The organism is Streptomyces sp. WAC 06738, assembly GCF_003945505.1.
Classification (GTDB): domain Bacteria; phylum Actinomycetota; class Actinomycetes; order Streptomycetales; family Streptomycetaceae; genus Streptomyces.
The window spans coordinates 3,872,046-3,987,388 of the sequence record NZ_CP029618.1 but is presented as its reverse complement, the minus strand read 5'-3'; the positions used below and the strand labels follow the sequence as shown (position 1 = coordinate 3,987,388).

Genomic DNA, 115,343 nt, shown 5'->3' with positions numbered 1-115,343 from the left:
GGCGACCAGCGCCTCACCTGGGGCACCGCCCCCGCCTCCCGCCGCCGCGGCACGGGCGACGACGGCCGCGAGGGACGGGGCGACCGCGAGGACCGCACCGTTCAGACGATGTCCCTGAACGTCGCCCGCGCGCTGGGCACCCGGATGTCCGCCCGCAAGGCCGCCCGCGCCGCCAAGCAGCAGCGCACCGTGCTGATCAGCCGCATCACCGGCGAGGCGTTCATCACCCTGGGCGTGCTGATGCTCCTCTTCGTCGTGTACCAGCTCTGGTGGACCAACGTCCTCGCCGACCGCGAGTCCCGGCAGGAGGCCCAGCAACTGGAGGAGCAGTGGGAGCGCGGCGACGGCGCGGGCAAGGAGGACGCCCGCGACCCGGGGGCGTTCGAGGCCGGCGAGGGCTTCGCGATCATGCACATCCCGTCGCTGGACGTGAACCGCCCGGTGGCGCAGGGCATCGACAAGCAGAAGGTCCTGGACCGCGGCCTCCTCGGCCACTACTCGGAGGGCGACCTCAAGACCGCGATGCCGTGGGACGAGAAGGGGAACTTCGCGGTCGCCGGGCACCGCAACACCCACGGCGAGCCCTTCCGGTACATCAACCGGCTGGAGAAGGGCGAGGAGATCATCGTCGAGACCAAGGACACGTACTACATCTACGAGGTGGCCAGCACGCTCCCGTCGACTTCGCCGTCGAACACCGACGTCATCGACCCGGTGCCCGAGGGGTCCGGATTCACCGAGCCGGGGCGCTACGTCACACTAACGACCTGCACGCCTGAGTACACGTCCAAATATCGGCTTATTGTCTGGGGCAAGATGATCGAGGAGCGTCCGCGCAGCGAGGGCAAGCCCGACGCGCTCATGGACTGAGCGGTACGGGCGGCCGGAGGCCGGCGGGACGGAACGGACGGGGAAGCGGTGGCAGCGACGGACGATGAGCGGGAGAGCAGACCCGCAGAGGCCGCGGGAGAGGCTGCGCCGAAGGCCCGGGACCCGGAGGACGCCGGGGAAGAAGCGGCCGGGCCCGTACGGGACGACGGGGAAGCGGCCGCGGAGGAAGAAGCCGGAGAAGCGGCCCCGCCCCGGCCCCGCCGCCGCGGTCTCCTCGCCGGGGCCGTCAGCGTCTTCGGCGAGGTGCTGATCACCGTCGGCGTCCTCATGGCCCTCTTCGTCGTCTACTCCCTGTACTGGACCAACGTCCAGGCCAACCGCGAAGCCGGCCGCATGACCGACGACCTCCGCGACTCCTGGGAGAACACCCCGGACGACGGCAAGCCCCGCCCCGTGGACATCGGCGACCTCAAGGGCGGCATCGGCTTCCTGCACGTGCCCGCGATGGAGGAGAACATCCTCGTCCGCAAGGGCACGGCGACCGACGACCTGAACAAGGGCGTCGCCGGCTACTACACCGAGCCGAAGAAGTCGGCCATGCCCTGGGACCGCCGCGGCAACTTCACGCTCGCCGCCCACCGCGACGGGCACGGCGCGAAGTTCCACGACATCCACCGCATAGAGGAGGGCGACCCGATCGTCTTCGAGACGAAGGACCGCTGGTACGTCTACAAGACCTACGCCGTCCTCTCCGAGACGTCGAAGTACAACACCGCCGTGCTGGACAAGATCCCGGAGGAGTCCGGGAAGACGAAGCCGGGACGGTACATCACGCTCACCACGTGCACCCCGATGTACACCTCCCGGCACCGCTACGTCGTCTGGGGCGAGCTGGAGCGCGTGGACCGCGTCGACGAGGAGCGCACCCCGCCGCCCGAGCTGTCCTGAGCCCCCGGCGGGTGCCCGGAGTGGCACGCGTAGACCGTCGCGGACGTGGAAGAACGCGTCCCGGTTATCTCACCTCCCCGAGGTCTGTCTGGGGGCGGTCCCGCTCCGTAGGATGCAGTTCGCAAGCGCGAATCTGGACTCGGGGACATCTGGGGAGGCCGCACGGCATGGGAGCTCCACGGCAGGACACCAGCGAACGCGCACGAGAACTACAGCGAAGCTGGTATGGCGAACCGCTGGGCGTGCTGTTCCGGCGGCTGATCGACGATCTCGGCCTGAACCAGGCACGGCTGGCCGCCGTGCTCGGCATCTCGGCGCCGATGCTGTCGCAGCTCATGAGCGGGCAGCGGGCGAAGATCGGCAATCCGTCGGTGGTACAGCGCGTACAGGCGTTGCAGGAGTTGGCCGCCGAGGTGACGAGCGGCAGCGTCTCCGCGGCGGAGGCGGCGGAACGGATGGAGGGGATCCGCAAGAGCGCGGGAGGCGCGGTGCTCGGAACGGCGCAGACGCAGTCGTCGACCGGATCGACGACGGTGCGCCGGGTCGTGCGGGAGATCCAGTCCCTGCTGCGCTCGGTGGCCGCCGCCGGCGACATCATCGACGCGGCGGACAGGCTCGCGCCGACGCAGCCGGAGCTGGCAGAGTTCCTCCGGGTGTACGGCGCCGGGCGCACCGCCGATGCCGTAGCACATTACGAAGCGCATCAGTCATAACCGGATGAATTACTAACGAAGCCGTACAAGGGGCGGGCGCAGCAGCATGGGTGAGGTCTTCGCTGGGCGGTACGAGCTGATCGATCCGATCGGCCGGGGCGGGGTGGGCGCGGTCTGGCGCGCCTGGGATCACCGGCGACGGCGCTATGTGGCGGCCAAGGTGCTGCAGCAGAGCGACGCGCACACGCTGCTGCGCTTCGTCCGCGAGCAGGCGGTGCGCATCGACCACCCGCACGTGCTGGCACCCGCCAGTTGGGCGGCCGACGACGACAAGGTGCTCTTCACGATGGATCTGGTGGGCGGCGGCTCACTGGCCCATCTGATCGGCGACTACGGACCGCTCCCGCCGCGGTTCGTCTGCCTGCTGCTCGACCAGCTCCTCGCCGGCCTGGCCGCGGTGCACGGCGAGAACGTCGTGCACCGCGACATCAAGCCGGCGAACGTGCTGCTGGAGGCGACCGGCACCGGCCGGCCGCACCTCCGGCTCTCCGACTTCGGCATCTCCATGCGCAAGGGCGAGCCGCGGCTGACCGACACCAACTTCGTCGTCGGGACGCCCGGTTACTTCGCGCCCGAGCAGATGCTGGGCGCCGAGCCCGACTTCCCCGCGGACCTCTTCGCGGTGGGTCTGCTGGCGCTGTACCTGCTGACCGGGGAGCGTCCGGACAGCCAGGCGCTGGTGGAGATGTATCTGAAGAACGGCGTGCCGCCGGCCCCGAAGGACGTGCCGGAGCCGCTGTGGCAGGTGCTCGCGAGCCTGCTGCAGCCGGATCCGGAGATGCGGTTCCGTACCGCGACGGGTACGCGGAAGGCGCTGGCGGAGGCGGCGGAGCTGCTGCCCGAGCTGGATCCGGCGGAGGAGCCGGTGGAGGTCTTCGACCAGCTCGGGCCGCTGCCGGTGGGGTTCGGGCCGCGAGGTCCCGAGCGAGCGGAGGAAAGGGCGGCGAAGGGCGCGCCGGGGCCGGGTCCGGGACTTGGTGCCGGTGCGGGTCCCGGTCCCGGTCCCGGTGCCGGTTTCGGAGCCGGTGCCGGTCCTGGTGCCGGTTTCGGTACGGGTACGGGGCTGGCCGGTGACGCCGGCGCCGCGGGCCCGGCGGGGCCCGCGTACGCGCCGCCGGGCTCCACCGGATACGTACCCCCGCCCGCGGCCGCCGCGCCCGAGCCGGGCCCGGCGGGGCCCGGCACCGCGCACCCGCCGGCAGCGGGCCCGCCCGGCGCCGGCGACCCGGCCGAGGCGACCAGCTACGGCATCGCGCCACCCGCCGCGTCGCAGCCGCCGACGCCCACCGCCCCGTACACGACGGCCCAGCCGCAGCCGCGGTCCCAGCCGCCGCAGCCCCGGCCCGGCGCCGCGGTGCCGCAACGGCGACCGGGACCGCCGGCGAAGGTGGCGATCCCGGTCGTGGTGCTCGCGGTGCTGCTGATGGCGGCCGGCGTCTGGGCGCTGGTGTCGGGCTGACGCCCGTACGCCCGCGCCCCCGCTGCTGCCCCCTACTGCCGCCAGTTCTGCTGCGGCGGCAGCGGCGGGTGCGCGTCCCCGTACGGCCGCTCGCCGTACGCCGGACCGCCGGCCCCGCTCCCGTACGCCCCGGGCGCCGTCTGCGTGTCCTCGCCCGCCACCTGCGGGCCGCCCGCCGCGCCCGGCACCGCCCGGCTCCGCGCCAGCAGCGTCCACAGGCCCAGACCCGCCAGCAGCACCACGCCCGCGCCGATCCCGGCGATCGCCAGGATCTTCTTCCCGGCACCGTCCCCGTCGCTCTCCGCGCCGGCCGCCGTGCCCTTCGCCGCCGTGTCGCGGTCGTCGTCCGTCACCGCGAACCCGGCCGCCGCCGCGTCTCCGTCGTACGCCGGGCCCTCCTCGGGCTCGCCCTTGATGGTCGTCCGCAGCTCCACCGGCACCGGCCCGTCCGCGAACTCCCCGACCTCCTCGGAGACGCTGACGGCGATGTAGTACCAGCCCGCGAAGCCGACGTTGCCGAGTTCACGGCTGTAGGACGCGTAGCGGTTCTCGTACGCCACCGGCGGGGCCACGGCGGGGATCGCCGCGGGGTCGTCGCCGAAGTACGTCTCGTTCTCGTTGGCGACGAACCCGCGGGCGGGGTTGTAGAAGTCGACGCGCACCCCGTTGGAGGCGAACGCCGTCTCGTCGCTCACCCGCGTCGTGCCGAACTCGGTCTGCAGGAAGAGCTGCTGGCCCCAGTCGAGCGGCACCCGGTAGAAGTGCGTGGCGCCCGGCCGGATCTCGTCCGTCCACACGCCGTGGTCGATGGCGACCGCGTCGTTGAACCCGGTGCCGCCCTTGCGCCGCTCGGCCTTGCCGGTCGGTGGCGGCGGGGCCTCGGTGGGGATGGACTGCGGATCCGGCGGGGTCGTCGGCCCGGCCTTCGCCAGCGGCGGCTCCGCCATGAAGCGCAGCTCCAGCGGCCACTCCGCCGGGCTGGAGGTCGCGTCGCTGACGCGGGTGACGATGAGGTTGTAGACGCCGGCCTCCTGGCAGGTGCCCCCGGGCTGGACGACGCGCCCCACGTAGTCGGCGATCGGCCGGGCCGCGCCGTCTGCGGCGAAGTCGACGTCGGAGCTGCCGCACCGGTCGCCGCCCTTGCTCTCCAGCTCCAGCTCGATGCCGTCGCCGTACGCGACCTTGGTGCCCGGCTGCGGCGCGGCCACGGCGGATATCCAGGCGTGGGACTTCGCGTCGAGCGTGACGCTGTAGTACAGCTCGTCGCCGGGGGCGAGGGAGTCGGTGTAGGTCTTGCCGGCCTCCACCTTCTCGCCGCCGGTGCTGCTCGCGGCGCCCTCGATGGGCTCGGCGTCCTCCGCCGTCCGGTACTCGCCGGCGTCGGCGGGGGAGTTCACCGGCGCCGCGCCCTGGCGGGCGGCCGTCGCCGCCGGAGCCGCAGAAGCCGCCGGAGCCGCCGCCGGGAGTGCGGCCTGCGCCGCCAGCGCGGCCACCGCTAGCGCCGCGGCCGGCCCCGCCATCGTTCGTGTCCTCACCATCCACCCCTTACGCCGTTGCCTGCCGCCGCTTCCGCGGGCGCTTCACCCGCGGGCCGCCGCTTCCGGTTCCGTACGATCACGAACGCACCCCCCGCGCCGGCGAGCAGCACCCCGCCCGCGATCCCGCCGGCGAGCGGCAGGACGGAGTCCGATGATTCCCCCTCCGCACCGGCCCGCGCATCCTTCCCGCCGTCCTCGCCGTTCGCGCCGCCGCTCCCGTCACCGGCGGCGGCCGGCGCCCCGTGCCGCGGCCCCGACTTCTCCTCGCCCAGGACGCCGACGCGGAGCACGACGCCGATGGCCGTGTTCCGCGCGAAGCGCGCGGCATCGGGACCCAGCGAGACCGACAGGTAGTACGCGCCGCCGCGGCGCACGGGCACGACCTCCGCGGCGGTCTCGTAGCGGTTCGTCCAACTGACCGGCACCGTACCGAGGTCGGCGGCGACGGGCTCACCGTAGTAGCTCCGGCTGGAGCTGAACGGGCCTTCGCCGACGGCGGCGCGGCCGGGCGCGTAGAGGTCGGTGGCGGCGAAGCTGGAGGTCCCGGCGGCGCCGTCGAGCGTGGGCTCGTTGGCGAACTCGACGCGGTAGCGGAGCTGCTGGCCCCAGCCGACGCCGACCTTGTAGAAGCGCGTCTGCGCGGGCAGCAGTTCGTCGCGCCAGACGCCGGGGCCGATCGCCTTCGCGTCGTTGAAGCCCGTACCGCCGGTGATGTCCTCGGGCTCCGCGGTGGGCAGTTCGGCGCCCTCGGCGCCGGCCGGGCCGTAGTCCGTCTCGGACTGCGCGGGCGTGACCCCGGCGCGCAGCGGCTCCTCCCGGCCCACGGCCAGCTCCAGCGGCCAGCGGGCCCGGTCGGAGCCGGCGGCGCTGGTGCGGTGGACGCTGAGGAGATAGCGGCCGGCGGCGTCGCAGGGCTCGCCGCCCTCGGCGCTGGGGATGCGGCTGACCGCGGCGGTCAGCGGCTGCGCGCCCTCGTCCTGCTCGAAGTGCCCGTCCCTGGCGTCGCACCGGGTGCCGTTGCCCTCGGCGGCGTGCAGCTCCAGCTCGATGCCGTCGCCGTACGCGACGGGCACACCCGGCTGCGGCACGGCGGTGACGCCGAAGTCGGCGGCGGAGGCGGCGTCCAGCTCGGCGGCGTACCACTTGGTCTCGCCCGCGCCGATGCTGTCGAGGTACTGGCCGGGCCGGACGTCCGCGGCGCCGCCGCGGCCGGCGCCGCCCTCGACCGGGTCGCCGCGGAAGCGGTAGCCGTCGGCCGAGAGGCGGGCGGCGCGCTGGAGCTGGCGGGCGAGCGCATCGGCGTCGGGGGCGTCGTAGTACGCGCCGTGCCCCTTCTCCGCGATGCACTTCAGCTCGTCGCGGGCCTTGCCACCGACCTGGAAGCCGACCGTGTCGATGCGCAGGGCGCCGAAGGCGCCGCCGGTCTCGCCGAGTCGCGCCGCGACCTCGCAGGGGTCGGGGGTGCCGCAGGTGTCCTCGCCGTCCGAGACGAGGAGGAGGGAGCGAGGGCCGAGGGCGCCGGGCGGGCGCTCGGGGAGGTCCCGGGCGGCCTGCCGGAGCGCGTGGCCGATGGGGGTGTCGCCCTTCGGCTTCACTTCTGCTACGGCGCCCTTGATGCGGTCCCGGTCCAGCGCCTCGACGGGCACGGCGAGGCGGGTGTCGGTGCAGCCGCCGGCGCGGTCGGCGCCGTAGACGCGCAGGCCGGTCGGGTGGCCGTCGGGCAGGGCGTCGACGACGGTGCCGACGGCCGCGCGGGCGGACTCGATCCGGGTGGCGCCGGAGCCGTCGTCGTCGGCCATGGAGCCGGAGGAGTCCAGCACCATCACCAGGCCGCCGCCGGTCGGCGCGGGCTCAGCGGGCGCGGCGGGTGCGCCGGGCGTTCCCGGCGCGGCGGGTGCGGCGGTCGCCCCGGAGAGCGGTCCCGCGGTCAGCGCGGCGGCGAGCGCCGCGGCCACGCCGGCGTACGCGGGCCGTCCCGGGCGGCCGCGCGGTGGTCGTTCCATGACATGTCCCCCCTCGTTCTCTGCCATGTGCTCATGCACCGTAAAACGTGTGCAGTAGCAAATAACAGGGGACGTGCGTCACGGTCGTGCAACAGCGCTCCGGTCATGCCGAGGCCCCGGCCGCACTGCCGCGCGAGCGGCGGGGCCGGGGCCCGGGGCCTGCCCGGAACGGGCGGCTCTGCTCGGAACTCTCGCGTCTCAGACGCCCGAAGAGGAGGGCACCGAGTCGGTGGCCTCCGTCCACAGGTCTTGCTCGGCGCGATCCGCCTGGATCTGGCGGTACACGAGAAGCCCGCCCAGAGCGGCCAATGCGATCAGGAACAGCTTCTTCACCGCGCTACCTCGTCCTTCCAGAGACATTCGACTACGAAGCCCGATGATACACAGCGCGAACGACACCGGAGCCGGGCTCGGGACCGTGGCACTAGGACGGCACTAGGACCAAGGTCCCCGCCCCGGTTCCATCCGGCGCCCGATCCGTACGCACCCGTCCACCGCGCACGATGACCTTCATGACCACGCCCGACGCCACCGACACGACCGACGCCGCGGATCCGGCGGCCCTGACGAAGACGACCGATCCGGCCGCGGGCCACCGGTCCCGGGCCCCCGCCGCCGCACCGGCGGGCACCGCGTCCCCGTCCCGGCTCTGGCCCGTGCTGCTCGCCTCGTACATCGGCCAGTTCCTCGTCGTCCTCGACGTCTCCGTCGTCAACGTCGCCCTGCCCAGCATGCGCGACGACCTCGCCCTCAGCGGCAGCGCCCTGCAGTGGGTCGTCAACGGCTACGCCCTCGCCTTCGCCGGCTTCCTGCTGCTCGGCGGCCGGCTCTCCGACCTCTTCGGCCCCAAGCGCGTCTACCTCGCGGGACTCGCCCTCTTCGCCGTCGCCAGCCTCGCCGGCGGCCTCGCGCAGAGCGACGCCGTGCTCATCACCGCCCGCGCCGCCCAGGGCGTAGGCGCCGCGTTCCTCGCGCCCGTCACCCTCTCCCTGCTCACCCGGGCGCTGCCCGAGGGCGCGGCCCGTACCCGGGCCATCGCCGCCTGGACGGCGGTCGGTGCCGCCGGCGGCGCCACCGGCGGGCTCATCGGCGGCGCGCTCACCGACCTGGCGTCCTGGCGCTGGGTGCTGCTGATCAACGTGCCGATCGGCGTCGCCGTGGGCGCCGTCGTCCTTCTCTGGCTGCGCGAGCAGCACCGCGACGCCGACCGCCCCGCCCTGGACCTCCCCGGCGCCGTGCTCGTCACCGGCGGCGTCGGCGCCGTGGCGTACGGCATCACCGAGACCGAGTCGGCGGGCTGGACCGCGGGCTCCGCGCTGCTGCCGCTGCTGGCCGGGCTCGTGGCGCTGGCGGGCTTCGTCGCCGTGGAGGCGCGCTCCGCGCAGCCGCTGATGCCGCTGCGGCTCTTCCGCATCCGCGCGGTGGCCGTCGGCAACGTCGTCACGCTCGTCAGCATGGTGGGCGCCTTCGCCCTCTGGTACTTCCTCACCCTCTACATGCAGACCGTCCTCGGCTACAGCGCCATCCGCACCGGCCTGGCCTTCCTCCCGCACACCGCCGCGCTCATCATCGCCTCCCAGCTCGCGCCCCGGCTCTCGGCCCGCTTCGGCAGCCGCACGATGACGGTCGCCGGCGGGCTGCTCACGGGCGCCGGCTTCCTCTGGCAGGCGGCGGCGATGGACGCGGACGGCACCTTCGTCTCCGCGATCCTCGGCCCGGCCCTCCCGATGGCCGCGGGCCAGGCCGTCCTGCTGGCGCTCCTCACGGACGTCTCCACGTCGGGCGTCGGCGAGCGGGACGCCGGCGGCGTCTCGGGCCTCGTCAACACCTCGCGCCAGATCGGCGCGGTGCTGGGCCTGGCGATCCTCGGCGCGGTCGCCTCCGCGGGCCACGGCGCCCCCGAGGACGGCTACGCCCGCGCCTTCCTCGCCGCCGGCCTCATCACCGCCGCCTCAATGCTCCTGGTCCCCTTCCTCCCCCGCCCGGCCAAGCAGACGCGACCGGTCTCCGGGTCGGTGGCCGCATGAGCCCGGCGGCATGACAAAGCCGAAGGGCGCCTCCTCGTCACGAGGAGGCGCCCTTCGCCATTTCCGGTGCGGCTACCAGGACTTGAACCTGGGGCCTCATCCTTATCAGGGATGCGCTCTAACCGACTGAGCTATAGCCGCGCGCTGCACAGAGATTACCCCACCGCCGAGCCGCGGCCCAAATCGATAGCGGGCGTCACCCGGCGGGCGCTACTCGTCCTCCGCCAGCGTGACCTCGATGCCGCCGACGAAGCCCGCGGAGAGGTTGTAGATGAACGCGCCCAGCGTCGCCAGCGCCGTGGCGAGGACCACGTCGATGAGCGCCACCACCGCCGTGAAGCCGGCCACCCGGGGCAGCGACAGGAACGACTCCAGGTCGAAGCCGGCCGAGTCGTCCGAACCGGTGGCCTCGCTGATCGTGCCGCCGACCGTGCTGAAGACGCCCATCGCGTCCAGCACCATCCACAGCACCGTCACCGCCACGATCGTGCAGATGCCGAGCGCGATGGAGAGCAGGAAGCTGACCTTCATCACCGACCACGGGTCGGCCTTGGCGATCCGCAGCCGCGCCTTGCGGGTGCGCGGGACGGTCCTGGCGCCGGTACGCGACCTGCGTACCCCGGCGGCCGTCTGCTGCGCCTGCTCGTACGCCTGGCCGCCGCGCCCCGCCGTGTGCCCCCCGGCGTGGCCGCCGGCCACGCCGGCCGGCGGGGTGTACGCCTGCGGCGGCTGGTGCGGCGCCGGCGGGGCGGCGGGGGCCGTCGACGGCGGGGGCATCGGGCCCTCCGGGGCGGCGTCGTACGGATACGCGTGCCCCTGCGGGTCCTCCGCGCCCCCGGCGCCGGAGGCACCGCGTCTGCGCCCGCGCCGGCCGCCGTGCCCGCCGCCGGCGTCGTCCGGACCCGGCGGGGGGTTCGGCTGGGCGTACCCCTCCGCCCTCGCCGGCCCGGCGCCGGCACCCGTGGCTCCACTCACGACCTACTCCTCGCCTTCACCGTCCGCGGCGGGGCCCTGGGCCCCGGCGTCCGTGCTCCCGGCCTCGTCGGCGGCGACGGCGGCGTCGGCGGCCTCCTCGACCTCCTCCGCCTCCCGACCGGCTTCGGCGTTCCGCGCGATGCCGACCACGGCGTCCCGCTTCCCCAGGTTGATCAGTTGGACACCCATGGTGTCACGGCCCGTCTCCCTGACCTCGTCGACCCGCGTACGGATCACGCCGCCGCCGAGCGTGATGGCGAGGATCTCATCCGACTCCTCCACCACCAGCGCGCCCACCAGCGAACCCCGGTCCTCCACCAGCTTCGCCGCCTTGATGCCGAGGCCACCTCGTCCCTGAACGCGATAGTCGTCCACGTTCGTACGCTTCGCGTAACCGCCGTCGGTGGCGGTGAACACGAACGTACCGGGCCGCACGACATTCATCGAGAGGAGTTCGTCACCCTCGCGGAAGCTCATGCCCTTCACACCGGAGGTCGCGCGGCCCATCGGGCGCAGCGCCTCGTCCGTTGCGGTGAACCGGATCGATTGGGCCTTCCTGCTGACGAGCAGCAGGTCGTCCTCGGGCGAGACCAGCTCGGCGCCGATCACCTCGTCCGGCGAGCCGTCGGGCATCTCCCGCAGATTGACCGCGATCACGCCTCCCTGCCGGGGCGAGTCGTAGTCCTTGAGCACCGTCTTCTTCACCAGCCCGGCCTTGGTGGCGAGCACCAGGTACGGGGCGGCCTCGTAGTCCCGGATCGCCAGGATCTCCGCGATGTGCTCGTCCGGCTGGAACGCCAGCAGGTTCGCGACGTGCTGGCCCTTGGCATCGCGCCCGGCGTCCGGCAGCTCGTACGCCTTGGCGCGGTAGACCCGGCCCTTGTTCGTGAAGAACAGCAGCCAGTGGTGGGTGGTGGAGACGAAGAAGTGGTCGACGATGTCGTCCTCGCGCAGCCGCGCCCCGCGTACGCCCTTGCCGCCGCGCTTCTGCGCGCGGTAGTCGTTCGTCTTCGTCCGCTTCAGATAGCCGCCGCGGGTGATCGTGACGACGATGTCCTCCTCGGCGATCAGGTCCTCGATGGACACGTCACCGTCGAAGGGCACGAGCTGCGTACGCCGGTCGTCGCCGAACTTCGCGACGATCGCCGCCAGCTCCTCGCTGATGATCTGCCGCTGCCGCTCGGGGGAGGCGAGGATCGCGTTGTAGTCGTCGATCTTGGCCTGCAGCTCGTCGTGCTCCGCGGTGATCTTCTGCCGCTCCAGGGCGGCCAGCCGGCGGAGCTGCATCTCCAGGATCGCGTTCGCCTGGATCTCGTCGATCTCCAGCAGGTCCATCAGGCCCCGGCGCGCCACGTCCACCGTCTGGGAGGCCCGGATCAGCGCGATGACCTCGTCGATGGCGTCGAGCGCCTTCAGCAGGCCGCGCAGGATGTGCGCCCGCTCCTCGGCCTTGCGCAGCCGGAAGGTGGTGCGGCGGACGATGACGTCGATCTGGTGCTCCACCCAGTGGCGGATGAAGGCGTCCAGCGACAGCGTGCGCGGCACGCCGTCGACCAGCGCGAGCATGTTGGCGCCGAAGTTCGTCTGCAGGTCGGTGTGCTTGTAGAGGTTGTTCAGCACGACCTTCGCGACGGCGTCCCGGCGCAGCACGATGACCAGGCGCTGGCCCGTACGCGACGAGGTCTCGTCCCGGACGTCGGCGATGCCCGTCAGCCGGCCGTCCTTCACCCCGTCGGCGATCTTCTGCGCGAGGTTGTCGGGGTTGACCTGGTAGGGCAGCTCGGTGACGACCAGGCACTGCCGGTCCTGGATCTCCTCGACCTCGACCACCGCGCGCATCGGGATCGAGCCGCGGCCGGTGCGGTACGCCTCCTCGATGCCCTTGCGGCCGACGACCAGCGCGCCGCTGGGGAAGTCGGGGCCCTTGATGCGCTCCAGGAGGGCTTCGAGCAGCTCGTCGTTGGACGCCTGGGGGTGCTCCAGGTACCACTGCACCCCGTCGGCCACCTCGCGCAGGTTGTGCGGCGGGATGTTCGTCGCCATGCCGACCGCGATCCCCGCCGAGCCGTTGATCAGCAGGTTCGGGAAGCGGGCGGGCAGGACGGTGGGCTCCTGGGAGCGGCCGTCGTAGTTGTCCCCGAAGTCGACGGTCTCCTCGTCGATGTCGCGGAGCATCTCCATGGCGAGCTGCGCCATGCGGCACTCGGTGTAGCGCATGGCGGCGGCGGGGTCGTTGCCCGGGGAGCCGAAGTTCCCGTTGCCGTCGACGAGCGGCATCCGCATCGACCAGGGCTGGGCCAGCCGCACCAGGGCGTCGTAGATCGCCGAGTCGCCGTGCGGGTGGTAGTTGCCCATGACGTCGCCGACGACGCGCGCGCACTTGAAGTACCCGCGCTCCGGGCGGTAGCCGCCCTCGTACATCGAGTACAGGACGCGGCGGTGCACGGGCTTCAGGCCGTCGCGGATGTCCGGCAGCGCACGCGAGACGATGACGCTCATCGCGTAGTCGAGATAACTGCGCTGCATCTCCGTCTCGAGCGAGACGGCGTCCACGCGCAGCACGATGCCGCCGTCTTCGCCCTCGCCGTCCGGCTGCGGGTCGGGGTTCTGGGGAGTGAGCTCGTCGGCCATTGCGGGTCTTTTCTACCTTTTCGAAGAGGTCTCGAAGGCGGTCGGTCGCACCCGGGCGGGGAGCCCCCGGGAAACCCGGGCGGGGGGCCGCCCGGGCGGGGCCGACTCAGATGTCGAGGAAGCGGACGTCCTTGGCGTTGCGCTGGATGAACGAGCGGCGCGCCTCGACGTCCTCGCCCATGAGCACGGAGAAGAGGTCGTCGGCCGCGGCGGCGTCGTCGAGCGTCACCTGGCGCAGCACGCGGTGCGCCTGGTCCATGGTGGTGACCCGCAGCTCCTCCGCGTTCATCTCGCCCAGGCCCTTGAAGCGCTGGATCGAGTCGTCCCTGATCCGCTTGCCCTGCGAGCGGCCCAGCTCGATGAGCTGGTCCCGCTCGCGGTCGGAGTACGCGTACTCGAACTCGTCCCTGGTCCACTTGATCTTGTACAGCGGCGGCTGGGCCAGGAAGACGTGCCCGCCCTCGATCAGCGGGCGCATGAAGCGGAACAGCAGCGTCAGCAGCAGCGTCTGGATGTGCTGGCCGTCGACGTCCGCGTCGGCCATCAGCACGATCTTGTGATAGCGCAGCTTGCCGAGGTCGAAGTCCTCGTGGATGCCGGTGCCGAACGCCGAGATCAGCGCCTGCACCTCGGTGTTCTGCAGCACCCGGTCGATCCGGGCCTTCTCCACGTTGAGGATCTTGCCGCGGATCGGGAGGATCGCCTGGTACCGCGGGTTGCGGCCGGACTTCGCCGAGCCGCCCGCGGAGTCGCCCTCCACGATGAAGATCTCGCACTTGGACGGGTCGTTCGACTGGCAGTCGCTCAGCTTGCCCGGCAGCGACGCGGTCTCCAGCAGCCCCTTGCGCCGCGTCAGGTCGCGCGCCTTGCGGGCGGCCACGCGGGCCGTCGCCGCCTGGATGGACTTGCGGACGATGTCCGCCGCCTCGTTCGGGTTCCGGTCGAGCCAGTCCGTCAGGTGCTCGTGCGTGACCTTCTGCACGAAGGTCTTCGCCTCCGTGTTGCCCAGCTTGGTCTTCGTCTGGCCCTCGAACTGGGGCTCGCCCAGCCGGACCGAGATGATCGCCGTCAGGCCCTCGCGGATGTCCTCGCCGGTGAGGTTGTCATCCTTCTCGCGGAGCAGCTTCTTGTCCCGCGCGTACCGGTTGATCAGCCCCGTCAGCGCCGCCCGGAAGCCCTCCTCGTGCGTACCGCCCTCGTGGGTGTGGATGACGTTGGCGAAACTGTAGACGCCCTCGCTGTACTGCGTGTTCCACTGCATCGCGATCTCGACCGACATCAGCCGCTCGGTGTCCGCGGCCTCGAAGTCGATCACCGAGGGGTGCACCGGCTCGCCCTTGCGCGAGTTCAGGTGGCGTACGAAGTCGGAGATGCCGCCCTCGTAGTGGTACGTGACGCTGCGCGCCTTGTCCTCGTCCTCGTCGCCCGCGGTGTCCGCGCCCGAGGTCTGCTTGGCCGCCGCCCGCTCGTCGGTGAGCGAGATGGTGAGGCCCTTGTTGAGGAACGCCATCTCCTGGAACCGGCGCGACAGCGTCTCGAACGAGTAGTCCGTCGTCTCGAAGACGTCGCCGTCCGCCCAGAACGTGACCGTGGTGCCGGTCTCGTCCGTCTCCTCGTTCCGCGCCAGCGGCTCGGTCGGGATGCCCAGCTTGTAGTCCTGCGTCCAGCGGTAGCCGTCGGTCTTGACCTCCACCGACAGGCGGGTCGAGAGCGCGTTCACGACCGAGACGCCGACGCCGTGCAGACCGCCGGAGACCGCGTAGCCGCCGCCGCCGAACTTGCCGCCGGCGTGCAGGACGGTGAGCACGACCTCCACCGCGGGCTTGTTCTCCGACGGCACGATGCCCACGGGGATGCCGCGGCCGTTGTCGACGACGCGCACGCCGCCGTCGGCGAGCAGCGTCACCTCGATCGTGTCCGCGTGGCCGGCCATCGCCTCGTCCACCGAGTTGTCCACGACCTCCTGCACCAGGTGGTGCAGACCGCGCTCACCGGTCGAGCCGATGTACATGCCCGGGCGCTTGCGGACGGCGTCGAGGCCCTCCAGGACCGTGATCGCGTTCGCGTCGTACGCCGCGTCCTCGACGGCCTCCGCCTCCGCGCGGGCGTGCGCCCGTGCGGCCTCAGCGGCCGCCTCCGCGGCGCCGTCGGCGCCTGGAGGCACGTTCTCGCTGGCAGGGATGTTCTCGTTGGAGTTGCCGGAATCGGCCACGAAGCGCCCTTTCTGGCACAGCACGGGCCACTCTCCTGGCTGAGCGGGGAGCGGCCGCGTCGTTGTTGGTCAGCGTGTTCCGCAAGTGGGCGGGTTGCTCCCAGTCTACCGGTAGCCCACGACAGAATGGCGGTTTGCCGGTGCCTGAACCCGCATGTGGCGCCCTGAACATCTGCCCGCCGAGGGGGACTGCACACACCGGGGCCTGCAGAGCCTCTGAGCGCCACTCAGCGCTTCGGGGCGTCAACCTTCAGCTACTGTGACCGACCTCACTCCATCACAGGTTTACCGGCGGGGTTCAGCAGAAGGTACGGGGCTACCCGTACGTGTCCCCGGGCCCCTGGCTCCCCGGCGCCCGCAGCGGCCCGAAGCGCCGCCCGCCGCCCCCGGGACCCACCACTTTGATGAGCTTCACGGTGCCGTGGCCCAGCTCCTCGTTGAGCCGCGCCACCAATTGCGGCGCCAGCAGCCGCAGCTGCGTCGCCCACGCCGTGGAGTCGCACGCCACCACGAGCACCCGCTCCTGCTCGTCGTACCGCTCGGGCGCGCAGTGCTGCGCCACCTCGGGGCCGACGAGCTGCGGCCAGCGGCCCATCACGCCGCCCACCGCCGCCGGCGCCTCCCAGCCGCGCTCGGTGATCAGCCTGCTCACCGCGGCACCCAGCGGCAGCGGATCGCGGCCGTCGGCGCGGGCGCCCGAGCGCAGCCCGCCGCCGCGGCGGGCCTGCCGGCGCTGCTGCGCCGCCGCCCCCCGCGCCCGGGCCTCCGCCCGCGCCGCCCGCAGGGCCACGCGCGCCAGGTCGATCCCGGAGGGCTCGGGAGCGGCGGGGGACTCCGCGGCACCGGAGTCCGCGGCCGGGTCCTCGCGGGCGCCCCCGGGACGTACGGGCTCCTCGCTCATCCGCGCTCCACCCGCCCGTCGGCCACCGTGAACCGCGCCCCCGCCAGCACCTCCGGCACGTCCTCCGCCACCGCCGCCGTCACGAGCACCTGCTCGCCGGGCGCCACCAGCTCCGCCAGCCGCTCCCGCCGCCGCGCGTCCAGCTCCGCGAACACGTCGTCCAGCACCAGCACCGGCTCCCCGCCGCCCTCGCCGCGCAGCAGCTCGTACGACGCGAGCCGCAGCGCCAGCGCGTACGACCACGACTCCCCGTGCGACGCATAGCCCTTCGCCGGCAACTCGCCCAGCTTCAGCACCAGATCGTCGCGGTGCGGACCGACCAGCGTCACGCCCCGCTCGATCTCCTGCTTCCGCGCCTCCGCCATCGCCTCCAGCAGCAGGCCCGCGAACTCCTCGCGCGTACGCGCCTGCGCGAACCGCCCGCCCGCCGGCGACCTGTACTCGAACGCCGTCGGCCCGCCGCCCGGCGCCACCTGCTCGTACGCCTTGTCCACCAGCGGCTGCAGCACCGCGATCAGCTCCAGCCGCTGTGCCAGCAGCTCCGCCCCGGCCCGCGCCAGATGCTGGTCCCAGACGTCCAGCGTCGACAGGTCGAGCTGCCGCCCGCCGTGCCGCCGCGCCATCGCGGCCGTCTTCAGCAGGGTGTTGCGCTGCTTGAGCACCCGGTCGTAGTCGCTGCGCACCCCCGCCAGCCGCGGCGCCCGCGCCGTGATCAGCTCGTCGAGGAAGCGGCGCCGCTGATCCGGGTCGCCCTTGACCAGCGCCAGGTCCTCCGGCGCGAAGAGCACGGAACGCAGCACGCCCAGCAGATCGCGCGGCCGCACCTGCGAGGAGCGGTTCAGCCGCGCCCGGTTCGCCTTGCCCGGGTTCAGCTCCAGCTCCACGAGCTGCTGCCGGCCGTCCTGCGTCACCGCGGCCCGGACCACCGCACGCGCCGCGCCCATGCGCACCAGCGGCGCGTCCGCGGACACCCGGTGGCTGCCCAGGGTCGCGAGATAGCCGACCGCCTCGACCAGGTTCGTCTTGCCCTGGCCGTTCGGCCCGACGAAGGCCGTCACCCCCGGGTCGAGGGGCACCTCCGCCCGCTCGTACGAACGGAAGTCGGCCAGCGAGAGATGAGACACGTGCATGGCCCGACGCCGACCTCCCCAGGCACTCGGCCGATTCAGCTTCGATTCAGCTTGGGCGAAGAGCGGGCCGGCGCTCCCGCCGGCCGCCCGGCAGAGCTACTGCTCCTCCTTGACCGCGTGGCCGCCGAACTGGTTCCGCAGCGCGGCGATCATCTTCATCTGCGGCGAGTCGTCCTGGCGCGAGGCGAACCGGGCGAAGAGCGACGCCGTTATCGCCGGCAGCGGCACCGCGTGGTCGATCGCCGCCTCCACCGTCCACCGGCCCTCGCCGGAGTCCTCCGCGTACCCGCGGAGCTTGCCCAGGTGCTCGTCGTCGTCCAGCGCCCGGACCGCCAGGTCCAGCAGCCAGGAGCGGATGACCGTGCCCTCCTGCCAGGAGCGGAAGACCTCGCGCACGTCGGTGACCGAGTCGGCGGCCTCCAGCAGCTCCCAGCCCTCGGCGAAGGCCTGCATCATCGCGTACTCGATGCCGTTGTGGACCATCTTCGCGAAGTGCCCCGCGCCGACCTTGCCGGCGTGGACGGCGCCGTACTCGCCCTCCGGCTTCAGCGCGTCGAAGACGGGCTGCACCCGCGCCACGTGCTCGGCGTCGCCGCCGTACATCAGCGCATAGCCGTTCTCCAGGCCCCACACGCCCCCGGAGACACCGCAGTCCACGAAGCCGATGCCCTTCGCACCCAGCTCCCCGGCGTGCTTCTCGTCGTCCGTCCAGCGCGAGTTGCCACCGTCCACGAGCACGTCGCCGGGCTCCAGCAGCCCGGCCAGCTCGTCGACGGTCGACTGCGTGGCCGCGCCCGCGGGCACCATCACCCACACCACGCGGGGGCGGGCAGTGCGTCCACAAGCTCCCGCAGGCTGTGGACATCGGCCCGGTCCGGGTTCTGGTCGTACCCCACGACGGTGTGGCCCGCGCGCCGGATGCGCTCACGCATGTTCCCGCCCATCCGGCCGAGACCCACAAGACCGAGCTCCATCACTGCCCCTTCGTCCGTCTGTGCGTCCTGTCGGGTCCGAGCCTACGCCGGGCCGTCAGCCGCTCAGTCGCACGGGCATGATCAGGTACTTGTACGCCTCGTCCGCCTCGGCGTCGAGCGCGGGCTTGCCGCTGAGCAGCGCCGGCTTCGTCGACGTCGTGAACGAGAGCTGCGCGGCGGGAGAGTCGATCGCGCTCAGCCCGTCGAGGAGGAAGAGCGGGTTGAAGGCGATCGAGATGTCGTCGCCCTCCAACTGCGCGTCCACCCTTTCCACAGCCTGTGCATCGTCGCTCGACCCCGCCTCCAGGGTCAGCACGCCCTGCTCGAAGCTCAGCCGCACCGGCGTGTTCCGCTCGGCCACGAGCGCCACGCGCTTGACGGCCTCGACGAACGGCGGGGTCTCGATGACCGCCACCGAGTTGAACTCCGTGGGGAACAGCGTGCGGTACTTCGGCAGGTCGCCCTCGATCAGCCGCGTCGTCGTCCGCCGGCCGGCGCCCTCGAAGCCGATCAGGCCCTCGCCCGCGCCGGCGCCCGACAGCGCGAGCGTCACGATGTCGCCGCTGGTCAGCGACTTGGCCGTGTCCAGCAGCGTCTTGGCGGGGACGAGCGCCACCGAGGAGGCGTCGGCGGTCTCCGGCTTCCACAGGAACTCGCGGACCGCGAAGCGGTACCGGTCCGTGGAGGCCAGCGTGACCGTGTCGCCCTCGATCTCGATGCGCACGCCCGTGAGCACCGGCAGGGTGTCGTCCCGGCCGGCGGCGATGGCGACCTGCGAGACGGCGGCGGCGAAGACCTCGCCGGAGACCGTGCCGGTCGCGGTCGGCATCTCGGGCAGCGCCGGATACTCCTCCACAGGCAGGGTGTGGAGTGTGAACCGCGAGGAGCCGCAGACCACGGTGACCCGGACGCCGTCGGTGGAGATCTCCACAGGCCTGTTGGGAAGTGCGCGCGAGATGTCGGCGAGCAGCCGCCCGGAGACGAGGACCTTGCCGTCCTCCTCCACGTCCGCCTCCACGGAGACGCGGGCGGAGACCTCGTAGTCGAAGCCGGAGAGGCTGAGCGTCCCGCCGTCCGCGCCGTCGGCCTTCAGCAGCAGTCCGGCGAGCACCGGCGCGGGCGGCCGGGCCGGGAGGCTGCGCGCTGCCCACGCCACTGCCTCCGCGAGTACGTCGCGCTCCACCCGGATCTTCACGGAGACCGCCTCCTGGTGCTCTCGGCCCTTGCCGGCTCGGTTGGTGTGGGGGACCAGTCTGACGCACGGCACCGACACAGGGGGCAGGTCGGGGTCAACTCGTCGCTGCCGCTCTTGGAGGCCGTCGACCGCACTTGTGCACAGGCCCCGCTTCGAAGCGGATTCCGAGCTAGCTACGTGTAGAGGTAGTAGTAGGGCTTGTGGAAACCGTGGAAAACCCTGTCTGCGCAGGTCAGCCCGCGAATTTTGCCCACAGGCGGGTTGGGGACGAAGAGTGGATAACCCGCTGTTCCTGTGGACGATGCCCGGCTGTACACAGGCCGTTCACAGGCGGGGGCCACTTAGCCACAGCTCCGTCCCCAGAGTTACCCGGGTTTCTGCACAGCCAATCCTGCCTCTCGGTGTGACGGCTTTCACTCGACCTGGTGAAGGGGCGCGTTGCGTTGCCGAACAGTGGACAAACTTGTGGACAGGCTGTGTACAGAGCGGGGTTTTCTGTGGGTGAGTGGTCTTCCGCGGTGGACAGCGCTCGGCGCCGGTCGAGCCGGCGGACGGTGTCCACAGGGTGTGGGCAACGCTCGCCCACAAATCCACACCCCCATGAGCTGCGCGGACGCGAGTTGTCCAGACCGCGTCCACACCCGCCCGTGGGTAACTCGCCGATCCCCAGGGTGTGGACGGCGGAAAAGCCGCCGAGGTGTGGAGAAGTGCCTGGTCAGGGCCTGGAATCGAACAGGGCGCGGGGGCTCGGCTGTTCGGGTACGTGCCGGGGGCGCGCGGACGCGGCCGGACGCGTGCGGAAGACCTGTGCAGAACCGGCGGCCGGGGGACGCGTGGGAGCCCGGGAGGCGCCGTGGAGCGGCGCGGGGCGGGGCAGGGCGGGGGCGTAGGGAACGGCGGCGGGGCCGCTAGCTGTTCTTGATGCGGTTGGTCAGCTCGGTGACCTGGTTGTAGATCGAGCGCCGCTCGGCCATCAGCGCCCGGATCTTGCGGTCCGCGTGCATCACGGTGGTGTGGTCCCGGTTGCCGAACTGGGCGCCGATCTTCGGCAGGGAGAGGTCCGTCAGCTCCCGGCACAGGTACATGGCGATCTGGCGCGCGGTGACCAGCACGCGGCTACGGGAGGAACCGCAGAGGTCCTCCACCGTCAGCCCGAAGTAGTCGGCGGTGGCGGCCATGATCGCGGCGGCGGTGATCTCCGGGGCCGCGTCCTCGCCGCCGGGGATGAGGTCCTTCAGCACGATCTCGGTGAGCCCGAGGTCCACCGGCTGCCGGTTGAGCGAGGCGAAGGCCGTGACCCGGATCAGGGCGCCCTCCAGCTCACGGATGTTGCGGGAGATCCGGGAGGCGATGAACTCCAGCACCTCCGGCGGCGCGTTCAACTGCTCCTGGACCGCCTTCTTCCGCAGGATCGCGATCCGGGTCTCCAGCTCCGGCGGCTGCACGTCGGTGATCAGGCCCCACTCGAAGCGGTTGCGGAGCCGGTCCTCCAGGGTGATCAGTTGCTTGGGCGGCCGGTCGCTGGAGAGCACGATCTGCTTGTTGGCGTTGTGCAGGGTGTTGAAGGTGTGGAAGAACTCCTCCTGCGTCGACTCCTTGCTCGCCAGGAACTGGACGTCGTCGACCAGGAGGATGTCCATGTCGCGGTAGCGCTTGCGGAACGTGTCCGCCTTGCCGTCGCGGATGGAGTTGATGAACTCGTTGGTGAACTCCTCGGAGCTCACGTACCGCACCCGGGTGCCGGGGTAGAGGCTCCGGGCGTAGTGGCCGATGGCGTGCAGCAGGTGCGTCTTGCCCAGGCCGGACTCGCCGTAGATGAACAGCGGGTTGTACGCCTTGGCCGGGGCCTCGGCGACGGCGACCGCCGCGGCGTGCGCGAAGCGGTTGGAGGCGCCGATGACGAAGGTGTCGAAGAGGTACTTCGGATTCAGCCGAGCGGTCGGCTCGCCCGGTCCCGTCGCCGGGGCGGGCTGGGCGGCGAGCGGGCCGGGCGCGCCGCTGGGCGCGGGCAGCTCGACGTTCCCCATGGCCTGCACCAGGGGAGGGATCGGGGCGCCGGAGGGGCTGTGGCCGCCGGGGTGGCCGCCCGTGTGCCCGCCCGTGTGACTGCCGGGGTGCGCGTACCGGTCGTGGGCGGGGCGCTGCGCGAGGTGGTCGTGGGCCGAGTAGAAGTCCGTGCCGTCGGTCCCCGCCGAGGTGTCCGGCTGGGCGCCGGGCGGGCCCGGGTGGTGGTCGGCGCGGGGCCAGGCGGCCGGCGCCGGGCGCGGCTGCGCGTACTCGGGGTACGTCGGGGCGGCGGTGGGGAGGCGGTCGTCCCCGGGCGCCGGGCGGCTGTACGCGTCGTACGGCGGCTCGGGCAGCGGCCCGCCGTGGCTCTGGTGCGGCGGCTGGTGGCTCTGGTGCGTGGGCTGCGCGGAGGTGTGCGGCAGCGGCAGGTGCGGGGCGCCGGGGTGCGCGGCCTGCTCGTGCGCCGGCGGCTGCGGAGCCTGCGGGGAATGGGGTACGTGCGGGCCGTGCCCGCCCGACTCGGGGCCCGGCTGCGCCGGCGGGGCCTGCTGCGGCTTCGACTCCGGCTCACCCGGGCTGACGGTGACGGCCAGGCCGATGGGCTGGCGGCAGGCGTGGCTCAGCGCATCGGTGATCTTGGAGGCGAGACGGCCCTCGAAGACGCCCTTCGCGTACTCGTTGGGCACGGCCAGCACCGCGGTCCCGGCCACGAGGACGAGCGGCTGGCAGTCGCGCAGCCAGCGGTGGTCCTTGGCCTCGACGCCCTGTTCGTCCGCGAGTAGTCGCTCGAGCACGCGTGGCCACACTGCAGCGAGATCGGCAGGCAGGTCGGCCACGGGGCACGCTCTTTCAGGTCACGGCAGGTCACGAAGGTGTGATCTCGGGACGGGTGGGATGGATCCGCGCAAGGGTCGGAAGTCCAGCCACGGTAGTCACGCCGAGCTGCCCCATTCAAGTCGCTGTCCACAGGCTGTGCACAGTGTCCTGTGGCGTGTCGGCCGCACGGGGCGGGTTTGACCGGACGGCGGCCGCCCGCGTACCGTGTCGAGGTCGAGATGTCGACGGCTGCTGCCGCCTGCCTCCGATCAGTCTCAGGCCGCGACAGTGATCATGTCACGTGTCGGGCGATGACGAGCCGGCTCGAGGGCGCACGGTGGCAGCCGTTCGGCGCCTAACCACCCGTGACGAATCTCCTGGAGCCCCCGAGTGAGCAAGCGCACTTTCCAGCCGAACAACCGCAAGCGTGCCAAGACGCACGGCTTCCGGCTGCGTATGCGTACCCGCGCCGGCCGTGCCATCATCACGGCCCGTCGCAACAAGGGCCGCGCACGCCTGTCCGCCTGACCTCTTGGTGTGCTCGTGTTGCCCGCTGAGCACCGGCTGCGGCGGCGCGAGGACTTCGCCCGAGCGGTACGCCGCGGACGACGGGCTGGCCGCCCGCTGCTCGTCGTCCATCTGAACAGCGGCGGAGACCCGCATGCCGCCGGGGAGGACGCCTCCCCGACGCGTGCGGGTTTCGTCGTCAGCAGGGCCGTCGGACCGGCGGTCGCGCGCAACCTCGTCAAGCGTCGCCTGCGTCATCTCCTACGGGATCGGTTGGATCTGTTGCCCGCAGGTAGCCTGGTGGTCGTACGGGCGCTGCCCGGCGCCGCGGAGGCCGGCTACGACCGGCTGCGCGATGACCTGGACGCAGCGCTGGGGCGGTTGCTGGGAAGGGCGCCGCGATGAAGTATCCGCTGCTTTGGTTGATCAAGCTGTACCAGTGGACCATCAGCCCGCTGCTGGGGCCGGTCTGCAAGTACTACCCGTCGTGCTCGCACTACGGCTATGAGGCGATCAGGCTGCACGGTGCGGTCAAAGGCACGGGCCTGACCGCCTGGCGCATCCTGCGCTGCAACCCGTGGTCACTCGGCGGGGTCGATCACGTTCCGCCCCGTAAGCATCCGGTCTGGCACCAGCGGCTGCGCAGCCGGCTGGGCAAGACGCAGCCCAAGGCCCAAGGAGCCTGATTCGTGGACACGGTCCTCAAACCTCTCTATATCGCCGTTTCCTGGATCATCGTCCAGTTCCACTCGCTGTTCAGCCTGGTCTTCGACCCGGCCAGCGGCTGGGCATGGGGGCTGTCCATCGTGGCGCTGGTGGTCGTCATCCGGATCGCGCTGATCCCGCTCTTCGTGAAGCAGATCAAGGCGACGCGGAACATGCAGGTGCTCCAGCCGAAGATGAAGGCGATCCAGGAGCGCTACAAGAGCGACAAGCAGCGCCAGTCCGAGGAGATGATGAAGCTGTACCGGGAGACGGGTACCAACCCGCTCTCGAGCTGTCTTCCGATCCTCGCCCAGTCGCCCTTCTTCCTGGCGCTCTTCCAGGTGCTGAACAAGATCGCCGGTAACAACGAGGTCGGTGTCCTCAACGCCACGCAGGTCGCGGAGGCCCGGCAGGCCCACGTCTTCGGTGCCCCGATCGCGGCGAAGTTCATGGACAGCGCCGGCAAGGTGGAGAGCCTCGGCGCCACGCTCGCCGACGTGCGGGTCGTCACCGTCATCATGATCGTGCTGATGTCGGGGTCGCAGTTCTACACGCAGCGCCAGCTCATGACGAAGAACGTCGACCTCACGGTGAAGACGCCGTTCATGCAGCAGCAGAAGATGCTGATGTACATCTTCCCGGTCATGTTCGCCGTCTTCGGCATCAACTTCCCGGTCGGCGTCCTCATCTACTGGCTGACCACCAACGTCTGGTCCATGGGCCAGCAGATGTACGTGATCAAGCGGAACCCCACCCCGGGCAGCAAGTCCTACGCGCACCTGCTGGAGCGCATGCAGAAGCACGTCATCGACCGCGGCGGCGTGCGCGGCCGCCGCGACCGCTACGTCGTCAAGCAGATGGTCGCCAAGGGCAAGGACCGCAACGAGGACGAGCGGAAGTTCGTCTCCGCGCTCGCCAAGCACGACCTGCTCCCCCAGGCGGACGGCACCATCGTCAAGAGCGAGACGCCGCTGGCGGACGCCAAGCCCGGCGGCGGCGACCCCGGCCGGCGGCAGCAGCCGAAGCGGCAGTCGAAGTCCCAGCGCCGCAGCCACGCCCAGTCCGGCGGCTCCGGCCAGCGGCAGGAGGACGCGGACGGCGCCGCGGAGCCCGAGGACAAGAAGCCCGCGTCGAGCGCCGCGAAGAAGAAGGCGGGCGGCTCATCCGGCCGCGGCGGTGCGGGTGGCAACGCCCGTAACGCGAAGTCCGGTCAGCGCAAGGGGCCGCAGCGGCCCAAGCACCCGTCGAAGAAGTAAGAAGGAGTCCCCACGTGACGGACACCGCGTCCACGACCGGCGAAACCGGTTCGGACATCGAGGCCCAGCCCGAGCAGCCCGAGGCCTCGGCCGAGGACGTCCTGACGCGCCTGGAGCAGGAAGGCGAGATCGCCGCCGACTATCTGGAGGAGCTGCTCGACATCGCGGACCTCGACGGCGACATCGACATGGACGTCGAGGGCGGCCGGGCCTCGGTGTCGATCATCGGCGAAGGATCGTCGGACCGCCATCTGCAGAAGCTGGTGGGGCGCGAGGGCGAGGTGCTGGAGGCGCTGCAGGAGCTGACCCGGCTGGCCGTGCACCGGGAGACGGGCGACCGCAGCCGGCTGATGCTGGACATCGCGGGGTTCCGGGCACGCAAGCGCGCGGAGCTGACCGAGCTGGGCACCGAGGCCGTCGAGCGGGTCAAGGAGAGCGGCGAGCCGGAGAAGCTGCGGCCGATGTCCCCGTTCGAGCGCAAGGTGGTGCACGACGCGGTGAAGGCCGCCGGGCTGCGCAGCGAGTCGGAGGGCGAGGAGCCCGAGCGGCGCGTGGTCGTGCTCCCGGCCTGACCGGAACGTCGTTGCTCCACCCCTGGGCCGGTTGTTCCGACCGGCCCAGACTGCTCCCCTGCCACCCGCCATCGCCCGCCCGTGCTCCAGCGAGAGGACGTTCCCGTGTCCGAAGTAGCGGATCTTCCGCCGGCGCCGGAAGCCGCCGACAAGGTCTTCGGCGGTGCCCTTCCGGACGCGGTGCGCTACGCCGAACTGCTGGCCGACACGGCGGTGACCCGCGGGCTGATCGGCCCGCGGGAAGTCCCCAGGCTGTGGGAGCGGCACCTGCTGAACTGCGCGGTGCTCGCCGAAGTGGTGCCCGACGGCGTCGCGGTCTGCGACGTCGGCTCGGGCGCCGGGCTGCCGGGTATCCCGCTGGCCCTCGTCCGTCCCGACCTGCGGATCACGCTGCTGGAGCCGCTGCTGCGGCGCACCCGGTTTCTGCAGGAGGTCACCGAGCTGCTGGGGCTGGAGCAGCAGGTGACCGTCGTCCGCGGCCGGGCCGAGGAGGTCCTCGGCACGCTGGAGCCGGTCCATGTGGTCACCGCGCGGGCGGTCGCCCCGCTGGACCGGCTGGCCGGCTGGGGCGTTCCCCTGCTGCGCCCGTACGGCGAGATGCTGGCGCTGAAGGGGGAGAGCGCCGAGGAAGAACTGCGCGCCTCGAAGGCCGCGCTGCACAAGCTCGGCGTCACGGAGACCGAGATCGTGCAGGTCGGAGCCGATGTGGTGGACCCGCCGGCGACCGTCGTACGGGCCGTGGTGGGCGAGAGCCCCGGTGGCGTACGCTTCGCCGCCAAGCGGGCCCGCGCCGCTCGCAAGGGCGGTCGCGGTGGGCACGGCCGACGCCGTTAGTCTGCTCGTATCCGAAAGAGGGCCGTTCGGTCCATTAAAGCCGCCTACCGTACATACACCGGAGTGTCGCTGCGGTGGTACCGGCGGGGCTGTGCATCGTGTTTCACGTGAAACATCGTTCGTTGCTCCCCGGGATCCTCAGCCGAGGACGCGGTGCCGTAGAGGCCCGCGAGTCGGCTGTGGATAAGGAATCATCCACAGGAGAACGGGCCTCGCTGGTTCGCGACCCCGAAAGCATGGCAGGCTCTGTGCAGTGCGAGTCTGAAGTCGAGGAGAGTGAATCCTTGCGGTCCGACGCCAATGTCGCGGGGCCGATGGCCGATCCGGTCCCCGGTCCCCGCTCCGAATCGGCGGATGTTTCACGTGAAACACCGCCTCCGATGGACGACACTCCGATCGGCCGTGCCGCTCAACTCGCCGTAGAGGCGCTCGGGCGGGCCGGTCAGGGTCTGCCACGCCCTGAGCAGACCCGTGTGATGGTCGTCGCCAACCAGAAGGGCGGGGTCGGCAAGACCACCACCACGGTCAACCTGGCGGCATCACTGGCCCTGCACGGGGCCCGGGTGCTGGTCATCGACCTCGACCCGCAGGGCAATGCCTCGACCGCACTGGGCGTCGACCACCACGCGGAGGTGCCGTCGGTCTACGACGTGCTGGTGGAGGCCAAGCCGCTGGCCGAGGTGGTGCAGCCGGTCCCCGATGTCGAGGGGCTGTTCTGTGCGCCGGCGACGATCGATCTCGCGGGCGCGGAGATCGAGTTGGTCTCGCTGGTGGCGCGGGAGAGCCGGCTGAAGCGGGCGATCGACGCCTACGAGCAGCCGTTGGACTACATCTTCATCGACTGCCCGCCCTCGCTCGGCCTGTTGACCGTCAACGCCATGGTGGCGGGCAACGAGGTGCTCATCCCCATCCAGTGCGAGTACTACGCGCTGGAGGGGCTGGGGCAACTGCTCCACAACGTCGACCTGGTGCGCGGGCATCTCAACCCCCGGCTCCATGTGTCGACGATCCTCCTCACGATGTACGACGGGAGGACGCGCCTGGCCTCCCAGGTGGCGGACGAGGTCCGCGGCCACTTCGGCAACGAGGTGCTGAGGACCAGCATCCCGCGCTCGGTGCGCATCTCGGAGGCGCCGAGCTACGGGCAGACGGTCCTCACCTACGATCCGGGGTCGAGCGGCTCGCTCTCCTATCTGGAGGCTGCCCGCGAGATGGCCCTGCGCGGTATGCCCAGACAGGGCGAAGCTCATCACGAGCGGCACGACGGAGGGGCTCAGTGACGGAACGACGCAGAGGGCTGGGTCGCGGGCTGGGGGCGCTGATCCCCGCCGCTCCCACTCCCGCCGATGACTCGGGACCGCTGGTCGGTGGCGCCACCATGTCGCCGGGAGCGGTGCCGGTCATAGTGTCGGAGCGGGCGCCGCAGCCCGAGCCACAGGAGTACGAGGAGCAGACGCCGCCGGAGCACGCCTACGAGGCGCCGCCGGCCGTCGAGGGTGCCGCGGACAGCGGCGAAGTGGCCGGTGCGCACTTCGCCGAGGTTCCGCTGGACGCCATCACGCCGAACCCGCGGCAGCCCCGCGAGGTGTTCGACGAGGACTCCCTCGCCGAACTGGTCACCTCCATCCAGGAGGTCGGGCTCCTCCAGCCGGTCGTCGTCCGCCGGCTGGGCTCGGACCGCTATGAGCTGGTCATGGGTGAGCGCCGCTGGCGTGCCTGCCGTGAGGCGGGCATGGAGCGGATTCCCGCGATCGTCCGCGCCACGGACGACGAGAAGCTCCTCCTGGACGCGCTGCTCGAAAACCTGCATCGAGCACAGCTCAACCCGCTGGAAGAGGCCGCCGCCTACGACCAGTTGCTGCGGGACTTCGAGTGCACGCACGACCAGCTCGCCGACCGGATCGGCCGCTCCCGTCCCCAGGTCTCCAACACGCTGCGGCTGCTGCGGCTCTCGCCGCCCGTGCAGCGGCGGGTGGCGGCCGGGGTGATCTCGGCGGGCCATGCGCGGGCGCTGCTCTCCGTGGAGGATGCCAGCGAGCAGGACCGGCTGGCGCACCGCATCGTGGCCGAGGGGCTGTCGGTGCGGGCCGTCGAGGAGATCGTGACCCTGATGGCGTCGGAGCCCAAGACCGGGCGCCGGCCGAAGGCGCCGCGTGCGGGCAACCGGATGTCTCCGGCGCTCACCGATCTGGCGTCCCGGCTCTCCGACCGCTTCGAGACCCGGGTGAAGGTCGACCTGGGGCAGAAGAAGGGAAAGATCGTCGTCGAGTTCGCCTCGATAGAGGATCTGGAGCGCATCCTCGGATCGATGGCGCCCGGCGAGGGCAGGGTGCTGGAGAAGAAGCTGAGCGACGAGGACGCCGACGAGGACGAGTGACGCCTCCCCTCGAACTTCACGAGACAGGCCGCGGAGGGAATCCGCGGCCTGTTTTGTCGTCTCCGGATACGATGCATACGGGTATCGAGGGGGATGCCGGTGAAGGAGAGGATCGGGCTGCATGGGGCGAAGGCTCGTACCGCTCACCCTGGACAATCTCCCGGACTTTCCCCGGCGGTGCCGCTCCTGTGTCTTCTGGGAGCTGGATCCTGTCAGCGGTGAAGCCGCCGTCAAGTCCGGGCACCCGGAGCGGGAGAAGGAGGCATGGATCTCCTCCGTCCTGCTGGAGTGGGGCTCCTGCGGCCGGGTCCTCTACGTCGACGATGTGCCGGCCGGGTTCGTGATGTACGCCCCGCCCGCCTACGTGCCCCGCTCCCTCGCCTTCCCGACGAGCCCGGTGTCGGCGGACGCCGTCCAGCTCATGACCGCGTGGCTGAACCCGGGATATCAGGGGCAGGGCCTGGGCCGGACCCTCGTCCAGACGGTCGCGAAGGATCTGCTGCGCCGGGGCGTCAAAGCCGTCGAGGCGTTCGGGGACGCGGCCTGGAAGGAGCCCGCGTGCGTGCTGCCGGCGGACCATCTGGTGGCGGTCGGCTTCAAGACCGTACGCCCCCACTACCGCCATCCCCGGATGCGGCTGGAGCTGCGCTCCGCGATCTCCTGGAAGGAGGACGTGGAGCTGGCGCTCGACAAGCTGCTCGGCGGCGCACGCAAGGATCCGGTGCTGCGGCCGCTCTGACCCCGCGTCCCGGCACGACGAAGGGCCCGTCCCTCACAGGGACGGGCCCTTCGTCTGCCGGCGGCTGCGTTTCACGCGCCGCGCGCACGTTTCACGTGAAACGAGGTTCGCTTCGTCAGCCGATGAACTCGCTGAGATCGCGCTCCAGGGCCGTCTTCGGCTTGGCGCCGACGATGGTCTTCACGACCTCGCCGCCCTGGTAGACGTTCATCGTCGGGATCGACATGATCCCGTACTTCGCGGCCGTCGCCGGGTTCTCGTCGATGTTGAGCTTGACGATGGTGATCTTCTCGGGGTTCTCCGCGGCGATGGCCTCCAGCGACGGAGCGATCTGGCGGCACGGGCCGCACCAGGCAGCCCAGAAGTCGACCAGTACGGGCTTGTCGCTCTTGAGGACCTTCTCCTCGAAGTCCGCATCGGTTGCGGTCACCGTGGCACCGGCCATGGCGTACTCCTTACGTCGTTGTGCGTTGATGGCTGCTCGGTCTCAGACGGCGTCTGCGACCTTCTCCGGCTCCGCCGACTTCTCCTTGTCGGCGATCGCGGCGAGGTAGCGCTCGGCGTCCAGCGCCGAAGAGCAACCCGTCCCGGCGGCGGTGATCGCCTGGCGGTAGGTGTGGTCGACAACGTCGCCCGATGCGAAGACCCCGGGGAGGTTGGTGCGGGTGGAGGGGGCGTCGACCGTGAGGTAGCCCTCCCCGTCGAGCTCCAACTGCCCCTTGAACAGCTCCGTGCGCGGGTCGTGCCCGATGGCGATGAAGAGACCCGTGACCGCGATCTCGGACTCCTCGCCGGTCTTGGTGTTCCTGAGGGTGAGACCGGAGAGTTTGTCGCCGCCCTGGATGGCGGCGACCTCGCTGTCCCAGATGAACGAGATCTTCGGGTCCGCGAAGGCCCGCTCCTGCATCGCCTTGCTGGCGCGCAGGCTGTCCCGGCGGTGGACGACCGTGACGCTCTTGGCGAAGCGGGAGAGGAACGTGGCCTCCTCCATCGCGGTGTCACCACCGCCGACGACCACGATGTCCTGCTCGCGGAAGAAGAAGCCGTCACAGGTGGCACACCACGAGATGCCCCGGCCGGACAGCTCGTCCTCCCGGGGCAGCCCCAGCTTGCGGTGCTGCGATCCGGTGGAGACGATCACGGTCCGCGCGCGGTGCACCGTGCCCGCGGTGTCGGTGACGGTCTTGATGTCGCCGGTGAGGTCCACGGACACCACGTCGTCGGGGACGAGCTCGGCGCCGAAGCGCTCCGCCTGTGCCCGCATGTTGTCCATCAGATCCGGGCCCATGATCCCGTCGCGGAAGCCCGGGAAGTTCTCCACGTCCGTGGTGTTCATAAGCGCGCCACCCGCGGTGACGGCGCCTTCGAAGACCAGCGGCTGCAGCGCGGCGCGGGCGGTGTACAGCGCGGCGGTATAGCCCGCCGGCCCCGAGCCGATGATGATCACGTTGCGAACGTCGCTCACGGACTCTTCCTTGTCTACGACCGGCTGCCTGAAGGGGTGGGGAAACGCTTGCGTCCTGTCCCTCTCACCCACCCAACGGATCCTACGGGCCGGACATTCCCGCGGGCGGGTGGGCGCGGCTCAGGGTCGCTGGAAGGTGTCGCTGTGCAGAATCTCGCCCGGCTGGTCCGGGGAGGCTGCGCAGGAAGAATCCACCACGTAGGCGTCCACTCGCTGAGCGTCGCCGGGGTGCGCCAGCACGACGACGTAGGCGGGGGTTCCCTCGTACGTGTCGGTCTCGGCGGCGAGCGGCGCCTCGGAGCGGTTGACGGCGGCCCGTACGCACTCGGGCACCTGCGAGTCGTCCCCCTCGGCGACGAACGGGTCGTCGCCGGTGTCGGCCGTGCCCTCGCCGGCGCCGCCGCCCTCGCGTCGCTCGGGCTGCTGGAGCATGCCGAGGACGCGGGTCTCCAGTGAGTCGGCGTCGAGCGGTCCCTGGCTGCCGGCGCTCGGCGCGACCTTCGGGGCGTTCTGGGACTGCTCTTGGTTGGCCGTCATGTCTGCGGCGCTGTCGTCGTTGCCGCCGCTCTCCGGGAGCTGGAAGAGGACGACGGTGAGCGCGACGAGCGCGGCCGCCCCGGCGGCGCCGAGGAGGACGCGCGGCCAGCGCCGGGCGGGCCGGCCGGGGCCGGTGGCGTCCGCACGGTGTGCGGCGGGCCGGCGGTGCGAGCGGCGGGGTCGTGTTTCACGTGAAACAGACTCGCGCGGCGCGGGCACCTGGGTCTCCGGCGGCGCGGTTTCACGTGAAACATCGACGGCGGAGACATCGGCGTCGTAGCGCGCCTCGGCCGCCAGCGCGGCGTCGATACGCCCCGCGATCTCGGCAGGCATCGGGGCGGGCTCCGGGAGGCTGCCGAGGAGCCCGCGTACGCCGTCGAGGGCCTCCCGGATCTCACGGCAGGTGGCGCACTCGTCGAGATGGCGGTGGAGCTGCTGGGTGCGGGCGGGGGAGGTCAGACCCTCGGCGAGGTCGGCCAGTTCTTCGACCTCCGGGTGCCCGTCGTCGGCGCCGGAGGACCGCGGGGGCTGCGTCATGGCTTCTCACCTCCACCCTTCGCGGCGCGTACGTCGTGCTGCTCTGCCGTCGGTGGGACGGATGTCCCCTGCGCCGGGTTCCGTCCGCCCGCCCCGGAGTCGGCGGCGGAGAGCCGCAGATGACGTACGAGAGGGAGGAGACGGGCCCGGCCGCGGGCGCAGCGGCTCTTCACGGTACCCGCGGGAACGCCGAGGATGTCGGCGGCCTCCGCGACGGGATAGCCCGCCATGTCGACGAGCACCAGGGCGGCCCGCTGCTCCACGGGCAGGGTCGCCAGTGCCTCGCGCAGCTCCCGGCCGGTGTCCTCCCGCTCCGCGGGCGCCTCGGCGGACTCCTCCGGCTCCAGCAACTGCTCGAAGTGCTCGGTGTCCGCGACCGGTGCCGCGCGGCGGCTGGCGGCCTTGCGGGCCCGGTCCAGACAGGCGTTCACGGTGATGCGGTGCAGCCAGGTGGTGACGGCGGACTGGCCGCGGAAGGTGTGCGCCGCGCGGAAGGCGGAGAGCAGCGCGTCCTGCACCGCATCCGCGGCCTCCTCGCGGTCGCCGAGGGTGCGGAGCGCCACGGCCCACAGCCGGTCCCGGTGGCGCCGGACGATCTCGGCGAAGGCGTACGGGTCCTCACCGGAGACATGGCGGGCGAGGAGTGTGCGGTCGTCGACGTCACCGCCGCTGGCGTTCTCCAACGCCGACCCCTCCCCCTGATCGAGTACTGCGCGCTCAGCTCCGAATCCGGATGTCGGAGATCTTGCCACGGAAGTTGCCCTCGTTCGACGGCGGAATCTCCGTGAGCCACAGCAGAACGTACTGGGTGACGACCGGCTTGGTGGGCTTGAGCGTCAGATTGGTGCCGTCCGCCGCGTCGAACTCCTCGAAGCCGGAGAGGTCCGTCGGCATCGACCCGGTGTCCTGCGGGGTGGCCATGGCCGTCAGCTTGCTGTCGCCGATGAGGGACACCTTCACGCTGCCGACGCGCTGGGGCTCACCGAGATCCAGGACCAGCCCGACGCCCTCCTTGAGGTTTCCGAAGACCGCGCTGGTGTACCACTTGGTCTCCCAGTAGCTCGATGGGTCGGCGTCGTAGGCCGCGGGCACGCTGCTCGGGGACTCGCTGCCGGTGCCGTACGGGTCGAAGTCCCGGGCGCTCTCGATCTCCACCGGCTTGCCGCCCTCGCGGCCGCCGCCGGAGCCCCCGCCCCCGCCGCCGGGCTCGGCCGCCGAATTGCCGGTGTCGCCGCCGCGGCCGTCGTGGTTGATGAGGGCGTCGGCGAGCTGCCAACTGCCGAGGGCGAGCGCGACGATCAGCAGCACGGACACGCACCACTTCACGGCCTTCCCGGTCCGCCCCGGCAGCGTGGGCGGGGCGGGCGGCGGCACGGCGGCGGCGGGGCGCGCGGCGGGCCCGGGGCGGCCGCCGCTCTGCGCGTAGCCCTGCTGGTACGTCGTCTGCTGGTACGGCGCGGACCGCGGGTACTGGGGCTCCGGCGGGCGGATGCGCGGCAGCTCGGCGCAGGCGGCGCTCAGCTCCGCGGGCGTCGTGCACGGCCGCGGGTGCTCCGCGGCGGCGGGGGAGCCGGCCGCGAGCGCGCGCATCGCCAGCTCCGAGAGCCCGCGGTGCACCCCCGCGCGCACCTTCTCCGGCGCGATGAGGCCCACGTGCTTGGGCAGCCCGGCCAGCCCGTAGGCGTCCCCCTCGTACGGCCAGCGGCCCGTCAGCGCCGCGTACAGCAGCGCGCCGACGGCCTCGGTGTCGGTGCGCTGCGGGTCGTCCGCCTCGGTGCCGTGCAGCGCCGCGTGGATGGAGAGCCCGCGGATGCGCCACTGCCCGCTGCCCGTCCGCAGCACGGCCGACGGGGTGAGCCTCAGGTGCGCGAGGTCCTTGCGGTGGGCGGCGGCCAGCGCCTGGGAGACCTGCGTGACGAGTTCGTACGCCTCGTGCGGCTCCATCGGCGCGCCGCCGGCGAGCAGCGTGGACAACTCGGTGGCGTCGGGGAGCCATTCGTGGACCACGTAGACGACGTCGTCCTCCTCGACGGCGTCGAGGACCTGGACGAAGCGCGGGTCGCCGATGAGGGCCGCGGCGCGGGCGGCGTCGAGGACGGCCTCGGCGTGGTCGTGCCCGGCGGCCAGGACGTGGATGCCGACGGCGCGGCGGAGTTTCTCGTCGACCGCGCGCCAACTGCTGAAGCCGTCGAGGCGGGTGACGCACTCCTCCAGCCGGTAGCGGTCGGCGAGCTTGTGGCCGCTGTGCATGTCGGCGACCGGAACGCCGGCCCGCCGCGGCCCCTCGGGCGCGGGCGGCTCCCCTGCCGACGAGTCCGGGGCGGGCGGCTCCGCGGCGGCCGGCCGCGTATCACCGGCTTCTGTCTCGGCGGCTGCCGCGGCGCCGGAGTCGGGGGCTGCCGCGGCACGGGCCCCGGCAGCGGGCGCCTCCGCGGCGCCCGTTGGGTCTTCCGTGTCCGCCGCCTCAGTCGTGTCGGCCGCATCGCTGCGGTCGGCCGCCGAGCCGTCGACGGCTGCCGTGCTCCGTTCCGCCACCGCCGTTCCTGCCTCCCCAACTCTCGTGTCGTACAGCCGCGCCATGACAATTGTGCCCACAGCCTCACGTCATCCACGACACACGGCGATGACGGAAGGTTGTGCCCCCGGTTACCGGCCGAGGCGGCCGCGGACCATCCCCATCATCGCGTTCAGCTCCTGGATCCGCATCCGCCGGGCGGCCACGTAGAAGATCGCGCCGAGGACGAGCGAGCCGACGAGGAGCGCCGCGAGGGACCCCGTGACGCCGTCGCCGAGCTTGTCCGTCACGGCCCACGCGGCCGCGCCGCCGGCGAGCGCCGCCGGGATGCTGGCGCCGATGAGGCGGGCGTACGTGCGGACGACGTGGGCGCCGTCCAGGTCGTTGGTCCCCATCCGCTGCTTCAGCCGCCGCCAGGCGACGCCGACGCCGACCATGTAGGCGACGCCGTAGCAGGCGGCCATGCCGATGACCGCGTGCCGGTCGGGGAGGAGGAGGAAGGAGATCGCCGAGCCGGTCGCGAAGACCGCGGCGACGATCAGGGTGTTGTAGAAGGGCGTGCGGGTGTCCTCGTAGGCGTAGAAGCCGCGCAGGACGACGTACTGCACGGAGAAGGGGATCAGCCCGAGGCCGAAGGCCATCAGGACGTACCCGATCGAGGTGGCGGCGTCGCTGCCGACCGCGGCGAAGAGCAGGGTGCACATCGGGATGCCGAGCGCGACGAGCGCGAAGGCGATCGGCACGATGGCGACGGCCGAGGTGCGCAGGCCGTGCGAGATGTCGTCGCGCACCGCGTGGGGGTCGCCGTCGGAGGCGGCCCGGGAGATGCGCGGCAGCATCGCGGCCATCACCGACACCGTGATGATCGCCTGCGGCATCTGCCAGATCAGCAGCGCGTTCTGGAAGGCCATGATGCCGGTGCCCTTGTGGCCCACCTCGGCGGCGGACTCGCCGGCCCAGGTGGCGAGCTGCGTGACGACGAGCATGCCGGCCTGGTTGGCGAGGACGAAGAGGAACGTCCACTTGGCGAGCTTGGCCGCCTTGCCGAGGCCGTGGCCCTTCCAGTCGAAGCGCGGCCGGATCCTGAAGCCCGTCTGCCGCAGGTACGGGATCATTGCCAGCGACTGCACCACGAGGCCCAGGAGCGTGCCGACGCCGAGGAGCCGCACGCCCTCCGCCGGGATGGTGGTCTCGTCCATCGCCGAGGAGTCGGAGGTGCCGTAGACCCAGAGGAAGAGGCCGAAGGTGGCGATGATGACGATGTTGTTGAGGACCGGCGTCCACATCATCGGGCCGAAGCTGCCGCGTGCGTTGAGGATCTGCCCCATCACCACGTGGATGCCCATGAAGAAGATGGTGGGCAGGCAGTACTGCGCGAAGGTGATCGCGACCTCGTTGGAGTGCGGGTTGTCGGCGATCTTCACCGACATCGCGCGGATGAGCAGCGGGGCGGCGAAGACCGCGATGAGGACCATCCCGCCGAGGATCACCGAGACGAGGGTCAGCAGCCGGTTCGCGTAGGCGATGCCGCCGTCGGGGTCGTTCTTCATCGCGCGCACGAGCTGCGGGACGAAGACGGAGTTGAGGCCGCCGCCGATGGTGAGGATGTAGATCATCGTCGGCAGCGTGTACGCGACGGTGTAGGTGTCGCCGAGGACCGCGACGCCCAGGGCCGCGGAGATCACCAGCGTGCGCAGGAAGCCCGTGATGCGCGAGACGAGGGTGCCGGCGGCCATGACGGCGCTGGAGCGCGCCAGGCTCGCGACGCGGCCGCCGCGGCGCTGCGGCGGTACGGGCGCGGGCGCCGCCGCGGGCTGCGGCTGGAGGCCCGGCGGCGGCTGCGGGGCGCGCTGGTCGCGGAAGAGGTGGGCGAAGGCGTCCGGCTCCGGCTGTGCCGGCCGGCCCGCCCCGGTGACGAGGTCGTCCATGCCGACGAACTGGGTGGTCTCGTCGCCGTAGCGCAGGTGCCGGGTGGGCCCGTCGGGCTCGGGCGCGGGCGGGTCGGCCCACTGGCGGGGGTCCGTGCGGTAGTGCGGCGGGGGCGGCTGCTGGTACGGCGGCTGGGCGGCGGGCTGGCTGCCCGCGGGCGGCGGGGGGTGGGCGGCGTGGTCGTAGAACGCGTCGCCGAGGGGGTCGGCGCGCTGCTGGTACGGGTCGGGCGCGTAGGCGTCCTGGAGGTACGGGTCGTGGGAGTAGGGCGCTGACGGGCCGGGCGCGGCCTGGGCGGCGGCCTGGGCGTACGGGTCCCGGGGGTCGGCGTGCGGGTGCTGCGGCTGCCCGCCCTGGGGGTGGTGCGGCTGCTGCGGGTAGTGCGGGGCCCGGGGGTCGCTCTGCTGGTACGGGGAGCGGGGGTCGTGCGGCGCCTGGGCGGAAGGCTGGGGGTACGGGTCGGCGGGCCGGCCGTAGGGGTCCTGGCCCTGCCTGCCGTACGGGTCGGGCGCGCCGCCGGGCTGCTGCCCCTGGTGCGCGGGGGCGCGGGCCGGCCGTACTGATCGGGGTGGGCCTGCTGCGGGGGACCACCGTGCTGCGGCGGCTGCGGCTGCCCGTAGTGGGGCTGCCCGCCGTGCTGGCCGGGCTGTGCGTACGGGTCCTGCGCCCCCGGGTGGGCCTGGGGCGGGTGCTGGGCGTACGGGTCGGCAGCGGCGGGGTGTCCGTAGTGGCCCGGACCCCCCTGGCCGTACGGGTCGGCGGCCGGCGGGGCGTAGTGCTCCTGCGGGTACTGCGCGTACGGGTCCTGGACGGGCTGCTGCGCGTAGGGGTCGGGCGCGTACGGATCGGCGTTCTGCTGATCGGCCGGGGACTGCTGGTGGGCAGGCTGAGGCGACCCGGCGGGCGGAAGGTTCGCGGGATCGCCGGTGCCCTGACTGCGGTCACCGTCGTACGGCGCGTTCATCGACACCCCACAAGGGTCATGGCCGGCCTGGAAACGGCCTGGTCGTTCTCACCGCTCCACTCTCTCACTGGCACCCGACCGGGCACCGCTTTCCGTGTCGGTGTCGTCGGCGCGGTCGCTCCCGGTGAGGTGCGTTCCGTGTGTCTCCTTGTCGGCTTCCCCGGTATCGCCGTCGCTACCGGGATCCGCCGAGTCCTCCGGGCTCCCGGCACCGCCGGTGCCGCCGTCCCCGTCCCCGTTTCCGTCCTCGTCCCCGTTCCCGTCCGCCTCTTCGCCCGTCTCCGCGGTCCGGGCGGCGCGCTTGCGCTGCGAGTACATGCGTACCCCGGCGAGGACGAGCAGGAGGATCCCGGCGCCGATGACGAGCAGCACCGTGGAGGTGATGGACGTCACCTCCACCTGGAAGGTCTTCTTCGCGCCGAAGGGCTTGCCGTCGGCGGTGTAGAGCTGGGCGGTGATGGTCACCGGGCCGCTGGCCCGCGCGGACGCCTCGAACTTCACCGAGGTGCTGTGGCCGCCCGCCACCTCGATGGACTGCCGCTCCTCCTCGATCCGCAGCCGGCTGGGCACGTCCGACGTCAGCCGCAGCTCCAGCCCGCGGACGTTCTGCAGGAGGTTGTTCTGCACCGTCACCGGGATCGTGCCGCTGTTGCCGGAGAGCGTGAGGTCCGACTTGTCGATGAGCTGCACCTGCGAGGTGAGGTCCTCCAGGTAGCCCTGCACCTCCCGCCGGAACGCCTCCGCCTCCGTCTTCCGCCCGCGCCACTGCGTGGACATCTCCCGGAGCAGCGCGTTGCCGAAGGGAACGGTGACCCGGAGGCTGTTGTCGAGGATGACGGAGAAGTTGTCGAGATGCTGCCGGGTGTCGAGGATCCGCTCGAAGGCCGCGCGCGGGATCTCCTGCTTCCGCAGCTTCTTCGGATACGCCCCGGTGCTCGGCACCGTCCGGTTGGCGCCCGGGTCCGCCGGCTCCACCGCGGCGCTGCTGAGGTTCAGCGGCGTCATCCACGTGCTGGTGTCGAGGCCGCCGAGTGCCTCGGCCATCGCCTGTACCTGGCCGAGCGTGGGGGTGCGCTGCGGCGCGACCACGATGCTGCGCTGCAGATTGGGCTGCTGCAGCGTCGTCACGAGGGTCTGGGCCAGGTACTCCTGGATGGCCAGGGAGTAGGTCTCCGCCCGGCTCATGTCCCCCTCGAAGGCTCGGGAGAGCTGTGCGTCGGCCACCAGCGCCTTCCGGCCGCCGCCGATGGGGCGGGCCGCGGTCGGCGTGTACGACAGGCCGCTCTCGGTCATGCTGTCGCTGCGGGCGAGGATCCACTGCGCCCCGGCCGCGCCCGCGACGCCGACGATGCGCTTGTCGATCGCGCCCTCCGCCGGCCAGGCGAGGTCGGTCTCCGGCTCCAGGTGGAGCTCGGACTCCACGGTCGTACGGGCCAGAGTGGTGGCGTCACCGAGCTGGTCGAGGGTGCCGGAGACCTTGCGGCCGCGGTGGGCGATGGCGGCCAGGTCGGGGTCGCCGAAGGGGAGCGCGACGACCTCGCGGCCCTTCACGGCGTTCCGCAGGTCGGCCAGCCACTGCCGGGCGGTGTCCTGGCCCTTGCCGGGGACGGTCTCGCCGTCCTCGTCCACCACGTTGTACGCCTCCGTCATCGCGGACGCCGTGGCCAGCAGGTCCGGGTCGATGACCCACGTCACGGGCAGCTCCTCGCCGAGCGCGACCATCTGCTGCAGCCGGCCGCCGGGCTCCATCTGCTCCAGCAGCCGGTCGCTGGCGAGCACCGGCGTCTGCGTCTGCTGCTCGTCCGGCTCGGTGCGCGCGGTGAGCTGGGGGGTGGCGATGACGGGCCACACGAAGGTGAGCCGGGTCTTGGTCGACAGGTCGTCGGGCTGCCAGGGGAGGAAGGTGTGCTCGATCCCGAGCACCTGCTCGTAACCGGCGTCGGCGGAGGTGCCGCTGAGGGAGACCGCGAGCTGGTAGACGCCGGGCGCGTCCAGCGGCAGCCGGTTCACGGGGATCGTGATGCTGAAGTCGCGGCTCATCCCGGGAGCCAGGGTCTTCAGCTCCTCGGTCCCGGGGCCGTCGATCTCCGCCCCGTCGTAGTCCGAGAGCCAGCCAGTGCGCTCGGTGGCCTGGGTGACCTCGCTGCGGCTCGTCAGCGGGCCGCTGAGGCGCAGGGAGACATGCGGGTCGGTGATCTTGGCGTCGGTCTTGTTGGTGACCTTGCCGGAGACCGTCAGATCGTCGCCCCCGGAGGGAACGGAGGGGTTCAGATAGTCCACGGACACGTTCACCGAGCGGGAGCCGGACGGCTGCGCGTGGGCCGTGCCCGCCGTCGGAACCTGCACCAGTGCGGCCGGCAGCAGCAGCGCCACGAGCAGCAGGGCGGTCAGCAGCCGCCGGTGGGCCGGGGGACGGGCGGGAGAGCCGCCCGGGGACCCGGTCAAATGTGCCAGCTCGGCCACGCGCTCGCCCGTCCTCATAGTCCTCGTGCCCGGCCCGCGGCCTTGTGCCGCCTGCCTTGGACCCCGATGGTAACGAGGTACGGGACGCCGGGTGGCGGGGACCGCGTCAACCTCCGGGCGCTCCGCCGCCTGATCGGCACCCGGGCCGTACGGAGAGGCCGCGGAGGGTGGCCAGTTGCGGTCCGGCGGCGCACGGGCCGTACCCTGTTCTGTTGTGCCGAATGCCCGCGAAGACCACCGAACCCAGCAGGCCACGCTCAGCCGTGCCCAGCGCAGCGCCGTCAGCGAGCTGCTGCGCGTCTCCCCCGTCGCCGACGACCTGGCGCACCGCTTCCAGGATGCCGGCGCCCGGCTGGCGCTCGTGGGCGGCTCCGTCCGGGACGCGCTGCTCGGCCGGCTCGGCAACGATCTCGACTTCACCACCGACGCCCGCCCCGAGCAGGTGCTCGACATCGTCCGCCCCTGGGCCGACGCGGTGTGGGAGGTGGGCATCGCGTTCGGCACCGTCGGCTGCCGCAAGGGCGAGCTGCAGATCGAGATCACGACGTACCGCTCCGAGGCGTACGACCGGACGTCCCGCAAGCCCGAGGTGTCGTACGGCGACTCCATCGAGGAGGACCTCGTCCGCCGCGACTTCACGGTGAACGCGATGGCCGTGGCGCTGCCGGAGAAGGAGTTCGTCGACCCGCACGGCGGGCTGGACGACCTGGCGGCCCGCGTGCTCCGCACCCCCGGCACCCCGGAGGAGTCCTTCGGCGACGACCCGCTGCGGATGATGCGGGCCGCCCGGTTCGCGGCCCAGTTGGGCTTCGAGGTGGCGCCGGAGGTCGTCGCGGCGATGACGGACATGGCCGCGCGCATCGAGATCGTGTCCGCCGAGCGGGTGAGGGACGAGCTGAACAAGCTCCTCCTGGCCCCCCGCCCGCGCCTGGGTCTGCACCTCCTCGTGGACACCGGGCTGGCCGGGCACGTGCTGCCCGAGCTGCCCGCGCTGCGGCTGGAGCGCGACGAGCACCACCGGCACAAGGACGTCTACGAGCACTCCCTGATCGTGCTGGAGCAGGCCATCGCGCTGGAGGAGAACGGGCCCGACCTGGTGCTGCGGCTCGCGGCGCTCCTCCACGACATCGGCAAGCCGCGCACGCGCCGCTTCGAGAAGGACGGCCGGGTCTCGTTCCACCACCATGAGGTGGTGGGCGCCAAGATGACCAAGGCCCGGATGACGAAGCTGAAGTACCCCAACGACCAGATCAAGGACGTCTCCCGCCTGGTCGAGCTGCACCTGCGCTTCCACGGCTACGGCACCGGTGAGTGGACCGACTCCGCCGTGCGCCGCTATGTGCGCGATGCCGGGCCGCTGCTGGAGCGGCTGCACAAGCTGACCCGCTCCGACTGCACCACCCGCAACAAGCGCAAGGCGCTGGCCCTGCAGCGGGCGTACGACGGGCTGGAGGAGCGCATCGCCCGGCTGCAGGCGCAGGAGGAGCTGGACGCGATCCGTCCCGACCTCGACGGCAACGAGATCATGAAGATCCTCGGCATCGGCCCCGGGCCGGCGGTCGGCGGCGCGTACCGCCACATGCTGGAGCTGCGGCTGGAGCACGGGCCGATGGGCCATGAGGCGGCGGTCGAGGCACTGCGCGCGTGGTGGGCGGAGCAGAACCCGCCGGCGTAGGGCCTACGGGCCCGTAGGCCGGCGACGTACCAGGACGGCGGCGGCTCCCCGGGCGCGGGCCTCACGTTTCACGTGAAACATGGGGCTCGGCGCCGCCCTCCAGGACCGGCGGGTGCTCCTGTTCCACGGGCGCGTGTTTCACGTGAAACATCGACAAGGCGATGACCGCGAAGATCACCGAGACTCCCGCCACCAGCAGCGCCGAGCGCCCGTCCGCGGGCAGCAGCGCCGAAGCGGCGGCCGCAGCGCCCACGAACGCGACGTTGAAGAGCATGTCGTAGAGGGAGAAGACCCGGCCGCGGTACGCGTCGTCCACCGACGACTGCACCACCGTGTCCGTCGTGATCTTGACGCCCTGCGTGGTCACGCCGAGGACGAACGCCGCGACCAGCATCGGCCCCGGCGCGAAGGAGAGCGCCAGCACCGGCGTCAGCACCGCCGCCAGCGCCGCGCAGAGCGTCATCCAGCCGGACCGGCCCAGCCGGGTCACCAGCGACGGCGTCACCACCGCAGCGACGAAGAACCCCAGCCCCGACAGCCCGACGGCCACACCGAGCAGCGCCATGCCGTCGTCCTCGCCGTCGGACCAGGCGTAGCGGCAGAGCATCAGCAGCATCACGGTCAGCGCACCGAAGCAGAAGCGCATCAGGGCCATGGCGGACAGCGCCTGTGCCGCCTCGCGCCGCTCACGCAGATGCCGTACCCCCGCGACGAGCCCGCGCGCGGTGCTGGCGACCGCCGCCCTTATCCGCGGCAGCACCAGCTCCGGGTCCGGCCCCAGCGCCCCCGGCGCCATCCGCAGCGACGCCATCGCCGCGCAGAGATACAGCCCCGAGCCGACCAGCACCGTCAGCGCGTCCGCCGTGCCCCCTTTGGGCCCGGCCAGCCCGACGAGGAAGGCGACGCCACCGCCGGCCGTGGCGGCCAGGGTGCCCGCGGTCGGCGACAGGGAGTTGCCGACCACGAGCTGCTCCTCGGTGTCCACCACGCGCGGCAGCGCGGCGGAGAGCCCGGAGAGCACGAAGCGGTTGACGGCGGTGACGGAGAGCGCGGACAGATAGAACAGCCAGTCCGGCACCCCGGCCAGCAGCAGCGCCGCCGTGCCCGCGGCGAAGACGGCGCGCAGCAGGTTCCCGTAGAGCAGCACCTGCCGGCGCCGCCAGCGGTCCAGCAGCACGCCCGCGAAGGGGCCGACGAGCGAGTACGGCAGCAGGAGCACCGCCATAGCGGAGGCGATGGCGGCCGGCGAGGTCTGCCGCTCGGGGGAGAAGACCACGTACGCGGCGAGCGCCACCTGGTAGACGCCGTCGGCGCCCTGGGAGAGCAGCCGTACGGCCAGCAGCCGGCGGAAGCCGTGCAGCCGCAGCAGGCTGCGGAGGTCGCGGACAACGGGCATGGCGTTCAGCATCACATGCCCAGGGGCCCCGGGCTGCAGCCCGGGGCCCCTGAAGACGGCGAGTCGTCGGCGGTGGAGTGGCGCTCAGCGCTCGACTTCGCCGCGGATGAACTTCTCCACGTTCTCCCGCGCCTCGTCGTCGAAGTACTGCACGGGCGGGGACTTCATGAAGTACGAGGACGCGGAGAGCACCGGGCCGCCGATGCCGCGGTCCTTGGCGATCTTCGCGGCGCGCAGCGCGTCGATGATGATGCCCGCGGAGTTCGGGGAGTCCCAGACCTCCAGCTTGTACTCCAGGTTGAGCGGCACCTCGCCGAAGGCGCGGCCCTCCAGTCGCACGTACGCCCACTTGCGGTCGTCCAGCCAGGCGACGTAGTCCGACGGGCCGATGTGCACGTTGTGCTCGCCCAGGTCGCGGTCGGGGATCTGGGACGTGACGGCCTGGGTCTTGGAGATCTTCTTGGACTCCAGCCGGTCACGCTCCAGCATGTTCTTGAAGTCCATGTTGCCGCCGACGTTGAGCTGCATCGTACGGTCCAGGATGACGCCCCGGTCCTCGAAGAGCTTCGCCATGACGCGGTGCGTGATGGTGGCGCCGACCTGCGACTTGATGTCGTCGCCCACGATCGGCACGCCGGCCGCGGTGAACTTGTCCGCCCACTCCTTGGTGCCCGCGATGAACACCGGCAGCGCGTTGACGAAGCCCACGCCGGCGTCGATGGCGCACTGCGCGTAGAACTTCGCGGCGTCCTCGGAGCCCACCGGCAGGTAGCAGACCAGCACGTCGACCTGCCGGTCCCGCAGCACCTGCACGACGTCGACGGGCTCCTCGGCGGACTCCTCGATCGTCTCGCGGTAGTAGCGCCCGAGGCCGTCGAGCGTGTGGCCGCGCTGCACGGTCACGCCGCTGTTGGGCACGTCGCAGATCTTGATGGTGTTGTTCTCGCTCGCCCCGATGGCGTCGGCCAGGTCGAGGCCGACCTTCTTGGAGTCGACGTCGAACGCCGCGACGAACTCGACGTCACGGATGTGGTAGTCCCCGAACTGGACGTGCATCAGCCCGGGCACCCGGCTGCCCGGGGCGGCGTCCTTGTAGAACTCGACGCCCTGCACGAGGGACGCGGCGCAGTTGCCCACGCCGACGATGGCTACACGAACCGAACCCATTGACGGTTGCTCCCTGTTCTTCGTTGAGGCCGTGCCAGGGCAGGGCCTCAGATGGCGGTGTCGTCGGACGGATCCGGCCGGGTGCTGTCCCGGTCACGGGGCAGGCCGCCCGTCTCTGCCGAACCGGCGTTCCCCGAAGGGCGCTCGTCGCGCCCCGCCCGTTCGCTCTCGATCAGCTCGGTCAGCCAGCGCACCTCGCGCTCGACGGACTCCATCCCGTGCCGCTGCAGCTCCAGGGTGTAGTCGTCGAGTCGCTCGCGCGTGCGCGCCAGCGACGTCCGCATCTTGTCCAGGCGCTCCTCCAGCCGGCTGCGCCGGCCTTCGAGCACCCGGACCCGTACGTCACGCGACGTCTGGCCGAAGAAGGCGAAGCGGACGCCGAAGTGCTCGTCCTCCCACGCCTCGGGCCCGGTTTGGGCGAGCAGTTCCTCGAAGTGCTCCTTGCCCTCGGCCGTCAGCCGGTAGACGATCTTGGCGCGCCGGCCCGCCAGCGGTACGGCGGGACCGTCCTGGGGTGCAGGAGCGGTCTCCTCCGTCAGCCATCCCTGTGCGACGAGAGTCTTCAGACAGGGATAGAGGCTGCCGTAGCTGAACGCGCGGAACACCCCCAGCGAGCTGTTGAGCCGCTTCCGCAGCTCGTAGCCGTGCATGGGGGACTCGCGGAGCAGACCGAGGATGGCGAATTCCAGGATGCCTGAGCGCCTGCTCATCGCCGCCTCCTTCCGTGCCGCGGATGTCCCGCTCTGGTATACCGGGCCGATGTGTCGCACCGATGTGTCGCGCGGATGTATCGACTCGATACATCTAAACGATAGGGCGGTGCTCGGGCAGCAGCAAGTGAGGGTTCTGTGAACGGCGTCACATCGGCTTGACCGGGCGCGCCGAAGTGTCCGGTAAAGCGCGTAATACCCGGCGCAAAGCGGGCAACGCCGGTGCGTACTCTGTTCCGCATGCTGTCCGAAGGGAACCGGGAGCCGCATGCGGACGTCTTCGTCCTCGGTACAGTGCGGCTGGTTGCCAGAGGACAGAGAACCGGTCGTGCATCGGGGGGACCGGCTGACAGAAAACGCCCACAGGCGATGCCACCTGTTCGAGGAGTAGTCCCTTCATGAGCGAGCACCGTCGCAAGCCGCCGAACAGCGGCCGCGGAGGAGGCCGTCACGGCGCGCACTCCGGCCGCCGCGGGACGCCCGGCGCGGACGGGAGGGCCTCGGCCGGCCGCCGGGCCGCCGGAGGCGGCGGTGGCAGAAGGAGAGCCCCCGACGGGAACACCGCCTACGGTGCGGGTGCCGGAGCCGGTGTGGGCGCGGCGGCCGGAGCGGCCGCCGGGCACGGCCGCAGCCACTCCGCCGCCGGCGGCTACGACGGCCCGCGCCGCAGGCGCCGCCCCGAGCCGCCGCCGCGGAAGCGCTTCATCGACTACCCCCGCTCCAACCACACCGGCCTGCGCCGCTGGCTCCCCTCCTGGAAGCAGGTCATGGGGATGTGCGTGCTCGGGTTCGGCGCACTCGTCGGGCTCTTCTTCCTCGGCTACATGCTGGTGAGCGTGCCCGACGTCGCGGCCGCCGCCCGGGCCCAGAACAACGTCTACTACTGGTCCGACGGCACCCAGATGGCGACGTACGGCGGTGAGAGGAACCGCCAGATCGTCGATCTGGAAGACATCCCGAAGGAGATGCAGAACGCGGTCATCGCCGCGGAGAACGCCACCTTCTACTCCGACCCGGGCATCGACCCCAAGGGCATCACCCGCGCCGTCATCAACATGGCGGGCGGCGGCTCCACCCAGAGCGGCTCGACCATCACGCAGCAGTACGTGAAGAACGCCATGCTCGACGACCAGTCGCAGACGCTCTCCCGCAAGGTCAAGGAGCTCTTCGTCTCCATCAAGGTGGGCGCGAAGGTCGACAAGAACGAGATCCTCGCCGGGTACCTCAACACCGCGTACTACGGCCGCGGCGCCTACGGCATCCAGGCGGCCGCCCAGGCGTACTTCCGCGTCGACGCCGAGAACCTCAAGCCCGACCAGTCCGCCTTCCTCGCCGCCGTCCTCAAGGGCCCCGACCTCTACGACCCCCAGGGCGGCTCCGTCCCGGGCGCCTCGCCGGAGGACAACCGCAAGCGCGCCGAGGAGCGCTGGGAGTGGATCCTCGACCGGCAGACCGAGGTCGAGCTGGACGGCCAGAAGATGATGTCGCCGGCCGAGCGGGCCAAGTACGACAAGTTCCCCAAGATCGAGAAGTACAACCCCAGCGCGGGACTGACGGGTCAGAAGGGCTATCTCATCGAGACGGCCAACAGATACGTCCTGAAGAACTCCAACATCGGCAAGGAAGAGCTGGAGCGCGGCGGCTACCGCATCTACACGACCTTCGACAAGAAGAAGGTCGCGCAGATGGAGAAGGCGGTCGACGATGCCCGCAAGGAGTACCTCGACCCGAAGACCCGGGAGAAGGACAAGTACGTCCAGTTCGGCGGGGCCTCCGTCGATCCGACGTCGGGGAAGATCGTCGCCCTCTACGGCGGCGAGGGCTTCGACAAGGACCACTTCACCAACAACGCCGACACCCTCGGCGTCCCCGTGGGCTCCACCTGGAAGCCCTTCGTCCTCGCGTCGGCCTTCGAGAACGGCACGTACCGCAGCGAGGGCGAGCCGATCTCGCCCGAGAGCAAGTACAACGGCAACAACAAGATCATCATCCGGGACCAGAACGGCGACCCCATGCCGGGCCCGGACGGTGAGGACTTCAGACAGGTCAACGAGAGCGACTACCCCTACGGGTACGTGACGCTGGAGAAGGCGATGGGGCTGTCCATCAACTCCCCCTTCGTCCAGCTCGGCGTCGACGTCGGTCTGTCGAACGTCCAGAAGACCGCCGCGTCGGCGGGCATCCTCGAGGAGTCCATGCCGAAGCGTGAGGATCTGGACGCCTCGTTCTCGCTCGGTACGTCCACCCCCAGCGCCATTCGCATGGCCAGCGCCTACGCGACCTTCGCGGCCTCCGGCGAGCACATCGAGCCGTACTCGGTGACGAAGGTGATCAAGAAGGGCGACGAACTGCCGGGGTACGACGACCACCCCACCCAGCGCGGCATGGACGCCAACGTCGCCGACAACGTCACCAAGATCCTCAACGAGCAGGTGGTGAACGGCGAGTACGGCGAGCTGGGCGAGGGCACCGGCGCCGCCGCCAAGGACCTGGGCCGTCCCGCCGCGGGGAAGACCGGTACCACCGACGAGAACAAGTCCGCGTGGTGGGTCGGCTACACCCCGCAGTTGTCCACGGCGGTCACCCTCTTCCGCACCGACCCGCGGAGCGAGAAGCAGGAACTCCTCTCGATGAACGGGACCGGCGGCTTCGACTCCATCCACGGTGGCCAGATCCCGACCGAGATCTGGACCAACTACATGAAGGAAGCCCTCAAGGGCACGGAGGTCATCGAGTTCCCGGTCCCCGACCCGCTCGGCGACATCGTCGACGGCGGCGGCGTCCCCAGCCCCACCCAGTCGTCGATCGACCCCGAGCCGACCGAGACCGAGCCCAGCGAGGAGCCGGACGACCCCACCAGCAGCCCGCCGCCCTCGACGTCGCCCCCGCCCAGCCAGACGTGTGAGCCGTGGGACCTGGAGTGCCAGTCCGGCGGCGCCACCAACGGCGGTGATCCCGGCGGTGAGACGAACGGGGAGACGACCACCGGTGAAACGAACGGAGAGACGACCACCGGTGAGACGACCGGGGAGACGGACAGCGGCGGCCAGCCCAACGGCGGCGGCAACGCCGGATCGAACGGCGGCGACGACGGCGGAGGACTGATCCCCTGACGTCCGCCGCCCCGCCCCCGCCCCGGGCCGCCGTGTCCTGAGCGGCCCCGCGGGAGCCCCGGCCCCGGCCCCGGTCGCCTCTGCGCGGCCGGGGCCGGCCCGTTCCACCGGGCGCGGTGCACGTACGCCCGCCTGCGCCCCGCCCCCGTACGGCAGGATGGCCCCATGACGAGCGTGGACCACGACCCGGCCCGGCGGCCGGCCGCCGCCCCGGCGCCGGACGAGCCGCCCGTCGCCCCCACCCGGCACGACGAGATCGCCGCCCGCGGCAGCGAGGTCCTTGGCGGCCCGCTCGGGCGCCGGGCGCTGCTCGGCGGCTCCTGGTGGACTCCGGTGCGGGTGATCGCGCTCGTGGCGATCGGGATGTTCGCGCTCGGCATGGTGCAGAAGTACCCGTGCTACGACGGCGCCTGGTTCTCCGGCGCCAACGCCCAGTACACCCGCGCCTGCTACTCCGACATCCCGCACCTCTACCAGGGCCGAGGCTTCGCCGACGACCTCACGCCGTACTTCGACCGCATCCCGCCGGAGGCGTCCGGCGGGATGGAGTTCCTCGAGTACCCGGTGCTCACCGGGCTGTTCATGGAGGTCGCCTCCTGGCTCACGCCCGGCGGCGACGACCTCGTGCACCGCGAGCAGGTCTACTGGCTCGTCAACGCCGGCATGCTGATGATCTGCGTCGCGATCGTCGCCGTCTGCGTCGCCCGTACGCACCGGCGCCGGCCCTGGGACGCGCTCCTCGTCGCCCTCGCCCCCGCGCTCGCGCTCACCGCGACGATCAACTGGGACCTGCTCGCCGTCGCCCTCACCGCCGCCTCGATGCTCGCCTGGTCCCGCAGCCGTCCCGTCGCCGCCGGCGTGCTCCTCGGCCTCGCCACCGCCGCCAAGCTGTACCCCGTGCTGCTGCTCTGGCCCCTGCTGCTGCTCTGCCTGCGCGCCGGGCGGCTACGGCAGTTCGCCACCGCGACCGCCGCCGCGGCCGGCGCCTGGCTCATCGTCAACCTGCCCGTGATGATCAGGGCGCCGGACGGCTGGGCGAAGTTCTACACCTTCAGCCAGGAGCGGGGCGTCGACTTCGGCTCGTTCTGGCTGATCATCTCCCAGCGCTCCGGCGAGCCCCTGGACGACGCCAACATCTACGCCGCCGCCCTGATGGTCCTCGGCTGCCTCGGCATCGGCGCCCTCGCGCTCGCCGCGCCGCGCCGCCCGCGCTTCGCGCAGCTCGCGTTCCTGATCGTGGCGCTCTTCATCGTCACCAACAAGGTCTATTCGCCGCAGTACGTGCTCTGGCTCATCCCGCTCGCCGCCCTGGCCCGGCCGCGCTGGCGCGACTTCCTCATCTGGCAGGGCTGCGAGGTCGCGTACTACATGGGCATCTGGCTCTACCTCGCCTACACCAACGGCGGCGAGGACGCCAAGGGCCTGCCCCCGGACGGCTACCACGTGGCCATCGCCGCGCATCTGCTGGGCACGCTGTACCTGTGCGCGGTGGTCGTACGGGACATCGTGATGCCGGACCGCGATCCCGTGCGCCGCCTCGGCGACGACGACCCCGGCGGCGGCGTCCTGGACCGGGCGCGGGACGTGCGGGTGCTGGCCGAGGCCGGCCACGGGCGGCACGCGGCGGGCGTGCACGGCGGGCCGGGCTTCGGGGGCGGGCCGGGTGCGCCGGACGCCCCGGGAGCGGGCGGAGCGCCGGGGGCGATGCGCGTGCGGTGGGGTGTGGAACGTAGCGCGCAGGCGGGCCGGGTGTCCCCCATCGAGTGACGTCGCACGGCGTCCGACCGGGCATTCTGAGCGGTTGGTCAGGGGCGGGCGGTCCACTCCGGACACGAGTGAGGGCCCGGAGCCGCGGCTCCGGGCCCTTCGTGCGTCCTACGCCGTACGCGGCACGCTCCGTGCCGTACGCGGCGGGCGAACCGCTAGCGCTCCACCACCCGGTCCGGCTGCGTCGTCGTGTGCCGCAGATGCGCGACCATCTCGTCCCCCTGCACCGGCGCCGACGACTCCGCCGGCAGGTACAGGATCGACACCTGCATGTGCGGCGGCTCCGCGAACCACCGCTGCTTGCCTTCCCACACGAACGGCGACAGGTTCCGGTTCACCGTCGCCAGCCCCGCCCGCGCCACGCCCTTGGCCCGCGGCGCCAGCCCGTGCATCGCCTTCGGCGCCTCCAGGCCGACGCCCTGCGACGTACCGCCGGCGACCACCACCAGGTGGCCGTCGCCCGACACCTTCTGCTGCCGGTAGCCGAAGCGGTCGCCCTTCGCCACGCGCGTGACGTCCAGCACCGTGCCCCGGTAGTGCGTCGCGTCGTGGTCGCCCAGCCACAGCCGGGTGCCGATCCGCGCCCGGAAGCGCGTCTGCGGGAACTGCCGCTGCAACTGCTCGAACTCGTCCGCCCGCAGATGGCTCACGTACATCGTGTGGAGCGGCAGCCGGGCCGCGCGCAGCCGGTCCATCCACGCTATGACCTCGTCCACCGCGCTGGAGCCGTCCGTACGGTCCAGCGGCAGGTGGATCGCGAAGCCCTCCAGCGTCACGTCCGACAGCAGCGACGCCAGCTTCGGCAGCTCCTCCTCCGTCACGCCGTGCCGCCGCATCGAGCTCATCACCTCGATGACGACCCGGGCCCCGACCAGCCGCCCCACCGCGTCCACCGACGCGACGGTGCGGATTACCCGCGTCGGCAGCGGGACGGGCTCCTCGGTGAGCTGGTAGGGGGTGAGGACGAGCAGGTCGCCGCTGACGAAGTCGCGCGCCCGCGCCGCCTCGTACACCGTGCCGACCGCCAGCGGACTTGCCCCCAGCCGGCCGGCCTCTGCGGCCAGGCGCTCGTGGCCGAAGCCGTAGCCGTTGCCCTTGCAGACGGGGACGAGTCCGGGGAACTGCTCCAGGATGTGCTGCTGGTGTGCGCGCCACCGCGCGGAATCGACGTAGAGGGTGAGCGGCATGGCGGTCGATGTACCTTCCTTCGCGGTGTCGGGGGCTCTTTCCTTCGCGCGCAAGTCCGCTGCTTCGCGTGAAGTCGCCGTGGTCAGCGGCGGGACATGTAGATGTCGAGAGCCTTGTGGAGCAGCTTATTCAGTGGGTAGTCCCACTCGCCCAGGTATTCGGCCGCCTGCCCGCCCGTGCCCACCTTGAACTGGATCAGCCCGAAGAGGTGGTCGCTGTCGACGAGCGCGTCGCCGATGCCGCGCAGGTCGTACACGTGCGCGCCGGCGGCGTGCGCGTCCTTCATCATCTGCCACTGGATGGCGTTCGACGGGCGCACCTCGCGCCCGTGGTTGGCGGAGGCACCGTACGAGTACCACACGTGCCCGCCCACCGTCAGCATCGTCGTCGCCGCCAGGCACTCGCCCTGGTAGAGCGCGAAGTACAGCCGCATGCGGCCCGGCTCCTCGGCGTTGAGCACCTTCCACATGCGCTCGAAGTACCCCTGCGGCCGGGGCCGGAACTTGTCGCGCTCGGCCGTGATCTCGTACAGCCGCTGCCATTCGCCGAAGTGCTCGAGACCGCCCTGCACCACCTCGACGCCGGCCTTCTCGGCCTTCTTCACGTTGCGCCGCCAGAGCTGGTTGAAGCCCTTGAAGATCTCGTCCAGGGACCGCCCCGCCAGCGGCACCTGGAAGACGTACCGCGGCTGTACGTCGCCGAAGCCCGCACCGCCGTCCTCGCCCTGCTGCCAGCCCATCCGCCGCAGCCGCTCGGCGACCTCGAAGGCCTGGGGCTCGACGACGTCCGCGTTGACGTCGCGCAGCCGCTTGACGTCCGGGTCCGCGATGCCCGCCTTGATCGTCGGCGCCTCCCAGCGGCGGATGATCACCGGCGGGCCCATCTTCACGGAGAACGCGCCCTGGCTCTTCAGATGCGCCAGCATCGGGGTGAGCCACGCGTCGAGGTTCGGCGCGTACCAGTCGATGACCGGCCCCTCCGGCAGATACGCCAGATACCGCTTCACCTTCGGCAACTGCCGGTACAGCACCAGCGCCGCGCCCACCTGCCGGCCGTCGGCGTCGAACCAGCCCAGGTTCTCCGCGCGCCACTCGGACTTCACGTCCGCCCACGCCGGGATCTGGCAGTGGCTCGCGGCGGGCAGACTGCGGATGTACGCCAGATGCTGCTCGCGGCTGATGGGCTGCAGGGTCAGGCTCATGGCGGCGCTCCTCGTGCTGCGGCGGGTTGCCGACTGCGGCAGGCTTCTCGCGGGTGAAGCCTACTGCGGGCGCACCTCACCCCAGGAGGGAAGGCCCCAAGCGGCGGGGCCGTGCAGACACGGAGAGCGCCGGTGGTGTAAGGCGGCGGTGCCGTACGGATCAGAGGGAGAAGCCCCCGCGCGCCATCGCCAGGAAGAACCCGAGGCCGGACGCCCCCAGCCCCAGGAGGATGAGGAACCGCTCCCTGGTGGTCACGGAGATCATCTGTCCCCACGCCCCGGTGACGATCCCGATCAGTCCCGCCCAGGTCGCCGGCACGTGCAGGCCGCGCCACTGGGCCAGGACGAGCGCGATCGCCCCGACGGTGAGGGTGATGGCCAGGAGCGTGTCCTGGGCGACGTGGTACTCGCCGTCGCTGGCGAAGAGGCCGATGTTGCGCTGCGGGGGCTGTACTGCCTGAGGCATCAGGGCACCTCCATGCCCTTATGGCGGCGCCGGGCTCCAGAGTCGTACGTGACGCCGCTCACACCCGATGTGTACAGATTGCCGGGAACCGTGGCCGGATTTCAACCGGAAGGGCCGCTGCGGGTACTGTGTACGGTCTGTAGCGGAGTCTGCCCAGGCCACCCCACCGCACCGGCGCCCCATCCGGCGCCGCCCCCGCGGTTGTCAGTGCCGGGCGCTACCGTTGCGACGCAATGAAGAACCTCCTGCCACGGAGAGACCGTGGCCGCCGAGTCCAGAGGAGGTGGGTTCCACAATGCGTCACTACGAGGTGATGGTCATCCTCGACCCCGATCTCGAGGAGCGTGCAGTCTCCCCGTTGATCGAGTCCTTCCTGTCCGTGATCCGTGAGGCCAAGGGCAAAGTGGAGAAGGTCGACACCTGGGGCCGTCGTCGTCTCGCTTACGAGATCAAGAAGAAGCCCGAGGGCATCTACTCGGTCATCGACATCCAGGCCGAGGCCGATGTCGTCAAGGAGCTCGACCGGCAGATGAACCTCAACGAGTCGGTGCTGCGGACCAAGGTCCTGCGCCCCGCAATCCACTGACCGCAACCGACGAGCAGACCGCGTACGGCCCGTCCGGCGACGGACGGACCGCGTACGAGTAACCGGACCGACTGAACCGACAGCGCTGGCCGTGCTCACCGCACCGGGCAGCACTGAGAGTACTGACAGCACTGACAAGCCAGACCGCACCACCCGGCAGCAACCGCGAGAGGTCAAGACATGGCAGGCGAGACCGTCATCACCGTCGTCGGAAACCTGACCGATGACCCCGAGCTGCGCTTCACGCCGTCCGGCGCGGCCGTCGCGAACTTCACGATCGCGTCGACCCCCCGGACGTTCGACCGGCAGACCAACGAGTGGAAGGACGGCGACCCGCTGTTCCTCCGCGCGTCGATCTGGCGCCAGGCGGCGGAGAACGTCGCCGAGTCGCTGACGCGCGGCACGCGCGTGGTTGCCCAGGGCCGGCTCCGCCAGCGTTCGTACGAGACCCAGCAGGGCGAGAAGCGGACCGTGGTGGAGCTGGAGGTCGACGAGATCGGCCCCGCGCTCCGGTATGCCACCGCCAAGGTCACCAAGACCACCGGCAGGGGCGGCCAGGGCGGCGGCTTCGGCGGTGGCGGCGGCCAGCAGGGCGGCCAGGGCGGCGGCTGGGGCGGAAACCCCGGTGGCGGCCAGGGCGGTCAGGGTGGCGGCGGCCCGCAGGGCGACCCGTGGGCGACGTCGGGCGGCGGTCAGCAGGGCGGTCAGGGCGGCGGCTGGGGTGGGAACTCCGGCGGCGGCCAGGGCGGCCAGGGCGGCGGTTACTCGGACGAGCCCCCGTTCTGATCCCGGGCTTCCCGGGGCGTGACGAGCGTGCTCGTACACCACACTTCTTGATCACACTGGAGTAAGAGACATCATGGCGAAGCCGCCTCCGCGCAAGCCGAAGAAGAAGGTTTGCGTCTTCTGCAAGGAGAAGATCTCCTACGTCGACTACAAGGACACGAACCTGCTGCGGAAGTTCATCTCCGACCGCGGCAAGATCCGTGCCCGCCGGGTCACCGGCAACTGCACCCAGCACCAGCGTGACGTCGCCACGGCCGTGAAGAACAGCCGGGAGATGGCGCTGCTGCCCTACACCTCGACCGCGCGCTGACTGGGAGGGTGAGACAAGCATGAAGATCATCCTCAAGGGCGAGGTCTCCGGCCTCGGTGCCGCGGGCGATGTCGTCGAGGTCAAGGACGGGTACGCCCGCAACTACCTGATCCCCAACGGGCTGGCGATCCGCTGGACCCGCGGCGGGGAGAAGGACGTGGCGCAGATCCGCCGCGGCCGCAAGCTGCGCGAGATCGCCTCGGTCGAGCAGGCCAACGCCGTCAAGTCGGAGCTGGAGGGCGTGCAGGTGCGCCTGTCCACGCGCGCCGGCGCCAGCGGCCGGCTCTTCGGCGCCGTCACCCCGGCCGACATCGCCACGGCGATCAAGCAGGCCGGCGGTCCGGACGTCGACAAGCGGCGCATCGAGCTGTCCGCGCCGATCAAGAGCCTCGGCGCCCACCAGGTGTCCGTACGGCTGCACCCCGAGGTCGACGCGAAGGTCGGCGTCGAGGTCGTGGCCGGCTGACGCCGTTCGGCGACGGGTAGGACGAAGGACGGGCCGCGCCCTTGCGGGGGCGCGGCCCGTTCGCGTACCGGGACGGCGGGCTCACGCGGGCCGGGCACCTACGGCGCTGCGCGCGGCCCGTACCCGTACCGGGGCTACGCCCGGACGGCGCCCGTGACCAGCCACCGCCCGGACCGTGCCCGCAGCCACAGCGTCACCAGCCGCGTCAGCATCATCAGCCCCATCGACCACCACACGGCCGTCAGCCCCCCGCCCAGCGACGGCACCGCCAGCGCCACGGGCGCGAAGACGGCCAGCGTGAGCAGCATCGCCCAGGCCAGATACGGGCCGTCGCCCGCGCCCATGAGCACGCCGTCGAGCACGAAGACCACCCCCGCCAGCGGCTGCGTCACCGCGACGACCAGCAGCGCGGGCAGCAGCACGTCGTGCACCCCCGCGTCGTCCGTGAAGAGGGGCAGGATCAGCGGCCGGGCGGCCACCACCAGCGCGCCCAGCACCGCGCCGGTCGCCACCCCCCACTGCACCATCCGCCGGCACGCCTCCCGCGCCCCGTCCACGTCCCCCGCCCCCAGATACCGGCCGATGATCGCCTGCCCGGCGATCGCTATCGCGTCCAGCGCGAACGCCAGCAGCGACCAGATGCTCAGCACCACCTGGTGCGCGGCGACGGACTCGTCCCCGAGCCCCGCCGCCACCGCGGTCGCGATGAGGCCGATGGCGCGCAGCGAGAGGGTACGGATGAGCAGCGGCACCCCGGCCCGTGCGGAGGCGCGTATGCCGGCCGGCTGCGGGCGCAGCGCGGCGCCGTGCTTGCGGGCGCCCCGTACGACGACGACGAGGTAGACCGCGGCCATCCCCCACTGGGCGAGCACGGTGCCCCAGGCGGAGCCGGCGATGCCGAGGCCGGCGCCGTAGACGAGGGCGACGTTGAGCACGGCGTTGGCGGTGAAGCCGCCGATGGCGACGTACAGCGGCGTGCGGGTGTCCTGCAAGCCGCGCAGCACGCCGGTGGCGGCGAAGACGATGAGCATGGCGGGGATGCCGAAGGCACTGATGCGCAGATACGTCACCGCGTACGGCGCGGCGGTGTCGGAGGCGCCGAAGAGCCCGACGAGCCCGGGCGCGGTGGGGACGGTGACCGCGACGAGCACGGCGCCGAGCAGCGCGGCGAGCCAGATGCCGTCGACGCCCTGCTGGATCGCGGAGCGCAGATCGCCGGCGCCCACGCGGCGGGCGACGGCGGCGGTCGTGGCGTAGGCGAGGAAGACGAAGACGCTCACGGCGGTGGTGAGGAGCGCGGCGGCGACGCCGAGCCCGGCGAGATGCGGGGTGCCGAGGTGGCCGACGATGGCGCTGTCGGCGAGCACGAAGAGCGGCTCGGCGACGAGGGCGCCGAAGGCGGGGACGGCGAGGGCGACGATCTCGCGGTCGTGCCGCCGCCGGGTACGGCGTCGCTGCTCGCCGGGCGTGCCCTGGCCGGCGGCGGTGGTCGCGGGGACGTCGTGCATGCAGCAAATCTAATAGTCCACAGGTAACAGACGCAACAGGCTACGGGCACTTACAAGATGACGTGTACGGGGTGATCACGCGCGGCGTGCGCCGCGACCTCGGCCCGGCGGGGAAAGTTTTTCTCCTCCACCGGGGGTGGACGAAGAATCAGCAGGTCAAACGGGTGATCGCGGAGCGATAGTGTGCTTGTCCACAGCACTGTCCCCCGGCTCGTACACAGCTTTCCCCAAGTAATCCACAGGTTGGGCGCGGCTTTCCACACCCCCTGTGGATAGCGCAATTGGCGACAGCCCGCCGCGGACCTACCGTTGACCCTCCCCCCTGCCGGCAGCGGCGCCGTCGCCCCCGCGGTCCGGGGGCCCGGCCGACGCGCCGGAAGCGGAACGCCGCGGGCGATTTGTCACTGGCGTGCCGTAAGAAAGAGGGGCGCCCTGAGAGGTCCGCCGCGAGGCGGGTGGGAGGAGGTGGGGGCAGCCGTGTCAGAGCACGGGGACTATGTCGACACCATGCCGGGGGACGTCCGTCCACTGCGCCGCGAGGACCGGCACGGCCGGCCGGACCAGCCCGCGCCGGAAGACCCCTGGGGCCCCGGCGCCCCCGCCGCCTTCGAGCGCGTACCCCCGCAGGATCTGGACGCCGAGCAGTCCGTCCTCGGCGGCATGCTGCTCTCCAAGGACGCCATCGCCGACGTCGTCGAGGTCCTCAAGGGCCACGACTTCTACCGCCCGGCGCACGAGACGGTCTACACCGCGATCCTCGACCTCTACGCCCGCGGCGAGCCCGCCGACCCCATCACCGTCTCCGCCGAGCTCACCAAGCGCGGCGAGCTCGCCCGCGTGGGCGGCGCGTCCTACCTCCATACCCTCGTCCAGTCCGTCCCCACGGCCGCCAACGCGGAGTACTACGCCGAGATCGTCCACCAGCGCGCCATCCTGCGCCGCCTGGTCGAGGCCGGCACGCGGATCACGCAGATGGGATACGCGGCCGACGGCGAGGTCGACGACATCGTCAACTCCGCCCAGGCCGAGATCTACGCCGTCACCGAGCAGCGCACCGCGGAGGACTACCTTCCCCTCGGCGAGATCATGGAGGGCGCCCTCGACGAGATCGAGGCCATCGGCTCCCGCAGCGGCCAGATGTCCGGCGTCCCCACGGGCTTCACCGACCTCGACTCCCTCACCAACGGCCTCCACCCCGGCCAGATGATCGTCGTAGCCGCCCGCCCCGCCATGGGGAAGTCCACGCTCGCCCTGGACTTCGCCCGTGCCTGTTCGATCAAGAACAATCTGCCGAGCGTCATCTTCTCGCTGGAGATGGGACGCAACGAGATCGCGATGCGGCTGCTCTCCGCGGAGGCCCGCGTGGCGCTGCACCACATGCGCTCCGGCAGCATGACCGACGACGACTGGACCCGCCTGGCCCGCCGGATGCCGGAGGTGACGGGCGCCCCGCTCTACATCGACGACTCGCCGAACCTGTCGATGATGGAGATCCGCGCCAAGTGCCGCCGGCTGAAGCAGCGCAACGACCTGCAGATGATCGTCATCGACTACCTCCAACTGATGCAGACGGGCGGCTCCCGCCGCCCGGAGAGCCGCCAGCAGGAGGTCTCGGAGATGTCCCGGAACCTCAAGCTCCTGGCCAAGGAGCTGGAGGTCCCGGTGATCGCCCTCTCCCAGCTCAACCGCGGCCCGGAACAGCGCACCGACAAGAAGCCGATGGTCTCCGACCTCCGTGAATCGGGATGCGTCACCGCGTCGACCCGCGTTCTGCGAGCCGACACCGGCAGCGAGGTCACCATCGGTGAGCTGCTCATCCGCGGCGAGAAGGACATCCCGGTCTGGTCGCTGGACGAACAACTCCGGGTCGTCCCACGGACGATGACGCACGTCTTCTCCAGCGGGGTCAAGGAGGTCTTCCGCTTGCGGCTCGCTTCGGGCCGGGAGATCGAGGCGACGGCAAACCACCCGTTCCTGACGTACGACGGCTGGACCCCCCTCGGCGAACTCGCCGCGGGCTCACGTATCGCCACACCGCGGCAGATCAGAGGGCCTGTGCAGCAGAGGGCCTGGCCCGAAGCCGAGGTGATCATGCTCGGGCACCTGCTCGGAGACGGCTGCATCGCACCGCGCCAGCCTGTGCACTACACGAGCAACGACGAGGCCAACCTCGCCGCGGTGGAAGAGGCGGCGGCGCACTTCGGCATCACTCCCCGGCGTACTGCCCAAGGCACCTGGTCGCACGTTTATCTGCCCGCCCCCTTCCGCCTCGCACGCGGACGGCGCAACCCCATCGCCGCCTGGCTGGACGGCATGGGCCTGTACGGCAAACGCGCGCACGAGAAATTCCTCCCGCGCGAGTTGTTCGCCCTGCCCGACGAGCAGGTGCGGCTCTTCCTGCGCCACTTGTGGGCGACGGACGGTTCGGTGACGGTGTCGGGTTCCGGCGCTGTCCGCGTCTACTACGCGACAACGAGCGAACGTCTCGCTCGGGACCTACAGCAACTTCTGCTGCGCCTCGACATCCGCGCCCGACTGCGGGCAGTGGGCAACACCACCGGCCGTCCCGGCTGGACCGTGGATGTCTCCGGGGTGGACGACCAACGTCGGTTCCTGCAGAACGTCGGCGTCCATGGCGACCGCTCCCGCCATGTCGTCTCCGCGGTGGAGCGCCTACGACACGTGCAGGGCAACCCCAACGTCGACACCGTCCCGCGCGACGTCTGGGAGCGGGTTCGCGAGCAGATGCGTGAGCAGTCCCTGACGACGCGCGCTTTCCAGGCGGCACTGGGCACCAAGTACTGTGGAAGCGCGCTCTACAAGAGGTCGCCCGGTCGAGTCCGGCTCGGGCACATCGCGGAGATCCTGCAGAGCGCGGATCTGGAGATGCTTGCGACCAGCGACGTGTTCTGGGACGAGGTTGTCTCGATCGAGGCCCTGGGCGAGCAGGAGGTCTACGACGCCACCGTGCTCGGCACGCACAACTTCATCGCCAACGGGATCAGCGTGCACAATAGTATCGAACAGGACGCAGACATGGTCATCCTGTTGCACCGTGAGGACGCGTACGAAAAGGAGTCGCCACGGGCCGGCGAGGCGGACCTGATCGTCGCGAAGCACCGCAACGGCCCGACGGCGACGATCACGGTGGCGTTCCAGGGCCACTACTCCCGCTTCGTGGACATGGCCCAGACCTGACCCGCGGCGTGTGGTGAGACAGCGGGGAGCTGCTCAGCGCCTCGTCTCGTACCTGGTCAGGACCACGCCGCCGGGAAACGTCCGCGTCTCCACCAGGTCCAGGTTCACCTGGCCGTCCAGCGCGGCGAAGAACGGCTTGCCGCCGCCCACCAGGACCGGGGCGGTGGCCAGCACGTACTCGTCGATCAGCCCGGCGCGCATGGCCGCCCCGGCGAGCGTCGCGCCGCCGATGTCCATCGGGCCGCCGTCCTCGGCCTTGAGCCGGGTGATCTCGGCGACCACGTCGCCGGTGACCAGACGGGCGTTCCAGTCGACCTTGTCGATCGTCGAGGAGAACACCACCTTCGGCATGTCCCGCCAGCGGCGCGCGAACTCGACCTCCGCCGGGGTGGCATCGGGCTGCTGGTCGCCGGTCGGCCAGTGGGAACTCATCGTCTGCCACAGCTTGCGCCCGTACAGAGTCAGATCGGTCGCCTGCAACTGGTCGGACCAGAACTGGAACAGCTCGTCGCTCGGCACGCCCCAGCCGATGTCGTCGCCGGGCGCGGCGATGTAGCCGTCCAGGGACACGTTCATGCCGTAGATCAGTTTCCGCATGGCGCCAGCCTTCCGTGGGTCGGTCTCACGCCTGCAGACCGGCGCGGCGAGGGAAACTCATCGGTGCACGATCTGAGCAATGAGCTGATGAGAGCCCTGTTCTCTGAACACACCCGCGAGACGCCACAGGGAGGCGGACCATGGAGGAACTGCCTGACGGGCTCCTGGCCTGGTTCGAGGAGCCGGGACAGAGGGCGGAGAACCCGCCGGACAGGCGACGTGATCACCCGAGTTGCGGGGCCTCCCCGGCTTCGAACTGCGAGCCGATCGCGTCGATCACCCGCCGGTGACCCCGCCAGCGCACCCCGTTTCGGTGTCCGGTCCGGGAGCAACGGCTCGATCCGGGCCGGCGTAGCGTGGGCGGATGACTTGGCGGGTCCCTACGTACCGGATCGTCGACGGCGAGAAGATCGACGGGGCCTGGTGCCTCGACCGCCAGGACCGCCCGTTGCGGATTCTCCTCACGGAGATCGGCGACGCCGTCGACGGGGGCGGGCCGGTGGTGACGGCGGAGATGCACGCGGAGGTCCTGGATTACTTCGGCCGCGGGGACCAGGGCGTCCGGCGGGAGGAGGAGCGGAGGGCCGTTCTCCACGCCGACGATCCTGTGGAACGCGGCCGGCCGGTTCTCGTCTCGTACGAAACCGTCTATCCCCAGGGGTGGCCCGAGGAGCCCGGTCTGTTCGTGCTGCGCAACGACTTCCCGGCGCGGATCACCTACGCCGGTGAGCACTACGCGTCCGTACTCCACGGTTACTGGTCCCTGTCGGCGGCCGATGCCTCCGCCCGCAGCAGAATCCGGGACGCGCCGTCCGGCCGGGAGGCGCAGGAACTCGGTGGTGAGGCGGCGCGGAGGAAGGACTGGCCGGAAGCTCGGCTTGCGGTCATGGCCGGGCTCCTGCGGGCCAAGTTCACGCAGCACCCCCGGCTCGCCGAGGTCCTTCTCTCCACGGGCGACGCGAGGATCAGCTACACCGGCATCTCGGAATCGCCTTTCTGGCGGGACGTCCCCGACAGTCGTGGGCGAAACTGGGCGGGTCGGCTGCTCGAGCTGACGCGGGCCGAACAGGTCGCCCGGCAGACCGCCGGTCTTGCCTGACGGCCGGAAGAGGAGGAGCCGGTGGCAGAGGGCAGAGGGCAGCTCTTCCAGTGGATGCGCTGCCACTGGGATGAAGAGGACATCTGGTTCTACTTCGAGTTCGGGGCCGAGGGCATCGTGACGCGACAGGTCGAGCTACAGGGCCCGGCGCGCGTCCCGATTGCGGCAGCGTCCCTCGACGAATGGCAGCACGCGCGGGATGAGGGCCGCCTGGCCGGCTACGAGAAGAAGTACGGCCTCACCGCCGAACCACCCGTCTCGGAGTGGGAAGGCCACGATCCCGAGCCGCTGACCGCCGAAGAGTTCGAGACGGTCTGGGACACCGCCCGCCGCCGGATCGCCGATGGCTGACGGCCGCGGCGCACGGGAGGTCGGCGACAGGGAACTTGCGGCCCTTCTCGCCGACGAGGCCCTGATGGAGATGCGTTCCGTGGCCCGGCGCGCGAGGGTGTCGGCGGACGGGGACGCGCCGGCCGAGGCCGTGGTCCGACTCGGTGAGGCGGCCGATTTCTGCCGCGACATGCTGCTGGTCTCCCGGTCGAGCAGTCGGCGGCCTTTCCGTTCCACGCCGAGCAGGCGGCAACGGGCGATGGCGAAGCGGCCGATGAGCTACCGGTGGCAGACGTACGGCCCCGAGCGGCGTGCCTGGATCCTCGATCACGTCGAGAGGGCGGGACTCCGCTGGACTCCGCCGCCGCCGCTGCCGACGCCCCGGAAAGGGCCGCCGACGCTGGGCCTGCGGCAACGGCTGGCGATGCTGGCGGGGTGGCCGGTGCGGACTCCGCCGGGCCGACGGCGGCTGCCCCGTCGCGCACGCGTCCTCAAGGCCGTGGACAGCGGGACCCTCCGCGCACTCTACGAGGAGGCCGAGCATCGACGACTCGGCCTCGGCAAGGGCGGCGCCTGGCTGGACACCCATCTCATGTCCGACGCCACCCACTTCCTCTTCCCGGACCCGGCTGATTACTACTGGCCGGATCCCGACGCGGGTCGCCCCTGGTGGCAATGCCGGGTTCTGCTGCGCATGGTCGACGGAGAACAGGTGAACGGGCTGCTTGCCGTGATGCCTGAAACCTACGTCGCGCTGCCGTCGACGGTCCCGCGCCCCCGGCAGCACCTCATCGCTCGTACCGCCCGGCTGACCGAGCGGGATACGTACCTCTGGGGGCGGGACCACAAGGCGGGCTGCGGCCCGGGGACTTGCGGGTACCGGTCACCGGTCGAAGAGCGTCTGTTCCCCCTGCTGCCCGACCCGCAGGACGGCCCGGACCAGGACTGAGCCGCCGCGAGCCGCCGGCGGTCAGAGCCCGGCGCGGCGGAGTACGAGCCCGTAGTGCTCGGGGTCCGCCAGGATGAGGCTCCTCGCCCGTTCGTGGTCCGCCCTGAGGGCGTCCGGCCAGGCGGCGGGATCCAGCGGGATCCACAGCGCGAGGTCCAGCCGCACCGCGGGGTCCGCACAGGTCAGGAAGGCGGTCAGGACCGCCTCCCGGTAGGCGGCGTGCACGTCGGCGAGCGCGTCGAGGGCGGCCTGGCTCTCCGGCGTCGGCGTTCCGCTTCGTACGCCGTCCGCGGACGCGTAGCGCAGCGGGGGCCCGGAGAAGTACCAGGCCATGGTCGCCCCGGTCTTCTCGGCGGGCGTACCGGTGCGGACGTAGGAGACGATCCCCTCCTGCGTCCAGCGGTGCCCGAGGGCCTTGACCAGGGGGCGTACGAGCTGGTTGATCCCGCTGCGGCAGTGGTCGAGAACGGCGGCCTGGAGGAGCGGGGCGGCGTGCCGGCGCGTGCGGTCCGGGTCGGCCTCGGCGGCCCGGCCGATCTCCCAGCGCTTGACCTCGCACCGCCGGTACGCGCTCTCCCCGGCCCCGTCCGGAACGGCCCAGGCGGGGCTGAAGAGTTCCAGGAGCCCGTCCAGGTGCGGTTCGAACGCGGCGGTACGGGCCGGAGGATCCGGAATCATCTCGAACGTCACAGGCGTCGCCCGCCCCCCGCCCTGGAATCTACTCCTCGCCCGCCAGTGTCAGCGACCGCAGGCGCTGGGCGGCGAACCACGTCGCGCCCGCCGTGACCACGGTCAGCAGGACCGTCGCCACCGGCAGCGCCACGTCGGAGACCACGTGGCCGCCCTGGCCGATCCTCTCGCCCACCGCCAGCGCCCACTGCTGGATGCTGAGCGTCTTCACGCCGTCGACGAGGCTGCCGAGCAGGGCCTCCCACACCAGCGCGTAGACGAGCCCGAAGACCACCGCGTGCCGCGAGATCGTGCCGAGCATCAGGAAGAAGGCGGCGTACGCGACGGAGGCGACCGCGGCGGCCAGGGCGTACGCGACCGCCAGGCGGCTGCCGTTGCCGCCGAGGATGTACCCGGCGACCAGCGTGGGGAGCGCGGAGAACGCGACGGTCACGCTCACCGCGACGATCAGTTTGGTGAGGATGATCGTCGGGCGCGGCACGGGCTTCGCGAGCAGATAGACGATCGAACTGTCGTCGATCTCCGGGCCGATGGCGCCCGTGCCGGCGATGACGCCGATGAGCGGCACCATGGTCGCCAGCGCGAAGCCGCCGAGGAGGTCGGCGGTGACCTCGTCGTCAGCGCCGACGAGGGCCCGTACGACGATGGCGATGACGATGAGCAGCACGGGCAGCAGGAGCAGGATGAGCGCCCGGCGGCGGCCGAGGATGGCCCGCTGGGTGAGCCGGGCGACGGTGGGGTGGTACAGCATCGCGTTCTTCGCTCCTTCTCAGGCCGCGACCAGGTACGAGAAGACGGATTCGAGGGACTCGTCGGAGGGCGAGACCTCGTAGAGGCGGATGCCGTGGTCCCTGGCGACGCGCGGCAGCAGCTCGGTGAAGCGGGCGAAGTCGACGGCCTGGATGTGCAGGACGCCGTCGCGCCGGTCGAGTTCGAGCCCGGCGGTGGACGGGTCGGCGATGAGCGCGGAGGCCAGCGCGCGGTCGTCGCTGGAGCGTACGGCGTAGTGGTGCGGGCGGTCGGTCATCAGCCGGCGGATCTTGCGGAAGTCGCCGGAGGCGGCGTGCCGGCCGGCGACGATCACCTCGATGTGCGCGGCGAGTTGCTCGACCTCCTCCAGGATGTGCGAGGAGAACAGCACGGTGCGGCCGGCGGCGCCCATCTGCCGCAGCAGGTCCATGAGGTGCATGCGCTGGCGCGGGTCCATGCCGTTGAACGGCTCGTCGAGGAGGAGCACGTCGGGCTCGTGGACGAGGGCGGAGGCCATCTTCACGCGCTGGCGCATGCCTTTGCTGTATGTGCTGATGCGGCGGTTCTGCGCGTACTCCATCTCGACCGTGGCCAGCGCCTTGCGCGCGGCCTCGGCGCCCAGTCCGTGCAGCTCGGCGTTGGCGAGGACGAACTCGCGGCCGGTGAGGAAGTCGTACATCGCCTCGCGCTCGGGGACGAGGCCGATCTGCTGGTAGACCCGCTCGTTGCGCCAGATGCGCACGCCGTCGAGGGTGACCGCGCCGGTGGAGGGGGCGAGGAAGCCGGCCATCATGTTGATGAGGGTCGACTTGCCGGCGCCGTTGGGGCCGAGGAGGCCCGTGACGCCCGGGCCGATGGCCATGGTCACGTCGTTGACGGCGACGACGTTGCCGAACCAGCGGGAGACGCTGTCGATCCGGATGGTGGTCACAGCCCGGCCTTTCGGTAGCGGCGCAGCAGGAAGAGGAAGCAGCCGGCGGCGAGCGCGAGCGCGACCAGCAGCGCGGTGCCGCCGGCCGCGGTGGACGGGTCGACCGGCTCGGGGGAGGCGGTGCTGGGGGTCGCGCCGAGGAACGTCGACTGGATGTTGTCGATGATGCCGATGGGCGAGAAGAGCGCGAACCAGCCGATGGCGCCGAGGTTGTCCTGCTCCCACGCGATGCCCTGCAGCGCGCTGACCGCGCCGAACGGCACGATGAACGCCGCGATGACGGCGGCGACGCCGAAGCCGCGGCGCGGGGTGAGGGCCGCGATGGCCAGGCCGATGCCGGCGAAGAGCACGGAGAGCAGGGCGACCGAGAGGAGCGCCTGGGCGAAGCCCTTGGTCTGGTCGGTGAAGTCGAGCTTCGCCAGCAGTGCGCCGACGTAGAGGATCAGCAGGGGGGTGGCGGTGAGGATGAAGAGCGCGCCGGCCATCGCCGCGTACTTGGCGGAGACGTAGTCGAGGCGCTCGACGGGGCGGGAGAAGTAGAGCGGGACGGTGCGGAACCGCAGGTCGCGGGAGACGGACACGGGGGCCTGGGCGGCGATGAAGAGGAAGATGACGGGCTGGAGGTAGATCGCGTAGTCGGTGTACTCCAGCGGCAGTTCGTCCATGCTCGTGCCGATGGCGACGGCGACGAGGATGAGCGCGACCAGGCACATGATGCCGAAGAGGAGCGCGGGCGGGACCTTGGACTTGGCGGAGCGGCCGAGGCCGTACGCGGCGCGCAGGGACTGGGTGAACAGGGAGCGGCGGGCGTAGCCGCGGCCGAGGCGGGGGCCTTCGTAGTGGCGGTAGCCGATGTCGTGGATGACGTCGGTGGCGGCGGGGGTGCTCGTGCCGGGGGCTTCGGCGGGCGCGCCGGGTTTGCCGGTGGCGCCGGAGTTGCCGGTGGCGGGCGCGTCAGTGGGCATGAGGGCTTCCTGCGGGGTCGGTCGCGGACGTGCTCGCGGGGGTGCTGGGGTTCGTGTCTGCGCTCGGGTTCTCGCTCGCGTTCTCACTCGCGCTCGCGCTCGCGCTCGCCGGGAGGGTGTCGTCGTCGCGGAAGATCTCCGCGATCCGGTGCCTGCGCTGCTCCATGCGCACCAGCCCGAGGCCGAGCCCGGCCACCGCGTCCCGTACGACGTCGTACGTGCCGTCGTCCGCGGCCTCGACGTAGAGCAGCCGGCCGTCCGCGGTGATCCCCAGGCCCGCGCCCGCGAGCGCCTTGCGCAGAGTGGCGGTGCCGTCGGGGTGGGCGTCGGTGTCGGTCACCTCGACCGCGAGGGTGGCGGTGGTCTGTGTGAAGTCGCTGGTGGAGCTGGAGCGCAGCAGCCGCCCGCCGTCGATGACGACGACGTGGTCGCAGGTGCGTTCCAGCTCGCCGAGGAGGTGCGAGGTGACGAGGACGGAGATGCCGAAGTCGGCGTATACGCGGCGGATGAGGCCGAGCATGTCGTCGCGGCCGACGGGGTCGAGGCCGTTGGTCGGCTCGTCGAGGAAGACGAGTTGCGGGTCGTGCACGAGGGCCTGGGCGAGCTTGACGCGCTGCTTCATGCCGGTGGAGTAGCCGCCGATGGGGCGGTAGCGCTCCTCGTACAGGCCGACGTGGCGCAGGGTGTCGGCGGTGCGCTCGCGGGCCGCGGCGGCGGGGAGGCCGGACATGCGCGCCATGTGGACGACGAACTCCGTGGCGGAGACGTCGGGCGGCAGGCAGTCGTGTTCCGGCATGTAGCCGACGCGCTCACGGATGGTGGCGGCGGTGTCGCTGCCGGCGGCCACGTCGAGGCCGAGCACGGTGGCGGAGCCCTCGGAGGCGGGGGAGAGGCCGAGCAGGATCTTGATCAGCGTGGACTTGCCGGCGCCGTTGGCGCCGACCAGGCCCGTGACCCCGGGGCCGATGTCGAGGGTGAGGCCGTCGAGCGCGGTGACCCGGGGAAACCGTTTGCTCAGGTTCTCGGTGGCGATGACTGTCACGTTGCACGACGGTAGTGGCGCGGGGGCGCGGGGTCGTCAGACCTGGCGATGGTTGCCGGATACGACCGGGGAGGGACGGACCCGTAGGGGGAAGGAGGCGGGAACCCTGAGGTTACCGACGGTATCCACAGGGCGACTGCGGGCATTGACGGAGCCATGGGGCGATGTCACAGTCATTGGTGTCAGCTTTTGGGGCGGGGCCGGGCGAGGCCGGGCCGGCCGCGGCGGCGCGGTTTCGGATGCGTTTTGAGGTGCGGTTTTCGGGTGCGGAATCCGGTCGGCGGAAGGGGAGGGGCGGACTGATGACACTTACCGAGTCCTCGGCGGCTCTGCGGGGGTTCAGAAGCGTGCAGCGGCTGGCGTACGCGTGCGCGGAGGCGGTGGCGGCGCAGCTCCGGCCGGGGGTCACGGAGCGGGAGGCCGCGCGGATGCAGCGGGAGTGGCTGCGCGAGCGTGGCGTGCGGGACTGGTTCCACCTGCCGTTCGCGTGGTTCGGCGACCGGACGGCGTTCGCGGGCTTCCGGGTGCCGCTGCAGTTCTTCCCGACGAACCGGGAGCTGGCGCCCGGTATGCCGTTCATCCTCGACCTCGCGCCGGTGCACGGCGGGCACACGGCCGACGTGGGCTATTCCGGCTCCCTCGGGCCGAATCCCGTGCACGACCGGCTCATGCGCGACCTGCGGGTGCACCGGGAGCTAATCCTGCGCGAGGTGCGCGAGCGCCGCCCCCTGCGGGAGATATACGAGGACGTGGAGCGCCTCATGGTCCGCCAGGGCTATCACAACCGGCACCGGGCCTATCCGTTCGGCGTCATCGCGCACAAGGTCGACCGCGTCCGGGAGCGGCGCTTCTCGCCGCACGTGTTCGGCTTCGGCACGCAGAGCCTGAAGGGGCTGGCGAAGGACGCCCTGCGCGGGCACCGCGAGGGATGGTCGCCGCTGTGGAGCCCGTACCGGTTCTCGGAGCATCCGCCGCGACCGGGGCTGTGGGCGGTGGAGCCGCACCTGGGCTTCCGCGGCACGGGGGCGAAGTTCGAGGAGCTGCTGGTGGTGACGGACTCGCGGGACGCGGAGGAGAGCGCGTTCTGGCTGGACGACGACCTGCCGCACGTGCGGCGGTGGCAGGAGGCGGAGGCGGACCGGGTGCCGGCGGAGGAGGCGCCGGGCGGCGGGCAGGGTGAAGTGCGGGGGCGGGCGCGGGAGAAGGGGCGGGTGGCATGAGCGAGTGGGGCGGCGTGGCCGTGCGGGAGCGGTGGGTCGGGACCGGCGGGGTCGAGCTGTGCGTGGCGGAGCTGGGGGACGCCGGGCAGCCGACGGTCGTGCTGCTGCACGGCTATCCCGACAGCAAGGAGGTGTGGTCCCAGGTCGCGTCCCGGCTCGCCGGGCGCTTCCACGTCGTGCTGTACGACGTCCGCGGCCACGGGCGCTCCACCGCGCCGAAGCCGCTGAAGGGCGGCTTCACGCTGGAGAAGCTCACGGACGACTTCCTCGCCGTGCTCGACGCCGTCAGCCCGGACCGCCCGGTGCACCTCGTGGGGCACGACTGGGGCTCGGTGCAGGGCTGGGAGTTCACCACGGTGGAGCGCACGGAGGGCCGCATCGCGTCGTTCACCTCCCTCTCCGGCCCCTCCCTCGACCACTTCGGGCACTGGATCAACGGCCGGCTGCGCCGCCCCACCCCGCGGCGGGCCGGCCAACTGCTCGGCCAGACCGCCAAGTCCTGGTACGTGTACCTGCTGCACACCCCCGTCCTGCCCGAGCTGGCCTGGCGCGGACCGCTCGGCGCGCGCTGGCCGGCCATCCTGCGGCGGCTGGAGAAGGTCCCCGGCGACGGCTATCCGACGGCCTCCCTGGGCGACGACGCGGCGCACGGCGCCTGGCTCTACCGGGACAACGTCCGCGCCCGGCTGCGCCGCCCCCGCGCCGACGCCTACGCGCACGCGCCGGTGCAGCTCATCACCCCCGCCGGCGACGCCTTCCTCTCGCCCAGCCTCTACGACGACCTGGACCGCTGGGTGCCGCAGTTGCTGCGGCGCACGATCGACGCCCGGCACTGGGTCCCGCGCACCCGGCCCGACCAGCTCGCCGCGTGGATCGGGGAGTTCGTCCTCGCGCACGAGGACGGCACGCCGGCGGCGGAGATCGTCCCCGGCGGGCCGTACGCGGACCGGTTCGGCGGGCGGCTGGTGCTGATCACCGGCGCGGGCAGCGGCATCGGCCGGGCCACCGCGTTCGCCTTCGCGGAGGCCGGCGCGCGGATCGTGGCGGCGGACGTCGACGCCGAGGGCGCGGCCACGACCGCCGAACTGTGCCGCATGATCGGCGCGGCGGAGGCGTGGCCCGAGGTCGTGGACGTCGCGGACGAGGAGGCGATGGAGAAGTTCGCCGAGCGGGTCGCCGCTGCTTACGGGGTGGTGGACGTGCTGGTGAACAACGCCGGGATCGGTCTCTCCGGCCCGTTCCTCGACACCTCGACGGCGGACTGGCGCCGGGTGCTGGACGTCAACCTGTGGGGCGTCATCCACGGCTGCCGGCTCTTCGGCAGGCAGATGGCCGAGCGCGGCCAGGGCGGGCACATCGTCAACACCGCCTCGGCCGCCGCCTATGCGCCGTCGCGGACCCTGCCCGCGTACGCCACGTCGAAGGCCGCGGTGCTGATGCTCTCGGAGTGCCTGCGCGCGGAGCTGTCGGGGCAGGGGATCGGCGTCTCGGCCGTCTGCCCGGGCTTCGTGCACACCAACATCACGGCCACCACGCGGTTCGCGGGCGTCTCCGAGGAGGAGGAGCGGCGGCGGCGGAAGAGCGCGCACCGCTGGTACGGAAAGCGGAACTACCCGGCGGAGAAGGTCGCGGACGCCGTGCTGCGGGCGGTCGCGCGCAACCAGGCGGTGGTGCCGGTCACGCCGGAGGCGCGGGGCTCGCGGCTGCTGGCGCGGTTCGCGCCGCGGGCGCTGCGGGCGATAGCCCGGGTGGAGCCGAAGATCTAGCGCGGGCCGGCGCCCGTCGTCCACCCGCCAGCCGGCCACATCCATCTGCCTTCCAGGAGCCGCATCATGAGCGCAGAAGCACGACCCCCGCCCGCGGAGCACGGCGCGAGCACGTCGCACCAGGTCTCGTTCGGCCGGCTGGAGCCTCCGGTGTACGCGCCGGCCGTACCATCCCTCCCAAGAGGGCCCGCCGCGGCGGCGGGCGGGCCGGGGGACGGGCCGAGGGGCAGGCGAGCGGTGCTTCAGGAGCAGACGGCCGGTGAGTACCGGATCGAGGGGCTGGCGCACGCCAGCGGCACGACCGTACGCACCATCCGCGCGTACGCCGACCGCGGGCTGCTGCCCCGGCCGGAGCGGCGCGGGCGTACCAACGTCTACGGCGAGGAACACCTCGCCCGGCTGCGGCAGATAGCCGGCCTCCTCGACCGCGGCTACACCCTGGCGTCCATCAAGGAGCTGCTGGAGGCGTGGGACGAGGGTCGGGGCCTCGGCGGCGTGCTGGGCCTGGTCGCCGAGGTGCAGGGGCCGTGGACCGACGAGGAGTCCGGGCAGTTGAGCCGGGCGGAGCTGGAGGAGCTGTTCGGCGGGGCGGCGGACGAGTCCGCGGTCGAGGAGGCCGTCGAGCTGGGCGTACTGGAGCGGGTGCCGGGCGAGCCGGAGATGTTCCTCGTGCCCAGCCCGCAGCAGCTCACGGTCGCCGCGGAACTGCACGCGGCAGGCGTCCCGTTCGCCGCCATCACCGGTCAACTGCGCGAGCTGCGGCTGCGGGTGGAGGAGATAGCGGCGGGCCTGCTCGACTTCACCGCCGAGCACGTCTTCCAGCGCTACCTCGACCATCCTCCGTCGGACGCGGAGGCGACCGAGGCGGCCGGGCTCGTCCGGCGGCTGCGGCCGCTCGCGCAGCAGACGATGGACGCCGAGCTGGCCCGCGCGATGCGCACCCTGGCCACGCGCCAGCTCCACGAGCACCTCGCAGGACCGCCCCAGCCCCAGGCCGCCGCCCCGGCGACGGTCCCGGTGAGCCTGCCGGCGGCCACGGTCGCGGCGGTCCGCGATCTCGTGGGCCCGGCGGCGACGGCGGAGTTCGTCACCTCGGCGACGGAACGGGAGGTCCACAAGCGCCGCATGGACACCCTGGCGGGGAGCGGGAGCGGGAGCGGGAGCGGGGGCGGGGAGGACGGCGCGGCCGGATACGGGGGTTGACCGCGGGTTACTCGCGGGTCACTCTGGGTCGGCCGTCCACGGGAGGAGAACACCCATGCGCAGACGCAGCTTTGTCAGCGGGTTAGCCGCCACGACCGCCGCCACCGGCCTCGGCCTCACCGCCGCAGGCCACGGCCACGCCGCCGCCACCGCCCCCGCACCCACCGACGGCCGGTCCGGCCGCGGTGCCGGGCCCCGGGCCGCCTGGCGGGAGGTTTCCGTACCGGCCGGGGCGCCCGCCGTCCTGCTCGGCGCCGTTGCCGCCGCCGGGCCCGATCTCGCGTGGGCCGTGGGCGAGGAGGCCCGTAGCGGCTCGACGTCCGGCCGGCCCGTCGCCCGTACCTGGGACGGCTCCGCCTGGCAGGCCACCGATGTCTCGCATCTCGCCTTCGCCGGCAGCATCCGCAACGTCGCCGCCGCCCCCGCGGGCGCGGCGGTCGCGGCCTGGGCCGTGGCGTACGACCGGGCCGGTGCCGACCACCCCCTGGCCTGGGACGGCGCCACCTGGCGCGAGCACGACTTCCCCGGACGCGGCGAGTCCGGTACGGAGTTGTGGGCCGTCGCCGTCGCGCCCGACGGCACCGTCCGGATCTCCGGCACCCGCGACGGCGCCTCCCGCGTGCTGCGCTCCGGCGACGCGGCCGGCACCCGCTGGAGCTGGTCGCCGCCGCTGCCCACCGACGACGGTTCCGTCCCCAGCCTGTGGAACGTCCACGTCGACCGCGCCGGTGCCACCTGGGTCTCCGGCGACGTCGTCGTCGCCCGCTACGACGACCGCTCCTGGCTCGTCCTGCCCCGGCTCGCCGGGCTGCGCCTGTCCGTCACCGACCTGCTCCCCGTCGCCCCCGACGACATCTGGCTCACCGGCCACGACTACGGCGCCGGCGGCCCGCCCGGCAAGCCGCCGAGCGTCGTCCTGCGCCACTACGACGGCACGGCGTGGAGCGACGTCGCCGCCCCCTTCACCGTCGGCTCCCTCGGCGCCATCGCGCCCGACGCCGCCGGCCGCCCCGCCGTCATCGCGGGCTGGGACTTCCGGGACGGCACCAGCGCCCACTATCTCCGCTGGGACGGCACCGCCTGGACCAGCGAACGCGGCCCCGTAGCCGCCCAGGGCACCACCCCCGTGATGTCCGCCCTCGCGCCCATACCCGGCACGGCCGGCTTCTGGTCGGCGGGCACCACGGCGCAGTCGCCGTTCCCGCCCGCCCAGGCGCGTATCGAGCGCTACGGCTGACGGTCCCGCCCTCTACGCTGGACGCCGGCAGAGAGCGGACGGCGCCGGGAGGGTGGCTGGTGGGCAGCGGACGGATCCCCGTGGTCGTCCTCGCGGGTTTTCTCGGCTCCGGCAAGACCACCCTCCTCAACGGGCTGTTGCGCAACGGCACCGGCACCCGGATCGGCGCCGTCGTCAACGACTTCGGCAGCATCGAGATCGACGCCATGGCCGTCGCCGGCCAGGTCGACTCGATGGTCTCCCTCGGCAACGGCTGCCTGTGCTGCGCCGTCGACACCTACGAACTCGACGCCTACCTCGACCGGCTCGCCGGCACCGGCAGGATCGACGTCATCGTGGTCGAGGCCAGCGGCCTCGCCGAGCCGCAGGAACTCGTCCGCATGGTGCTGGCCAGCGAGAACGACCGCATCGTGTACGGGGGGCTGGTCGAGGTCGTGGACGGCGCCGAGTTCGCCGCGACCCGCGAGCGGCACCCCGAGATCGACCGCCACCTCGCCGTCGCCGACCTCGTCGTGCTCAACAAGACCGACCGGATCGACGACGCGGAACGCCGCCGCCTCCACGAGGCGATCGGGGAACTGGCCCCCGGCACCCCCGTGGTGGCGACAGCGTACGGGCGCGTGGATCCCGAGCTGTTCTTCGACCCGCGGGGCGACGACGCCCCCGGCGCCGCGGCCCCCCGCCACCGCCAGCTCTCCTTCGCCGACCTGGCGGCCGAGGAGTGCACCGGCGACGACCACGGCGCGCATCTCCACGCGGCGTACGAGAGCGTCGAGTTCGTCACCGGCCAGCCCGTCAGCCCGCGCCGCCTGCTGGACTTCCTCGACACCCGCCCCGCCGGCCTCTACCGCGTCAAGGGCTTCGTCCACTTCGGCGTCCCCGGCCACCCGCAGAAGTACGGGCTGCACGCCGTCGGCCGGTTCCTGCGCTTCCGCCCCGCCCCCTGGGACCGCGGCGAGGAACGGGTCACGCGGCTGGTGCTGATCGGTGCGGGGATCGACGCCGGCGCCGTACGCAAGGAACTCGACGCCTGCCGCGGCCATGGGCCGCAGGACGGCGGCGAGGACGCGATGTGGGGAGTGCTGCGGTACGTGGACGGCGACGAGGACCCGGCCGCGTAGCGACCGCGCGGCGTGGCCGGTCGCGCGGGTTCAACTGCCCGTTGCGGGACAGAAAGTCTGCGGGCCCCAGACCCTGCAAGCCGGCCCGCGTTGCGCATCCGACCGAGAGGGATCCCGCATGAGCACGTTGAGCCGCCGCGCCCTGGTCGCCGGGGCATCCGCCTCCGGCCTAGCCCTGGCGCTGCCCCATTCCGCCGCAGCCGCCGAAGCCGCCGAACCCGTAGCCGGCACCGCCGAATCGGCACCCGCCGGTGCCGCCGTCGCGTACGCCGCCTTCCGCCTCGTCCGCCTCCGCCCCGGCGACCCCGCCGTGCCCGAGGTGACGCTCCCCGACGGCTACGAGTTCGTGCCCGGCGACCGCTACCACGTCGCCAGCCGCGCCGAGTACTACTCCTTCGTCCGCGGCCCCGCCGCCCCCGACGGCATCGAGGTCTCCGTCCGCTGGCCCGGCGTCACCGTCGCCGCCGTCGTCCACATGGACACCCGGCTGCGTCTCGGACGCGACCGTGCCGACCGCCACCGCTTCGCCTTCACCCTCCCCGTCACCCAGCCCTCCGCCGACGCCAACCAGCCCACCCTGCAGATCTGGAGCCACCCCGACATATCCCCGGGGATGTACTACAAGCTCGACCACAACGACCCCGACCGCGTCGCGGGCCCCTGGACCACCGTCGCGTGGCCCGCCAACCAGGCCCGCTCCCAGCTCCACCAGCTCGTCGCCGCCCACCGCATCCTCGTCGACTCCGGCCTGAAGGCCACCGCGGCGGCGAAGGGCCACCGCTGGTTCGTCGCCGGCTTCGAGACGAACAACACCCTGCACGCCGACAACCCGCCCCACTGGCACCTCTCCTACAACTCCGGCAGCGACTTCGACTCCCCCACCCACAACACCCACTTCTGGCTCGACGCCGAGGCGAAGAACTTCTACAACGGCATGGACGTCACCGGCCTCGGCCGCCTGCGCCACTACGCCGGCGACCCGGCCCGCCTCTACGACTTCGCCGGCGACGCCAACGGCGGCCGCGGCGAACTCGTCGCGACCCTGACCATCCGCGAGGACGGCGGCATCGACATCGCCCCGCCCGCCGGCCCGGTCTACGCCCTCGCCGCGGGACGCGACGGCTCGCTCGTCGAGGAGGTCACGGTCGTACGCGACGGCCGCCCCTGGCTGCGCGTCGCGACCGAGGACCGCTACCGCGTCGGCATCATGACCGTCCGCACCCACGGCCTGAGCGACCCGGCGGACGACGACGTCACGCTCCTGCGCTACGACCCCCTCACCGGCGTCCTCGTCTGAGCAACCGGCGCCCCCGCAGCCGGCACCCCGACCCCCCACCCCCGGGTACGCGACGTCAGATCCCCGGCCCGTACCCGGGGTCGGGCGGCCGCCGCGGCGACCACCACTCCGTGAGCCCCGACACCCCCAGCCCCAGCGCCACCACGGCCGCCACCGCCGCCACCCACGGCCGCCCCACCCACCGCAGCCCCAGCGCCCAGACCCCCAGCGGCAGCAGCGCGCCGCCGAGGACGACGAGGGGCAGGTCGACGTAGAGCACGCTCAAGTCGCGCGCGTGCCCCTCGAACCCGCCGCGTACGTTCACCGCCGCCCGCGGCGCCCACGCGAGCGGTGCGACGACCGCCCCGAACAGCGCGAGCGCACACCCGCCAAGCCCGGTTCCCGTACCGCGGCGCGCCGCTGTCCCCACGCCGTTGCCACCCACGCCGTCACCGTCCCTCCTCACCCCACGCCACCACCCGTCTCGTCACCCTCCACCCCGCCCACGCCCCACACCACCCCCGCCGGAAACAGACGCGTCCGCCCCGCGTGAAGTTCCCCCGCCTCCCCGCCCCGCACCCTCTGGCGACGCGCGTAGACATCGGGCATCATCCTGCGGTGTACCACCTGCTCAGCAAGACCCCCACAAGTCCCCCGCACCAGCAGGAGGTTCCACATGCGCGTACGTTCCGCACTCACCGCCCTCGCCCTCGTCGCCGGCGCCTCGGTGGGCCTGGCGGCCGCCCCCGCCCAGGCGGCGCCCGCCGCCCCCGCCAAGGCCGCCGCGCCCGCCGCACCCCTGGTCACGAAGATCAGCCACTCCCAGGCCACGTCGATGTTCCGGTCCTCCGGCATCACCTGGTCGTCCTCCGGCGGCTGCTCCGACCGCAACAACCCCACCTGCACCTCCTTCGAGCAGCTCAACCTCGCCTCCGCCCAGGGCGCGCAGACGCTCAAGTCCGCGAGCGGCTGCGCCCTGAACATCACCGGCGGCACCGAGACCGGCCACGCCGGCGGCACGTACAGCCACTGGAACGGCTACAAGCTCGACTACTCCCTCGGCACCTGCGTCAACAACTACGTCACCGGCAACTTCGCGTACATCGGCGTACGCGGAGACGGCGCGCCGATGTACCGGTCCGGCTCCGGCAACATCTACGCCCGCGAGGGCAACCACTGGGACGTGACGTACTACAACTGCGGCGGCTGCTGACCCACCCAGGCCCGCAACCAGCCCGCCACAGCCCCGCCCGCCGCGACCCTGCGGCCGCGCAACGCAGGCCGTAGGGTCGCGGTATGCGACTGAGCACCCTGATCCTGCCCGTCCGGCGGTGGCACTCCGGCGGTCGTGCGCAATGGCAGCGGGCGGAGGAGCTGGGCTTTTCCGCCGCGTACACCTACGACCACCTGTCGTGGCGGACGTTTCGCGACGGGCCCTGGTTCGGTGCCCTGCCCACCCTGACCGCCGCCGCCTGCGTGACCTCCCGGCTGCGCCTCGGCACGCTCGTGACCTCGCCGAACTTCCGCCATCCGGTCACGCTCGCCAAGGAGTTGATCTCGCTCGACGACGTGTCGGGCGGGCGGATGATCCTCGGGATCGGCGCGGGGGGTTCCGGGTTCGACGCGACCGCGCTGGGGCAGCAGCCGTGGGCGGGGCGGGAGCGGACGGAGCGGTTCGGGGAGTTCGTACCGCTGCTGGACACGCTGCTGACGCAGGACACCACGTCGTACGCGGGCACGTACTACTCGGCGCACGAGGTGCGGATGATCCCCCGGTGCGTACAGCGGCCGCGGCTGCCGTTCGCCGTGGCGGCGACCGGGCCGCGCGGGATGCGGCTGGCCGCGCGCTACGGGCAGTCGTGGGTGACGACCGGCGACCCGCAGACGTCCGCGACCGGCACCGCCGCCGACTCCCTGGCCGCCATCCGCGCCCAGATCGCCCGGCTCGCCGAGGCGGGGGCCGCGGTCGGGCGGGACACCGCGGCGATGGAGAAGGTACTGCTCGCCGGCTTCACCCCGGACCGGCCGCTCGACTCCCTCGACGCCTTCGTCGACTTCGCCGGCAGGCACACGGCCCTCGGCTTCACCGAGATCGTGCTCCACTGGCCCATCCCGGACTCGGTCTTCGCCGCCGACGAGCGCGTCTTCGAACGCATCGCCACGGAGGCGCCGGCGCAGTTGGGCGCGGAGGCGGGCGCCTGACGGCCCGTCGGGGACCGCGCGCCTGATCGCTTACGGGGCCCGCAGCGCGTCCACCGCCAGGCGGCCCGCGGTGCCGATCACCGCGTCGGCCGCCGGGAGCGTCACCGCGGTCGCCGCCGCGCGGGTGCAGACGGCGACCGCGTAGCGGCCCCCGTCCGGGTACTCCACGACGCCGATCTCGTGCCGCAGCGTCGGCAGCGTGCCCGTCTTCCCGCTGACGCGTACGTCGTCGAAGGGGAACCCGGACGCCAGCCGGTGCCCCCACGCCTGGGTGCCCAGCGTGCGGCGCAGATCGGCGGCGTACGCGCCGGTGCACACCTCGTCGCGCCAGACGGCCGTGAGGAGCGCGGTGAGTTCGCGCGGGGTGGAGCGGTTTGTACGGGCCGGGTCGAGGGCGCGGAGGCGGGCGACGCGGGCGGGGTCGAGGAGCGCGGGGGCGCCTGCGGGGCCGGCGTCCTCGGCGAGTGCGGCGTAGAGATCGCGCACCTTCTGCACGGCGGTGGTACGGGTCAGGCCCAGGGCGGTCATGGTGCGGTTGACGGCCTCGATGCCGACGGCGTCCCACAGCACGTCGGCGGCGGTGTTGTCGCTGACGGAGACCGCGAGGACGGCGAGGTCGCGCAGCGAGAGGCGGGCGGCGTCGCGCATCGCGCCGAGCCCGGTGGGGCCGGGGGTGCGGCCGCCGGCGGGGACCTCGACGGCGGCGGTGAGGTCGACGCGGCCGTGCTCGGCCTCGCGGTAGAGGGTGGCCAGGAGGCACACCTTGTGCACGCTGGCCGTGCTGACCGGGGTGTCGGCGGCCACGGCGAGTTCGGCGCCGGTGTCGATGTCGCGCGCGTGGAGCTGGCCGGTGACGCCGGCTTCCGCGAACGCCCGGCGGATGCGCGACCTGGCGGTGCGGTGGGCGGCCGGTGTACGGGAGCCGGGGGGCGCGGGGGCGTCCGGGGGGCGCGGAGGGCCGGGGCGCTCCGGGGGCGGCGGCGGTTGCGCGGGAGGCGGCTCGGGCGGGGTCACAGCGGGAACTCCGATGCGGGGCGGGGGTGGACGGCAGCCGCGCGGGCGGGGCGCATGCCGGCGTGGTCGCGCATCGCCTCGTGGGCGGCCTCCGCGAAGCGGGCCACGGCCGGGTTGTGGCCGTCCGCCGGCCACGCCGCGGACGTACGCCAGCCGATCGGCTCACCGGCCAGCGGGCGCCACACCGTACCGGGACCCGCGGTGGTACGGGGCAGCAGGGCGACGGCGCCGCCGGGGGTGGCGGGGGCTTCGGGCGCCGTCCGCGTGCCGGGTGCCGCCGGTGCGTCCGCGTGGGCCGGGGCAGCCGGGGCGGCCGGCGCGGTGGAGAGGACGAGGGCGCGGGTGAAGTCGCCGCCGGACGCCTCGTGGACGGCGGCGGGCGTGCAGCCGTGCCGGGCGCAGGCGGTGAGGACCTCGTCGTAGAGCGCGGGATCGTCCGCCCGCGGCGTGAGGACCAGCGCGCGCCCGCTCAAGTCGGCGGCGGTCAGCCGCTCGACCGCGGCGAGCGGATCGGCGGCGGCGAGGAGCACGCCGAGCGGCTGGTGGAGTACGGGCCCGAAGGCGAGGCCGGGTGCGGGGCACGGATGCCGTACGACGCCCGCGTCGAGCGTGCCGGCGGCCAGTTCGCGGGCCTGCGCGGTGGTGGTCAGCTCGCGCAACTCCAGCTCGCCGCCCGGGGAGCGCTCGCGGTAGCCGGTGATGAGCGCGGCGACGGCCGCGGGGCCCAGGTGCGGCGGTACGGCCGCGCGCAGCGTACCGGCCGCACCGCTCCCGATCCGCGCCACCGCCGCCGCCAGCCGGTCCGCCGCGGCCAGCACCTGGTCGGCCTCGGCCAGCACGAGCCGGCCGGCGGGCGTCAGCGCCGTGCCCTGGCTGCCGCGGTCGAAGAGCCGCACGCCCAGCTCGCGCTCCAGGCGGCGGATGCGCTGGGACAGCGACGGCTGCGCGATGCGCAGCCGCTCGGCGGCGCGGCCGAAGTGGCGCTCCTCGGCGACCGCCCTGAAGTAGCGCAGATGCCGGAGGAGGTCCATGAACAGCAAGGATAGGCAGTCGCCTATCGGATCGATGAAGATATTGGTCTTGGACTGGGCCGCCCGGCGGCTGATCTGCTGTCCGGCATGACAGGACATGGGGTGGGGTACGGGGACGGACCGCGGGATCCGTACGGGACGGACGGGTACGGCGTCGGCGCGTACGGGGCCGATCCGTACGACGACGTGCCGGAACACCGCCCGCGCGCGCGACGGCGACGGCGGCGCGGTCCGGTGCTCGCCGCGGTGGCGGTGGTGCTGGCCGGCGGCGGGTACTGGGCGGCGACCGCCGGGCCGCTCGACGGCGGCGCGGACGGCGGCGGGCCCGCGGACCCGGAGGCGCGGCGGACCGCCGAGCGGTTCCTCGGCGGCTGGTCGGCGGGGGAGCTGAAGGCGGCGGCCCGGCTGACGGACTCGCCGGCCGAGGCGGAGCGGATCCTGACGAGCTTCACGGAGGGCCTGGAGATCGCGAAGCCGAAGCTGACGGCGGGCCGGGCCCGGGCCGACGGCGACGGCGGGGCGGAGGTGGCGTACACCGCGAAGATGCCCGTACGCGGCCTCGGCACCTGGACGTACGAGGCGACGCTGCCGCTGGTCCGCGAGGACGGCGGGAAGTGGCGGGTGCGGTGGGAGCTCGGGGCGGTGCACCCGAAGCTGACGGAGACGGAGAAGTTCCGGCTGGTGCGCGAGGAGTCGGAGGAACTGGAGGCGGTCGACCGCGACGGGGGCGCCGTCTCCGCCGCCGACCACCCGTCGCTGGCGGGCGTGCTGGGTCTCGGCGGCGGGCAGCCGCAGGGCGCGGTGCAGGTCGTCGACCGGCACTCGGGGGACGTACGGAGCACGGAGGCGCGCTTCGGACCCCGGCGGGACCCGGGGGACGGGACGTTGCGCACGACGGTCGACCCGGAGCTGCAGGGCGCCGCGGAGGCGGCGATGGAGCGGCACGCCGGCGGCCGCAACGCCGGGCTCGTCGCGCTCGACATGGACAGCGGCGAGGTGCTGGCCGCGGCCAACTCGCCGGCCGCGGGCTTCAACCGGGCCTTCCAGGGCACGTACGCCCCCGGCTCGACCTGGAAGGTCCTGACGACCGCCGCGCTGCTGAACAAGGGCGCGGTCACCCCGGAGACGACGGTGGACTGCCCGAAGTACCTGACGGTCGGGAAGCAGTTCCACAACGTGGAGACCTCCGAGATACCCGGCGCGACCTTCCGCGAGGACTTCATCCACTCCTGCAACACCGCCTTCGTCGCGCTGCGCGGCTCGCTCGGCGACGAGGAGATGACGGACTTCGCGGAGCGGTACTTCGGGATCGGGGAGGAGTGGAGCACCGGGGTGCCGTCGTTCGACGGGGAGGTGCCGGTGCCGGGGGACGAGACGGAGAAGGCCGCGTCACTCTTCGGGCAGGGGCGGCTGCGGGCGAACCCGCTGGTGATGGCGTCGGTCACGGCGACGGCGGCGACGGGGACGTTCCGGCAGCCGGTGATCGTGGCGGGGCAGGAGCCGTCGGCTTCGGCCGAGGAGCTGCCGGAGGGGGTCGTGGAGCAGGTGCGGACGCTGATGCGGGACACGGTGACGGAGGGCAGCGCGCAGGTGCTGGCCGGGCTGCCGGGGGACGTGGGGGCGAAGACGGGGACGGCCGAGGTGACGGCGACGGGGCCGAACAACGGGTGGCTGGTGGCGTACCGCGACGGGGTGGCGGTGGCGTGTGTGGTGGAGGACGCGGAGAGCGGATCGGGGGACGCGGGGCCCGTGGTGCGGGACGTGCTGGAGGCGGTGAAGTGAGGCGGCAGGCGGCGCGGGGCGGGGGTCGTGGCTCGTGAGTCGTGGCGGGGGTGGTGGCTGTCCGTACGCCTGTACGGTCCTCGCGGGCCGTACGCGATGATGGCCGGGTGACCGACGCCGCTGCCTCGACCTCCGCCGCCGCCCCCTCCCCCTCCGCTTCCGCCTTCCGTCCCCGGCTCATCGCCACGGACCTCGACGGGACCCTGCTGCGGAACGACCAGACCGTCTCCGACCGCACGGTCGCCGCGCTGGCCGCGGCGGAGGAGGCGGGGCTGGCGGTGGTGTTCGTCACGGGGCGGCCGGCGCGGTGGATGGGCGTGGTCGCGGAGCACGTGCACGGGCACGGGATGGCGATCTGCGCCAACGGCGCCGCGGTGGTCGATCTGCACCGCGGGCTCGAACTGGCGGAGGTCTGCCCGCTGCCGCTGGCCGACGCGGTGGCGGTGGTCGGTGTGCTGCGGACGATCGCGCCGGGCACGGCGTTCGCGGTGGAGTACACGGGCGGCTTCGGCCGCGAACCGGAGTATCCGCTGCACCGGGGCACGGGGCCGATAGCACCGGTGGAGAGGCTGCTGGCGGAGGACGGGGAGCGGGCGGGGGACCCGCTGCTGAAGCTGCTGGCGTACCACCCGAGCCTGGGCGCGGACGAGTTCCTGCACGCGGCGCGGTCGGGGGCGGCGGGGCACGGGGAGTTCACCCGGTCGACGTCGAGCGCGCTGCTGGAGGTGAGCGGGCTGGGCGTGAGCAAGGCGAGCACGCTGGAGCGCTACTGCGAGGCGCGGGGGATCGGGGCGGCGGAGGTCGTCGCCTTCGGCGACATGCCGAACGACCTCGAGATGCTGACGTGGGCGGGCAGGTCGTACGCGATGGCCAACGCGCACCCGGAGGTCCTGGCGGCGACGACGCACCGCACGGCGGCGAACGAGGACGACGGGGTGGCGGTGGTCATCGAGCAGTTGCTGCACGGGCTGTGAGGGGAGCAGCGCTCCGGACCGAGGGCGGCGCTCTCCCGCGCGGGCGCTGCTCCGCCCCGCCCGCTACGCCCCCGCCGTCCCCGCCGCCCCCGGGCCGCCGCCCGGGGCCGTCAGCGGGACCTCCCAGATCAGGGATGTCCCCCCGCCGCAGTCCCCGAGCCCCGGCCCGTACGTCGCCTGCCCGCCCAGTTCCTCCGCCCGGCGCTCGATGTTCCGCAGCCCGCTCCGCCGTCCGTCCGCGTCCGGCGGCAGCCCCTGCCCGTCGTCCGCCACCGTCAGCCGGACCGCGTCCCGCCCGTCCGGCAGCTCCGCCGTCGCGTCGACCACCACCCCCACCTCCCCCGCCCCCGCATGCCGCGACGCGTTCGACAGCCCCTCCCGCAGCGCCGCCAGCAGGTGCCGTGCGATCCGCTCGTCCACCCGCTCGTCCACCGCCCCCACGAAGCTCGTCGACGGCTGGAACCCCAGCGGGCCCGCCGCCGTCGCGACCTCCCGCAGCACCAGTGCCCGCAGCCCCGTCGGCGCCTGCGCCGGCTCCTGCTGCAGCGCGTAGATCGTGCCGCGGATCTCCTCGATCGTCAGCTCCAGCGCGTCGACCGCCGCGTCGATCCGCTGCCGCACCTCGGGCGCCCGCTCCAGCCGCTTCGCCCCCTGCAACTGCATTCCCGTCGCGAACAACCGCTGGATCACCAGATCGTGCAGGTCCCGCGCGATCCGGTCGCGGTCCTCGTACACCGCCAGCCGCTCCCGGTCCCGCTGCATCTCCGACAGCATCAGCGCCAGCGCCGCCTGCCCCGCGAACTGCGTCGCCGACTGCTTCTCCGACTCCCGGTAGAGCCGCGCCCCCGGTGCCCGCGGCAGCGACAGCGCGCCGAGCACCTTCTTCCCGCTCCGCAGCGGCAGCATCATGCACGGCCCGAAGCGCTCCGCGCCGTCGCTCACCGCCCGCGGGTCGGCGCCGGCGTCGTCGAGGAAGACCTCCTTGCCGGCCAGCAGCGCGCGCACGGTCGGGCTGTACGACGGCAGCACCCGCCCGACGAGATCGTCCACTCCCTCGCCGGCCACCGCCACGACCTCCAGCCACTCCGGCCCGGCGGCCCTGCCCGCACCACGCGCACCACCCCGACCACCCGCCACACCCGCCTCTTCGCCCCCGAGCGCGGCAGTAGCACCACCCCCGCCATCGCGTCCGCGAGCCCCCGCGCCTGCTCCGCGATCACCCCCAGCGCATCCCGCGCGTCCGCGCTCGACAGCAGCGCGGTCGTCACGGCGTGCGCCCCGTCGATCCACCGCTCCCGCTGCCGTGTCTCCAGGTGCAGCCGGGCGTTGCCGATGGCGATGCCCGCCTCGGTGGCGATGATCCGGACGAGGTGCAGGTCGTCGTCGAGGAACCGGCCGCCGCCGCGCTTCTCCGCCAGCACCAGGTCGCCGAAGTACCGCCCGTCCACGTCGATGGGCACCGTCAGCGTCGTCCCCGGCGCGTCCGGGATCGCGTCGAGCCGCGCCCGGTCCACCTCGTCCACGCCGTACGACGCGAACTCGTCGAGGTCACCGCTCTGCTCGTCGATCACCACGATCGACGCGTACCGCGCTCCCGCCAGCTCCGCCGCCGTCTGCGCGATCACGTCGAGCGTGGGGTGGAGCTGCAGCCCGGTGCCGATGGACCGCATGGCGGCCAGCAACTGCGTCACGCGCTCGGCCAGCTCGCTGGAGACGCCCTGGAGTCCGCGGGTGGCGCGGGCGGCGGCGTCCATGGAGTCGGCAGCGGTCATGTCCCGAGGGTAATAAGCGGCTCTCGGTAGGGAAAGTCGGGATTGTCGGTTACGTGGGGCGCGCCGGGTGCGCCGCGGCCGTCCGCGGTCTCGTACGGGTACGGGGACGGGTGCGCCCGTTCCCGTAGCAGCGTCCGCCGGAACGGGCCGTCCGCCTCGGCCAGCTCCGCGTACGTCCCGCGTTGCGCCACCCGGCCCCGCTCCAGCACCACGATCTCGTCCACCGCCTCCAGCCCCGTCAGCCGGTGCGTGATCAGCACCGTCGTCCGGCCCTCGGTGGCGGCGAGGAGGTCGGCCGTCAGGGCGTCGGCGGTGGGCAGGTCGAGGTGCTCGGCGGGCTCGTCGAGCACGAGCACGGGGAAGTCGGCGAGGAGCGCGCGGGCCAGGGCGAGGCGCTGGCGCTGGCCGCCGGAGAGCCGGGCGCCGTGTTCGCCGACCGGGGTGCCGAGGCCCAGCGGCAGGGTCTCGACCCAGTCGAGGAGGCGGGCGGCGGCGAGGGCTTCGCGCAGGTCGTCGTCGGTGGCGTCGGTGCGTGCGAGGCGCAGGTTCTCGCGCAGGGTGCTGTCGAAGAGGTGGGCGTCCTGGGCGCAGAGGCCGACGAGGCGGCGTACGGCGTCGGGGTCGCAGACGAGGGCGTCAGCGGTGCTCTCCCCCTCCTCGCCCAGCCGGTACGCACCCGCCACCGGATCCAGGAACCGCAGCAGCACATGCGCCAGCGTCGTCTTCCCCGACCCCGACGCACCCACCACCGCGACCCGCCGCCCCCGCGTCAGCGCCAGATCCACCCCGTCCAGCGCAAGCCCGGCCTGCCCCGGATGCCGCGCCGACACCCCCGTCAGCGTCACCGGGAACGGATCCGAAGGCGGCCGCCCCGTGCCCTCCGCGGCCGGCGGCGGCGCGTCCAGGATCTCGTCCACGCGCGCCGCGCTCCGCCGCACCCGGGCGCGCTGCTGCAACGCCAGCGGCATCCCGTTCACCGCCTCGAACGCCGCGAGCGTCCCCAGCACCACGACCCCCAGCCACACGCCGGGCAGCCGCCCCTCGTACACCGCCTGCGCCCCGGCGGCCGCCGCCCCCACCACCGTCAGCCCGCAGATCAGCGCCGACAGCCCCGCGCCCAGCGCGAGCGCCGCGGCGCTGCGGGCGGCGATACGGGTCAGCCGGCGGTCGGCGTCGCGGAGTGCGGCGAGACGGCGGGGCAGGGCGCCGGCGACGGCGAGTTCCGCCGTGCCGGTGAGGACGTCGACCACTTCCGTCGCGAGCGCCGCCCGCGCCGGCGCGAGCCGGGCCTCCGTCCGCCGGGCCGTCGCCACGGCCAGCAGCGGCACCCCGACGCCCGCCGCCAGCAGCCCGGCCGCGAGCACGGCGCCCGCCTCGGGCAGCAGCACGGCCGCCATCCCCACGGATCCGGCGCCGACCAGCGCGGCGGCGGAGACGGGCAGCAGCCAGCGCAGGTAGCGGTCCTGGAGCGTGTCGGTGTCCGCGACGAGCCGGGTCAGCAGGTCGCCGCGGCGGTGCGGGGCGAGGCCGGCGGGGGCGAGGCGTTCGAGCCGGGTGTACACGGCGACGCGGAGGTCCGCGAGGATCCGTAGCACGGCGTCGTGGGAGACGAGGCGCTCGGCGTAGCGGAAGACGGCGCGCCCGATGCCGAACGCGCGGGTGGCGGTCACCGCGACCATGAGGTAGAGCACCGGAGGCTGTTCGGAGGCCCGGGAGATCAACCACCCCGAGACGCCCATGAGTCCCACGGCGGACGCGAGCGCCAGCGCGCCGAGCAGCGCGGCGAGCGCCAGCCGCCCGCGGGCGGTGGTGGTACGCAGCGCGCTGCCGCCGCGGGGCGCCTCCTCCGGCTCGTACGCTCCGCTGCCCTCCGCGTACGCGCCCTCGCCGGCCCGCTCCGGTACGGAACGGGCCGCCGGCACCGCCGCCCCGGCCCGTACCGCGTGCGTCCCGGCGGCAGCCGTTGCCGGCGTACGGCCCTCCCCCAGCCGCACCACCCGGTCAGCCACCTCCAGCAGCGCCGGGCGGTGCGCCACGAGCAGCACCGTGCGGCCCCGGGCCAGCCGGGCGACCGCGGCGGTGACGGCGGCCTCGGTGTCGCCGTCGAGAGCGGCGGTCGGCTCGTCGAGGAGGACCACGGGCCGGTCGGCGAGGAACGCCCGCGCGAGCGCGACCCGTTGCCGCTGGCCGGCGGAGAGGCCGGCGCCGCCCTCGCCGAGGACGGCGGCCGGGTCGAGGTCGCCGGCGGCGGCGTCGCGGAGTGCGCGTGCGACCTCGGCGTCGGTGGCGTCGGGGCGGGGGAGGCGGACGTTGTCGGCGATGGTGCCGGCGAAGAGCGCGGGCCGCTGCGGTACCCAGGCGACCTGCGCGTGCCAGCCCGGCAGGTCCAGCCCGGCGAGGTCGCGCCCGCCGATGAGCACCCGGCCGGACGCGGGCCGTACGAGGCCCAGGAGCGCCGCGAGCAGCGTCGACTTGCCGCCGCCGGAGGGCCCGGTGAGCGCCACGGTCTCGCCGGGGCGGAGGGTGAGGTCCGTATGCGGAAGGGAGTCCTCGGTCCGGCCTTCGTGCCGTACGACGAGACCGTCGAGGACGAGGTCGGCGTGGCGGGCGTCCGGGCAGGCGTTGTCGGTGGGGGCGCCTACCCTTGGGCGGGCGTGCGGGGCTGGAGCTGGGGCTGCGGTTGCCATGGCGGCTGCGGTCGTTGGGTCCGCCGGCGCCGGCGCCGGGACCGTGCCGGTGCCCGTGGCCGGTGCGGTCGGGCCGGCCTCGGCGTCGCGGGGCTCGCCCCGTTCCAGGATCGCGAAGACCCTGTCCGCCGCCGCCAGGCCCTCCGCCGCGGCGTGGTAGTGCGTGCCGACCTGGCGCAGCGGCAGGTACGCCTCCGGGGCCAGGATGAGCACCACCAGGCCGGTGTACAGGTCGAGTTCGCCGTGGACCAGCCGCATGCCGATGGTGACCGCGACCAGCGCCACCGAGATCGTCGCCAGCAGCTCCAGCGCGAAGGACGACAGAAACGCGATCCGCAGGGTGCGCATCGTCGCGCGCCGATAGTCGGCGGTGATGGTGCGGATGTTGTCGGCCTGCGCCTTCGCGCGGCCGAAGACCTTGAGCGTCGGCAGGCCCGAGACGACGTCGAGGAAGTGGGCGGAGAGCCGCGAGAGGGTGCGCCACTGACGGTCGGTGGCCGCCTGGGTGGCCCAGCCGATGAGCGTCATGAAGACCGGGATCAGCGGCAGGGTGCCGGCGATGATCGCGGCGGAGACCCAGTCGTCGGTGACGATGCGCGCGAGGACGGCCGCGGGAACGACGACGGCGAGGCCGAGCTGGGGCAGGTAGCGGGCGAAGTAGGCGTCCAGGGCGTCGATGCCGCGGGTGGCGAGGGCGGCGAGTTCGCCGGTACGGGGTTCGCTCCCGGCGGCGCCGTCCGCGTCCTGCGTCTCCGGGCCGTCCGCGTTCCGCTTCTCCGGGCCGTCCGTGTCCTGCTTTTCGGGGTCCGCCGGCCCCGGCCGCGCCGGAGTACGGGACCCTCCGATCCGTACCGCCTCCGTCAGCAGCCGCATCCGCAGCTCCGACTTGACCGCCGCACTCGACCGGTGCGCGGCCAGCTCCGTCAGCCAGCTCACCACCGCCCGCCCCACGGCGACCGCGGCGAGCAGCAGCAGCGGCGTACGGAGGGCGGCGGCCGGCAGGCCGTCCTCGAAGGCGCCGACGACGATCTCCGCCATCAGCACCGCCTGCGCGATGACCAGCCCCGCACCGGCCGCACCGAGCGCGACCGTGGCGAGCAGGAAGAGCCGGGTGGCGCGGGCGTAGCGGGCCAGGCGCGGGTCGACGGGCTTCATCTCACCGGCCCGCCCCGCCGGTCTCCGTACCGTCCGCACCCGCACCGTCCGCACCCGAACCGCCCGCGGGGACCGCCGCGTGCGCCTCCGGTGCGATGTGCTGCGTACCGATGCGCTTGCGGAACACCCAGTACGTCCACCCCTGGTACATGAGCACCACCGGTGTCGCGATCCCCGCGCACCACGTCATGATCTTCAACGTGTACGGCGTCGACGAGGCGTTCTCCGCCGTCAGGCTCCACGCCGGGTTCAGGCTCGACGGCATCACGTCCGGGTAGAGCGCCAGGAACAGCGTCGCGACCGTGGCCACGATCGTCACCCCGGAGTAGAGGAACGACCAGCCCTCCCGGCCCGCCGCCACCGCGCCGATCGCGCAGAACAGCGCCGCCACCGCCGCGATCAGCGTCACCAGGCTCCGCCCGTCGCCGGTGTCCGCCTGGAGCCACAGCAGGAACCCGAGCGCCAGCGCGGCCGTCGCCGTGCCGAGGACGGCGGCCAGCCGGCGCGCCCGCATCCGGATGTCGCCGACGGTCTTCAGCGCCGTGAACACCGCGCCGTGGAAGGTGAAGAGGAAGAGCGTGACCAGCCCGCCGAGCAGCGCGAACGGGTTGAGCAGGTCGAAGACGTCGCCCACGTACTCCTTGTCGGGGCCGATCTGCACCCCGCGCACGATGTTGGCGAACGCCACGCCCCACAGGAACGCGGGCAGCAGGGAGGCCCAGAAGATGGCGAGTTCCCAGTTGCGCTGCCAGTGCTCCTCGGGGCGCTTGGCCCGGTACTCGAAGGCCACGCCGCGGATGATGAGGCAGACGAGGATGAGGAGAAGGGGCAGGTAGAAGCCGGAGAAGAGGGTGGCGTACCAGTCGGGGAAGGCGGCGAAGGTGGCGCCGCCCGCGGTGAGGAGCCAGACCTCGTTGCCGTCCCAGACGGGGCCGATGGTGTTGATGAGCACGCGCCGCTCGGCGCGGTCGCGGGCCAGCACCCGGGTGAGGACGCCGACGCCGAAGTCGAAGCCCTCCAGGAAGAAGTAGCCGGTCCACAGGACGGCGATGAGGACGAACCAGACGGTGTGCAGTTCCATGGCGTGGTCTCCCCCCTCAGTACGAGAAGGCCATGGGCCGGTCGGAGTCTTCGCGGTGGTCGCCGCCGATCTTCGTCGGCGGGTTGCGGTCGGAGTCGGTGAGTTCGGGGGGCCCGCCTTCACGTACTTGATCATCAGCTTGGCCTCGATGACGGCGAGGGCCGCGTACAGGAGCGTGTAGACGCTGAGCGAGGTGATGACCTCGCCCTGCGAGACGCCGGGGGAGACGGCGGAGGAGGTGGGCAGGACGCCGTAGACGACCCAGGGCTGGCGGCCCGTCTCGGTGAAGATCCAGCCCCAGGCGTTGGCGACGAGCGGGAAGAGGAGGGTGTAGAGGGCGAGGCGCCAGTACCAGGTGCCGAGGCGGGGGCTGAGCTCGCGGTCTTTGGTGAGGGCGAGTCTGGGGACCTCGTCCGCGCCGGTACGGAGCCGGTCGGCGAGCCAGAAGCGGCGGCGGGTGAGCCAGAGCCCGAGGGCGCCGAGGGCGAGCGAGGACATCCCGAAGCCGATCATCCAGCGGAAGCTCCAGTACGCGACGGGGATGTTGGGCCGGTAGTCGCCGAGGCCGAACTTGTCGTCGTACTTCTCCCTGAGCTCCTCGTTGGTGGGGTTGATGCCGGGGACCTCGTCGGAGAAGTTGTCGTGGGCGAGGAAGGACAGCACGCCCGGGACCTCTATCGCGACCCTGTTGTGGCCCTTGTCGACGTCGCCGATGGCGAAGAGCGAGAAGGGCGCGGGTGCCTCGGTCTCCCACAGTGCCTCGGCGGAGGCCATCTTCATCGGCTGCTGGTCGTACATGATCTTGCCGAGCCGGTCGCCGGTGAACGCGGTCAGCAGCCCGGCGACCACCATCGTCATCAGGCCCAGCCGCAGCGAGCTGCGCATGACGGCGACATGCCGGCCGCGCATGAGGTGGTAGGCGGCGATGCCGACGACGAACGCGCCGCCGGTGAGGAAGGCCGCGGTGATGGTGTGGGAGAACTGCGCGACGGCGGTGTTCTGGGTGAGCACATGCCAGAAGTCGGTCAGCTCGGCGCGGCCGGACTCCTCGTTCATGCGGTAGCCGACGGGGTGTTGCATCCAGGAGTTCGCGGCGAGGATGAAGTAGGCGGAGAGCACGGTGCCGACCGCGACCATCCAGATGCAGGCGAGGTGGATCTTCTGCGGCAGCCGGTCCCAGCCGAAGATCCAGAGGCCGACGAAGGTGGACTCGAAGAAGAAGGCGATGAGGGCTTCGAAGGCGAGGGGGGCGCCGAAGACGTCGCCGACGAAGCGGGAGTAGTCGGACCAGTTCATGCCGAACTGGAACTCCTGCAGGATGCCGGTCACCACGCCCATGGCGATGTTGATGAGGAAGAGCTTGCCCCAGAACTTCGTCGCCCTGAGGTACTTCTCGTCGCCGGTGCGCACCCAGGCTGTCTGCAGTCCGGCGACGAGGGCGGAGAGGGAGATCGTCAGGGGGACGAAGAGGAAGTGGTAGACGGTGGTGATGCCGAACTGCCAGCGCGCCAGGGTCTCCGGGGCGAGTGCCAGATCCACGAGGGCTCCTCTCCGCGATCACGGGCACGGCTCTGACCGATGATCCATGCGCCTGTCGGCCGGGTGGGGCCGTGGCGGCATGGCATACGGGGGTAAACCCCTGCGAACAGCGCCGCTCGTGAATGCGTTCACATTCACAAGGCCCAGTGTGGCACAGCAGTTCCCCGGCCCTTCAGGGGGGTCCCCTACGTCTTGTTTCGGCAGGTCTAGGGGGTGATGGGGGGAGGGTCCGAGAGCAGTGCTCGCACGGGAGAGCGGCACTCACCAGTGCGAGCACCGCTCTCCGGCCCGTCCGCCCGGCCGGCCGCCGCCGGCCCCCGCCTACAGCTCCTTGCGGAACTCCTCCGCCACCGCCAGCAGGATGTCGTTCGCCTCGCGTTCGCCCACCGACGCCCGGACCCCGTCGCCCGCGAACGGCCGGACCACCGCGCCCGCCGCCTCGCACGCCGCCGCGAAGTCCATGCTCCGCTCCCCCAGCCGCAGCCAGACGAAGTTCGCGTGCGTCTCCGGCACCGTCCAGCCCTGCGCCAGCAGCCCCTCCCGCACCCGCGTGCGCTCCACGACCAGCGACTCCACCCGCTCCAGCAGCGCGTCCTCGCTCCGCAGCGACGCGATCGCCGCCTCCTGCGCGATCTGGCTCACCCCGAACGGCACCGCCGTCTTCCGCAGCGCCGCCGCCACCGGCTCGTGCGCCACCGCGAAGCCGACCCGCAGGCCCGCCAGCCCGTACGCCTTGCTGAAGGTGCGCAGCACGCACACGTTCGGCCGGTCCCGGTAGATCTCCAGCCCGTCCGGGATGCCCCCGTCCACGCCGTCGTCCCGGACGAACTGGCAGTACGCCTCGTCGAGCACCACCAGCACGTCCTCCGGCACCCGGTCGAGGAACCGCTCCAGCTCCCCGCGGCGCACCGCCGTGCCCGTCGGGTTGTTCGGCGTGCAGACGAAGATCAGCCGGGTGGCGTCCGTCACCGCGTCCGCCATCGCGTCCAGGTCGTGCCGCTCCTCCGCCGTCAGCGGCACCCGCACCGACCGCGCGCCCGAGATCTGCGTGATGATCGGGTACGCCTCGAACGACCGCCAGGCGTAGATCACCTCGTCCCCGGGCCCGGCCGTCGCCTGCAGCAACTGCTGTGCCACACCCACGGAACCTGTGCCGGTGGCGATGTGCCCGGGCGGTACGCCGAGGCGTTCGGCGAGCTCCGCGGTGAGCGCGGCGCACGCCATGTCGGGGTAGCGGTTGAAGCTCCCGGCCGCCGCCACCGCCGCCTCCAGCACGCCGGGCAGCGGCGGGTAGGGGTTCTCGTTCGAGGAGAGCTTGTACGCTGCCGCCCCCGGCCCCGCGCCCGCCGCCGGCTTCCCCGGCTTGTACGTCGGAATGCCCGCCAGCGCGGCCCGCAGCCTGGGCGTCGCAGCAGCCCCGGCAGACCCGGGAGCCTCCGGGGTCTCAGCGGCCTCAGCGGCCCTGGGAGTCTTGTCTTTCGTCACCGCGGTCCTCCTCGACCGAGCCCGTACCCTGCCGTTACGCGCCGTTCCCGCCGGCCCGTTCCGCCTGCCGCGGACGGGGCCGCACCCGCAGGGGGCGCATCCACCCTGGCGCGCACGGGTGGCGGACGCCATGGCGCGCATCACCCGTGAAGGTGACTGAGACCTCTTCGAGACCTTCGTACCATGGCAGGTGCCACCCAGCTTGCGCCATGGACCGATGGCCGACAATGGTGCAACCACTTGGCATTCCATGGTCGTTTGACCGTTGCGCTCCTGCAGAATCGTGCCTGTCAGTTACGGTTCGGATTCTCCCGCAATCGAGCCATCCGAGCCCTACTATCAGCTCGCGATGACAAGCCTGCCTGACTACGCGGCTTGCACGGGGGACCACGTACGTGCTTGAAGAAAGAAGGCGCATGACCGGCTCGATTCAACCGCAAGTGAGCCGGCCGCCCAGCCGCAAGCTGGCGCGGGCGGGCATCCGGGATGTCGCCGCCGCCGCGGGCGTCTCGATCACCACCGTCTCCGACGCGCTGAACGGGAAGGGCCGGCTGCCGGAAGCGACCCGCCGGCACGTCCGCGAGGTGGCCGACCGCCTCGGCTACCGGCCGTCGGCGGCCGCCCGCGCGCTGCGCACCGGCAAGTCCGGACTCATCGGCTTAACGGTGACGACCTACGGGGAAGAACCGTTCACCTTCACGGAGTTCGCGTACTTCGCCGAGATGGCCCGCGCCGCGACCTCGGCCGCCCTCGCCCGCGGGTACGCGCTGGTGATCCTCCCCGCGACCTCGCGGCACGACGTGTGGTCCAACGTGGCCCTCGACGGCACCGTGGTCATCGACCCGGCCGAGGGCGACCCCGTCGTCAGCGAGATCGTCCGGCAGGGCATCCCCGTCGTCAGCGACGGCCGCCCCGGCGGCTCCCTGCCCGTCACCGCCTGGGTCGACAACGACCACCAGGCCGCCGTCATGGACCTGCTCGACCACCTCGCCGACGCCGGCGCCCGCCGCATCGGTCTGCTCACCGGCACCAGCACGGACACCTACACCCGGCTGTCCACCACCGCGTACCTCACCTGGTGCGAGCGCGTCGGACAGGACCCGGTGTACGAGTCCTACCCCGCCCACGACCCCCGCGCGGGCGCCGTCGCCGCCGACCGGCTGCTCGCCCGCCCGGACCGCCCGGACGCCGTCTACGGCCTCTTCGACCCCAACGGCACCGACCTCCTCGCCGCCACCCGCCGCTACGGCCTGCGGGTGCCCGACGACCTGATGCTCGTCTGCTGCAGCGAGTCCCCGGGCTACGCCTCCACCGACCCGCCCATCACCACGCTCTCGCTGAAGCCGCGCCGCATCGGCACGGCGGTCGTCCAGCTCCTGATCGACGCCATCGAGGGAGTCGACGCGGGCCGGCCCATCGAGCAGGTCATACCGACGGATCTGATCGTGCGGGCGTCCTCGCAGCGCCGCCCGCCGCGTACGGTCGTCAGCGCCCCGCGCCGCCCGGCGTAGCGGAGTCCTCCGGCCGTACGACCCGGCTCACGCCCGGCTCGTACGGCCACCCGCACCCCCGCCGCCGGACCCCCGCCGTACGCCCCCTTCGGCACCGCGGCACACCCCGGGCGACGCCCCGCGCCGAGGCACGCCCCGCCGCGCCCGCCCGGCACGGACCCGCCCGCGCCCGCGCCGTACGGCAACTCATGACCCCCGGTGGCCTCACCCGGTCCTCGCCCGGCGCCGGTCGTGCCCCGTTTGCCCGGTTCTGGTGGTCCGGAGGGCGCCGTCTTCCGCAGCCGGAGCCAATTGGCGGCCCCTGGTACCGCACAAGGCGGGACAGGCATTTCTATGATGGGCGCACGCACACCGCGGATCTCCTCCACCAGCACGGGGGAGCGGCACCTGGTCCCATGGCGGCCGGGTCGTGTCCCGGTGGCAGAACGGCTAGGCGGTGGAGGGGTTCGATGCAACAGGGGGCCGGTCAGACGCCGGGGCTGCGGACCACGGCTGGGGTGCCCGCCGGGGCGGCGCCTCCCGTCCCCGCGGCGCCGGCCGCCGGTGACGCCTTCGGGCACGCCGACGACGGGTACACCCCGACCCAGGCCGACCTGCCGGTGATCAGGCGCGGCGAGAGCGGCGGCTACGGCCCGCTGTACGTCGTCGGCGACGTCCACGGCTATCTCGACGAGCTGCGCGCCGCCCTGCGCGCCCAGGGCATCGTCGACGAGGCCGACCGCTGGATCGCCGGGAACACCCGCGTGTGGTTCCTCGGCGACTTCACCGACCGCGGCCCCGACGGCATCGGCGTCATCGACCTCGTCATGCGGCTGTCCGCCGAGGCCGCGGCCGCCGGCGGCTACTGCAAGGCGCTCATGGGCAACCACGAGCTGCTGCTGCTCGGCGCCAAGCGCTTCGGCGACACGCCGGTCAACTCCGGCGCCGGCACCGCCTCCTTCCAGGCCGCCTGGCTCCTCAACGGAGGCCAGCGCACCGACATGGAGCGGCTGGAGGACGTCCACCTGCAGTGGATGGCGCGGCTCGACGCCATCCACGAGGAGGACGACCACCTCCTGGTGCACTCCGACACCACCGCGTACCTCGACTACGGCGACTCCATCGAGGGCGTGAACGACACCATCCACGACATCCTCGCCCGCTCGGAGGCGGACGAGGTGTGGGATCTCTTCCGCAAGTTCACCAAGCGTTTCGCCTTCCGTGACGAGGAGACGGGACCCTCGGCGGTACGGGAACTGCTGGGCCGGTACGGCGGCGAGCGGCTGGTGCACGGGCACAGCCCGATCCCGTATCTGCTCGGGGAAGTGCCCAGCGAGGACACCGATCCCGAGGAGCGCGGCGCCTCCGTACAGGGGCCGCACATCTACGCGGACGACCTGGCCATCGCCATGGACGGGGGGGTCACCATGGCCGGAAAACTGCTTGTCGTGCGACTTCCGCTGGTCGGGCGGTAGCGCGCGCCCGCCTGGCGTGCTCTAATACGGAACCTCCTTTTCTGAAAAGACACTTATCCGCCATACGCGAAGCGCTCTACCATCGGTAATAGGCTCTGCCGCCCAGGGCCTAGCGCCGCAGGCACGCTCCGTCCCCGTTTGCCTTGTTGCCTGCCCATCCGGGGGAGCACAAGCACATGACCAGTGCGTCGCATCTGCTGACCGAGGACCGCCCGGAGTTCGAGCGGCTCCTCGATACCGCGCTGCACAATGCCGAGTTCACGGTCGGCGCCGGCGGCGGACGGCCGCTCAACCCCGAGCAGCTCCGCACCCGGGCCCTCGGCGCCACGGCCGAGATTTCCGCGACCGCGTCGGCCGAATACGAGCGGTATGTAGGGCTGCGCACGGAGTTGCGCCGCCCCTCGGCGGGCGGCGGGACGCTGGGCGGCCCTGACGGTATCCGCTTCTCCGGCGCGCGGGGCGGCGCCCAGGGCGGCAACTCCAGTGCGGGGGTGGCCGCCGCGGCGGCGGTGCTGGTGCCGGTGCTGGCCGGTACGGCGGCGGTGATCTTCCTTCTCGTCGGCTATCTCCTGCACTTGATGAACCCCGAGCCGTCCGTGGCCTCCTCGATGCGCCAGGCGGGCTGGATCTTCGCGATCCTCGCGGCCGCCGCCATCGTCATCTCGATGGTCGCGCTGCTGCTGACGGCGGTGCGCAACGGCTCGACGTCCATCAGGGCGGCGGCCAGCCGGGACCTGACCGAGCAGGTCGACCGCGCCCGCGAGGAGTGGCGCACGGCGCTCCTCGAACGCGGCATCCAGCCCTTCATCGAGCAGGCCCTCGCCGGCGGCACCGAGGGCGGCGGCCCGGACGCGGGACCCGAGGGCGGCGGTGCCGGGGGCGGCGGGGCGTACCCCGCGGTGCGTACCGACCCGACCGCCACCCGCACCCCGCGGCTGGGCTACTCGCGCCCGGCGTTCTCCAGCCCCGACGACGGCCAGTCGAAGGACGGACCGAGCTATTCGAGCCCCGACTTCACCAGCCCCGACTACGGCGGCCCGGAGCACGACCCGGACTGACCTCGCGGTGCCCTGCCGTGTCTTGCCGCGGCACGGCGCGGGGTGCGGCGCGAGTAATCGTTTGTCCGCGGGCGTGCGCACGTCCTAGCCTCACGCCATGTCCCGGCTGCACATCTTCGACATGGACGGCACCCTGCTGCACGGCTCCTCCGCGAACATCGAGCTGGCGCGGCAACTCGGCCTGGTCGCGGAGTTCCAGGCGCTGGACGCGGCGTTCGTCTCCGGCGAGATCGACACGTACGACTACGCCGAGCACGCCCACGGCATGTGGAGCAGCCTCACGCCCGAGATCCTGGGCCGGGCGTTCGCGGGCGCGCCGTGGCTCGCGGGGATCCGCGAGGTGTGGGCGGACATCACCGCCCGCGGGGAGCGCTGCGCGGTCATCTCCCTGGCGCCCGGCTTCTTCGTCGAACGGCTGCTGGAGTGGGGGGTGCACGCGGCGCACGGGTCGCGGTTCCCGGCGCTGCCGTTCCGCGAGCCCGTCGACATGGCGGGCATCCTCGGGCCGCCCGACAAGGTGCGGATCGCGGATCTGCTCTGCGCGGAGTACGGGCTGACGCGGGCGGACTGCGTGGCGTACGGGGACTCCATGTCGGACACCGACCTCTTCGCGGTGGTGCCCCGGTCGGTCGCCGTCAACGCCGACCACCATGTGAGCGGCCTCGCCTCGCACGCGTACAGCGGCCGGGACCTGCGGGAGGCGTACGCGCTGACCCTCACCGGCGGGTGAGGGGCCGCTAGCCGAAGTCGTCCGCGAGAACGGCCAGGACGCCCTCGATGTTCGTCCGCAGATAGGCGCGGAGGCTGGGCGGCACGACGTCGACGGAGTCGACGCCCTCGCGCGTGAAGGGGATGCGCACCGTCTCGTACTCGCCGCAGGGCTCGTCGACTTCGGGGCCGTGGCGCCGGGCCGGGTCCATGGACGCCAGCCGGCAGGCGAAGAAGTGCTGGACCTTCACACCGCGCCCGTCCTCGGGGACGGTGTCGACGAAGACGGGGACGACTCCGGTGACGCGGGCGCCCAGCTCCTCGTCGACCTCGCGGTGGAGCGCGGCGACGACGGAGGCGTCCGCGGGCTCGACACCGCCGCCGGGAGTGATCCAGTAGGGCTCGCGGCCGGGCTTGGTGCGCTTGATGAGCAGCATCTCGTCGCCGTCCAGGAGGACGGCGCGGGCGGTGCGCTTGACCACCGGCCGGTGGGACACGGTCATGGGATGTATGTGGCACGCGGGGCGGTGGTCGAAACCCGCGGCCGGCGGAGGAATGCGGCGGAGCGGTGCGTACGGCGTGAGCACCCCCGTCCCGCCGCGCCGGGCGCGCGGGGGCGCGGGGCGCGACGGGACGGGCGGTGATCCGGCGGTGGGGCGCCTGGGCGGTCACCGCCGCTTGTCGTCGTCGCCGGGGGCCGGTTCGTCCTTGCCGAAGACCCGGTGCGTGGTGCCGCTCTCGTCGGTGCCGGGTTTGCTCTCGTGCGCGGTGCCGCCGGTGATGTCGCTGTGCGTGGTGCGGCCGGGGTCGGGCGAGGGGGACGTACGGGACGCGCCGCCGGACTCGCCGCCCTTCATGCCGGACGAAGCCGAAGTGCCGGACGTGTCACCGGACATGCCGCGCTTGTCGCCGTGCATCCCGTGCCTGCCGTGCTTGCCCCCGTGCTTGCCGTGTTTGCCCTGCTCGCCGCCGCGCATCTCCTCGCCGGACTTGTTCGTCTGGCCGGCGTCCTTGCCGTGGCCGCGGGCGTGCCCGTGGGTGTCGTGCTCCATGCCGTACTCGCGGCGCGTGCCCGTCGTCTGGGCGGCGCGGTCGGAGACGTCGCCGCGGCGGTGGCTCGTGCCGGACTTCTTCGCGAGACCGGCGAGGCCGAGCAGGCCGGCCAGACCCAGCAGGCCCCAGTTGCTCGCGCTGTCGCCCTTCGGGCCGCGCGGACCCTGCTCCTGCTGGACCGTGGTCTGGGGGTTGTCCGCCGGGGTGGCGGCGGGCTGCGCGCTCGCGCCGGTCAGGGGAGCCAGGGCGATGACCCCGGCCGCTCCCAGTGTTGCGGCGATCTTACGCATGGTGTGATCTCCCTTGAGAGCTGTGCCGACGGGCGTCTCGACGCGGCTCCCGATCCGCGTGCCCGCGGCTCCCCCACACACCATGAACACATGCATTACCGATTTACGCGAGTTTTGTCGCTTTGGCCATACTTTGTCTGGTTATGTACGGAGTCAGCTACCGAGCGCGTACGCGAGCGCTTCGCGCAGGTCAGCGACGAGGTCCGCGGTGTCCTCGACGCCCGCGGAGAACCGGACGAAGCCCTCCGGCACCGCGTCCCCGCCCCAGCGCCCGCGCCGCTCCGCGGTCGAGCGCACGCCGCCGAAGCTCGTCGCCTCGTCGACCAGCCGCGCCGCGCCCAGGAACCGCTCCGCCGCGGCCCGGTCCGGCAGCGTGAACGCCACCACGCACCCGTACCGCCCGGCGCGCATCTGGCGCGCGGCGAGCGCGTGCGCGGGGTCGGACGGCAGGCCGGGGTGGCGCACGTCCCGTACCCCCGGCGTCGCGCGCAGCGCTTCGGCCACGGCGAGGGCGTTCGCCGCCTGGCGCGCGGTGCGCAGTTCCAGCGTCGCCAGCGAACGGTGCGCGAGCCACGCCTCCATCGGCCCGGGGATGGCGCCCGCGGTCTTCCGCCAGGTGCGCAGCCGGCGGGCGAGCGCGGGGTCGCGGGTGACGGCGTAGCCGAGGAGGACGTCGCCGTGGCCGGTGAGCGCCTTGGTGCCGCTGGCGACGGAGAGGTCGGCGCCGAGCTCCAGGGGGCGCTGGCCGAGGGGGGTCGGCAGGGTGTTGTCGACGGCGACGAGCGCGCCCGCGGCGTGCGCGGCGGCGGCGAGGCGGCGGACGTCGCAGACGTCGAGGCCGGGGTTGGAGGGGGTCTCCAGCCACAGCAGGCGGGCGCCGTCGAGGAGTTCGGCCTGGGCGTCGCCTGCGGTCGGGGCGGTGCGGACGTCGGTGCCGTGCTCCTGGAGGAGGGCGCGGAGGCCGCCGGGGACGAGGTTGTAGCCGTCGGAGGGGAGGACGACGTGGCCGCGGGGCCCGTCCCCGTCCCGCGGCGGTCCGGGGACGGCCATGAGGACGGCGGTGATCGCGGCCATGCCGGAGGCGAAGGCCACGGCCTCGGCGGGGACGCCGGGCGACTCCAGCTCGGCGAGGGCGGCTTCGAGGCGGGTCCAGGTGGGGTTGGCGTCGCGGCCGTAGTCGTAGGGGGCGGCGGTGACGTCGCCGGGGAGGTGGTAGTGGGCGGCGAAGACGGGGCCGGGGAGGGCGGGTTCGTACGGCTCGGGGGCGGGGAGGCCGGCGCGTACGACGCGGGTGGCGTCGGCTGCCGTCGCTTCGGGGGCTTCGGGGGTTTCGGCGGTGTGCCGCGGGGGCGGGTCCGCGTGCGGGGCGTCGTCCGGGGTCATCGGCCGGCTCCTTCCAGGGCCGCGCGCGCCGCGGCGCCGCACTGCGCGCCGTAGCCGGCGCCGAAGAGCGCGGCGTGCACGAGCAGATGGTGGAGTTGGTACAGCGGCACCCGGCCGCGGCGGCCGGGCAGCGGGCGCACCTCCTCGTACGCCGCGAGCAGCCGCCCGAGCTGCGGGCAGCCGAAGAGCTCCAGGAACGCGAGGTCGATCTCGGGATGGCCGCCCTGCGCGGCGGGGTCGATGAGGTACGCGCGGTCGCCCGCCGACCACTGCACGTTGCCGGACCAGAGGTCGCCGTGGATGACGGCGGGCGGCTGCGGCGGGCCCGTGACCTCGTCGATCACGTCGCAGAGGCGCTCGACGGCGCGGGTGTCGGCGGACGTGAGGGCGCCGTTGTCAGTGGCGAGGCGTAGAAAGGGAAGCAGCCGGTGCCCGGCGTAGAAGGCGGGCCAGTCAGCGGGGGAGGCAGGCGCATGTCCGGTGTGCTCAGGGGGTGGTTCCGGAGCCGGATCCGGAGGGCCGGGGGTGGCCGCGGTGCCGGGCGGATCCGGTGTGCCCGGTGGGTCCGGGGACGGCAGCGGGAGCGAGCCGATGTAGGCGGGCCAAGGGGTGCCGAAGGCGGCGGCGGGGGTGGCGTGCAGCGCGGCGAGGTCGCGGCCCAGCCGCTCGGCCTGCGCGGGGGTCGCGGGGCCCGGCTCGATCCACTCCAGCAGGATCATCCCGGGCTCCTCGCCGAGCACGGCGGGGACGGGGACGGCGCCGGTCTCCGCGAGGAGGCGCAGGCCGTGCGCCTCGGCGGCGAAGAAGTCCGCGGGGGCGCCGACGCGGGTCTTGGCGAAGACGCGGCGGCCGTCGGCGAGTTCGAGGCGGTGCGCGGCGGAGATGTCCCCGCCGCCGACGGGGCGCGCGGTCCGTACGGGAGCGCCCGCGAGCGCGGCGGCGCGGGCCTCGACGGCCCGGGGGTCGTTCCCGGCGCCCCGCGCGGCGCCGGCCGGCGGAGGGTTCACGGGCGGGCGGTGAGTTCGTCGCGTACGGCCTGGAGCAGACCCTCGGCGGCGGTCTCGATCAGGTCCAGAGCCTCTTCGAAGCCGCGGGTGCCGCCGTAGTACGGGTCCTCGACGTCGGTCAGGTCGAGGTCGGGCGCGAAGGAGAGCAGCAGCCGCACCTTCTCGGCGTCGACGGGCGTCGGCGCGATCTTGAGCAGCCTGCGGACGTGCCCGCCGTCCAGGCCGAGGACGAGGTCGCGTTCGGCGAACCAGTCGGGCGTGAACTGCCGGGCGGTGTGCACCAGCTCGTAGCCGTGCCCGGTGAGCACGGCGGCGGCGCGCGGGTCGGCGGCTTCGCCGATGTGCCAGCCGTCGGTGCCGGCGCTGTCCACCTCGATCTCGCCGTCGAGCCCCGCCTCCGCGACACGGGCGCGGAAGACGGCCTCGGCCATCGGCGAGCGGCAGATGTTGCCGGTGCAGACGAAGCAGACGCGGAAAGGCGCGGGGAGGGGGCGTTCGCTCGTTCGCATGCGGTCCATCCTGCCTCAGCCGGGGCGCGGGCGCCCGGTGCCGGCGGCCGGTTCCCGCGCCGGTTCCCGCGCCGGTTCCCGGGCCCCGGAGGCCGCCGCTCCGGTCCGTGCCGGTGCGCGCGGCCGTCAGTCCCGGTCGAGGGCCATGCTCGTCGCCCACGACACGATGCTGATCACCAGTCCGCCGAGCACCGCTGTCCAGAATCCATCCACATGGAAGCTCAAGTCCGCTTTGTCCGCGATCCAGGAGGTGAGCATCAGCATCAAGGCGTTGATCACGAGCGTGAAGAGCCCGAGGGTGAGCACCAGCAGCGGCAGCGACAGGAGTTGCACGAGGGGCTTGACGATGAAGTTCACGACGCCGAAGATCAACGCGACCAGCAGCAGTGTGACGGCCTTGTCGGCGTTGTCGTGACCGGTCAGCCCGACGTCGGGGATCAGCCAGACCGCGACCGCGAGGGCCGCCGCGTTGGCGAGGGTCTTGATCAGGAAAGTCTTCATGGGTTGATCGTTCCAGAGGTAGTCGGGAGCACCGTGGGCGCGGAGGATGGAGCACGATGAAGGCATTCCGGCTGGACGACCTCGAGGCGGAGCGCCGTGCGAACGACGGAGCGTACCTGCAGTTCGTGCGCGAGCGGAACATGTCGGTGGGCCTCTACGCGCTGGACGCGGGAGCGCCCGATCCGCAGCAGCCCCATCGCCAGGACGAGGTCTACGTGATCATGAGCGGTCGCGGCTCCGTCACCGTCGGCGACGAAACCCTGCAGGTCGGCAGGGGTTGCGTCGTCTACGTACCGGCGGGCGTACCGCATCGTTTCCACCACATCACCGAGGATCTCCGGGTTCTGGTGGTCTTCTCTCCACCCGAGGCGTGAATCAGTCCCTCAGGGTCGCCTCGGGGTTCGTTCCGGGATGGACCGGGGCAGGGGGCACTCCCATCCGCCCGCCCGGCGTCCTAGCATCGAAGGCACCGGGACAACCCCGGCGTACCGGAGGAGGAATGACCGTGTCCGTGAAAGAGATCACCGCGGGACTGCCGTGGTGGGTGACGTGGGTGCTGATCCCGGCGATCGTGCTGGTGGTCTTCGGCAGCCTGATCATGGCGCTGGTCGGCTTCATCATCGGCCTGCTCTTCAAGGTGCTGCTGGCCGCGGCGCTGATCGCGGGTGCGATCTTCCTGGTGCGGAAGTTCATGACCGCGTCGTCGTCGAAGAACGACTGGTAGCCGGCCGGCTCCCTCGTCTCCGGCGCTACCTCCGGCGCCGCCGTCCGCCGCCGCCCCGGCGGCGGGAGCGGCCCTCGGGGGAGCCGCGGCAGCGCCGGAGCCCGTGCCCGGCGCCCAGCCCTCAGGGGCGCCCGGCCCCGAACCCGGTCCCGGTCCAGTACGCGGATCTGCTCCCGTACCCGTACCGGCACCCGGTCCCCAGCCCCCGCCCGGTTCCGCACCCGGCACCGGGCCCGGCCCCGGCCCCGCCCCGTGGCGGCGGTCGGCGGAGACGACGAGCGCCGCGAGCCCCGTCGTCAGCGGCACCGACGCGACCAGCCCGATGCTGCCCACGAGGGTCCGTACGATCTCCTCGGCGACGAACTCGCTCGTCGCCACCGTGCCGACGCCCTGGTCGGCGATCGTGAAGAGCAGCAGCAGCGGCAGCGCCGCCCCCGCGTACGCGAGGACCAGCGTGTTCACCACCGACGCGATGTGATCACGCCCGATCCGCATCGCGGACGCGTACAACTTCCGCCACGGCGCCGACGGATCGGCCTGCCGCAGCTCCCACACCGCGGACGCCTGCGTCACCGTCACGTCGTCGAGCACCCCGAGCGAGCCGATCAGCACCCCCGCGAGCAGCAGCCCGCTCATGTCGATGTCCGGGTACTGGGTGTGGATGAGCCCCGTGAAGTCGTCGGTGTTCCCGGTCAGTTTCGACCAGCCGATGAACAGCGACCCCAGCAGCCCGATCAGCAGCAGCGACGCGAGCGTGCCCAGGGCGGCCACGGACGTACGCACGTTGAAGCCGTGACAGAGATAGAGCGCGATCAGCATGATGGCGCTGCCCCCGACCACCGCCACCACCAGCGGGTTCGACCCGTCGAGGATCGCCGGCAGGATGAACAGGATCAGGATCGCGAAGCTCACCGCCAGCGCCGCGAGCGCCGCCAGCCCGCGCAGCCGCCCGACGACGACCACCGCGACCGCGAAGAGCAGCGCCAGCGCCGTCATCGGCACGGTGCGTACCACGTCGGAGACGGCGTACTGCAACTCGCGCGGCGCCTTCGGCGAGTAGGAGACGACGAGCTCCTGCCCCACCTCGTACCGCCGGGACGCGTCGGGCGCGACGATCTCCGTGAAGGTCCGCCCGGCGTGCTTGCCCGACGTCACCTCGATCGTCGCCTGCTCGCACACCGCGTCCTCGTCGGGCCGCGGCTCGTCGGTGTCGGCCCCGCCGCCCGGCGGCCCCTGCTCCTGGATCTGTGCGCCCACGTCCGCGCACTTCACCTCCTCGACCTTCGTGACCTTCGCCCGCTGCCGCTCCTGGTCGAAGCCGATGCCGCTGCGCTCGCCCGCCGGTTCACTCCCCGGCCACAGCGCGATCAGCCCGGCGAGCACCGCCAGCGCGAAGGGGACGAGCACCGCGGCGATCACCCTGCGCAGCCGGTGCGAGGCGGGCGGGGCGGGGGCGCCGTGGTGGTGGCTGTGCGAATGTGTCACCGCCAGATCATCGCAGGAGTCCTCCGGGGCCCTCTTTCGTACCGGTGCGTGCAGCGGTTAGCGTGGTCGGCGAATTGCACACCGCGGGAGCTCGGAGCACCGGGCTGAGAGGGCGCTGACGGATCCGGATCCGGACCGAGGCTGCGCCGACCGCCGAACCTGTTACCGGGTAATGCCGGCGTAGGGAGTGGGTCTCCATGACCGTTTCGGATGCACGTACGCCCGCCACCGGGGACTCCGCGGAATCCGCGAAGTCCGCGGAAACCAGCGCGATCGGCTGGCACAAGGACCACCTCGAGCACCCCGCACGGCCCGACATCAGGGTCCCGGTGCGGCGCGTGCACCTCACCAACGGCCAGGACGTGACGCTGTACGACACGTCCGGGCCGTACACCGACCCGACCACCGACACCGACGTACGCCGCGGGCTCACCCCGCTGCGCGAGAACTGGATCATCGCCCGCGGCGACACCGAGGAGTACCCGGGCCGTCCGCCCCGCCCCGAGGACGACGGCCTCAAACACACCTCGCCCCGCGGCGGCCTGCGCAACCTCGACGCCGTCTTCCCCGGCCGCCCGCGCCAGCCGCGGCGCGCCCGCGGCGCGGCCGTCACCCAACTCGCGTACGCCAGACGCGGGGAGATCACCGCCGAGATGGAGTTCGTCGCGCTCCGCGAGCGCGTCGAGCCCGCCTTCGTCCGCGACGAGATCGCGGCCGGCCGCGCCGTGCTCCCCGCGAACGTCAACCACCCCGAGTCCGAACCGATGATCATCGGCAAGAACTTCCTGGTGAAGGTGAACGCCAACATCGGCAACTCGGCCGTCACCTCCTCCATCGAGGAGGAGGTGGAGAAGATGACGTGGGCCACCCGCTGGGGCGCCGACACGGTCATGGACCTCTCCACCGGCCGCAACATCCACACCACCCGCGAGTGGATCCTGCGCAACTCCCCCGTGCCCATCGGCACCGTGCCCCTCTACCAGGCGCTGGAGAAGGTCGACGGCCGCGCCGAGGAACTGAGCTGGGACGTCTACAAGGACACCGTCCTCGAACAGTGCGAGCAGGGCGTCGACTACATGACCGTCCACGCCGGCGTCCTGCTGCGCTACGTCCCGCTCACCGCCCGCCGCAAGACGGGCATCGTCTCCCGCGGCGGCTCGATCATGGCCGCCTGGTGCCTGGCCCACCACCGGGAGTCGTTCCTCTACACCCACTTCGACGAGCTGTGCGAGATCCTCGCCGCGTACGACGTGACGTTCTCCCTCGGCGACGGCCTGCGCCCCGGTTCGATCGCCGACGCCAACGACGAGGCGCAGTTCGCGGAGCTGCACACACTCGGCGAACTGAACCGGATCGCGAAGTCCCACGGCGTGCAGACCATGATCGAGGGCCCGGGACACGTCCCGATGCACAAGATCAAGGAGAACGTCGACCTCCAGCAGGAGATCTGCGAAGAGGCCCCGTTCTACACCCTCGGCCCCCTGGCCACCGACATCGCGCCCGCCTACGACCACATCACGTCCGGCATCGGCGCGGCGATGATCGCCTGGTGGGGCACGGCGATGCTCTGCTACGTCACCCCGAAGGAACACCTCGGCCTCCCGGACCGGGACGACGTCAAGACCGGCGTGATCACGTACAAGATCGCCGCCCACGCCGCGGACCTCGCCAAGGGCCACCCGGGCGCCCAGGACTGGGACGACGCCCTGTCGGACGCCCGCTTCGAGTTCCGCTGGGAGGACCAGTTCAACCTGGCCCTGGACCCGGACACGGCCCGCGAGTTCCACGACGCGACCCTCCCGGCGGAGCCGGCGAAGACGGCCCACTTCTGCTCGATGTGCGGTCCGAAGTTCTGCTCGATGAAGATCAGCAGGAACATCACGGAACGCTTCGGCTCCGACGACCGGGCGGAGCTGACCGCGGAGGAGATCGAACGCGGCATGCTGGAGAAGTCCAGGGAGTTCGCCGCCACGGGCAACCGGGTCTACCTGCCGTTGACCGACTGAGTCCCGGGGGAGGGGCAGGGCCTCGGTTCTCTGCCCCTCCCGCCGGTGTACCGATCTCTGCGCACACGCCCGCGAGCCCCGTGCGACCAACCCTCGCCGCGGTCTCAACTCCGTGTCATGGCCGCGACTACACTCTCTCCTGCAAACGTGACCCGGAGGAGGGCCCGTTGGCCGTGGAGGGGGAGACGCCGGGCGGTTCTGCCGCGGGCGAGGGTGCGGACATCCGGCCGCTTCAGGAGGACGATCCGGCGGCGCTCGGCCCGTACACGCTGCTGGGGCGGCTCGCCACCGGCGGGATGGGGCGCGTCTTCCTCGCACGTTCCGTACGCGACGGCTCCCTGGCCGCCGTCAAGACCCTGCTCGCCGAAGGCGAGATCGACGCCACCGACCGGCGCCGCTTCGCACGCGAAGTGAAGGTCGCCCGGCGGGCCGAGGGCGTGCGGACCGCGCGCGTCCTCGACGCCGACCCCGAGGCGCCGCGCCCGTGGATGGCGACCGAATACGTGCCCGCCCCCTCCGTGGCGGAACTGGTGCGCCGTGCCGGGCCGCTGGCCGGGACCGGGGCCCGGTGGGTGACGCGGGGCGCGCTGGAGTCGCTGGCGGAGCTGCACCGCCAGGGCATCGTGCACCGGGACGTCAAACCGCAGAACCTGCTGCTCGAACTCGCCGGCCCCCGCCTCATCGACTTCGGCATCTCGCACGCCGCCGACCTGACCCGTACCCAGCTCACCCTGGGCACCGTCGCCTTCACCTCCCCCGAGCAGGCCGTCGGCGAGCCCTCCACCGCGGCCTCCGACGTCTACTCCCTCGGCGCCACCCTCTTCCATCTCGCCGTCGGCCGCCCGCCGTATCCCGCGGACACCGAGATGCTGCTGCTGCTCACCTACGTGGCGGAGGGCCGGACCGACCTGGCCGGGTTACCGGACGAACTCGCCCCGGTGGTTCGCGCCTGCCTCGCGCTCTCCCCCGCCGACCGGCCGCGGACCGCGGAGCTGCTGGACCTCTTCACCTTCGAACTGGCCGAGTTCCCGACGGTGCCGGACGCGAGCGGATGGCTGCCGGCGCCGTGGGCGAGGCTGATCGAGGGGTACGCGCGACAGGGGCGGGCGCTGGCGGCGGACCCGCGGGTGCTGCGGGAAAGCAGTGAGGGCCAGGAGTGGCCGGGGCCCGCGGGCGGGGCGCCGGGCGCGACGCAACTGCCGCCGGAGACGGTACGGGAGGAGCCGGAGACCGTACGCGAGCCGACAGCGGAGGCGACGGCCGTTCGCGAGCCGGCAGGGACGGTGCCGGAGGCGACGGCCGCACGGGAAGCGCACCGCCCCGGACCACAGGCGACGCCGGAGCCCGAGCCGCGGCGGGATGAGGGGGGCGCGGGGGACGCACGGGACGTGCCGGACGGGGAAGCCGACAGGCCCGGCCGGGGCGCGCGGACCTTCGTCCGCTCCGTGCAGACGCTCATGGCCTCCCTCCTCCTGCTCCTCGCAGGCGTCGGCGCCTACGGCTACTACCGGTCCGAGCAGTCGCGCGAACCCGACGCCACCGACCGCGCGTTCGCCGGCGTATCGCCGGGCGAGTGCGTACGTACCGGCCTGGACCCGGCACGCGGCTGGACCGCCGAGGCCCCCGAGACCGTCGCCTGCGGCCCGGGAACCGACACGCCCTGGAAGGTGATCGCGACGGAGGACGGCGGCGTCGTCGACCGCTGCATGGGCACCGACGCGGCGGTCGCGTGGACCCGGCAGAGCGACGCGGGAGTCGTCAGCCTCTGCCTGGAGCGGCGGTTCACCGAGGGTGAGTGCGTGATCGGGGCCGAGCCGCAGGACGGCTCCCTTCTCGACGTCACGCCCCTCACCGATGACGCGGTCTTCGCCACCACCGTCGGATGCGCCGACACCGTCCCGGAGGGCCGCGCGGTGCTGCGGGTACTGGCGCTGGTCCAGGGCGAGGACGGATGCCCCGGCACGACGCAGGTGCGGTACCTCTTCACCGAAAGGGGGCGGATGCTGTGCCTGACCTCGGCGTGACTCCCGGCCCGCTGCACCGGGCCGACCCGCGCCACCTCGGCCCGTACCGGCTCGTCGCCCGGCTCTCCGCGGGCGGCATGGGCCGCGTCTACCTCGCCGTCGAGACCTCCACGGGCGAACTGGCCGCCGTCAAGACCCTGCTGGCGGAGGGAGAGGCCGACGACGCGGACCGGGCGCGGTTCGCCCGCGAGGTCGGCGTGGCCCGCCGGGTGGCCGGGCCGCACACCGTGCGGGTACGCGCCGCCGACCCGGCGGCCCCGCGGCCGTGGCTGGCGACGGACTACGTTTCGGCGCCCTCCCTCGGCGAACTCACCGTGCGCGGCGGCCCCGCCGACTCCGCCACGGTCGCCCGGCTCGCCGCCGACTGCGCGGCAGCCCTCCAGGCGCTGCACGCCGTCGGCGTCGTGCACCGCGACCTGAAGCCGCAGAACGTGCTGCTGCCCGCGGACGGCATCCAGGTCATCGACTTCGGCATCTCACACGCCACCGACCTCACGCGTACCCGGCTGACCCTCGGCACCCTCGCGTACATCGCCCCGGAACAGGCGCGCGGCGAGCCGGCGACGCCCGCGTGCGACGTCTACGCACTCGGCGCCACACTCTGCACCCTGGCCACCGGCCGGCCGCCGTGCCCGGACACCGGCGACCCGGTCCGTCTGCTGGCGCTCGTCGCGCGCGGTGCGGTGGACCTCGGCGCCGTGCCGGAGCCGCTGCTCGGCCTCGTGCGGGCCTGCCTGGCCCTCGACCCGGCGGCCCGGCCGGACCCGGTGGCGCTGCGCGCGCTGGCGGAGGAGGCGGGCGCGGCTGCCGGTACCGCCGGCTCGTCGTGGTCCGGCATGCCGGACCGGTGGGCGGGGATCGTGCTGGCGTACCAGCGGCAGGGAAGGGAGCTGACGGAACGGTACGGGGCGGGGGCCACGCGCGCGGCGGCGCCGGGGGCGGGTGGGTCCGCTGGGGTGGGGGCCGGGCCGCCCGTACGGGAGAAGGCGGCAGCGCGGGAGCCCACGCCGGAGGCGGCGGCCGTGGATCCCGGTGCCGCCGGAGACGGTCCCCGGGCCCCGCACCCGCAACCCGACGTGCCCGCCGCGGCCTTGACACCGGAGCCCGCGCCGGGCCCCGGGCCCCGGCCCCGTGCCCCGCGGCGCTTCGCCGGGCTGACGCCGCGAGGGTGGCGGGCCGCCGGCAGCCTGGTCGGCAACTGCGCCGGGCTCAGCTTCCTCGTCCTCGGCCTCCTCGCCGTACTCGCCACGATCATCGCGATCGTGGTCGCCCTCGCCGCGGGGTGACCCGGCGGCCGGTTCGCCGGGTACGCCCCGGGCGTACGCGCACCGGAACGAGGACCCCCTACATCCGGTCCGCCGTCCGGAGATACAGCTCAGCGAGGCGTGGCAGGCGTTTCCGCATCTCCCCGTCGTCGTCGAAGTCGAAGTCCTCCCCCATGTCGGGTGCCGTGCCGGCCTCGCCGTCCGCCGGCCGGTACTCCGCCCACGCCTCGTGGAAGGCGTCCCTGCTGCCCGTCAGCCGCTCGAAGGCGGCGCCCGCCGCGTAGTTCACCTCCTCGTGGAAGAGGACCTCGTCGTGGCCGTCCCGCGCGGCCTCGGCGACGGCCGGGTGCTCGGCGAGGCTGTCCGGCGCGGCCGCGACGCGCTCGTACCACTCGCGGCCGAGGGATATCACCCCGGCGCGGAAGTCCATGAAACTGTCGTCCGAGCAGCCCCCGCCGATGAGATACGCGGCCGCCCACACGTCCCAGCGGTACAGGGCACCGTGCACCTCGCCGAACCGCTCCGCGTACGCCAGGATCTCCTGCCGGGGGAGCCCCGCGAGGAGTCCCACGAGCGCCTCGTCGAAGGGCACGCCGTCCGCCGCCGCGGACGAGCGCGCCGATTCGACGAGATGCCAGAACCGGTCGATGTCCATGCCCCGTACTGTGGCAGCCCCCACTGACATTCCGGTCTCATCCCGCAAAGCCGTTGCATGGCGGCGGCCCGCGTGGGACATTGGCCGCCGTCCGCGCCCGCGGACGCCTCCGCCGGCCGACCGCCGGCGCACTCACGGTGAGGAACGAAGCCTTTGATCCCGGCGCCCGTCAGCGGCCGCCGTCGGCGCCGAGCGGCCCGCCCGCTTCCGTAGCGGAGCCGCCCGCTCTTCAACGCCGGACACGCCCGTCCCGTACGGCGGCCCCACGCTCTCTCCTGTCTGCGCACGTCAGAGACTTCGTGAGGTCGATACCACCGTGGCTACCCCCATGGACAAGCAGGTCCAGAACTTCGCCGTCGCCAACCTCCGCCGCCGCCCCGACGTCGTCGAGACCGGCGGCTTCGTCGCCGGCTTCGCCGTCGGCACCGACAGCCCCTACCTCAACTACGCCACCCCGCTGCCCGGCACCGCCCCCACCCCCGCCGACGTCGCCGCGCTCGTCGGCGCGTTCCGGGAGCGGGGGCTGCTGCCGCGGCTGGAGTTCGCACCGCAGGCCGCGCCGCTGGTGGCGGGGGCGCTGCGGGCGGCGGGGTTCGAGACGGAGGCGGTGCACGAATACCTCGTCTGCACCCCGCACACGTACACCGACCCCCTGCCCGGCGGCCATCACCCGCGGGTGGAAACCCCCGCCACCGACGCGGAGTTCCGGGCGCTGGACGCGGCGCTCGCCGAGGCGTTCGGCGGTGCGTTCGCCGCGTCCGCGGAAGGCGCGGCGCGGCTGCGGCGGCTGGGGGAGGACGGCGGGGAGGTGCGGTTCGTGCGGGCCGGGGACGGCGGCTGCGCCGGCGGCGCGACGTGCTCGCCGCCGGCCGAGGACACCGCCGAACTCGCCGGCGTCGGCACCCGCCCCGCGCACCGCCGCCGCGGCGTCGCGGCGGCGGTGACCGCGGCGCTGACGTCGGCGATGTTCGAGCGCGGGGCGGGGTCGGTGTGGCTGGAGTACTCCGGTGCGAGCTCCCGCGGCACGTACACCCGCGTCGGCTACCGCCCCGGCGGCACCCGCCTGTACGTCTCCCTGCCCGACTAGACCCGGCGCGGCGGGCCGAGGAGCTCACGTCCGGGGCGGGCGCATCAGGTGCAAGTCCTCGCCCCAGGCGTCGAGGACACCGCCGTGGCCCGCCCGCCGGGCCACCGGCTCGACCCGCGCGAACACGGCGCGCTGCAGCCCCGCGTCCCCGGTGCACGTGATGCGGTCCACGGCCGCGGGCAACTCGTCGCCGGGCCAGCCGGGCAGCGGGTGCCGGTCCAGCTCCCAGCGCAGGTACTTGTTGTACGGGCGCGGGCGGCGCTCCAGCGTGAAGACCAGCTCCAGCAGGTACCGGGCGCTGTCGGCGGCGTCCAGGCGGGCGGCGAGGGGGTGGCCGTCGCGGGTGTTCTTGACGGAGCGGTAGAGGGAGTTGGCGTACGCGTCCAGCAGCGCGGCGGCGTCACGGAACGCCTCGCCTGCGTCGAGCCGGGCGGCGTCGGCGAGGACGCGGGCGATGCCGCCGCCGAGGCGGTCGAGGACGACGCGGGCGCGCGCGAGGGCGTAGCGCTCGAAGCCGGGCGCGCCGCCGAGTTCGCGGAAGTCGGCGAGGGGGAGGACGAGGAGATCGAGGGCGGCGGAGCGGTGGCCGTGGAGGCGGGTGAGGCCACCGGCCGTACCGTCGGCGACGACGACGTAGAGGTCGTGGTCGGAGCGTTCGGTCGCCATGCCCTCGTGGGCCTGGGACCCCTTGAGGACGAGGCCGACGACGGCGGGGTCGGCGGTGGCGCGGGCGACGAAGTCGGCGTAGGCGAGGGGGTGCTGGTGTTCGGCGGTCATGCGGTGGTCTCCGGAGGGATCGGGGCGGGCAGGCCGGCCGGGCGGCTCCCCGCTGCCGGGAGCCGCCCGCGTCGTCCGCGGCGGGCTCGCGGCCGCCGGCCGGGCCGCCGGTGGCGGGCTGCGGCCGGCGGTCGGCTGGCGCCGCGCGGGAGATCACCTCACCCCGGGACCGTACCGTGGGCGGGGCGCGCGGGTCACGGCTCCGGGCGCGCCCGCAGTGGGCGTGACTCTGGTCGGGCGTCCGGCGGTACTGGCTCCGCTGGTCAGAGTTCCGGTTGCCAGGGCTGGACCCGGAAGTCGCCGGTTCCGCCCTTGACCTTCTCGAACGGCGCGGAACTCACACACGGCGCAAGGTCCTTGTCCTCCACCGGGCTGCCCGTGGCCGCCCAGCTATAGCCGAGACGGTCGTGGCGGCCCTGGTCGTGGACGGTGACGCCGACGCGCAGGCCCTTCGCGCCGGGGAGGTCGGTGTCGGTGATGACACCCGAGACGACGGCGACCTTGCCGCCGGTGACGAGGCAGTCGACGTCCGCCTCCGCCCACGCGCCCTCGCCGCCGAGGTAGTGGCTGAAGCGGAACGTGCCGGTCGCCTGGCGGGGGTCGTCGTTGTGCTTCGCGGCGAGGCGCGCGTCGAAGGAGAACGTGATGTCGTCGCCGAGCGACCGGGTGAGCTTCGCGGTGCCGGTCAGGGAGGCGGCGGGCCGCTGCCCGCGGTCGGCGCCCGGGGCGCTGTCCGTGCCGCCTGCATCGTGGACGTTCCCGGCGCCGCGGTCGTCGGTGCGGGCCTCGCCGGCCGCGGCGGCGGTGCCGGCGGTGGCCGTCGCGAGCAGGGCGGCGGCGAGGGCGACGGCGCGAAGGCGGTTGCTGCGTACGTAGCGCAAGAGAGCTGCTCCTCAAGGGCTGTCGGCCCGGACGATCCGGGTCTCAGCAGCCTCGCCCGAGGCCGGGGCGCGCCGCGTCAGCCCGCGGCGGCAAGCGACGTACCCCCGTGGTCTGCCCCACCACCCGTTACCGCTACCTCCCCGGCATGACACGCTGTACCTGACCAGGGCAGGCTCCCGGCCACCGGCCGCGGAACCACGCCGCGGCGCCGGGCGTCCCCCACGGAACCACGGTGCGCCGCGCACAGCCTGCCGTGCGCCGCACGGCATACGTCACCACAGCCGCAACCACGGCCACCGCCACAGCCGCAACCACAGCCGCCGTCCGACCGCATCGGAGAGGGATCGAGTCCATGGCCACCGCACCGCTCGCCAAAGGTGCCAACCTGCCCGTCGACGCCCCCGCGGTACGCGCCGAACTCTCCTGGTCCGAAGGCCCCGGCGTACCCGACGTCGACGCCTCGGCGCTGCTGCTCACCGCCGCCGGCCGGGTCCGCGACGACGGCGACTTCGTCTTCTACAACCAGCCGCAGCACACCTCCCAGGCGGTCACCCACCTCGGCAAGCAGCAGGCGGGCGGCCGCTACACCGACTCCGTCGAGGTGCTGCTGAACTCCCTGGGGCCGGGCATCGAACGCGTCGTCCTGTGCGCCTCGGCCGACGGCGGCACCTTCGGCCAGGTGCCCGGGCTGTCGCTGCGGCTCCTGGACGCCGCAACGGGCGCCGAACTCGCCCGCTTCGACATGGAGGCGACGACGGAGACGGCGTTCGTCGGCGGCGAACTGTATCTGCGCGGCGGCCGCTGGAAGTTCCGCGCGGTGGGCCAGGGCTACGCCTCCGGACTCGCCGGCCTGGCCACCGACTTCGGCATCACGGTCGACGACTCCCCGCCCCCTCCCTCCCCCACCCCGCCCCCGGTCGCGCCGGCAGCGCCCGCCCCGCCCCACGCGCAGCCGCCCTCGGCTCCGCAAGCACCGGCGCCCCCGGCCCCGCAGGCACCCATGCCTCCGGCTCCTGCGCCGGCAGCGCCCGCGCCGCAGGCACCCGCCGGCGCGCCGCCTCCCGCGCCCTATCCGCCGGCCGCCCCCGCTCCCGCCGCCGCGCCACCCGCCCCAGGCGCCTACCCCGCACCGGCACCGGCCGCCTCACCCGCCGCGTCCGGCGGGCCGCGGCTGGTCAAGGGCGAGGAGAACCTGCCCGTCGACATGCGCAAGCGGCTGTCGCTCCGTAAGGAGCAGGTGGCCATCAGCCTGCGCAAGCACGGGGCCGCGGATATCTCCGCGCGCGTCATCGTCGTGCTGGACGCCTCCGGCTCCATGACCCGCCTCTACGCCCAGGGCGTCGTCGCCGACGTCGTCGAGCGCATGGCCGCGGTCGCCGCCGAGCTGGACGACGACGGGGCCATGCAGGCGTGGACGTTCGCCTCCCATCCGGCCCGGCTTCCGGACCTGCTGCTGGGGGATCTCCCCGAGTGGCTGCGACTGCACGTACGGGTCGGGCAGCTCGCTCTCTTCCGCCCCCGCAAGAAGCGCAAGGGCCTGGAGAACGGCCAGGTCGACATGCGGATGGTCGGTATCCAGAACGAAGAGCAGAAGGTCATCGCCGAAGTCCGCGCCTACGTCCGCGAGAACCCCGCTCCCGATCCCACACTCGTGCTGTTCTTCTCGGACGGCGGGGTCTACCGCAACGCGGAGATCGAGCGCGAGCTGCGCGAAGCGGTCGAGGAGCCGATCTTCTGGCAGTTCGTGGGCCTGGGAGCCTCCGACTACGGCGTACTGGAACGGTTCGACAGCCTCGGTGGCCGCCGCGTCGACAACGTCGGGTTCTTCTCCGTCGACGACATCAGCGGACTCCCCGATCCCCAGCTTTACGACCGCCTCCTCTCCCAGTTCCCGGGCTGGATCACCGCCGCCCGTAGCGCACGCATCCTCTGACCTTCCTCACCCCCGACTCCCACCAAGGGACAGCACCGCCGAGCCGCCCGGCCCGTTCGGGCCGCCGGACCGGTCAGCGGGTGGCCGCGGCCGTGTGGGGGACGAGCTCGGCTATGACCGCGTCCCACAGCTCCGGGGGCGGCATCTGGTGGCCCATCCCCCGCAGCGGTACGAGCCTGGCCCCCGGGATCTCGCGGGCCAGCGCCTCGCCGTGGGCGTAGGGGAAAAGGGGGTCGTCCGTGCCGTGGAGCACGAGGGTCGGCGCGGTGATGTCGCCAAGGGAGAGCGGGGCCTGCTCTTTTCCGTCGTCAAGCAGCCAGTGGTTGGCGGCAGCGGCGGGGACGGGACTGCGGTCGAAGGCCCGCCCGGCGACGCGGCGCACACGCTCCTCGTCGACCGGGATGGCGCCGGCGAAGGTGTGTTCACCGGCGAGGAAGTAGGCGAGGACCGACTCGCGGTCCGACCAGTCCGGCCCGGGCTGCGGCTCCGCGAACTTCCGGGCCAGCTCGTCGCTCATCGGCGGCAACTCGGGGCGGTCGGGCCCACCCGGCGCCGCGGGGCTCGTGGCGATCAGCGTCAACGAGCCGACCCGGCCGGGATGTCGCGCCGCGATGACCTGCGCCATGCCGCCGCCCATCGAGACGCCCACGAGGTGCGCGGAGCGGAGGCCGAGCGCGTCGAGCAGCCCGATCACGTCGGCGATCAGATCCTCGCCGCCGTACGTCGGCGCACCGACCGGGAACGTCGTGGACCGGCCCGTGTCGCGCGTATCGAAGCGGACGACATACCGCCCGGCCGCGGCCAGGCGTGAGCAGAAGCCGTCCTCCCACCAGTCCATCGACGCCTCCGCGCCCCCGATCAGCAGAATCGGCGGATCCGCGGCAGCGCCGAACGCCTGCGTACAGATGTCGACTTCCCCCACCCGCACCAACCGCTCCGCCTCGGGCCGGACTTCCGCCGTGCCGTTCATGACTCGCCTCCCTCACCTGGCTTTCCCGCAGGCTACTACACTTCTCGAAGTGTGTGCTACATTTTTCGTAGCGAAATTCGGGGACGTGGGAGGAGCGCGGAGATGGCGAGGGACGGCGGCGACGAGAGGCGGACGTACGGGCAGGCGTGCCCGATCGCCCACGCGCTCGACATGATCGGCGAGCGCTGGGCGCTGCTGGTCGTGCGCGAGCTGCGTCTGGGCCCCCGCCGCTACGCGGACCTCCAGGCCGCGCTCCCCGGCATCGGGCCCAGCGTGCTCTCCCAGCGCCTGCGCGATCTGGAGCGGTTCGGCGTGCTCGCCCGGCGTGCGCTGCCGCCGCCCGCCTCGGCGAAGGTGTACGAGCTGACGGAGTGGGGGAGCGAGCTGGAGCCGGTCTTCGCCGCCTTGCGCACGTGGGGGCTGCGCTCCCCGGTGATACCGCTGGAGGGGGTGCTGACCTCCGACACCGTGCTGCTCGGGTTGCGCGCCTTCTTCCAGCCGCAGCCGCACGCGGCGTGGTCGGCGAGCTACCGCATAGAGCTGGAGCGCGAGGTGTACCGGGTGGAGGTCGCCGACGGCGAGTTGACCGCGGTGCGGCGCGGCGAGGAGCCGCCGTCCCCGGACGTCGCGGTGACCACGGACCACGACACGCTGCAGTCGGTGCTGTCCCACGAGCGCCCGCTGTCCGAGGCGGTCGAAGCGGGAGAGCTGACGGTCGAGGGTGACGGGGACGTGATGGAGCGCCTGGTCGAGGCGGTCCAGCGGAGCTGAGGCCCCGGCCTGCCGCTCCGTGTCGGACGGGCGCCTCGGCCGCCGCCGCTCCGGTCGTCGGCCTGACTCCGGGGCGCCGGCCGCCGTGCCGCCGG

Annotated in this window: 93 protein-coding genes, 1 tRNA gene, 4 pseudogenes and 1 riboswitch (1 of these 99 only partly in view); of the genes and pseudogenes, 47 read left to right on the top strand and 51 right to left on the bottom strand. The window is 72.8% G+C overall.

The annotated features are described in order from the left end of the window. The 4 genes from DMB38_RS17225 to DMB38_RS17210 all read left to right on the top strand — a co-directional run. A protein-coding gene (locus DMB38_RS17225; RefSeq protein ID WP_125935935.1) for a class E sortase crosses the window boundary here: on the top strand, positions 1-870 show its final stretch. 1,782 nt of this gene lie to the left of the window's left edge; 870 of the gene's 2,652 nt are visible here — the last part of the coding sequence; the start codon falls outside the window, past its left edge; the stop codon is at positions 868-870. A 48-nt stretch (positions 871-918) separates the two neighbouring features. After that, positions 919-1,779, top strand: coding sequence for a class E sortase (locus DMB38_RS17220; protein WP_125935934.1), 861 nt, complete (start codon positions 919-921; stop codon positions 1,777-1,779). 167 nt (positions 1,780-1,946) lie between these two features. Further along, a complete protein-coding gene (locus DMB38_RS17215; RefSeq protein WP_047016814.1) occupies positions 1,947-2,492 on the top strand; it encodes a transcriptional regulator in 546 nt (181 codons plus the stop codon). Between the two features lie 46 nt (positions 2,493-2,538). After that, a complete protein-coding gene (locus DMB38_RS17210; protein ID WP_125935933.1) occupies positions 2,539-3,951 on the top strand; it encodes a serine/threonine-protein kinase in 1,413 nt (470 codons plus the stop codon). Between the two features lie 32 nt (positions 3,952-3,983). On the opposite strand, the gene DMB38_RS17205 is transcribed toward DMB38_RS17210, so the two are convergent. From DMB38_RS17205 to DMB38_RS36910, 3 genes are all read right to left on the bottom strand, one after another. Next, positions 3,984-5,471: a hypothetical protein gene (locus DMB38_RS17205; protein WP_206337704.1), complete on the bottom strand. Its 1,488-nt coding sequence runs from the start codon at positions 5,469-5,471 to the stop codon at positions 3,984-3,986. 11 nt (positions 5,472-5,482) lie between these two features. Then, entirely contained in the window at positions 5,483-7,492 is a 2,010-nt protein-coding gene (locus DMB38_RS17200; protein WP_125935931.1) for a VWA domain-containing protein, read from the bottom strand. A 198-nt stretch (positions 7,493-7,690) separates the two neighbouring features. Beyond that, positions 7,691-7,825: a DLW-39 family protein gene (locus DMB38_RS36910; protein ID WP_018838829.1), complete on the bottom strand. Its 135-nt coding sequence runs from the start codon at positions 7,823-7,825 to the stop codon at positions 7,691-7,693. 179 nt (positions 7,826-8,004) lie between these two features. Here DMB38_RS36910 and DMB38_RS17195 point away from each other — a divergent pair, with 179 nt between their 5' ends. Continuing rightward, complete coding sequence (locus DMB38_RS17195) at positions 8,005-9,519, top strand: MFS transporter (RefSeq protein WP_240662320.1); 1,515 nt, start codon at positions 8,005-8,007, stop codon at positions 9,517-9,519. A 67-nt stretch (positions 9,520-9,586) separates the two neighbouring features. On the opposite strand, the gene DMB38_RS17190 is transcribed toward DMB38_RS17195, so the two are convergent. The 9 genes and pseudogenes from DMB38_RS17190 to dnaA all read right to left on the bottom strand — a co-directional run bounded on the left by DMB38_RS17190 (position 9,587) and on the right by dnaA (position 22,380). Continuing rightward, positions 9,587-9,660, bottom strand: a tRNA-Ile gene (locus DMB38_RS17190). A 69-nt stretch (positions 9,661-9,729) separates the two neighbouring features. Further along, a complete protein-coding gene (locus tag DMB38_RS17185; RefSeq protein ID WP_125935929.1) occupies positions 9,730-10,494 on the bottom strand; it encodes a DUF3566 domain-containing protein in 765 nt (254 codons plus the stop codon). A 3-nt stretch (positions 10,495-10,497) separates the two neighbouring features. Next, complete coding sequence (gene gyrA / locus DMB38_RS17180; protein WP_125935928.1) at positions 10,498-13,125, bottom strand: DNA gyrase subunit A; 2,628 nt, start codon at positions 13,123-13,125, stop codon at positions 10,498-10,500. Between the two features lie 106 nt (positions 13,126-13,231). After that, entirely contained in the window at positions 13,232-15,361 is a 2,130-nt protein-coding gene (gene gyrB / locus DMB38_RS17175) for a DNA topoisomerase (ATP-hydrolyzing) subunit B (protein ID WP_125935927.1), read from the bottom strand. A gap of 292 nt (positions 15,362-15,653) precedes the next feature. Beyond that, positions 15,654-16,238, bottom strand: coding sequence for a DUF721 domain-containing protein (locus DMB38_RS17170; protein WP_125935926.1), 585 nt, complete (start codon positions 16,236-16,238; stop codon positions 15,654-15,656). Continuing rightward, positions 16,235-17,368 carry a DNA replication/repair protein RecF gene (gene recF, locus DMB38_RS17165; RefSeq protein WP_125935925.1) on the bottom strand — a complete coding sequence of 378 codons (1,134 nt, stop codon included), beginning with the start codon at positions 17,366-17,368 and terminating at the stop codon, positions 16,235-16,237. Before recF ends, DMB38_RS17170 begins: the two co-directional genes overlap by 4 nt. Positions 17,369-17,464: 96 nt before the next feature. Continuing rightward, a pseudogene (gene gnd / locus DMB38_RS17160) lies at positions 17,465-18,342 on the bottom strand (phosphogluconate dehydrogenase (NAD(+)-dependent, decarboxylating)). A 55-nt stretch (positions 18,343-18,397) separates the two neighbouring features. Next, entirely contained in the window at positions 18,398-19,537 is a 1,140-nt protein-coding gene (dnaN, locus tag DMB38_RS17155; RefSeq protein WP_047020125.1) for a DNA polymerase III subunit beta, read from the bottom strand. A 908-nt stretch (positions 19,538-20,445) separates the two neighbouring features. Beyond that, the gene (gene dnaA, locus DMB38_RS17150) at positions 20,446-22,380 is read right to left on the bottom strand and encodes a chromosomal replication initiator protein DnaA (protein ID WP_125935924.1); all 1,935 of its coding nucleotides are present in this window, start codon (positions 22,378-22,380) and stop codon (positions 20,446-20,448) included. Positions 22,381-22,750: 370 nt separating this feature from the next. On the opposite strand from dnaA, the gene rpmH reads away from it, so the two are divergent. The 9 genes from rpmH to DMB38_RS17105 all read left to right on the top strand — a co-directional run bounded on the left by rpmH (position 22,751) and on the right by DMB38_RS17105 (position 29,350). Then, positions 22,751-22,888 (top strand): 50S ribosomal protein L34, encoded by a 138-nt coding sequence (gene rpmH / locus DMB38_RS17145; RefSeq protein WP_125935923.1) that lies wholly within the window; start codon positions 22,751-22,753, stop codon positions 22,886-22,888. 15 nt (positions 22,889-22,903) lie between these two features. Continuing rightward, a complete protein-coding gene (gene rnpA, locus DMB38_RS17140; protein ID WP_047020124.1) occupies positions 22,904-23,272 on the top strand; it encodes a ribonuclease P protein component in 369 nt (122 codons plus the stop codon). Continuing rightward, positions 23,269-23,553, top strand: a complete 285-nt coding sequence (yidD, locus tag DMB38_RS17135; protein ID WP_018838819.1) for a membrane protein insertion efficiency factor YidD — start codon at positions 23,269-23,271, stop codon at positions 23,551-23,553. The genes rnpA and yidD overlap by 4 nt, the downstream gene beginning before the upstream one ends. A 3-nt stretch (positions 23,554-23,556) precedes the next feature. Next, positions 23,557-24,828 carry a membrane protein insertase YidC gene (gene yidC, locus DMB38_RS17130; protein ID WP_125935922.1) on the top strand — a complete coding sequence of 424 codons (1,272 nt, stop codon included), beginning with the start codon at positions 23,557-23,559 and terminating at the stop codon, positions 24,826-24,828. 56 nt (positions 24,829-24,884) lie between these two features. Beyond that, positions 24,885-25,400, top strand: coding sequence for a R3H domain-containing nucleic acid-binding protein (locus tag DMB38_RS17125; RefSeq protein ID WP_125939095.1), 516 nt, complete (start codon positions 24,885-24,887; stop codon positions 25,398-25,400). Between the two features lie 105 nt (positions 25,401-25,505). Beyond that, the gene (rsmG, locus tag DMB38_RS17120; RefSeq protein ID WP_047016799.1) at positions 25,506-26,234 is read left to right on the top strand and encodes a 16S rRNA (guanine(527)-N(7))-methyltransferase RsmG; all 729 of its coding nucleotides are present in this window, start codon (positions 25,506-25,508) and stop codon (positions 26,232-26,234) included. Positions 26,235-26,470: 236 nt separating this feature from the next. Then, on the top strand, positions 26,471-27,514 hold the full coding sequence (locus tag DMB38_RS17115; RefSeq protein WP_078898328.1) for a ParA family protein: 1,044 nt from the start codon (positions 26,471-26,473) through the stop codon (positions 27,512-27,514). Continuing rightward, positions 27,511-28,611 carry a ParB/RepB/Spo0J family partition protein gene (locus DMB38_RS17110; RefSeq protein ID WP_206337703.1) on the top strand — a complete coding sequence of 367 codons (1,101 nt, stop codon included), beginning with the start codon at positions 27,511-27,513 and terminating at the stop codon, positions 28,609-28,611. Before DMB38_RS17115 ends, DMB38_RS17110 begins: the two co-directional genes overlap by 4 nt. Before the next feature lie 121 nt (positions 28,612-28,732). Then, positions 28,733-29,350, top strand: a complete 618-nt coding sequence (locus DMB38_RS17105; RefSeq protein WP_125935921.1) for a GNAT family N-acetyltransferase — start codon at positions 28,733-28,735, stop codon at positions 29,348-29,350. 115 nt (positions 29,351-29,465) lie between these two features. Here DMB38_RS17105 and trxA read toward each other — a convergent pair whose 3' ends face one another. The 7 genes from trxA to DMB38_RS17070 form a co-directional block, all read right to left on the bottom strand. Beyond that, positions 29,466-29,825 carry a thioredoxin gene (gene trxA / locus DMB38_RS17100; RefSeq protein WP_346429540.1) on the bottom strand — a complete coding sequence of 120 codons (360 nt, stop codon included), beginning with the start codon at positions 29,823-29,825 and terminating at the stop codon, positions 29,466-29,468. Between the two features lie 12 nt (positions 29,826-29,837). Continuing rightward, positions 29,838-30,815 (bottom strand): thioredoxin-disulfide reductase, encoded by a 978-nt coding sequence (trxB, locus tag DMB38_RS17095; protein ID WP_047016795.1) that lies wholly within the window; start codon positions 30,813-30,815, stop codon positions 29,838-29,840. A 120-nt stretch (positions 30,816-30,935) separates the two neighbouring features. After that, positions 30,936-31,889 (bottom strand): hypothetical protein, encoded by a 954-nt coding sequence (locus DMB38_RS17090; RefSeq protein ID WP_125935920.1) that lies wholly within the window; start codon positions 31,887-31,889, stop codon positions 30,936-30,938. Beyond that, entirely contained in the window at positions 31,886-32,572 is a 687-nt protein-coding gene (sigM, locus tag DMB38_RS17085) for an RNA polymerase sigma factor SigM (RefSeq protein WP_047016793.1), read from the bottom strand. The genes DMB38_RS17090 and sigM overlap by 4 nt, the downstream gene beginning before the upstream one ends. Before the next feature lie 34 nt (positions 32,573-32,606). Further along, positions 32,607-34,424: a protein kinase family protein gene (locus DMB38_RS17080; protein ID WP_125935919.1), complete on the bottom strand. Its 1,818-nt coding sequence runs from the start codon at positions 34,422-34,424 to the stop codon at positions 32,607-32,609. 111 nt (positions 34,425-34,535) lie between these two features. Continuing rightward, the gene (gene murJ, locus DMB38_RS17075) at positions 34,536-36,332 is read right to left on the bottom strand and encodes a murein biosynthesis integral membrane protein MurJ (protein WP_240662318.1); all 1,797 of its coding nucleotides are present in this window, start codon (positions 36,330-36,332) and stop codon (positions 34,536-34,538) included. Between the two features lie 1,013 nt (positions 36,333-37,345). Beyond that, positions 37,346-39,742: a DUF6049 family protein gene (locus tag DMB38_RS17070; protein WP_125939093.1), complete on the bottom strand. Its 2,397-nt coding sequence runs from the start codon at positions 39,740-39,742 to the stop codon at positions 37,346-37,348. A 232-nt stretch (positions 39,743-39,974) separates the two neighbouring features. On the opposite strand from DMB38_RS17070, the gene DMB38_RS17065 reads away from it, so the two are divergent. Next, the gene (locus DMB38_RS17065) at positions 39,975-41,435 is read left to right on the top strand and encodes a CCA tRNA nucleotidyltransferase (RefSeq protein ID WP_125935918.1); all 1,461 of its coding nucleotides are present in this window, start codon (positions 39,975-39,977) and stop codon (positions 41,433-41,435) included. Between the two features lie 61 nt (positions 41,436-41,496). Here DMB38_RS17065 and DMB38_RS17060 read toward each other — a convergent pair whose 3' ends face one another. The 3 genes from DMB38_RS17060 to DMB38_RS17050 all read right to left on the bottom strand — a co-directional run bounded on the left by DMB38_RS17060 (position 41,497) and on the right by DMB38_RS17050 (position 44,708). Further along, positions 41,497-42,831: an MFS transporter gene (locus DMB38_RS17060; RefSeq protein ID WP_164716027.1), complete on the bottom strand. Its 1,335-nt coding sequence runs from the start codon at positions 42,829-42,831 to the stop codon at positions 41,497-41,499. Positions 42,832-42,915: 84 nt separating this feature from the next. Further along, positions 42,916-43,998, bottom strand: a complete 1,083-nt coding sequence (locus DMB38_RS17055; RefSeq protein ID WP_047016790.1) for an inositol-3-phosphate synthase — start codon at positions 43,996-43,998, stop codon at positions 42,916-42,918. Between the two features lie 47 nt (positions 43,999-44,045). Next, the gene (locus DMB38_RS17050; RefSeq protein WP_047016789.1) at positions 44,046-44,708 is read right to left on the bottom strand and encodes a PadR family transcriptional regulator; all 663 of its coding nucleotides are present in this window, start codon (positions 44,706-44,708) and stop codon (positions 44,046-44,048) included. A 398-nt stretch (positions 44,709-45,106) separates the two neighbouring features. Here DMB38_RS17050 and DMB38_RS17045 point away from each other — a divergent pair, with 398 nt between their 5' ends. Both DMB38_RS17045 and DMB38_RS17040 read left to right on the top strand, forming a co-directional pair. Continuing rightward, positions 45,107-47,821 (top strand): transglycosylase domain-containing protein, encoded by a 2,715-nt coding sequence (locus DMB38_RS17045; RefSeq protein ID WP_125935917.1) that lies wholly within the window; start codon positions 45,107-45,109, stop codon positions 47,819-47,821. Positions 47,822-47,986: 165 nt separating this feature from the next. Beyond that, positions 47,987-49,588 carry a glycosyltransferase 87 family protein gene (locus DMB38_RS17040; RefSeq protein WP_125935916.1) on the top strand — a complete coding sequence of 534 codons (1,602 nt, stop codon included), beginning with the start codon at positions 47,987-47,989 and terminating at the stop codon, positions 49,586-49,588. A 155-nt stretch (positions 49,589-49,743) separates the two neighbouring features. Here DMB38_RS17040 and DMB38_RS17035 read toward each other — a convergent pair whose 3' ends face one another. From DMB38_RS17035 to DMB38_RS17025, 3 genes are all read right to left on the bottom strand, one after another. Beyond that, positions 49,744-50,775, bottom strand: coding sequence for an alanine racemase (locus DMB38_RS17035; protein WP_047016786.1), 1,032 nt, complete (start codon positions 50,773-50,775; stop codon positions 49,744-49,746). Positions 50,776-50,858: 83 nt separating this feature from the next. Continuing rightward, positions 50,859-51,977 carry a peptidoglycan bridge formation glycyltransferase FemA/FemB family protein gene (locus tag DMB38_RS17030; RefSeq protein WP_125935915.1) on the bottom strand — a complete coding sequence of 373 codons (1,119 nt, stop codon included), beginning with the start codon at positions 51,975-51,977 and terminating at the stop codon, positions 50,859-50,861. Between the two features lie 160 nt (positions 51,978-52,137). Then, entirely contained in the window at positions 52,138-52,443 is a 306-nt protein-coding gene (locus DMB38_RS17025) for a hypothetical protein (RefSeq protein ID WP_125935914.1), read from the bottom strand. 295 nt (positions 52,444-52,738) lie between these two features. On the opposite strand from DMB38_RS17025, the gene rpsF reads away from it, so the two are divergent. The 4 genes from rpsF (at position 52,739) to rplI (ending at position 54,591) form a co-directional block, all read left to right on the top strand. After that, positions 52,739-53,029 carry a 30S ribosomal protein S6 gene (rpsF, locus tag DMB38_RS17020; protein ID WP_018838796.1) on the top strand — a complete coding sequence of 97 codons (291 nt, stop codon included), beginning with the start codon at positions 52,739-52,741 and terminating at the stop codon, positions 53,027-53,029. Positions 53,030-53,209: 180 nt separating this feature from the next. Next, complete coding sequence (locus DMB38_RS17015; RefSeq protein WP_047016783.1) at positions 53,210-53,815, top strand: single-stranded DNA-binding protein; 606 nt, start codon at positions 53,210-53,212, stop codon at positions 53,813-53,815. A 73-nt stretch (positions 53,816-53,888) separates the two neighbouring features. After that, a complete protein-coding gene (gene rpsR / locus DMB38_RS17010) occupies positions 53,889-54,125 on the top strand; it encodes a 30S ribosomal protein S18 (RefSeq protein ID WP_018838794.1) in 237 nt (78 codons plus the stop codon). 19 nt (positions 54,126-54,144) lie between these two features. Further along, the gene (rplI, locus tag DMB38_RS17005) at positions 54,145-54,591 is read left to right on the top strand and encodes a 50S ribosomal protein L9 (protein ID WP_027741613.1); all 447 of its coding nucleotides are present in this window, start codon (positions 54,145-54,147) and stop codon (positions 54,589-54,591) included. 134 nt (positions 54,592-54,725) lie between these two features. On the opposite strand, the gene DMB38_RS17000 is transcribed toward rplI, so the two are convergent. Next, on the bottom strand, positions 54,726-56,099 hold the full coding sequence (locus DMB38_RS17000) for an MATE family efflux transporter (protein WP_125935913.1): 1,374 nt from the start codon (positions 56,097-56,099) through the stop codon (positions 54,726-54,728). 507 nt (positions 56,100-56,606) lie between these two features. Here DMB38_RS17000 and DMB38_RS16995 point away from each other — a divergent pair. Next, a complete protein-coding gene (locus tag DMB38_RS16995; RefSeq protein ID WP_240662714.1) occupies positions 56,607-59,297 on the top strand; it encodes a replicative DNA helicase in 2,691 nt (896 codons plus the stop codon). 33 nt (positions 59,298-59,330) lie between these two features. Here the strand turns inward: DMB38_RS16995 and DMB38_RS16990 are convergent, their stop codons facing one another. Beyond that, positions 59,331-59,894, bottom strand: a complete 564-nt coding sequence (locus DMB38_RS16990) for a dihydrofolate reductase family protein (RefSeq protein WP_125935911.1) — start codon at positions 59,892-59,894, stop codon at positions 59,331-59,333. Between the two features lie 364 nt (positions 59,895-60,258). Between DMB38_RS16990 and DMB38_RS16985 the strand changes: the two genes are divergently transcribed. Genes DMB38_RS16985 through DMB38_RS16975 form a run of 3 tightly spaced genes read left to right on the top strand, consistent with a single transcriptional unit; the run spans position 60,259 to position 62,272 of the window. Further along, complete coding sequence (locus DMB38_RS16985) at positions 60,259-60,993, top strand: NADAR family protein (RefSeq protein WP_125935910.1); 735 nt, start codon at positions 60,259-60,261, stop codon at positions 60,991-60,993. A gap of 54 nt (positions 60,994-61,047) precedes the next feature. Next, on the top strand, positions 61,048-61,344 hold the full coding sequence (locus DMB38_RS16980) for a hypothetical protein (protein WP_125939091.1): 297 nt from the start codon (positions 61,048-61,050) through the stop codon (positions 61,342-61,344). Further along, a complete protein-coding gene (locus DMB38_RS16975; protein WP_125935909.1) occupies positions 61,337-62,272 on the top strand; it encodes a hypothetical protein in 936 nt (311 codons plus the stop codon). The genes DMB38_RS16980 and DMB38_RS16975 overlap by 8 nt, the downstream gene beginning before the upstream one ends. Before the next feature lie 21 nt (positions 62,273-62,293). Here the strand turns inward: DMB38_RS16975 and DMB38_RS36140 are convergent, their stop codons facing one another. From DMB38_RS36140 to DMB38_RS16950, 5 genes are read right to left on the bottom strand one after another with little or no spacing between them, the layout of a single operon-like run. Then, positions 62,294-62,962 carry a hypothetical protein gene (locus tag DMB38_RS36140; protein ID WP_164716025.1) on the bottom strand — a complete coding sequence of 223 codons (669 nt, stop codon included), beginning with the start codon at positions 62,960-62,962 and terminating at the stop codon, positions 62,294-62,296. A 28-nt stretch (positions 62,963-62,990) separates the two neighbouring features. Next, complete coding sequence (locus tag DMB38_RS16965) at positions 62,991-63,710, bottom strand: ABC transporter permease subunit (protein ID WP_164716202.1); 720 nt, start codon at positions 63,708-63,710, stop codon at positions 62,991-62,993. Positions 63,711-63,731: 21 nt separating this feature from the next. Then, on the bottom strand, positions 63,732-64,643 hold the full coding sequence (locus DMB38_RS16960) for an ABC transporter ATP-binding protein (protein ID WP_125935907.1): 912 nt from the start codon (positions 64,641-64,643) through the stop codon (positions 63,732-63,734). Next, on the bottom strand, positions 64,640-65,608 hold the full coding sequence (locus DMB38_RS16955; protein ID WP_125935906.1) for an ABC transporter permease: 969 nt from the start codon (positions 65,606-65,608) through the stop codon (positions 64,640-64,642). The genes DMB38_RS16960 and DMB38_RS16955 overlap by 4 nt, the downstream gene beginning before the upstream one ends. Continuing rightward, positions 65,598-66,650, bottom strand: coding sequence for an ABC transporter ATP-binding protein (locus DMB38_RS16950; RefSeq protein ID WP_125935905.1), 1,053 nt, complete (start codon positions 66,648-66,650; stop codon positions 65,598-65,600). Before DMB38_RS16950 ends, DMB38_RS16955 begins: the two co-directional genes overlap by 11 nt. Before the next feature lie 302 nt (positions 66,651-66,952). Between DMB38_RS16950 and DMB38_RS16945 the strand changes: the two genes are divergently transcribed. The 6 genes from DMB38_RS16945 to DMB38_RS16920 all read left to right on the top strand — a co-directional run bounded on the left by DMB38_RS16945 (position 66,953) and on the right by DMB38_RS16920 (position 74,494). Then, positions 66,953-67,870, top strand: a complete 918-nt coding sequence (locus tag DMB38_RS16945) for a M24 family metallopeptidase (protein WP_125935904.1) — start codon at positions 66,953-66,955, stop codon at positions 67,868-67,870. Further along, positions 67,867-69,636 (top strand): SDR family oxidoreductase, encoded by a 1,770-nt coding sequence (locus DMB38_RS16940; RefSeq protein ID WP_125935903.1) that lies wholly within the window; start codon positions 67,867-67,869, stop codon positions 69,634-69,636. The genes DMB38_RS16945 and DMB38_RS16940 overlap by 4 nt, the downstream gene beginning before the upstream one ends. A gap of 237 nt (positions 69,637-69,873) precedes the next feature. Continuing rightward, positions 69,874-70,839 (top strand): MerR family transcriptional regulator, encoded by a 966-nt coding sequence (locus tag DMB38_RS16935; protein ID WP_125939090.1) that lies wholly within the window; start codon positions 69,874-69,876, stop codon positions 70,837-70,839. 55 nt (positions 70,840-70,894) lie between these two features. Next, the gene (locus DMB38_RS16930) at positions 70,895-72,076 is read left to right on the top strand and encodes a hypothetical protein (protein WP_125935902.1); all 1,182 of its coding nucleotides are present in this window, start codon (positions 70,895-70,897) and stop codon (positions 72,074-72,076) included. Positions 72,077-72,135: 59 nt separating this feature from the next. Next, positions 72,136-73,197, top strand: a complete 1,062-nt coding sequence (locus DMB38_RS16925; protein WP_125935901.1) for a GTP-binding protein — start codon at positions 72,136-72,138, stop codon at positions 73,195-73,197. A gap of 118 nt (positions 73,198-73,315) precedes the next feature. Then, the gene (locus DMB38_RS16920) at positions 73,316-74,494 is read left to right on the top strand and encodes a hypothetical protein (RefSeq protein WP_125935900.1); all 1,179 of its coding nucleotides are present in this window, start codon (positions 73,316-73,318) and stop codon (positions 74,492-74,494) included. 55 nt (positions 74,495-74,549) lie between these two features. On the opposite strand, the gene DMB38_RS16915 is transcribed toward DMB38_RS16920, so the two are convergent. Beyond that, a complete protein-coding gene (locus DMB38_RS16915; protein WP_240662316.1) occupies positions 74,550-74,918 on the bottom strand; it encodes a hypothetical protein in 369 nt (122 codons plus the stop codon). Positions 74,919-75,149: 231 nt separating this feature from the next. Here DMB38_RS16915 and DMB38_RS16910 point away from each other — a divergent pair, with 231 nt between their 5' ends. Next, on the top strand, positions 75,150-75,686 hold the full coding sequence (locus tag DMB38_RS16910; protein WP_125935899.1) for a hypothetical protein: 537 nt from the start codon (positions 75,150-75,152) through the stop codon (positions 75,684-75,686). An 83-nt stretch (positions 75,687-75,769) separates the two neighbouring features. Further along, positions 75,770-76,675, top strand: a complete 906-nt coding sequence (locus tag DMB38_RS16905; protein ID WP_125935898.1) for an LLM class flavin-dependent oxidoreductase — start codon at positions 75,770-75,772, stop codon at positions 76,673-76,675. Positions 76,676-76,705: 30 nt separating this feature from the next. Here the strand turns inward: DMB38_RS16905 and DMB38_RS16900 are convergent, their stop codons facing one another. Further along, positions 76,706-77,689, bottom strand: a complete 984-nt coding sequence (locus DMB38_RS16900) for a serine hydrolase (protein WP_125935897.1) — start codon at positions 77,687-77,689, stop codon at positions 76,706-76,708. Next, positions 77,686-78,720: a LysR family transcriptional regulator gene (locus DMB38_RS16895; RefSeq protein ID WP_125935896.1), complete on the bottom strand. Its 1,035-nt coding sequence runs from the start codon at positions 78,718-78,720 to the stop codon at positions 77,686-77,688. Before DMB38_RS16895 ends, DMB38_RS16900 begins: the two co-directional genes overlap by 4 nt. Before the next feature lie 87 nt (positions 78,721-78,807). Here DMB38_RS16895 and DMB38_RS16890 point away from each other — a divergent pair, with 87 nt between their 5' ends. Continuing rightward, the gene (locus tag DMB38_RS16890; protein WP_240662314.1) at positions 78,808-80,502 is read left to right on the top strand and encodes a penicillin-binding transpeptidase domain-containing protein; all 1,695 of its coding nucleotides are present in this window, start codon (positions 78,808-78,810) and stop codon (positions 80,500-80,502) included. 107 nt (positions 80,503-80,609) lie between these two features. Further along, positions 80,610-81,476, top strand: a complete 867-nt coding sequence (locus DMB38_RS16885; protein WP_125935895.1) for an HAD hydrolase family protein — start codon at positions 80,610-80,612, stop codon at positions 81,474-81,476. Between the two features lie 63 nt (positions 81,477-81,539). Here DMB38_RS16885 and DMB38_RS16880 read toward each other — a convergent pair. The 5 genes and pseudogenes from DMB38_RS16880 to hisC form a co-directional block, all read right to left on the bottom strand. Then, positions 81,540-83,248: pseudogene (locus DMB38_RS16880) on the bottom strand (GAF domain-containing protein). Then, entirely contained in the window at positions 83,245-87,090 is a 3,846-nt protein-coding gene (cydD, locus tag DMB38_RS16875; RefSeq protein WP_125935894.1) for a thiol reductant ABC exporter subunit CydD, read from the bottom strand. Before cydD ends, DMB38_RS16880 begins: the two are co-directional and overlap by 4 nt. Position 87,091: 1 nt before the next feature. Next, positions 87,092-88,171: a cytochrome d ubiquinol oxidase subunit II gene (gene cydB, locus DMB38_RS16870; RefSeq protein WP_125939087.1), complete on the bottom strand. Its 1,080-nt coding sequence runs from the start codon at positions 88,169-88,171 to the stop codon at positions 87,092-87,094. A gap of 16 nt (positions 88,172-88,187) precedes the next feature. Next, positions 88,188-89,710 (bottom strand): annotated as a pseudogene (locus DMB38_RS16865) (cytochrome ubiquinol oxidase subunit I). A 321-nt stretch (positions 89,711-90,031) separates the two neighbouring features. Continuing rightward, positions 90,032-91,108, bottom strand: a complete 1,077-nt coding sequence (gene hisC, locus DMB38_RS16860; RefSeq protein WP_125939086.1) for a histidinol-phosphate transaminase — start codon at positions 91,106-91,108, stop codon at positions 90,032-90,034. Positions 91,109-91,611: 503 nt separating this feature from the next. On the opposite strand from hisC, the gene DMB38_RS16855 reads away from it, so the two are divergent. From DMB38_RS16855 to DMB38_RS16840, 4 genes are all read left to right on the top strand, one after another. Next, on the top strand, positions 91,612-92,706 hold the full coding sequence (locus tag DMB38_RS16855) for a LacI family DNA-binding transcriptional regulator (protein WP_125935893.1): 1,095 nt from the start codon (positions 91,612-91,614) through the stop codon (positions 92,704-92,706). Positions 92,707-93,155: 449 nt separating this feature from the next. Further along, positions 93,156-94,160 carry a metallophosphoesterase gene (locus DMB38_RS16850; protein ID WP_047016764.1) on the top strand — a complete coding sequence of 335 codons (1,005 nt, stop codon included), beginning with the start codon at positions 93,156-93,158 and terminating at the stop codon, positions 94,158-94,160. A 176-nt stretch (positions 94,161-94,336) separates the two neighbouring features. Beyond that, positions 94,337-95,218 carry a hypothetical protein gene (locus DMB38_RS16845; RefSeq protein ID WP_125935892.1) on the top strand — a complete coding sequence of 294 codons (882 nt, stop codon included), beginning with the start codon at positions 94,337-94,339 and terminating at the stop codon, positions 95,216-95,218. A 97-nt stretch (positions 95,219-95,315) separates the two neighbouring features. Next, a complete protein-coding gene (locus DMB38_RS16840) occupies positions 95,316-95,948 on the top strand; it encodes an HAD-IB family phosphatase (protein ID WP_125935891.1) in 633 nt (210 codons plus the stop codon). Positions 95,949-95,955: 7 nt separating this feature from the next. Here DMB38_RS16840 and DMB38_RS16835 read toward each other — a convergent pair whose 3' ends face one another. The 6 genes from DMB38_RS16835 to DMB38_RS16810 form a co-directional block, all read right to left on the bottom strand. Beyond that, a complete protein-coding gene (locus DMB38_RS16835; RefSeq protein ID WP_047016761.1) occupies positions 95,956-96,429 on the bottom strand; it encodes an NUDIX hydrolase in 474 nt (157 codons plus the stop codon). A gap of 165 nt (positions 96,430-96,594) precedes the next feature. Further along, complete coding sequence (locus DMB38_RS16830) at positions 96,595-97,269, bottom strand: WGxxGxxG family protein (protein WP_125935890.1); 675 nt, start codon at positions 97,267-97,269, stop codon at positions 96,595-96,597. 153 nt (positions 97,270-97,422) lie between these two features. After that, on the bottom strand, positions 97,423-98,652 hold the full coding sequence (locus DMB38_RS16825) for a cystathionine gamma-lyase (RefSeq protein ID WP_240662312.1): 1,230 nt from the start codon (positions 98,650-98,652) through the stop codon (positions 97,423-97,425). Beyond that, positions 98,649-99,659, bottom strand: a complete 1,011-nt coding sequence (locus DMB38_RS16820; protein WP_125935889.1) for a fructosamine kinase family protein — start codon at positions 99,657-99,659, stop codon at positions 98,649-98,651. Before DMB38_RS16820 ends, DMB38_RS16825 begins: the two co-directional genes overlap by 4 nt. Next, positions 99,656-100,177: a low molecular weight protein-tyrosine-phosphatase gene (locus DMB38_RS16815; protein WP_125935888.1), complete on the bottom strand. Its 522-nt coding sequence runs from the start codon at positions 100,175-100,177 to the stop codon at positions 99,656-99,658. The genes DMB38_RS16820 and DMB38_RS16815 overlap by 4 nt, the downstream gene beginning before the upstream one ends. 117 nt (positions 100,178-100,294) lie before the next feature. Next, on the bottom strand, positions 100,295-100,669 hold the full coding sequence (locus DMB38_RS16810; protein WP_125935887.1) for a phage holin family protein: 375 nt from the start codon (positions 100,667-100,669) through the stop codon (positions 100,295-100,297). Positions 100,670-100,725: 56 nt separating this feature from the next. Between DMB38_RS16810 and DMB38_RS16805 the strand changes: the two genes are divergently transcribed. Both DMB38_RS16805 and DMB38_RS16800 read left to right on the top strand, forming a co-directional pair. Next, on the top strand, positions 100,726-101,043 hold the full coding sequence (locus tag DMB38_RS16805) for a cupin domain-containing protein (protein WP_101423481.1): 318 nt from the start codon (positions 100,726-100,728) through the stop codon (positions 101,041-101,043). Positions 101,044-101,180: 137 nt separating this feature from the next. Then, positions 101,181-101,393, top strand: coding sequence for a DUF5326 family protein (locus tag DMB38_RS16800; RefSeq protein WP_047020110.1), 213 nt, complete (start codon positions 101,181-101,183; stop codon positions 101,391-101,393). 258 nt (positions 101,394-101,651) lie between these two features. On the opposite strand, the pseudogene DMB38_RS16795 reads toward DMB38_RS16800, so the two are convergent. Next, positions 101,652-102,884: pseudogene (locus DMB38_RS16795) on the bottom strand (YibE/F family protein); the annotation flags it as partial. 67 nt (positions 102,885-102,951) lie between these two features. Beyond that, positions 102,952-103,083: riboswitch (TPP riboswitch) on the top strand. On the opposite strand from DMB38_RS16795, the gene thiC reads away from it, so the two are divergent. The 3 genes from thiC to DMB38_RS16780 all read left to right on the top strand — a co-directional run bounded on the left by thiC (position 103,076) and on the right by DMB38_RS16780 (position 108,194). After that, positions 103,076-104,884: a phosphomethylpyrimidine synthase ThiC gene (gene thiC, locus DMB38_RS16790; RefSeq protein WP_125935886.1), complete on the top strand. Its 1,809-nt coding sequence runs from the start codon at positions 103,076-103,078 to the stop codon at positions 104,882-104,884. Its footprint overlaps the riboswitch before it by 8 nt. A 173-nt stretch (positions 104,885-105,057) precedes the next feature. Next, positions 105,058-106,908: a protein kinase gene (locus DMB38_RS16785; RefSeq protein ID WP_240662713.1), complete on the top strand. Its 1,851-nt coding sequence runs from the start codon at positions 105,058-105,060 to the stop codon at positions 106,906-106,908. Then, positions 106,890-108,194, top strand: coding sequence for a serine/threonine-protein kinase (locus DMB38_RS16780; RefSeq protein WP_164716023.1), 1,305 nt, complete (start codon positions 106,890-106,892; stop codon positions 108,192-108,194). The genes DMB38_RS16785 and DMB38_RS16780 overlap by 19 nt, the downstream gene beginning before the upstream one ends. A gap of 58 nt (positions 108,195-108,252) precedes the next feature. On the opposite strand, the gene DMB38_RS16775 is transcribed toward DMB38_RS16780, so the two are convergent. Continuing rightward, positions 108,253-108,828, bottom strand: coding sequence for a DUF4240 domain-containing protein (locus DMB38_RS16775; protein ID WP_125935883.1), 576 nt, complete (start codon positions 108,826-108,828; stop codon positions 108,253-108,255). A gap of 328 nt (positions 108,829-109,156) precedes the next feature. On the opposite strand from DMB38_RS16775, the gene DMB38_RS16770 reads away from it, so the two are divergent. Continuing rightward, positions 109,157-109,915, top strand: a complete 759-nt coding sequence (locus tag DMB38_RS16770) for a GNAT family N-acetyltransferase (RefSeq protein ID WP_125935882.1) — start codon at positions 109,157-109,159, stop codon at positions 109,913-109,915. A gap of 24 nt (positions 109,916-109,939) precedes the next feature. On the opposite strand, the gene DMB38_RS16765 is transcribed toward DMB38_RS16770, so the two are convergent. Continuing rightward, a complete protein-coding gene (locus DMB38_RS16765; protein ID WP_125935881.1) occupies positions 109,940-110,692 on the bottom strand; it encodes a hypothetical protein in 753 nt (250 codons plus the stop codon). Between the two features lie 263 nt (positions 110,693-110,955). Next, a complete protein-coding gene (locus tag DMB38_RS16760; RefSeq protein ID WP_125935880.1) occupies positions 110,956-111,573 on the bottom strand; it encodes a Repetin in 618 nt (205 codons plus the stop codon). A 353-nt stretch (positions 111,574-111,926) separates the two neighbouring features. Between DMB38_RS16760 and DMB38_RS16755 the strand changes: the two genes are divergently transcribed. Further along, positions 111,927-113,507 carry a VWA domain-containing protein gene (locus DMB38_RS16755; protein ID WP_125935879.1) on the top strand — a complete coding sequence of 527 codons (1,581 nt, stop codon included), beginning with the start codon at positions 111,927-111,929 and terminating at the stop codon, positions 113,505-113,507. Positions 113,508-113,580: 73 nt separating this feature from the next. Here the strand turns inward: DMB38_RS16755 and DMB38_RS16750 are convergent, their stop codons facing one another. Next, the gene (locus tag DMB38_RS16750) at positions 113,581-114,477 is read right to left on the bottom strand and encodes an alpha/beta hydrolase (protein ID WP_125935878.1); all 897 of its coding nucleotides are present in this window, start codon (positions 114,475-114,477) and stop codon (positions 113,581-113,583) included. Between the two features lie 102 nt (positions 114,478-114,579). Between DMB38_RS16750 and DMB38_RS16745 the strand changes: the two genes are divergently transcribed. Further along, positions 114,580-115,248, top strand: a complete 669-nt coding sequence (locus DMB38_RS16745; protein WP_047016747.1) for a winged helix-turn-helix transcriptional regulator — start codon at positions 114,580-114,582, stop codon at positions 115,246-115,248. Positions 115,249-115,343: the final 95 nt, after the last annotated feature.

Coding starts and splice junctions, on each gene's coding strand:
- DMB38_RS17215 (WP_047016814.1), top strand. CDS start 1,947: ATGGGAGCTCCACGGCAGGACACCAGCGAACGCGCACGAGAACTACAG.
- DMB38_RS17210 (WP_125935933.1), top strand. CDS start 2,539: ATGGGTGAGGTCTTCGCTGGGCGGTACGAGCTGATCGATCCGATCGGC.
- DMB38_RS17205 (WP_206337704.1), bottom strand. CDS start 5,471: ATGGCGGGGCCGGCCGCGGCGCTAGCGGTGGCCGCGCTGGCGGCGCAG.
- DMB38_RS17200 (WP_125935931.1), bottom strand. CDS start 7,492: ATGGAACGACCACCGCGCGGCCGCCCGGGACGGCCCGCGTACGCCGGC.
- DMB38_RS17195 (WP_240662320.1), top strand. CDS start 8,005: ATGACCACGCCCGACGCCACCGACACGACCGACGCCGCGGATCCGGCG.
- gyrA (WP_125935928.1), bottom strand. CDS start 13,125: ATGGCCGACGAGCTCACTCCCCAGAACCCCGACCCGCAGCCGGACGGC.
- DMB38_RS17170 (WP_125935926.1), bottom strand. CDS start 16,238: ATGAGCGAGGAGCCCGTACGTCCCGGGGGCGCCCGCGAGGACCCGGCC.
- recF (WP_125935925.1), bottom strand. CDS start 17,368: ATGCACGTGTCTCATCTCTCGCTGGCCGACTTCCGTTCGTACGAGCGG.
- yidD (WP_018838819.1), top strand. CDS start 23,269: ATGAAGTATCCGCTGCTTTGGTTGATCAAGCTGTACCAGTGGACCATC.
- DMB38_RS17115 (WP_078898328.1), top strand. CDS start 26,471: ATGGCAGGCTCTGTGCAGTGCGAGTCTGAAGTCGAGGAGAGTGAATCC.
- DMB38_RS17105 (WP_125935921.1), top strand. CDS start 28,733: ATGGGGCGAAGGCTCGTACCGCTCACCCTGGACAATCTCCCGGACTTT.
- DMB38_RS17090 (WP_125935920.1), bottom strand. CDS start 31,889: ATGACGCAGCCCCCGCGGTCCTCCGGCGCCGACGACGGGCACCCGGAG.
- murJ (WP_240662318.1), bottom strand. CDS start 36,332: ATGGACGACCTCGTCACCGGGGCGGGCCGGCCGGCACAGCCGGAGCCG.
- DMB38_RS17060 (WP_164716027.1), bottom strand. CDS start 42,831: ATGCCCGTTGTCCGCGACCTCCGCAGCCTGCTGCGGCTGCACGGCTTC.
- DMB38_RS17055 (WP_047016790.1), bottom strand. CDS start 43,998: ATGGGTTCGGTTCGTGTAGCCATCGTCGGCGTGGGCAACTGCGCCGCG.
- DMB38_RS17050 (WP_047016789.1), bottom strand. CDS start 44,708: ATGAGCAGGCGCTCAGGCATCCTGGAATTCGCCATCCTCGGTCTGCTC.
- DMB38_RS17045 (WP_125935917.1), top strand. CDS start 45,107: ATGAGCGAGCACCGTCGCAAGCCGCCGAACAGCGGCCGCGGAGGAGGC.
- DMB38_RS17040 (WP_125935916.1), top strand. CDS start 47,987: ATGACGAGCGTGGACCACGACCCGGCCCGGCGGCCGGCCGCCGCCCCG.
- DMB38_RS17035 (WP_047016786.1), bottom strand. CDS start 50,775: ATGCCGCTCACCCTCTACGTCGATTCCGCGCGGTGGCGCGCACACCAG.
- DMB38_RS17030 (WP_125935915.1), bottom strand. CDS start 51,977: ATGAGCCTGACCCTGCAGCCCATCAGCCGCGAGCAGCATCTGGCGTAC.
- DMB38_RS17025 (WP_125935914.1), bottom strand. CDS start 52,443: ATGCCTCAGGCAGTACAGCCCCCGCAGCGCAACATCGGCCTCTTCGCC.
- rpsF (WP_018838796.1), top strand. CDS start 52,739: ATGCGTCACTACGAGGTGATGGTCATCCTCGACCCCGATCTCGAGGAG.
- DMB38_RS17015 (WP_047016783.1), top strand. CDS start 53,210: ATGGCAGGCGAGACCGTCATCACCGTCGTCGGAAACCTGACCGATGAC.
- rpsR (WP_018838794.1), top strand. CDS start 53,889: ATGGCGAAGCCGCCTCCGCGCAAGCCGAAGAAGAAGGTTTGCGTCTTC.
- rplI (WP_027741613.1), top strand. CDS start 54,145: ATGAAGATCATCCTCAAGGGCGAGGTCTCCGGCCTCGGTGCCGCGGGC.
- DMB38_RS17000 (WP_125935913.1), bottom strand. CDS start 56,099: ATGCACGACGTCCCCGCGACCACCGCCGCCGGCCAGGGCACGCCCGGC.
- DMB38_RS16995 (WP_240662714.1), top strand. CDS start 56,607: ATGCCGGGGGACGTCCGTCCACTGCGCCGCGAGGACCGGCACGGCCGG.
- DMB38_RS16990 (WP_125935911.1), bottom strand. CDS start 59,894: ATGCGGAAACTGATCTACGGCATGAACGTGTCCCTGGACGGCTACATC.
- DMB38_RS16985 (WP_125935910.1), top strand. CDS start 60,259: ATGACTTGGCGGGTCCCTACGTACCGGATCGTCGACGGCGAGAAGATC.
- DMB38_RS16980 (WP_125939091.1), top strand. CDS start 61,048: ATGCGCTGCCACTGGGATGAAGAGGACATCTGGTTCTACTTCGAGTTC.
- DMB38_RS16975 (WP_125935909.1), top strand. CDS start 61,337: ATGGCTGACGGCCGCGGCGCACGGGAGGTCGGCGACAGGGAACTTGCG.
- DMB38_RS16955 (WP_125935906.1), bottom strand. CDS start 65,608: ATGCCCACTGACGCGCCCGCCACCGGCAACTCCGGCGCCACCGGCAAA.
- DMB38_RS16945 (WP_125935904.1), top strand. CDS start 66,953: ATGACACTTACCGAGTCCTCGGCGGCTCTGCGGGGGTTCAGAAGCGTG.
- DMB38_RS16940 (WP_125935903.1), top strand. CDS start 67,867: ATGAGCGAGTGGGGCGGCGTGGCCGTGCGGGAGCGGTGGGTCGGGACC.
- DMB38_RS16930 (WP_125935902.1), top strand. CDS start 70,895: ATGCGCAGACGCAGCTTTGTCAGCGGGTTAGCCGCCACGACCGCCGCC.
- DMB38_RS16920 (WP_125935900.1), top strand. CDS start 73,316: ATGAGCACGTTGAGCCGCCGCGCCCTGGTCGCCGGGGCATCCGCCTCC.
- DMB38_RS16910 (WP_125935899.1), top strand. CDS start 75,150: ATGCGCGTACGTTCCGCACTCACCGCCCTCGCCCTCGTCGCCGGCGCC.
- DMB38_RS16905 (WP_125935898.1), top strand. CDS start 75,770: ATGCGACTGAGCACCCTGATCCTGCCCGTCCGGCGGTGGCACTCCGGC.
- DMB38_RS16895 (WP_125935896.1), bottom strand. CDS start 78,720: ATGGACCTCCTCCGGCATCTGCGCTACTTCAGGGCGGTCGCCGAGGAG.
- DMB38_RS16890 (WP_240662314.1), top strand. CDS start 78,808: ATGACAGGACATGGGGTGGGGTACGGGGACGGACCGCGGGATCCGTAC.
- cydD (WP_125935894.1), bottom strand. CDS start 87,090: ATGAAGCCCGTCGACCCGCGCCTGGCCCGCTACGCCCGCGCCACCCGG.
- cydB (WP_125939087.1), bottom strand. CDS start 88,171: ATGGAACTGCACACCGTCTGGTTCGTCCTCATCGCCGTCCTGTGGACC.
- DMB38_RS16855 (WP_125935893.1), top strand. CDS start 91,612: ATGACCGGCTCGATTCAACCGCAAGTGAGCCGGCCGCCCAGCCGCAAG.
- DMB38_RS16850 (WP_047016764.1), top strand. CDS start 93,156: ATGCAACAGGGGGCCGGTCAGACGCCGGGGCTGCGGACCACGGCTGGG.
- DMB38_RS16845 (WP_125935892.1), top strand. CDS start 94,337: ATGACCAGTGCGTCGCATCTGCTGACCGAGGACCGCCCGGAGTTCGAG.
- DMB38_RS16840 (WP_125935891.1), top strand. CDS start 95,316: ATGTCCCGGCTGCACATCTTCGACATGGACGGCACCCTGCTGCACGGC.
- DMB38_RS16835 (WP_047016761.1), bottom strand. CDS start 96,429: ATGACCGTGTCCCACCGGCCGGTGGTCAAGCGCACCGCCCGCGCCGTC.
- DMB38_RS16830 (WP_125935890.1), bottom strand. CDS start 97,269: ATGCGTAAGATCGCCGCAACACTGGGAGCGGCCGGGGTCATCGCCCTG.
- DMB38_RS16825 (WP_240662312.1), bottom strand. CDS start 98,652: ATGACCCCGGACGACGCCCCGCACGCGGACCCGCCCCCGCGGCACACC.
- DMB38_RS16815 (WP_125935888.1), bottom strand. CDS start 100,177: ATGGACCGCATGCGAACGAGCGAACGCCCCCTCCCCGCGCCTTTCCGC.
- DMB38_RS16810 (WP_125935887.1), bottom strand. CDS start 100,669: ATGAAGACTTTCCTGATCAAGACCCTCGCCAACGCGGCGGCCCTCGCG.
- DMB38_RS16805 (WP_101423481.1), top strand. CDS start 100,726: ATGAAGGCATTCCGGCTGGACGACCTCGAGGCGGAGCGCCGTGCGAAC.
- thiC (WP_125935886.1), top strand. CDS start 103,076: ATGACCGTTTCGGATGCACGTACGCCCGCCACCGGGGACTCCGCGGAA.
- DMB38_RS16775 (WP_125935883.1), bottom strand. CDS start 108,828: ATGGACATCGACCGGTTCTGGCATCTCGTCGAATCGGCGCGCTCGTCC.
- DMB38_RS16770 (WP_125935882.1), top strand. CDS start 109,157: ATGGACAAGCAGGTCCAGAACTTCGCCGTCGCCAACCTCCGCCGCCGC.
- DMB38_RS16765 (WP_125935881.1), bottom strand. CDS start 110,692: ATGACCGCCGAACACCAGCACCCCCTCGCCTACGCCGACTTCGTCGCC.
- DMB38_RS16755 (WP_125935879.1), top strand. CDS start 111,927: ATGGCCACCGCACCGCTCGCCAAAGGTGCCAACCTGCCCGTCGACGCC.
- DMB38_RS16750 (WP_125935878.1), bottom strand. CDS start 114,477: ATGAACGGCACGGCGGAAGTCCGGCCCGAGGCGGAGCGGTTGGTGCGG.
- DMB38_RS16745 (WP_047016747.1), top strand. CDS start 114,580: ATGGCGAGGGACGGCGGCGACGAGAGGCGGACGTACGGGCAGGCGTGC.